Source organism: Pseudaquabacterium rugosum (genome assembly GCF_038066575.1).
Lineage (GTDB): Bacteria > Pseudomonadota > Gammaproteobacteria > Burkholderiales > Burkholderiaceae_C > Pseudaquabacterium > Pseudaquabacterium rugosum.
Window position 1 is genome coordinate 1 of the sequence record NZ_JBBUTF010000011.1, and the last position, 111,943, is coordinate 111,943.

The following is a 111,943-nucleotide window of genomic DNA, read 5'->3' on the forward strand; positions in this document are numbered from 1 at the left end:
GGAGCCATGTGCCCCGGCCTCATTGAAGCAGTGGGGAGCTTGGCCCCGGGCTGATCGCCTACCCGGGCCATCCGCCCTGCCCTCATTGAAGCGGAAGAATTCGTCGCGACGAATCGAATCAGAGGAGGACCATCCGGAGCCATGTGCCCCGGCCTCATTGAAGCAGTGGGGAGCTTGGCCCCGGGCTGATCGCCTACCCGGGCCATCCGCCCTGCCCTCATTGAAGCGGAAGAATTCGTCGCGACGAATCGAATCGGAGGAGGACCATCCGGGAACATGACACGCCGTCCCGCACACGGCCACAGGATCAGATCGCTGGTGCACTCGCCCATGCCGTGGCTTCATCTTCTTCACTGACGCTCGGCCGGCACGCGGTGGGCCGCTCACCTCTGCGGTGGATTCTCCAGCGATGCGTTCGGACTAGATTCGTTCGCACACCTGGCGCCATGGCGACGCGTCCAACAACAGATGACCCGTCGCCTGTGTCCGGTGGTCTCCGGACATGCGTTCTGCGCCTGTCCGGCCCGCGTGCGATGTCATCCGCTGCCAGCAGGCCTCCGGTCGCCATCGCATCGTCTTCACCGATCCTGGAGTCTCACATGAGCGACAGCACCCTGGACGTCCGTACCGTCCAATCACTCGGCCGCAAGCTCGACGAGTTCGCGGAAGTCCTGAGCCCGGAGGAGCACGCCGTGCTTCTGGGCCTGATCAGCACCGCCGGTGCCACGCTGGAGGCCGGCCATGCCGAGGCCGACACCGAAGGCGTGACCGAACGGGCCGTGCTGACGCAGAGCACGCGCCTGCCGGCCCTCTCGGTGGGCCTGAAGGATGCCTTCAAGACCCTGCCGGGCATCAGCGATCCGGCCGGCCCGGTGTCGGATTCCATCGGCGTCGGCGTGGCCTGCGTGTCCTGGTCCAAGGACTACAACAAGCTGAATCCGGCGGACAAGGTGGGTCTGTCCAAGATCCCCGGCCTCAAGCAGTACCGCTGAGCCGCCGCCCCAGGCGTCTGGCGTCCACGCAGGGAGCTCCGCATGGCCCGCATCGTCATCGTCAATCTGCCCTTCGCGTCCGCCAGACGCCCTTCATTGCAGGCCGGCCTGCTCAAGGGGCTGGCCGAACGGGCGGGCTGGACCTGCCACACGCTGCACCTGAACCTGGACTTCGCGGTCCTGGTCGGGCGCGAGCGCTACGAGCTGCTGTGCCAGCACCGCGGCGTGCAACTCAGCGACTGGTTGTTCTCGGTGGCCGCCTTCGGTGCCGACGCACCGGATCCCCAGGCCTGCCTGCTGGACGAGCTGGCACCCGCCTTCCTCGACGAACTGCAGGCACTCGGCATCGACGATGCGTGCGCCTGGCTGCTGCGGCTGCGCGACGTGCTGGTCCCCGCCTACCTGCAGGCCTGCACGGCAGCCGTGCTGGCGCTGGATGCACCGGTCGTGGCCTTCACCTCCACGTTCCAGCAGAACACGCCAGCCTTCGCGCTCGCCGATCGCCTGAAGGCCGCCGCGGACGGCCTCACGACACTGTTCGGCGGCGCCAACTTCGATGACGTGATGGGGCTGGAATACGTGCGCAGCGTGCCCGCCGTCGACTACGCCGCCATCGGCGAGGCCGACATCAGCTTTCCCCTGTGGTTGCAGGCCATGGCGTCGGGCGGGGATGCCGGCGCGGTGCCCGGCATCGCGTCCAGACGGCCGGACGGCAGCGTGCGTCACACGCCATCCCAGGGCCCGTTCGAGCGCCTGGACGAACTGCCCCTGCCCGACTACGACGAATACTTCAGCCGCGCTGAGCGCCTGGGCTTCTTCGACGGCCAGGCCGGACGGGCGGTGGACCTGCCGGTCGAGGGCGCACGGGGCTGCTGGTGGGGCGAGAAGCACCACTGCGTGTTCTGCGGGCTGAACGCGGGCTCGATGCGCTTTCGCTCCAAGTCGCCGCAGCGCTTCCTCGATGAGGTCAGCAGCCTGTCGCGGCGCTACCGCAGCTTCCATGTCGAGACGGTGGACAACATCATCGACATGTCCTACTTCCAGACGGTGCTGCCCGAGATGGAGCGGCTGGGGGCGAGCTGGAACGTCTTCTACGAGGTCAAGAGCAACCTCAAGCCCGAGCAGATCGCGGCCCTGGCACGGGCCGGCATCCGGCGCATCCAGCCGGGCATCGAATCGTTGTCCAGCCCGGTGCTCAAGCTGATGCGCAAGGGCGTGCGCGCGATCCACAACGTGAATCTGCTACGCTGGTGCCGCCACCACGGCATCCGGGTCAGCTGGAACCTGCTGTGGGGCTTTCCGGGCGAGCAGGAGGCCCACTACGCCGAGCAGCTGGCGCTGCTGCCACGGTTGCGCCATCTGCAGCCACCCGATGGCTGCGGCCGCCTGTGGATGGAGCGCTTCAGTCCGCTCTACACCCAGCGCGAGCTGCTCGGGGTCACCGATGTGCGACCGACGGCGTCCTATGCCCAGGTCTATCCGCGCTCGATCGACCTCTCGCGGTCCGCCTATTTCTTCGATTACCGCGTCGAGGGTGCGCTGCACGACAGCGTGTTCGAGCCGCTGGCCGAAGCGGTCGAGCACTGGCGGGCGGCACAGCGCGGGCCGGACGTGCCGCGGCTGCACGCGCTGAGCGCGCCCGGACACCTGCGCCTGACCGATCTGCGGGACCCCGGCCGCAGCGGCATGTACGAGCTCGACGGCGACCTGGCGACCATCTACCAGGCGTTCATGGCGCAGCCCACCAGCATCGAGGCCGCCGCCCGCGCCACCGGACTGGCGGCCGCACGCATCGACGAGGCGGTGGCGGCCTTCGACGAACAGGGGCTGATGATGCGCGAGGACACGCTGGCGCTCGCGCTGGCCCTGCCGCAGAGGGCCGCCACATGAGCCCGCGGACGCTGCTGATGCGCGATGGGTCGGTGCGCGCCGACATCGCGCCGCCCGCCACCCGGTCGTCCGAAGACGCCCGACCGGACACCATGGCGGCCCGCCGCTGGCTGCAGGAGCGGCTGCCCCATCCCCTGACCGCCGACCTGCTGCGACGCCTGGACCGCTTCGAATCCCTGCTAGGTCACGCCGTGGCGCCCGGAGCGTCGGTGCTGCCGGATGCGCCGGGCGAGCTGCTGACCTGGCTGCCGGACGAGCACCAGCTACAGGGCCTGGTCTGGTGCCGCCGCTTCCTCGACGCCGTGGCAGACGCGGACCCGGCGCTGCAGGCGCTGCTGCAGACCTGTCTGCTGCGCGCCTGGCAGCCGTTCTGGGCGCTGGTGACGGTGCCGCTGGCCACGCTGTTCACAGCCGACGAGATCGCGCTGCTGCAGGCCCCGCGTGAGACACGCCCGCTCGAGCCGGCACGGCTGCGCCTGGTCGCCGGCCAGCGCTCGCACTACGAGGGCTATCTGTGCGTGATCCTCAAGCTCACCCGCCTGTGCAATCTGCGCTGCGTCTATTGTCACGACTGGAGCGCCGATCCGCAGTCCCATGCCGCGCTGCCGCTGGTGCTGCGCGCGGTCGAACAGGTACTGCAGTTGGGCAAGGGCGTGGTCGACTTCGTGCTGCATGGCGGCGAGCCGCTGATGCTGGGCCGGCGCGGCCTGTTGCGTCTGCTGGCGCTGCAGGCCCATCTGGCCCTGCCCGGCCAGCGCGTGCACAACCACCTGCAGACCAACGGCACGCTGATCGACGACGAATGGCTGGCCTTGCTGCAGACCTTCGGCATCCGCGCCTCGGTCAGCATCGACGGCCCACAGGCACTGCACGACCGCAGCCGGCCGGACGCCCTGGGCCGTGGCAGCCACGCCCGCGCGATGGCGGGCCTGCGGCGCCTGCGCGAGCACGGCCTGTTGTCCGGCGTGCTGATGGTGGTCACGCCCGAGGTGCTGGACCATGGCCCGGCCTGGCTGCATGAGCGCCTCTGTGCGGACGGGCTGCTCGACGTCGGCCTGATCCCCCAACGGCCCGCACCGGGGCGGACCGACGGGGTTGACCATCAGCGCTTCGTCGGCTTCCTGGTCGACTTCGCGCGCTGTGCACGGCAGGCGGGGGCCGAGGGCGGCTCGGTGGTGGCGGTGCGCGAGCTGGAGGCCGTGCGCCGGCTCGTCGCAGGCCGACCGTCGGACTTCTGCGAGCTGGGCGGCAACTGCGTGGGCAGCTTCATCGCCATCGAGGCCGATGGCCGGGTGACCCACTGCGACAAGTACACCGGCGATGCGGACTACGAGTTCGGCAGTCTGCATGCGGACAGCCTGGCCCGCCTGTTGACCGGGCCGCAGGCCCAGGCGATCGCCCGCCGGGCCGCGGCCTCGGCGCCGGTGCCCGGCGCCTGCCGCCATCAGGCGCTCTGCCAGGGCGGCTGTCCGCATGAGCGCTACGTGCGCGGGGGTGACGGCGCACGCACCTGCTGCGGCCTGGCGCCGCTGTTCGACCTCTACGCCACCACGCCCTGACCATGACGGACGCCCTGCCGCACCCTCACCGTCCGCGCATCGACCTCAATCTGGCCGATGCACAGGACCTGGTCGATCTGGGCCTGAGCCCGGAGGAAGCCGAGCGGCTGCGCGCCAGCCGGCCCCACTATCAGCTGGAGGACGCAGCCATCCAGGCCGGCCTGTCGGATCCCGCCTCGGCACGGCTGGCGGCGGGCTGCGTGATCAGCCCGCTGTCCTGGGTCGATCCCTCGACCGGCACCGTGCGCACGCTGCAGGCCGATCCAGCGGAATGGGTGATCGACAGCCCGCCGCCGGCCCACGACGACGCCGAGGCGGCGACCGTGACCGGGCCGGGCCGCCAGCGCGCCGCCCCTGTGACCCGCCGGCGCCCGCGCTGCATGCGACAGCCCACGCCACCGCGGCGGCAGGACATCGAGTCGATGGACGGCGTGGCCTTCCCGGCCTTCGTCGACGAGCGTCACCAGCGCTGCTACCTGCATCCCGGCTACGTGATGGTGCAGGCCCGGGTCGACGTCGAGGACCTGCAACTGCAGAGCCTGCTGCGCACGCTGGACCTGCGCCCGGTGCATGTCAGCGCGGCGCGGGGCCTGTTCGTGGCCGCGCTGGGCGATGGGCGCCACGGCCTGGCCGCCCTGTCATCGGCGCTGATGGCGCTGAACGCGGCCCCGTCCATCGAGCTGGCGGAGCCGGCCTGGCTGGGCTTCGACGACGTCGAGCCGCAGGCCGAAGCCCATGCGCCGGACCGCCTTGCGGTCAACCCACCCGATGCCACGACGGCAGCATCCGGTACCGCCCCGGCCGAGGCGACCGAGAACCCGGATCTGCCCTGGCATCTGGCCCTGCTGCGCGCCCAGGCCTGGCCGAGCCGTGAGGCCGGCGATGCCGCCATCCATCTGGCCTGCGTCGACAGTGGCGCGGCGCTCGACCATCCCTGCCTGAGCGCCCCGGATCCGTCCGCGCACCGCGCCGTGCTGGACTTCAGCGGTGACGGCCCGGACGACGCGCTGGGCCACGGCACCAGCGTGGCCAGCATGCTGGTGGGCAACGGCCACGACGGCATACGGGGTCTGGCGCCGGGCTGCTCGCTGACGGTGCTGAAGGTGGAGCTGCAGGCCAGCCCGCTGAGCTACGCCAGCCGCCGCGCCGCGCTGCTGAGCCTGCTGCCGCGCCTGCAGGCTGGCGAGCGCTGGGTCGTCAACATCAGCTGGCGCACCGCGGGCGACGTGGGCCTGATCCGCTCCGCCATCGAGGCGCTGGATGCGGCCGGTGCGCTCGTCGTGTGCTCCTCGGGCAACGAGGGACGGACGGACGGCAGCGGCCACTTTCCGTCCGACTATGCATCCACGCTGTCGGTCGGGGCGGTGGACGCGCAAGGTCGTCGCGCGGCCTACAGCAATGTGTCGCCCCAGGTCGACCTGATGGGCCCGGGCGGCACCGTCCAGCAGCCGCTGCGCTGCGGCGTGCCCGGCGGCGGCACGGCGGCCCGCACCGGCACCTCGTTCGCCGCGCCGCAGGTGGCGGCCATCGCCGCCCGGCTGTGGGCCCGGCGCCCCGAGCTGCCGGCCGCCCACATCCGCCGCTGGATCGAGGACAGCGCCCGCACGCTGGACGGCCAACGCATTCCCGATCTGCAGGCGCTGCGTCTGCTGGCCACCGATGGCGCCCCCACGCCCGCCCCCACGCCCATCCCTGCGCCACAGCCGTCTTCCCCCCCTCGACCGCCACAGGCGCCGCCCCCACCGGCTCTGCCGCCGGCACCCGGGCCCGCGTCCGGCGCCCACCCGGCGCCCGCCCCCGCACCCACCACCGCGCCCACCACTGCCGGGGCCGGCAACATGCCCTTTCCGCTGTCCGGCATCGAGCTGCTGGTGCGTTGCGCGGCCTGCGGCATCCGGCCGATCACCGCCCGCATCCTGGCCCGCCGGCCCCGCGTGGCGGGCTGGGACGATCTGGCCGCCGTGCTCGGCATGGACGCGCCCACACTGGACCGCATCCGGGCCACGCTGCATGTCGACGCCTGAGTCCGGTCGTCAGGCGCCGGCCATGGAGCGGATGGCCGGCTACCTGGTACGCGAGCGGGCCGTCGATGGCAGCGCCACCGCCTTCGGCCCGCTGCTGCCGAGCAGCGACTGCCTGGCCTGCTTCAGCCGCCGCCGCGAGGCCAGCCCGCACCCGCCCGGCGAACTGAGCCTGCTGCCGCTGGACGAGGCCGGCGCGCAGGACGGCCGGCTGTCGGCACTGCACCGACATCAGCTGAGAGAGGGCCACCCACCGCAGCCCTTCCTGCCGCCGGCCGACTGCGACCGCCACTGCGGCATCGGACCTTTCGGCACCCGTGCGTCGGCAGGGGCCGGCCATGGCCCGGCCGCCGGCACGAGCCCCCAGGCCCCCCCCTCCGCGGCCATCCGCTGCGGCACGGACGGGCTGCCGGACGTGCGCGCCGCCATCGGCAGCCACACCGGCCTGATCCGTGCGCTGCAGCTCTCACCCGCCCCGGACGGGCACTGGACAGCCATCGCGCAGGGCCAGGCCACGCCCGGCACCGCCGGCATCGCCGTGCTGTGCCACGGCACGGCCACCGCCGCGGATCCGGACACGGCCCTCACTCTGGCCGTCTGCGAGGCGCTGGAGCGCTACTGCGCCGGCTTCTGGGCACCACAGGCGCTGCGCGGCCGCCGGCGGCGGCCCGCCACGGCGGGCGCAGGGCCGACCGCCAGCGATCGGCAGGTCGTGATGCGGCGGCTGGGCGGTGGGACTCCGGTCTGGATCCCGGCGGAGCGGGTCTACCTGCCCTTCGGCATCGGCGGACACTTCCACGACGGCGACTCCGTCGGCCTGGCCTGCGGTCGCGACATCGACGACGCCCGAGGACGGGCCGTGGCCGAGCTGATCGAGCGTTGGGTGGTGATGCCCTGGCTGGACCAGCTGCTGCGTGGACACCGCGGCCGCGCCACCCCGGGCGGCGGACCGAGCGTGCCGGAGCACACGGACGAGCGCGCCTGGACGCTGGCCCACGTGCGGCTCGGCCGGCAGGCGCTGCACGTGGCCGCCGCGGTCCGCCTGCAGCCAGCGCCGCCCTGGTGCGCGCTGGGCTTCGGCTGCCACCCGGATCCAGCCCACGCACGCCTCAAGGCGGCCCACGAGGCCCGGCATGTGCAATCCCATCTGCGCCAGTGGGCGGCCCGCGCCGCACCGCCGGTGTCCGTCAAGCTGTCCGGGCTGGACGCCGACCTGCACGCCCTGGCCTTCGAGCCCGGCGCTGCGGCCCGGCTGCTGGCCGTGCTTCCGCCCACCGAGGGCGCGCCGCCCCCGCCGCGCCGCCGCCTGGCCTCCGGCCGCGTGCTGTGGCGCGACATCACGACGCGGGACGTGGCAGAGCTGGGGCTGGCGGTGGTGCGAGCGGCGCTGAGCGAGCGGTGAGCGAGCCCGCACCCGGCCGCACCCGGCGGCGGTATGTCGGGCATCGGCCAGGCGCGCCCTCGCACGGCGCCCCCGCATCCGCGGGGCCCCACCGACGATCCACCCACCATCACGCCGCCGGTCTCTCCCCGCGTCAACCCCAAGTTAGTCAGCCCCCACCCCGGCGTCCGGGTCGGACAATTCCGGCAGACGCACGAAGTCAGCGGCGTCCGGTCTTCCTGAGGTGATCGGTGTCCGATCCCGGCCGGCCGGAGCGTGTCGCGCGTGCCCCGCTGCGCTTGCCCGGGCCTTCGCGCCCGTCACGATGATGATCTCCGTTCTGCAGGACTCGGTCTTGGGCAATCCGGTTGCGCTGTGGCTGCTGGCCGTGGCGGCGGCTGGCTCGGGCTGGCTGGCCGGGCGGCTGGTGGTGGCCGTGTTGCGGGCGGTGCTGCGGCCGGCGCGTCGGCCGCTGGCGCAGGATGCGCTGGCGCGTTCGGCGCCGGGGTTGCGGCTGGCCACGTTGCTGGTCGGCCTGCAGGGTGGGTTGAGCCTGCTGGATCTGCCGCCGCACGTCGCCCAGTTCCTGGAGCAGGGTGTGCGGTTCGCGCAGGTGATGGCGCTGGCCTGGGCGCTGACGGCGGCGGTCGATGCGCTGCATGCGCGGCTGGCCACGGGCTGTGCCGGGCGGACTGACAAGGTCGGCGGCAGCCGTGCAGCAGGCAGTGCGGCCGATCTGCGCCGGCTGTCGGTGCTGCGGCTGATGGTGCGCGCGCTGGTGTGGGCGGCGGGCCTGGCCACGGCCTTGGGCACGGTGGGGGTGCAGATGTCGGCGGTGCTGGGGGCCATCGGGCTGGTCGGGCTGGCGCTGGCCTTGGCGGCGCAGGGTCTGTTGGCCAATCTGATGGGCGGCTTGCAGGTGCTGGTGCAGCGGCCGTTCCGGCCGGGTCAGCACATCGAGGTGGCGGGGCTGTCGGGCCTGGTGCAGCATGTCGGCCTGCACAGCACCACGCTGCGTGATGCGCAGGATCGCGTGCTGCGGCTGCCCAACCATCTGTTCACGCGGCATGTGCTGGCGTGTGACGATGGCCCCGAGGGCCTGCACCAGTGGCTGCGCCTGCGCCTGGCCCCGGGTACGCCGGCGCACAAGGTCGAGCAGGGTCTGGCCATCCTGCGCGACATCGTCACCGACCAGCCGCTGCTGCTCAAGCGCTGCCGCACGGGCTTCGAGCGGATCGACGCCTCACATCTGGAGTTGTGTCTGTGGTTCGCCGTGGCACCGTGGTCGGCCGATGAGGGGGATCACCTCGCGGACGCGCACGACAAGCGCAGCCGGGCGCTGACCCAGATCCACCTGGCCATCCTGCGCCGCTTCGAGGCGGCGGGGATCGTGCTGGCCGGGACGCAGCCGATCGGGGCGCAGCCGGCGGCGCCACGGTCGCTGTCCGTCGAGGAGCTGCGGCCGGAGGCCCCTGAGGTGATGCGGCAGGCAGCCTGAGGGTCGGGCGCGACAGGGCCCCGGTCATGGCCCTGCTCACGGCCCGGTATCCGGGTGCGGCAGGTCCCGGGGGTCGGCCAGGATCTGTCCGGCCAGGTCGCGGGCCAGGGTGCGCAGCTCGGGCACGGCGGTGGCTTCCCAGCGGTCGGCGCGCAGCAGGGGGCCGATGGCGTGCAGGCCGCGTCGGGTGCGGCCGTCGCGGCCCAGTGGCCGGCAGGCCGGGCCGGGCGCGGTGGTGATGCCCAGGCCCAGTGCATCGGCCTGGATCAGGCCGTCGGCCAGCAGTTGGCGCACCAGGGGCTCGGTCGTGCGGCGGGGATCGGATGCGGGCCCGGTGCAGTTGATGATCCAGCGGACGCGGTGGCGCAGTGGTGGCTGCAGGGCGCCGCGCGGGGCCAGGCTGACGACGAGGTCGGCACCGGCGCGCTCCAGCGCCACCACCCGGGCCGCCAGGAGCTGCACCCGCCCCTGTGCGATGGCCTGACACCACCGTTGATGGGACACCGGCGCGCACAGATGGCGCCCGGCATCCCACCAGGGACGCAGATGGCGCAGGAAGCGCCGCCGCTCGGCCTCGGGCAGGCCTTGCCAGAGGGCGACGGTGTCGGGGCGCAGGGCAGCGATCAGGGCGCGCCAGTCGAGCGCACTGGAGCCGGTGCCGGTGCCAGATCCAGGATCGGCGTTGCAGGCGGCGGCGGCGTCCGGGGTCTGCAGCGGACGAGCGGCCCGGGGCGGCAAGCGCTGCCGCAGGCGCCTGAGCAGCGCGGGCACCCGGTCGCAGGGGCCGGCCTGCAGCACCTCGGCCACCGTGCGCCGGGCGCTCGCCTCGTCCATCGGGATCTCGGGCTGGGCCCAGGGTGGCAGACCGCGTCGCGAGCAGGCGATGACGGGCGCCTGGCGGCGGGCCGTCTGCAGGCTCAGCGTGACGTCGAGCGCGGTCAGGCCGGTGCCGATCAGCAGCACCGGGTCGTCCGGGCCGATCGGGGCCAAGGCGCCGGGCCGCCAAGGATCGGGCACCAGCTGCGCCCCCGCCACCCGGACCTGCGCATCGGTCAAGGGCAGCGCCGGGGTGAAGTGGCCGAAGGCCAGCACCACGCTGTCGGCCGGCAGGGGCGGCTGCCGTGCCAGCAGAACGGTCCAGCCATCCCGCGCGGGCCGCACGGCCAGGGCCTGATCGACGAGGCGGTGCAGGCTGTGGACGGGGGGGGTGGGCGGTGGCCGGTGCGGGCCCGGCCCGGTGTCGGCGGAGGTGGCCGTGGTGGCCGTGGTGGCCGTGGTGGCCGCAGCGTCCAGCAGATCCGCCAGATAGGCCCCGTAGCGCTCGCGGGAGACGAACGCCTCGGGCGCGGTGCGGGGCTCGGTGCGGCGGCACCAGCGCAGGAAGTGCCCGGGATCGTCGGCCAGGGCGCTCATGCGGGCGGCCGGCACGTTCAGCAGATGCTGGGGGCTGGCGGTGCCGTAGGCCAGCCCGCGGGCCATGCGGCCCGAGGCGTTGACCAGGGTGATGTCGAGCGCCGTGCGCGCCTGACGCAGCAACTGCACGGCCAGCACCGCACCGCTGAAGCCGGCGCCGATGATGACGATGCGCGCCGGCATCGCCGGGCGACAGCCGTCGGCGCTCACGTGTCACATCCAGGGCTGTGGCGCTGCACCTTGCGCCAGATGGCCTGCCACAGCAGGTCGTCATGGGCCCGGGCGGACGGGCCCGGTGCATCGCCACGGCCGGCCACCTGGCGGGCAACGGTGGCCTGGGCGGCCTCGGGCGCCAGCAGCACGGCATCCTCGCCGGCGGCCAGGGCCCGCACCTGGGCCGAGCAGGCCTTTTCCAGCTGGTAGATGCGCGACCACACCTGGGCCGCGCTGCGGCCGATGGCCAGCGTGCCGTGGTTGCGCAGCAGCATCTGGTGGCGCGGGCCCAGGTCCTCGACCAGGCGCTCGCGCTCGTCCAGGTGCAGGGCGATGCCCTCGTAATCGTGGTAAGCCAGATCGGGGATGGCGGTGAGCGCGCGCTGGTTCAGCGGCAACAGGCCGCAGCGCTGGGATGAGGCGGCCATGCCGTCGTCGGTATGGAAGTGGGCGATGAAATGCGCGTCCTCGCGTGCGGCATGGAGGGCCGAATGGATGACGTAGCCGGCCTGGTTGATGCCCCAGTGGCCGTCGATGACCTGCCCGTCCAGATCCACCTTGACCAGGCTGGAGGCCGTGACCTCCTCGAACCACAGGCCATAGGGGTTGAGCAGGAAGTGGGGGTCGGGACCCGGCACGCGGGCGGAGATGTGGGTGTAGAGGAAATCATCCCAACCGTAGAGCGCGCTCAGGCGGTACAGGGCGGCCAGCTGCACGCGGGTGTGCCATTCGGCTTCGCTGACACGGTTCTTCAGGGACAGGGTCTCGGCGTTCATCGGATGTCTGGCCTCTCGCAAGCTGCGACAGTGGAAAAACGGGAAGAAAGGCGGGGGTGAGGTCGCGCCGCGCCGGCGCTCAGGCCGCGGCCGGCCAGGGCGGATCGACGCGATGGGCCGGTGGTCGTCCGTTGTGCCAGGCCTGCAGGCCCTCGGCGGTCAGCTCCACCAGCGCACGCTGCACGTGCGGCCCGATGGCGCTGGTGTGCGGCGTCAGCCACACGCGCGGGTGGCGGTACAGCCAGTGGCCGGCCGGCAAGGGCTCGGGCTCGGTGACATCGAGCGAGGCCTCGCCGACGCGGCCGTTGTCCAGCGCCTCGCACAGCGCATCGGTGTCGACCAGGCTGCCGCGGGCGATGTTGATCAGGTGCAGGCCCGGCCGGGCCTGACGCAACACCCGGGCGTCCACCAGATGGCGGGTGGCCGGGCCGCCCGGGGTGGCCAGCACCAGGTGATCGGCCCAGGCGGCCAGCGCGGCCACGTCAGCGGCCGGGTCGACGCCAGGCAGATCGGGCAGGCCCTGGCGCCGCACCGCACGCACCTGCAGGCCGAGCGCCAGCGCGCGCTGCGCGACCGCCCGACCGATGGCGCCGAAGCCCACCAGGCCCAGGCGCGCGCCCGCCAGTGCCGCGGCCGGCTGCAGACGCCAGCCTTCCGGCGAACGCACGCGGCGGGCATCCAGCCGTGCCTGCACCCGCAGCACATGGGCCAGCACGAAGTCGGCGATGGTGTCGGCCGAGCTGCCGTGGGCATTCGACACCGTCACGCCCGGCGTGGCCAGCAGCCAGGCGGGATAGCCGTCCAGGCCGACGGAGATCAGCTGGATCCAGCGCAGGCCCCAGGGCCAGCCGGCCGGCGGCGGTGCATCGCGCTGTGCAGGCGCGAAGGGGCGTGCCAGCAGCACCTCGACCGGCCGGCCCGTGGCGTCGCGCAGGCCGGCCAGACCGTCAAAGCCAGGACCCGGGCCGACGGGCACGATGGTCAGGCCCGGCACGGCCTCGACCAGGGCGGCGTGCAAGGGCGCATCCCACTGGCTGGCGATGCTGCGGGTGGTGGTGGTGGTGGTGGCGGTGCTCATGCGGCGGCCTTGGCCGCGGCGCCCGCGCCGCGCAGCAGCGCCCCATAACGCCCATCCCAGAGCGGCGCCACGGCGGCCGGTCCGTCCAGCACCCCCAGCTGCAGGAAGGTGTCGGCCACCTGCTGATGGCCCCGCACGACAGCGGCATCGACGGCCCGCAGGTCGTAGTCGGTGCTGCGGCGGTTCCACAGCTCGACCAGGTCGCCCACCGGCACACGGGTCTCGGCGTTCTGCGCGCGGGCCAGATCCAGGAAGCGGCCATTGGCCCAGTGGTAGGCCGCGCGCAGGCGCAGCAGCCAGTCGCCGATGGCGGCCTGGCGTGCGGCATCGTCCAACGCCGCCGGATTGGCGTAGATGGGGAAATTGCCGCTGAGGTAGCCAACGCCCGTCTTGAGGGTGCGCGCACCGTAGCGCAGGCGGGCGATCTGGCCGTTGTAGCCGTAGATCGCCCACGCATCCAGATCGCCGCGCTCGAAGGCCGACAGGCCATCGGCCGGCGTCAGCGAGACCGGCGTGATGTCGTTGAAGCTCAGCCCCACCTCGGCCAGCTGGCGGGCCAGGAAGTAATGGGCGGTGGTGGCCCGCACATAGCCCACGCGCTGGCCCTTGAGGTCGGCGATGCGCTGGATCGGTGCGTCCTTGCGGGCCAGGGTCACCTGGTTGTTCAGATCCTCACGGGCGATCGCGATGAAGCGCACGCGCGCTTTCTGGCGGGCGGCGAACAGCGCCGGGATCTCGCTGCCGGATCCGATGTCCAGCGCATCGCCGTTGAGTGCCTCGATGTGCAGTACGCCGTTGTTGAGCTCACGCCACTCGATGCGGTAGGGCGTCTGCAGCAGACCGGCCGCGCCCAGCAGCGCCCGCCAGCCGCCCTTGTAGGCCCCCACACGCAGCGTGATGCCGGACAGATCGATGCCGGCCGGAACCGGCGGGGCGATGGCCGGCCGGGCCGCGGGGGCGGCCTGCAGGCCGGCGGCGTGGACGCTGGCCAGGCTGGCGGCCGACCACTGCAGAGCGCGTCGGCGGCTGAGGAAGGAGGTCATCGGGCAAATCCTTGTGCGGTGGGTGGCGGTACGGGGTTCCGCGGCCGGGCCGGGGCCGGATCCGGTGGAGCCGGCATCCCGGGGAGTGGACGCATCGTCGCCCGTGGCGCCTGGCGGTCCAAATGCGGCGTTCGGCGCTGCTCATGCGCAGACCGCATGTGGCCCCATCGGGCCAGGATCCGCATGAGCATCCACGGTTTGCGCATTTGGCGCGGAGCGCCGGCCACGCCCACACTGGCTGCACCACGTCGCCGGCCGGCGACGCATCGGCTTCCGTTCCTCCCGCATCCGACCCTGGACACCGCAGCATGAGCACCTTCTCGATCACCCTCGTCGCCGCCAGCACTTCGGCGGTCTCACGCACCCGGGCCCTGGCGGGCGCCCTCGGCGATGCCGTGCAGACGGCCCTGCAGCAGCAGACCGCCGCCCTGAGCGGCCAGCCGTCCGAGGTGCAGCTGCGCTGGGTGCATGGCGCCACGCTCGCCGCCGAGCCCTGGGCCGGCAGCGAACCCGGCCCGGCCTGGCGCGACGCCATCCAGGCCATCGCACGCGCCGATCTGGTGATCGTCGCCAGTCCGGTCTACAAGGGCAGCTACACGGGCCTGTTCAAGCAGCTGTTCGATCTGGTGCCGCCTGATGCGCTGCTGGAGCGTCCGGTGCTGCTGGCCGCCAACGGCGGTAGTGACCGCCACGCGCTGGTGGTCGATGAGCAGCTGCGCCCGCTGTTCGCCTTCTTCCGCGCGTGGACGCTGCCCTCGGCCGTCTATGCGGCCGAAGCCGACTACGCCGCCGACCTGACGCTGCGCAGTGAAGGCCTGCGCCAGCGCGTGGCCGAGGCGGCACGGCAGGGTGCCGAGTTCCTGCTGGCGCGCGAGCTGCTGCGCCGCGCCCAACCCCAGGCCAACGGCGTCGCGCAGGCGGCCGCCGCACCGCCACGCCCCATCGCGCTGGCCGCCTGAGGCCGCCAGCCCACCCCCACCGGATCCGGACCGACCGCCATGTGCCAGCTGCTCGCCCTCAACAGCAACGTGCCGACGACGATCAACTTCGCCTTCGGTGGCTTCGCCGCACGCGGGGGTGACACCGACGAGCACCGTGACGGCTTCGGCATCGGCTTCCACGCCGGCCGCGCCGCCTGGCGGGTGTTCAAGGACGAGACCCCGGCGGCCACCTCCCGCCTGGCCGCCTGGCTGCGCCGCCATCCGCTGCGCGCCACCACGACGCTGGCCCACATCCGCAAGGCCACCCATGGTGCGGTCCAGCGCAGCAACTGCCACCCGTTCTCGCGCCTGTGGCGCGGCCGCAGCTGGCTGTTCTGCCACAACGGCCAACTGGAGGGGTTCCGGCCCGAGCTGGCACCCGGCTGGCAAGCCGCCGGCCACACCGACAGCGAAGCCGCCTTCTGCTGGCTGCTGCAGACGCTCGACGCCCGGCTGCCCGCCGGCACCGCGCCGGACGTGCCGACGCTGCGCCCGCTGCTGCAGGAGCTGGCCGACACGCTGTCCCGCCACGGGCCGTTCAACTTCCTGCTCAGCGACGGCCATGCGCTGTATGCCCACTGCAGCACCCGCCTGCACTGGCTGGCCCGCGGTGAGCAGGCCCACCCCTACGGCCCGGTGCAGCTGATCGACACCGGCGAGCGCGCCGATCTGTCGACGGCCCACGCCGCGGACGAGCGCTCGGTGCTGGTGGCCACCACGCCGCTCACCCATGAGGAGCCGTGGCAGGCCCTGCGCCCGGGTGAGCTGCAGGTCTTCGTCGGCGGCCGGCCGGTGCCGCGGCTGGCGAGCTGATCGGGGGCGGGTCGGCTCGTCATCCGGTCCTTCATCCGGATCCAGCGGGGGGGCGCCAGCCCCCTGCAGCGCGTCCTGGCGCCGCGGGTGGCCGCGGTGGCCACGGTCGCCACCGCGGCAGGCTCAGCCCAGCGTCGTCGGGTCCAGCACCCGGAAGCCGTGCGTGCCGTCACGCCCCAGCTGGGCGACGAGGCCGAACTCCCAGTCCAGATAGGCCTGCATCGCCTCCCGCGGGGCATCGGTGCCCTCGTAGGGCCGCTGATAACGGTCGATGCGCGGACTCAACAGACGCTGCGCGCCCGCCTCCAGCGCATGGCCGGCCGCGGCCCAGGCCGCATTGCCCCCTTCCAGCACCTGCACCGGCACATCGGTCAGCCGCGCCAGGTCGGCAGCGGCGAACCAGGCCAGCGCCGAGCTGCCGCAGGTCAGCACGATGCGATCGGCCGGCGGGCACCGGCGCGAGACCTGGGCCAGATCGCTGCGCAGCAGCCAGGCGGCGCCCGGCACATGGCCGTGCACATGGCGGGCGCTGGTGGTCAGGTCCAGCACCCGCGGCGGCCGGTCGGAGGCCAGCGTCTGGGCCAGCTCCACGACCGTGATGGCGCTGACGCCGGGGGTGAGCGGCCGCACGGCGGCCGGCGGACGCCAGGCGCCGGTCTCCAGCGGTGCATCGGCATCGGCCTCGGCATCGATCCAGCCCACGGTCCAGCCCATCTGCGCCAGCCAGTGGGCCGTCATCGGCGCGCGCACACCGTCGCGGGCCGGCCCGCCGTCGGCCAGCACGATGCGGGCGCCGCGCACGGGGGCGTGCACGTCCGTCTCCTGCACCAGCTGGCCGCCGGGCGCATGGCCGAAGCCGGGGCGATGGCCGGCGGCGTACTCGTCGGCACCGCGCACGTCCCAGCGGTAGAGGGTCCGGATGCCGGCCTCGGCCTCCCAACGCGCGAGTCCGGCGGCATCGAGCCGCTGCGCGCCGGCCGCCTCGGCCAGCGCGAGCGCCCGCGCACGGGCCGCCTGGTGCTGGGCCTCGGGCACCGCGCCGTCGGGCGCGCGCCGGGTCGCACCGTGGTCCAGCGTCTGGCCGGCCAGGGTCCAGCCGATGGTGCCGTTGCGCAGCGCGGCCACCGGATTGGGCAGACCGGCGTTGATCAGGCTCTGGCTGCCGATCAGGCTGCGCGTGCGGCCGGCGCAGTTGACGATGATGGCCGTGGCCGGATCGGGTGCCAGCTGGCGCGCGCGCAGCGCCAGCTCGCCGCCCGGCACGCTGATGCCGCCGGGGATGCTCATGGTGTGGAACTCGTCGTAGCGGCGGGCATCCAGCACGACGACATCGGCGCCCTCCTGCAGCAGCGCCTGCACCGATTCGGCCGGCAGCGAGGGCGTGGCCACCACGTGCTCGACCAGCTCGCCGAAGGCCTTGCTGGGCACGTTGACGTCGCGGAACAGCTCGCCCCCCGCATCGGACCAGGCCTGCAGACCGTCGAGCGCGGCGTCCTCACGCCCGGCCTGGGCGGCATCGGCCAACAGATGCACCGCCGTGTGGCCGAGGGCCTGCAGCCGCCGCGCGGCCGTCACGGCCAGGCCCTCGCCATGGTCGAAGACGACGATGGGCACGGCACGGCGCGGCAGCCGCCACGGCGCCTCCAGCTCGATGCGGTTGACCGACAGCTGTGCGGCCCACAGCGGATGGGCCTGGGCGTGGGGATGCTCCTCACGCACATCGAGCAGGGCGATCTCGTCGCCGGCCAGCAGGTGGCGGCGCACGTCGGCCGGGTCCATGCGGGGCACGGCGATGTCGGGGTTCAGGATGAGGCTCATGCGGAAAGCTCCAGGGAACGGTCCCACAGATTGGGGACCCAGGGGTTCGAGTAGCCGGAGATGAACGGGCGCCGCGTGCCGTCGGCCTCCCACACCGAGCGGCGCACGGCGCCGATGTTGGCGCCATAGACATGGATGCTGATGGCCGGCACCTCGGTCGAGGCGTTGGCCACCTGGTGCACGTCACCCGTGGCGGGCGACAGCGTGGCCACCTCGCCGGGCCGCAGCGTGCGGGGCGGGCCGTGGGGCTGCAGGCGTCCGTCGGCACCGGGGCGCCAGGCCTGCTCGGTCTCGGCGCCGCGCAGCATGCCGATCAGGCCCCAGACGGTGTGGTCATGCACCGGCGTGCGCTGGCCCGGTCCCCAGACGAAGGCGACGACCGAGCAGCGCTCCAGCGGATCGGCATGCAGCAACACCTGGCGGTAACGCCGGGGATCAGGGGTGGCCAGGCCGTCGGGCAGCCAGTCGTCGTGGGCCACCAGCGCGGCGAGTGCCGGGCGCAGCGTGGCCAGCAAGGCTGCCTCGTCGGCCGCACCGGGCACCGGCGCGGCGGCATGGCGCTCGACCGCACGGGTCAGGGTGGCGATGAAGGTGCGCAGCCGCGCCGTGCTGCGGCCGGGCACGGCTGGCCGCGGGATGTCCGGCACCGCCTCCTGCGTGAGCCGGCTCATCGCGGTGCCCCGGCCAGCAAGGCGCGCCCGGCGGCCACGCAGGCACTGTCATCCTGCGGGGTGTGCACGCGGCCGCACAGCACATCGCGGTGGAAGCGCTGCAGCGGATGCAGGCGCGACAGCCCATGGTTGCCGGACTGGCGCAGGGCCAGCTCCACCGCCTCGATCGCCCGCCGCGTGACATCGACCTTGAGCAGCCCGCTGTCGCTCAGCGGCCAGGGCACGCCGGCATCGGCCGCGGCCGCGGCCGCATCCAGCTGGCGCTGGCTGCCGTGCAGGCGCAGCGCGATCTCGCCGACGGCCTCCTGCACCCGCGGCAGCTCGGCCAGTGGCCGGCCCAGCGCCGAGGGCTGACGGTGGCGCAGGAAATCCAGCAACCAATCCTGGGCGTTGTGCGCGATCGCGTCGTACACGGTGCCCAGCAGCACGGCCGTCCAGCTGGCCTGATCGGCATCGGGCGGGCCGGCGCCATCAGCGGCGGGTCGCAGGTCGATGGCGTGATCGGCCGGCACCGCCACGTCCTGCAGCAGCACATCGTCACTGGCACTGCCGCGCAGACCGAGGTGATCCCAGGTGCGGTCGATGCGCACGCCCGCGGCGTCGGCGGGCACCAGGAAGGTGCCGCAGCGCGGCGGTGTCTCGTCGGTGCGGGCCCAGACCAGCAGCCAGCGCAGGCCGTCGATGCCGGTCGCGTAGCGCTTGTGGCCGTCGATGCGCCAGCCCGCATCGATGCGGCGGGCCACGGTGCCGGGCAGGCCGCCGCGGGCGGGCGTGCCCAGCTCGGGCTCGACACGCAGGTGGTTGATCAGCGCGCCCTCCTCCACCAGGCTGCGCAGCACGCGCTGGCGCGGTTCAGCCGGCCAGCGGTGCTCGTCGCGGCCGAGCGTGCGGGCCACCAGCAGCTGCATCACCAGCACCAGCGCGGTGGCCGGTTCGCCGCGCGCCACGGCGGCCACCAGGCGGCGGGCGTCGGCCAGCGTGGCACCGGCGCCGCCGAAGGCACGCGGCACCGTCAGCGCCAGCAGCCCCTGGTGGCGCAGCAGCGCGAAGGCCTCGTGCGGGAAGCGGCCTTCGGCATCGATGCGCGGCGCCAGCTCGGCCAGTGCATCGGTCAGGGCCTGCAGGCCGGCGGCGTCGGGCAGGCCGGCAGCGGGGTCACGGGCGATGCCCGGCGTTCCGGGGACGGGCCGTGCGGCAGGAGGGGTCAGGGCATGCGTCATGGCAGGTCGGGACAGGAAAGCGGCGATGGCGTGACGCTAGGGCCCGCCGGCCCGCCCGTCCAAGGCCGCGCCCGCGCATCGATAGACGGATTGCGCATTTGGCCGCCGCGGCCCGAGCCGCCAGCATCAAGGCCTGAACACCGGCCGAGCGCCACCCAACACCTGACCGAAGGAGCCTTCCATGAGCCTCGAAATCATCGGCATGATCACCCCGCAGCTGCAGTCGGAGACCCTCGTGGCGAGTGGCCCCGCCATCAACCCCGGCCATGTGCAGCGCGCCGCGCGGGCCCACGAGGACGCCGGCTTCGACCGCATCCTGGTGCCGCAGCACTCGACCGGCCACGATGCCAGCCAGGTGATCGCCTACGCCGCCGCGCACACCGAGCGCGTGGGCTACCTGCTGGCCCATCGCCCGGGCTTCATCGGCCCGGCCTTCGCGGCACGCCAGCTGGCCACGCTGGAGAACTTCGCCGGCGGCCGCCTGGCGGTGCACATCATCTCCGGCGGCTCGGACGAGGAGCAGCGCCGCGACGGCGACTTCCTCGACCACGACCAGCGCTATGCCCGCACCGACGAGTATCTGGAGGTGCTCAAGCGCAGCTGGTCGGCCACCGAGCCGTTCGATCACCACGGCGCCCTCTACCGCTACGAGCGCGCCTACAGCGAGGTCAAGCCGCTGCAGCAGGTGGACGGCCGGCCGCAGATTCCCGTCTTCTTCGGTGGTGCCAGCGATGCGGCCCTGCGCGTGGCCGCCCGCCACGCCGACGCCTACGCGCTGTGGGGCGAGCCGCTGGACGAGACCCGCACGCTGCTGCGCCGGGTGCGGGCGGCAGCCGCGCAGCAGGGCCGGCGGATCCGCTTCTCGGTCTCGTTCCGCGTGATCCTGGGCGAGACCGAGGGCCAGGCCTGGGACCGCGCCGACGCCATCCTGGAGCGCACGCGCACCCTGCGCCAGCTCGCCGGCCAGGGCCGCGGCGGCCCGCTGCAGAGCGTGGGCGCCCAACGCCTGTTGAACGCAGCCTCACGCGGCGAGGTGCTGGACGACCGCCTGTGGACCGCCATCGCCCGCGAGACCGGCGGCCGCAGCAACTCCACCGCCCTGGTCGGCACGCCCGAGCAGGTCGCCAGCGCGCTGGCGAAGTACGTGGACCTGGGGGTGGGCACGCTGCTGATCCGCGGCTTCGATCCGGTGGAAGACGCCATCGACTACGGCCGCGAGCTGATCCCGCGCCTGCGTGCGCTGGCCGCCGAGCGTCTGGCCCACGGCCAGGACCTGCATGACGAGCAGCCCGCGGCCGACACCACCCCCGGCACCCCGCCCGGCACCCCGCCCGCAACCCCTGATCCGCGCGCCACCCTGCAGGCCGCCTGAGCACCATGAACGACCTCACCCGCTTCACCCGCCGCCAGGCGCTGCACGGCGCCGCGGCCGTGATCACCGCCGCGACCGGCGCCGCGCTGGCCGGCGCACCCCGCCTCGTGCACGCGGCCGGCGAGCGCGCCCTGCTGCGCGCCGGCGACCAGAAGGGCGGCCTGCGCGCCCTGCTGGAGACGGCCGGCGCCCTCGACGGCCTGGACTACGACATCGCCTGGACCGAGTTCCCGGCGGCCGCCCCGCTGGCCGAGGCGCTGAACGCCGAGGCCGTGGACCTGGGCCCGATCGGCGACGCCCCCTTGATCTTCGCCCAGGCCCAGGGCGTGCGCATCAAGGCCTACGGCGTCAACCGCAGCGATCCCTATGGCACCGCCGTGCTGGTGCGCGCCGACTCGCCCATCCGCCAGCCGGCCGATCTGAGGGGCCGCAGCGTGGCCACCAACCGCGGCTCCATCGGCCACCACGTGACGCTGCGCACGCTGGCGGCGGCCGGGCTGAAGCCCGATGACATCGACTTCCGCTTCCTCGCCCCGCCCGATGCCAAGCTGGCCCTGGTGGCCGGATCGGTCGATGCCTGGGCCACCTGGGAGCCCTACACCGCGGTGGCCGAGACCATCGACCGCCTGCGCGTGCTGCGCGACGGCCGTGGCCTGTCCTCCGGCCTGAGCTACCTGGCGGCCACCGACCGCGCACTGCGCGACAAGCGGCCGCAACTGGCCGACTTCCGCGCCCGCGTGCAGCGGGCCCAGGCCTGGTCGAACCAGCACATCGACCGTTACGCGGCGACGCTCTCGCGCATCGTCGGCATCCCCGAGCCCGCCGCCCGCCTGGCCTACAGCCGGCGCCGCACCACCTGGATCGCCCTCGACCGCAGCATCGTCGACGAGCAGCAGCGCACCGCCGACTTCTACCTGGCCAGCGGCCTGCTGCCGAAGCGGCTGGAGGTGGCGGGCGGATTCATCACCGTCTGACCGGAGCATCCGATGCAAACGCCTCTGTCTTCCGGCCTCCGCCGCCTGGCCCCCTGGGCCCTGCCCTTGCTGATCCTGGCGCTGTGGGAGCTGGCCTCGCTGCGCGGCTGGCTGTCGTCGCGCGTGCTGCCCGAGCCGCTGGCCGTCGCCCGCGCCGCCTGGGCCCTGGCCGTCAGCGGGGAGCTGGCCCAGCACGTGGCTGTCAGCGCGCAGCGCGCGGCCGCGGGCTTCGCCATCGGCGGCAGCCTGGGCCTGGCCCTCGGCCTGCTGACCGGCACCTTCCGCCATGCGGAGACGCTGCTGGACAGCACGCTGCAGATGATCCGCAACATCCCCGCGCTGGCCCTCATTCCGCTGGTCATCCTGTGGTTCGGCATCGATGAGACGGCCAAGCTGTTCCTGGTCTCGCTCGGGGTCTTCTTCCCGATCTACCTCAACACCTTCCACGGCATCCGCGCGGTGGACCGGGGGCTGATCGAGATGGCGCGCAGCTATGGCCTGTCGGGCTGGGCGCTGTACCGCCAGGTGATCCTGCCCGGGGCCCTGCCCTCCATCCTGGTGGGCGTGCGCTTCAGCCTGGGCCTGATGTGGGTGCTGCTGATCGTCGCCGAGACGATCTCCGCCCAGGCCGGCATCGGCTACCTGACGATGAACGCCCGCGAGTTCCTGCAGACCGACGTGGTGCTGGTCGGCATCCTGCTGTACGCGCTGCTGGGCAAGCTGGCCGACGTGTCGGCCAAGGGCCTGGAGCGCTGGTGGCTGCGCTGGCATCCGGGCTATGCCACGGCCTGAGGCCACCGCCCGCCACCTGATGCGCGCACTGATGCGCGCCCCCGGCCAGCGGCCGCCCTCGCCGCGGCCCCCGATCGCCCCGCGCCCACCGCACCGATGCGGCCGGCTCCGTTCCTCCCCCTGATCCGGAACCCGTGATGACCACCCGACTGCTCGAACTGCCCGCCGGCGCCCTGCCCAGCCACCTGAGGCGCGACGTGCTGCCCGCCGATCCCTTGCCCCGTGGCGCCGCCGGCACCACCCCCCCGCCGGCCGCCGGCCGTGCGCTGCGGCTGCGCGGCCTGGCCAAGCGCTTCGGTGAGCGCACCGTCCTGCACGATCTGGATCTCGACATCGCCCCGGGCGAGTTCGTGGCCGTCGTCGGGCGCAGCGGCTGCGGCAAGAGCACGCTGCTGCGCCTGCTGGCGCGGCTGGAGACGCCGAGCGCCGGCACGCTGCAGGCCGACGGCCGTGCGGTCGCCCCCGATGCCCGCGACGAGGGCCTGCGCCTGATGTTCCAGGACGCCCGTCTGCTGCCCTGGAAGCGCGTGCTGGACAACGTCGCGCTCGGGCTCGGTGCCGACGGGGCCGGGCGGGCCCGCGCGGCCCTGGCCCAGGTCGGCCTGGCCGAACGGGCCGACGACTGGCCGGCGGTGCTGTCCGGCGGCCAGCGCCAGCGCGTGGCGCTGGCCCGCGCCCTGGTGCACCGCCCCCGCCTGCTGCTGCTGGACGAGCCGCTGGGCGCCCTCGATGCCCTGACCCGCATCGAGATGCACCGCCTGATCGAGGATCTGTGGCTGCGCCACGGCTTCACCGCCTTGCTGGTCACGCACGACGTCTCGGAAGCCGTGGCACTGGCCGACCGGGTGCTGCTGATCGAGGACGGCCGCATCGCCCTCGACCAGCGCATCGATCTGCCCCGCCCGCGGGAACAGGGCAGCGCGGCCTTCGCGCGGCTGGAAAAGCAGATCCTCGACCGGGTGCTGCAACGCCCGGCCGCCGGCCAGCCACCCCGGTCGGCCGCGGTGGCCGACCAGCAGCGCTGAGGCACCGGCCATGGGCACGCCGGCACCCGATTGCGGCCCGCCTCCGCTGCGCCTGCTGATCGTGCCCGGCCTGCACGACAGCGAGGCCGCGCACTGGCAGACCTGGCTGCAGCATCTGCACCGCCACGGCCACCGGGTCCGGCAGGACGACTGGGATGCCCCCGACCTGGTGGCCTGGAGCGCGCGCATCGACCGCACGCTGCGCGAGGCGGCCCAGGCCCATCCGGGGGCGGCCTGGGCCGTCGCGGCGCACAGCTTCGGCGTGCTGTCCTTCGTCCATGCGTGGGCGACGGCGCGGCAGGCGCCCACCGCGGACAGCCGGCCGGCGGAACGCCCGGGCTGGCCGGCGATCCGCGGCGTGCTGCTGGTGGCACCGGCCGATCCGCGCACGTTCGGCGTCGAGGCCCTCCTGCCGCGCCAGCCCCTGGCCCGGCGCGCGCTGCTGGTGGGCAGCCAGACCGATCCCTGGATGACGGTCGACCGGGCCCAGCACTGGGCCCGGCTGTGGGGCGCCGAGTTCCACAATCTGGGTGACGCCGGCCACATCAACACCGCCAGCGGCCACGGCCCGCTGCCACTGGCCCGGCGCTGGTTGATGGCGGTCGAGCAGGGGCTGGCGCGCCAGCGACATGCGGGTGGAGGTGCAGGTGTGGGCGAGGGTGAGGGGCTGCCGCGCGGACTCTGAGCGCCACCCCCGACCGGCCCGCGCAGACCCCGGGACAAGCCCGATGTCGCTTTTTTCCGTCAAGGTGTCTATCATTTGTAGACATCAACACGGTTTCGTCATCCGGCCTGCTCCCGGCCCCGTGTCTGTCGCCGCCAGCGCCCGCTGGTCCCCCTCAAGTCCCAGGAGAGTCACCTTGAATCGCAGTTTTCTCAAGTCCTGTGTCCTCGGCGCGACCCTGTCGGTCGTCGCCTTCGGTGCGACCGTCGGCACGGCAGTCGCCGCCGAGCCGCTGAAGATCGCGCACAACAACTGGGCCGACGTGATGGCCACCGTCAGCGTGGCCAAGTACGTGCTGGAGACCAAGCTGAACCAGCCGGTGAAGATGGTCAACGCCGACATCGGCATCCAGTACCAGAGCGTGGCCCGCGGCGATGCCGACGTGATGCTGGGCGGCTGGATGCCGGTGACCCACGGCGCCTACGTGGCCAAGCACAAGGACAAGCTGGTCGACGTCGGCGTGATCTATGCCGGCGGCAAGAACGGCTGGGCGGTGCCCGCCTACGTGCCGGAGTCGGAGGTCTCGTCGATCGCCGATCTGGCCAAGCCCGAGGTCAAGGCCAAGATCAAGAGCATCGTGCAGGGCATCGAGCCGGGCGGCGGTCTGATGCGCGCCTCCGAGGCGACGATCAAGGCCTATGGCCTGGATGCCGCCGGCATCCGCCTGCAGTCGTCGAGCGAGGCCGGCATGCTGGCCGCGCTGCAGCGCGCGCAGTCGGGCAAGGAGTGGATCGTCACCACGGTGTGGAGCCCGCACTGGCTGTTCCAGAAGTGGCCGATGCGCTACCTGAAGGACGCCAAGGGCACGCTGGGCGGTGAGGAGCAGATCCACGCCTACGGCTCGCAGAATCTGGCCACCAATTTCCCGCGCGCCACCACCTTCCTGAAGAACTTCAAGCTGGAGCTCAAGGACGTCGAGCAGCTGCAGGCCGACGCCCAGGCCGCCAACAACGACTACGACGGCGTGGCCAAGAAGTTCGTCGAGGCCAACCCGCAGAAGCTCAAGGCCTGGCTGCAACCGTGATGGCCGGGGAGCCCGGCTCCCCCGTGATCCCGCCTCCGGTCGGCGCCCCGTGCGCCGGCCCCTGCGCCCGCCCGCTGCCGCACGCTCGCCGTGCGGTGGCGCGGCGGGCGCAGCCGTTTGCGCGCCGCGCACGGCCCTTGCCCCATCGGCATCGCCCTCCACAGTCAGTCGACGCACAAAAGACTTGCTGTAGACAATTTGTATAACTAGACTTCAGCCCCAACAGGAACCCCCATGGACCGCGACCCCATCGACACGCCCCTGACCGAGCTGCCCGTCGGCGCCGACCGCAAGACGGCGCTGCTGGAATCGCTGCGGCGTCGCATCCTGTGCCTGCACCTGAAGCCGGGCACGCTGCTCGACGAGACCGAGCTGGGCCGCGAGTTCGGCCTGTCGCGCTCGCCGGTGCGCGAGCTGCTGCGCCAGATGGCCGCCGAGGGCTATGTCGAGCTGGAGGCCAACCGTGCCCCGCGCGTGGCCGCCCTCAACCACGAGGCGCTGCGCAACTTCTACCTGGCCGCGCCGGTGGTCTACGTGGCCACCACCCGGCTGGCCGCCCTGCACGCGACGGCCGAGGACATCGCCGGCCTCAAGCGCATCCAGGTCGACTTCTGCCGCTCGGTGGCCAACGGCGACATCGACGAACGCGTCTTCAACAACGACCGCTTCCACGACGCCATCGGCCGCATGGGCCGCAACCCCTACTGGCTGCCGACGCTGCACCGCCTGCAGATCGACCACGCCCGCCTGGCCAAGACCTTCTACCAGCCGCACGACCAGCGCATGGTCGAGGAGCTGGCCGAGGCCATCCGCCAGCACGACGAGATGATCGAGGCGATCGAACGCCACGACGCCGACCGCGCCGCCGCCCTGGTGCGCGCCCACCTCGACCTGTCGCGCCAGAACCTGGCCATGTACGTCGCGCCGCCACCCGACGATGCGCTGCTGGATGTGGCGCCCGAGCGACAGGGCCTGAATCCCCCCGGCCGCGGACAGCAGGCGGCCTGAGCGCCGCCTGACCGTCCGGGCCAGCCCCCACCGACCTTCCGCCCCACCATGTCCGCCTTCCCCTTCTCCGGTCTGAACCTCGCGATCACCACCCCCTTCGACGCCGAGGGCCGCATCGACTGGGCGCGCTTCGACGCGTTGATCGAGCGTTATCTGGCCGCCGGGGTCGACGGCCTGGTGCTGAGCTCGGGCACCGGCATGCACGTCTACCTGTCGCAGGAGGAGTCGATGGCGCTGGTGGCCCGCGGCGCGCGCCGCATCGACGGCCGCGCCCGCGTGATCGCCCAGACCTCGGCCCTGCTGGCCGACGACGTGCTGACGCGCGCCCGCCACGCCGCCGACTGCGGCGCCGACGGCATCATGGTGCTGCCGCCCTTCTTCGAGGGCCCGACCGACGACGACGGCATCGTCGCCTTCTATGCCGAGGTGGCGCGCGCGGGCGTGCCGATCATCGGCTACAACGTGCCGCAGGCCGTCGGCGTCGAGATCACGCCCGAGCTGATGCGCCGGCTGTGCGAGATCCCGCCGTTCGCCACCGTCAAGGACAGCAGCGGTGATCTGGCGGCCCAGGCCGCGCTGGTGCGCACCGATCTGCCGGTGATGAACGGCGCCGATCCGCTGGTGCCCTATGCGCTGTATGCCGGCGCGCAAGGCCTGATCTGGGGCGGCGCCAACTTCGCGCCGCGCAGCTGCGTGGCGCTGGTGCGCGCCGCCCGCGACGGCGACTGGACCCGCGTGCGCGCGCTGTGGCGCCCGCTGGAAGCGGTGATGTCGCTCATCTGGCAGGGAGACTACGTGTCGTCCGTCTACGCCGCCGCCGCGATGACCGGGCACGACGCCGGCCAGCCGCGCCGCCCGCTGGCCGCGCTTCCTGCACGCAAGGTCGAGGCGCTGCGCAGCGCGCTCGGCGAGCTGGTGGCCATCGAAAGCCAGGCCGTCTGACGCGCCGCAGGACCGGCCCCATGTACGTCGCCCGCGCGCTTCCTGAATACACCCGCGCCTCCGGCTGGGTGGACCTGCTGCCACCGCGCCGTCCGCAGGACGCGCTGTCCGGCCACGTCACCGCCGACGTGGCCGTCATCGGCGCCGGCTTCGCCGGCCTGGCCGCCGCCCGCACGCTGCAGGAGCAGGATCCGGCACTGCGCATCGTGCTGCTGGAGGCCAGCGAGATCGCGCTCGGTGCGGCCGGCCGCAACTCCGGCTTCGTCATCGACCTGCCGCACGAGGTCTCGTCCGAAGACTACGCCGGCGGCCAGGCCAGCGACACCCGGCGCCAGATCCACCTGAACCGCAGCGCCATCGCGCTGATCGCCCGCATCGCGGCCGAGAACGGCTGCGGCCGCGACGTGTTCGACCCCTGCGGCAAGTACAACATCGCGATGGGCTCCAAAGGGGACCATCACATCACTGCATATGCCAGGCAACTGGACGCCCTCGGCGAGCCCTACCGCCTGCTGGACGCCAAGGCCATCGCCGAGGTGACGGGCACCGACCGCTTCTCGTCGGCCATCCACATGCCCGGCACCGCCATCATCCAGCCCGCGGCCTGGGTGCGGCTGGCGGCCGACAGCCTGGGCCCCGGCGTGCGTCTGCACGAGCGCACGCCGGTGACCGCCTTCGCCCGCCAGGGCGGCGCCTGGCAGCTGACGACGCCGCACGGCCAGGTCACGGCCCCGCGCGTGATCCTGGCCACCAACGGCCATGCACAGAGCTTCGGCCTGTACGCGGGGCAGCTGCTGCACGTCTTCACCTACGCGTCGATGAGCGAGCCCTTCGCGCCGGCGCGCCTGGGCGGCCATCGCAGCTGGGCGGCCACGCCGGCCTTTCCGATGGGCACCACGGTGCGCCGCGTGCAGGGCACGGACGGCGACCGGCTGCTGATCCGCTCGCGCTACACCTACCACGCGCGGCCGAAGATCGGCGAGGCCGACGTCGCGCGCGCCGGCCGCGTGCACGACCGCAAGTTCGCCGCCCGCTTCCCCACGCTGCGCGGCCTGCGCATGGCCCACCGCTGGGGCGGTGCGATGGCGCTGACCTGGAACGGCGTGCCCACCGTCGGCGAGATCGAGCCCGGCCTGTTCAGCGCCTGCACCTGCAACGGCGTGGGCGCCACCAAGGCCACCGCCGCCGGCATCGCCGCGGCCCAGCAGGCCCTCGGCCTGGACACCGAACTGGTCGACACCTTCCGCCGCGCCGCGCCGCCCCGGGCGCTGCCGCCGCAGCCCTGGCTGACGCTCGGCGCGCGGCTGAACCTGCGCTGGCGCGAGTGGCGCGCCGGCATCGAGTGAAGCCCCATCCCTTCTTCCGCAACGGGTCGAGTCCGACCCTCCTCCGCACCCCCACCAAGGAAGTTCCCATGCATCCCTGTACCCGGAGAACCTGGATCCAGACCCTGGCGCTGAGCGCGGCCGCCGGCGCCGCCAGCCCGGCGGCCTTCGCTGCCCAGCCCCTCAAGATGGGCTACATCCACTGGGCCGACGCGATGGCCGTCACCCACGTGGCCAAGGTCGTGCTGGAGACGCGGCTGAACCAGCCGGTGCAGTTCGTCACCACCGACATCGGCATCCAGTACGGCAGCGTGGCCCGTGGTGACATCGACGTCATGCTGTGCGGCTGGCTGCCCACCAGCCATGGCGCCTACGTCGAGAAGCACAAGGCCCGACTCGACGACATCGGCGTGATCTACCGCGGCGGCAGGAACGGCTGGGCAGTGCCGGCCTACGTGCCCGAATCGGAGGTGGCCTCGATCGCCGATCTGGCGCGGCCCGAGGTCAAGGCGAAGTTCAACGGTCTCGTCCAGGGCATCGAGCCCGGCGGCGGGCTGATGCAGGCCTCGGAGCGCACGCTGGCCGCCTACGGTCTGACCGAGGCCGGCTACAAGCTGCAGCCGTCCAGCGAGGCCGGCATGCTGGCCTCGCTCACCCGCGCCTACCCGTCGAAACAATGGGTCGTGGCCACCGTGTGGAGCCCGCACTGGCTGTTCCAGAAGTGGCCGATGCGCTATCTGAAGGACCCCAAGGGCGTGCTCGGCGGCGAGGAGCAGATCCACGCCTTCGGCTCCAAGGCCTTCGCCGGCAAGTTCCCGCGGGCCCATGCCTTCCTGCAGAACTTCAAGATGGAGCTGGCCGACGTCGAGGCGGTGCAGCTGGCCGGCGAGACGGCCAAGAGCTACGAACAGGCCGCCAAGGCCTTCGTCGAGGCCAACCCCGACAAGGTCAAGGCCTGGCTGGCCCCCCGCCCCTGAACACCCGCGCACCGCCGGCGGGCGTCCCTCCCGACGGACGCCCGCCGATCACCCCTTCCTTCCACCGGCCGACGCTGCCCCGCGTCGGACCGGTTGCCCGACGGCCCCGCAAGGCGCCGTCTTTTTGCGTTTTTCCCGTTTGTCCAGCATGAATCACGCTCTTCGTGGCCCCGGTGGCATCGGCTTCGCCGTGGCCGCCGTGGCCTTGTTCGCCGCCTATGACAACGGCACCAAGCTGATCAGCGCCGTGGTGCCGGTGGCCCTCGTCCTGTGGACGCGCTACCTGCTGCAGATCCTGTGGATCCTCGCGCGCCGCCGCGCCCTGGCCGCGGCCGGCGCCTTCCACACACGGCGCAAGGGCCTGCACGTGCTGCGCGCGGCAGTGCTGCTGGCCTGCAACGTGGCCGCCTTCTTCAGCTACAAGCACCTGCCGGTGGCGCCGGTCACGGCCATCGCCATGCTCTCGCCGCTGCTGGTGACGGCGGTCGCCGCACTCGCCTTCGCCGAGCCGGTGACACCGCGCCAGTGGCTGTGGATCGTCGGCGGCCTGGCGGGCGCGCTGATGATCACCCGACCGGACGCCGACAGCCTGAGCCCGCTGCTGCTGCTGCCGCTGGCCTTCCTGCTGACCTACACGGCCTTCCAGACCATCACCAGCCGGCTGACGCGCACCGAATCGCCGGACACCGTGCTGGTGTGGACCAGCGGCATCGGCTTCGCCGCGCTGTCGCTGCTGTTGCCCCTGAGTTGGACGGGCTGGCCCGCCCCGCGCACGCTGGCCATCCTGCTGGCGGCCACGCTGTGCTCGGCCGTTGGCCACCACCTGCTGGTGCTGGCCTACCAGCGCACGGCGGCCTCGCGCGTGACGCCCTTCATCTACCTGCAACTGCCCTTCGCCACGCTCGGCGGCTTCCTGCTGTTCGGCGAGGTGCCCGATGGCTGGAGCGCGGCCGGCGGAGCGCTGATCGCCGCCTGCGGCGTGCTGAGCGCACTCGAAGCCCGGCGCGCGCCGCCAGCGCCGGCCACCGCCGCCGCGGACGGACGGAGGGCCGCCTGATGCACGCCGCCGACCTCATCGGCCTGCTGGGCGTGGCCGCCTACATCAGCGGCTACTTCGCGGTGCAGGTGCTGGGCCATCCGCCCAACGGCCGGCTGGCCATCGCGCTGAACGTGATCGGCCCGATCTGCCTGCTGGTGTCGCTGAGCCAGCAGTTCAACCTCGCGTCGGCGATCGCGCAGACGCTGTGGCTGCTGGTCACGCTGGCGGGCTGGTGGCGCGGCGGGCGCCGCCGGCGTGCCGAGGCGGCCCGGACGGACGGCTGAGGGGCCCGGGGGCGGTCCGTACAATCCGCCGCTCCCGACCGCCTCCCGCCCGACCATGCCGCTGCTGCCCCGCCGAACCCTGCTCTCCCGCTGCCTGGCCCTGGCCGGTGTCAGCCTGCTGACCGCCGGGGCGCCGACGGCGCAGGCCGCCGGCCCCGAGCTGCGCGTGATCACCCACGCCTCCTTCGATCTGCCCAAGCCGCTGCTGGCGCAGTTCGAGCAGGAGGCCGGCGTCAAGCTGGTGCTGATCAAGGCCGGTGATGCCGGCGAGATGGTCAACAAGCTGATCCTGACCCGCGCCAAGCCGCTGGCCGACGTGGTCTACGGTCTGGACAACACGGTGATCGCGCGCGCCGCCCGGCAGCAGGTGATCGAGCCCTATGCGGGCCCGGCCGCCCAGCGCGAGGCCGCCGCCACGCTGGGCTTCGGTGCCGTGCCGGTCGACTACGGCCACGTCACGCTCAACATCGACAAGGCCTGGTTCGCGCAGCACAAGCTCGCACTGCCGAAGACGCTGCAGGACCTGACGCTGCCGGCCTACAAGGGCCTGCTGGTGGTCCAGCATCCGGCCACCTCCAGCCCCGGTCTGGCCTTCCTGTCGGCCACCATCGCCCACCTGGGCGAGGCCGCCGCCTTCGACTGGTGGAAGGCGATGCGCGCCAACGGCGTCAAGGTGGCCAAGGGCTGGACCGAGGCCTACTACACCGACTTCAGCAAGAACGGCGGCAAGCGCCCGATCGTCGTCAGCTACGCCAGCAGCCCGGCGGCCGAGGTCTTCTACAGCAAGACCCCGCTGGGCGAGGCGCCCACCGCCAGCCTGGACATCCCCGGCGCCGTCTTCCGCCAGGTCGAGGGCGTGGCCCTGGTGCGCGGCGGCGGCCAGCGCGAGGCCGCCGGCCGCTTCATCGAGTTCCTGCGCAGCGCGCCGGTGCAGTCGGCGCTGCAGACCACGATGTGGATGCTGCCGGTCGAGCCCAAGGTGGCCCGTGCCGAGCCGATCGCGAAGTTCTCGGTCGACCCGACCCAGTTCAGCAACCCGACGCCCGAGCAACTGGCCACGCAGAGCGCGGGCTGGGTCAAGCAGTGGACGCGGGTGGTGCTGAAGTAACGCGCCGGCTCGGCGGCTGGGCCGTCCGCGGCCTGCCGCTGGCCTTCCTGCTGCTGATGCTGGGCGTGCCGGCGGCCGCGCTGCTGGCGCAGGCTGGCACGCTGGACCCGCTGGCGCTGTGGCAGGACGCGCATCTGCGCGCGCGCCTGGCCTGGTCGCTGGCCCAGGCTGTCCTGACCTGCGCGCTGACGCTGGCCCTCGGCCTGCCGCTGGCCTGGGTGCTGGCGCGGCTGGAGTTTCCGCTGCGCCGCACCTGCCTGCGCCTGGTGATGCTGCCCTTCGTCGTGCCCACGCTGGTGGCCGCGCTCGGCGTGCTGGCGCTGCTGGGGCCGCACGGCAGCGTCAGCGGCGCGCTCGGCCTCGATCTCGAAGGCTCGCCCGCGCTGCTGCTCTACGGCAACGTGTTCTTCAACCTGTGCCTGGTGGTGCGTGCGGGGGTGGACGGGCTGCAGCGCAGCAGCGCCTCCCGCGTGGCCGCCGCCCGCTCGCTGGGCGCCACGCCCTGGCGCGCGTTCTGGCGCGTGGAATGGCCGGCGCTGCAGCCCTGGCTGGCCTCGGCGCTGTGCCTGGTCTTCCTCTACTGCTTCTCGGGCTTCGGCCTGGCCCTGGTGTTGGGCGGCGAGGCCTGGGCCACGGTGGACGTCGAGATCTACCGTCTGGTGGCCTATGAGCTGGCCCTCGACGAGGCCGGCTCGCTGGCGCTGTGGACGCTGGGCTGCACCGCGCTGGTGGCGCTGGCATATGCCGCGATCGAGCAGCGCCTGGCCCGCCCGCTGGGCGCCGACCGCCTGCCACGCCGCGCGCCTCAGGGCACCGCCCAGTGGCTGGCCGTGGCCGGCGCGGTGGCGGTGATCGCGCTGGTGGCGGTGGCGCCGCTGGCCGCGCTGGCCTGGCGCGCGCTGGCGGCCGGCCCTGCCGCCTGGGCCGTGCTGCTGGAGCCCGAGGTGCACGCGGCCATCGGCCGCACGCTGGGCTTCTCGGCCGTGGCCGTGCTGGCCGCGCTGGTGCTGGGCACGCTGCAGGGCCTGGGCGCGCAGCGCTCGGTGCTGCTGCGCGCCAGCGCCTTCCTGCCGCTGGTGGTCTCGCCGGTGATCGTCGCCTTCGGCCTGCTGCTGGCCTGGCCCGAGGCCGCCGCGGGCCTGCCGCTGCTGCTGGCCACCTACACGCTGCTGGCCATGCCCTTCGTCGCCAAGGCCGTGGCCGCCGGCCTGGACGCCCTGCCCGCCAGCCAGGCCCAGGCCGCACGCACGCTGGGCGCCAGCCCCTGGCGCGTGTTCTGGCGCGTGACCTGGCCGCAGCTGCGCCCGGCCCTGCGCCGCGGCGCCGGCTTCGCCGCCGCCACCGCACTCGGCGAGTTTGCCGCCACGCTCTTCCTGTCGCGCCCCGAGTGGGCGACGCTGACACCGCTGATCTACGAACGCCTGGGCCGGCCCGGCCAGGCCAACCTCGATGCCGCGCTGGTGCTGGCCCTGCTGTTGATGGGCCTGTCCGCCCTGGCCCTGAGCCTCATCGACACCCCGGCCCCGGCCGATCCCGACACGGAAACGGGCACCGCGACGGCACCCCTGACCCGCCCACACCGGAGCCCGCGCGATGCTTGAGCTGCGCCAGATCCGCCACCGCTACCGGCACCAGAGCCTGCTGGACGACGTCAGCCTGAGCGTGACACCCGGGCAGACCGTCGCGCTGCTGGGCGCCTCGGGCAGCGGCAAGAGCACGCTGCTGCGCATCGCCGCCGGGCTGGAGACGCCCGACGCCGGCCAGGTGCACTGGGACGGCGCCGACATCACCCGCCTGCCGCCCGAGCGCCGCCACTTCGCGCTGATGTTCCAGGACTTCGCGCTGTTTCCGCACCTGGACCTGCGCGACAACGTCGCCTTCGGCCTCGTCGAACAAGGCATCCGCCGCGCCGAGGCCCGCGCCCAGGCCGAGGCCCTGCTGAGCCGCTTCGGCCTCGGCGGCCGCGCCCGCGAGCGCACCACCCACCTGTCCGGCGGCGAACAGCAGCGCGTGGCCCTGGCCCGCGCGCTGATCACCCGCCCGCGCGCCCTGCTGCTGGACGAACCCTTCAGCGCCCTGGACGCCGAACTGCGCACCCAGCTGCAGCGCGAGTTCAGCACCCGCATCCGCGAGGCCGGCATGGCCGCGGTGCTGGTCACCCACGACGAGGCCGAGGCGCGGGCGATGGCCGAGCGAGGCTGGCGGCTGGAGGGGGGGCGGCTGCGGGCGCTGTGGTGAGCGGCGCTCGGCCGCGCCGCGCTGGCGCACCGGCGGGCGCAGGCACCACGGACTCGCCGAACACCTCGGTCGCGAATTCGATGAAGCTGCGCAACTTGGGCGTCATGCGTCGGTCGGGTGCATGCAGCAGGTGCAGCGGCCGGGTGGGCACGGGATGGTCCGGCAACAGCTCGACTAGGCGACCGCTGGCCAGATCCTCCGCCACCAGCTCGCTGGGCTGCAGCAGCACGCCGAGACCCGCACGCGCCGCCGACAGCAGCGCCTCACCGCTGTCGGCCATCAGGCGGCCCGACACCGCCACGTCCACCCGCCCTTCGGGCGACTGGAACTGCCAGCGCCGCCGCAGCTCGGTGTACGAGAAGCCCAGGCATTCGTGCTGCGCCAGCTCGACCGGGTGGCGGATGGGCGGATGCGCCGCCACATAGGCCGGCGCGGCACACAGCTGCAGCCGATAGGGCGCCAGTCGGCGGGCGATCAGACCGCTGTCGGACAGCTCGCCGACGCGGAACACCACGTCGAAGCCCTCGTCGATCAGGTCGACGGACCGGTTGGTCAGCGAAAGGTCGACCGACACCTCAGGATGGCGCCTCAGGTACTCGGGCAGGCGGCGGGCCAGCGCGTGCGCGCCGAAGGACACCCCGGCATTGACACGCAGGCGACCGCGCGGCGTGTCCAGGCTCTGCGCGGCCACGCCCTCGGCCGCCGCCACCTCGGCCAGGATGATCTTCACCCGCTCGTAGAAGGCCCCGCCGGCCTCGGTCAGGTGCTGGCGCCGCGTCGTGCGGTTGAGCAGGCGCACGCCGAGGTGGGATTCGAGCGCCTGCACGTGCTTGCCCACCGCCTGTGAGGACAGGTTCAAGGCCTCGGCGGCGGCCGAGAACGAGCCCGTCTCCACGGACTTGGCGAACACCGCCATGCTCTGGAATCGGTCCATTTGAAATCTTCAGGTTCAAGTGATGTCGTGACTCATCAATTTATCTCCATTGGGTACCCACCTACAGTGAATGCACCTCAACAAGGAGCACGCACATGAACGTCAGCATCATCGGAACCGGGAACATGGGCGCCGGCCTGGCCCACGCCTTCGCCGCCGCGGGCCACGAGGTCTCGATCGGTGCCCGTGACGCCGCCAAGGCGGCCGCCCTGGCCGAGCAGGTGGGCCGCGGCACGATCGGCGGCGGGCTGCAGGCCGCGGCGCAGCGGGCCGATGTCATCGTCCTGGCCCTGCCCTATGGCGCGGTGGCCGAGGCCCTGGCGCAGATGCCCGATCTGGCCGGCAAGGTGCTGGTCGACATCAGCAACCCCATCACCGCTGATTTCAAGGGTCTGGTGGTCGGCCACACCAGCTCGGCCGCCGAGGAGATCCAGAAGCTGGCCCCGCAGGCCCGCGTGGTCAAGGCCTTCAACACGATCTTCGCGCCGCTGCTGAGCGCCGAAGGCCGCAAGGGCCAGGCGCTGCAGGTGTTCCTGGCCGGGGACGACGACGCGGCCAAGGCCCGCGTGGCCGAGCTGGCACGCTCGGCCGGCTTCGAGCCGGTGGAGGCTGGCGCGCTGTCCAACAGCCGCTTCATCGAGCCCATCGGCGAGATGAACATCCACTTCGGCTTCTTCCTCGGCAAGGGCCCGACGGTGGCACCGGCCTGGGTGCAGATCTGAGGAGCGCCGACCATGTCGATCTCCCGTCATGCCCACCGTGCGATGGCCGCCGCGCTGATGGCCCTGACCGCCGTCCACGGCACGGCACAGGCCGCCGCGCCCACGCCGGAGCAGGCCATCCGCCAGACCCTGACGCGCTACGAGAGCGCACTGCGGGCCGGTGACACGCCCGCGATCGTGAAGCTCTACACCGCCGATGGCGTGCAGATGGCGCCTGACGCGCCGGCGGCCGTGGGCCACCGCGCCGTGCAGGCCGCCTACGACGGCACCTTCAAGGCCATCACCCTGGACCTGCGCTTCGACGTCGACGAGCTGCGCCTGCTGGCACCCGATGCCGCCGTGCTGCGCACGCATTCGGCCGGCACCGTCCAGGTGAACGGCAGGCCGCAGACCGCCGGCCCGGCCGCCTTCAAGGAGCTGTTCCTGCTGAAGCGCCAGGCCGATGGGCAGTGGCTGTTCACGCACTACAGCTTCTCGACCGCGCCCGTGCAGCCCTGAGTCGCGCCTGATCCACCCCGGACGTCGGACGGGTGCGGGCGGGCGCGTCACCCCTGGCGCTGCGCCCGCCGGAACTGCTCCGGCGTCACCCCGGCGCAGCGCTTGAAGAACTTCAGGAAGTTGGTCGGCTCCGAGAAGCCGAGCTGCTCGCCGATCGACACCGCCGTGGCCTGGGTGTGGACCAGCAGGCGCTGGGCCTCCAGCGCGACGCGGCGGTCGACCAGCGCCTTGACGCTGAGCCCCAGCGTGCCCTGGCAGGCCCGGCCCAGGGTGCTGACCGAGGTGCCCAACCGCCGCGCCAGATCCGCCACCGACGGCCGGCTCATGACCCGCCGGTCCACCTCCTGCACCAGCCGCCGGCACAACAGATCCTGCGGCGACTGCGTCGGCATCGCCTGCCGCGCGCCCCGCGCCAGGACCAGCAGCAGCGACTGCAGCAGCTCACGCGCCGTGTCGACCGACAGCTCGTCGAGCGTCGGCTGCGCCAGCTCCTCGCGCAGCAGGCCTGCCAGCGTCGCCCAGCGGGCCTGCTCGCGCGCCTGCAGCGTGAAATCGCTGGGCCAGTCCTCCAGCCGTCGTCCGGCGCCTGCGGCCGGCCCGGGACCCGCACGCGGCTGCAGCCACTGCGGCTCGATGAGCAGCACATCGCCGTCGACGTCCGCACCGGGCCGCCACTGCTGCACCGCACCCGGCCGCACGGCCACCACGCGGCCCGGCGCCAGATCCACCGGGCGGAAATCCACCTGATGGGCGCCCTGCCCGCGGTCGACGACCAGCAGCAGGGCGAACTCGACCCGCTCGGGCCGCCGCAGGACCTCGTGCGGCACCCGCCGGTACAGCTCGGCCAGCCGCAGCAGCTCGACGCCGACCCCGGACAGACGCGGGTTGCTGAAGCGCGTCTCACGCAGCCGCGGAGACGGATCGGGGGGCAGGGGCGGTGCGAGCGGCATGGGATCGGTGTCGTCGCCTTCGATGTGAGTGACGTGATTTGACCATCGACTGCCCGGCATCGACCTCGCAGGAATCGAGCCCGCCCGGCACAGTGACGGCACGATTCAACCACTGACCATCAACCTGATGCGACGCCCCTCCGCCCTGCTCTGCGCCACCCTGATCGCCCTCGCCGCCGCCACGTCGGCGACGGCCGCCCAGCCCGCCGCTTCGTCCACCGTCCCGTCCCCGTCCAAGTCCAAGTCCAGCCTCCGCACCACCGCCATGTCCGCGAACCACAAGCCCCAGGTCACCGCCCTCCTGAAGTCGATCGAGACAGGCGAGGCCGCCCCGGTGGCCGTGATCAACCCCGCCAGGTACATCCAGCACAACCTGGCCGTGGCCGATGGCCTGGCCGGCTTCGGTGCCGTGCTGCAGGCCCTGCCCAAGGGCTCGGCGCGGGTGAACACCGTGCGCGTGTTCCAGGACGGCGACTTCGTCTTCGCCCACACCGAGTACGACTTCTTCGGCCCCAAGATCGGCTTCGACATCTTCCGCTTCGAGGACGGCCGGATCGTCGAGCACTGGGACAACCTGCAGCCGACGCCGGCGGCCGCCAACCCGAGCGGCCGCACCATGACCGACGGCCCGACCACGGCCCGGGATCTGGCGCACACCGCGCAGAACAAGGCCCTGGTGGCCTCGTTCGTGGATGACATCCTGGTCAACGGCCGCATGGCCAGGATCGACCAGTACATCGTGGCGGACCACTACCGCCAGCACAACCCGCAGATCGCCGACGGCCTGAAGGGCCTGGGCGACGCGCTGGCGGCCATGGCCAAGGCCGGCGTGAGCATGAAGTACCAGACCGTGCACAAGGTGCTGGGCGAGGGCGACTTCGTGCTGACGGTCAGCGAGGGCGAGTTCGCCGGCAAGCCCACCGCCTTCTACGACCTGTTCCGCGTGGACGCAGGCAAGATCGTCGAACACTGGGACGTGATCGAGACCATTGCGCCGCGCAGCGAGTGGAAGAACGCGAACGGCAAGTTCGGGTTCTGAGCGGGGAGGCGACTTCATGATCCGCCACAAAAGCCTGCACACCGTCGCAGCGGCCTCGCTCGTCGCCGCAACCCTGGTCGCCGCGCCCTCCGCCGGGGCCGCCGGCCATTGCGCACGCCAGGGTTTCTGATCTTGTCCAAGGGCCACCCAACATCGTCCTGGCAGGCACCGGAGCCGGCTCATCTGGCCGAGGTGCCCGCACTCGTTCAGGCGCTGCTCGACCATCTGGCCGACGAAGGCCTGAGGGTGCCGCCTGGCGTGCCAGCGGGCGATGCGCTGCAGCGCCTGCGCATCCTGCTGACGCTGCGCGCGCCCGGCGACCTGCCCGAGGGACAGGCGCTGGCCCTGGATCGGGTGCTCCAGCACCTGCGCACGTGCCGCCACGAGACGGAAGCGCTGGCACTGCCCATCGAGCCAGGCTGGTCCGAACTGTCACTGTGGCAGGGTGACATCACCACCCTGCGCGCCGACGCCATCGTCAACGCCGCCAATGCCCGCCTGCTGGGCTGTTTCCAGCCCTTGCACGCCTGCATCGACAACGCGATCCATTGGCAGGCTGGACCACGGCTGCGCCGGGACTGCGACCGGTTGATGGCGGCTCAGCCCGGGCTGGAGCCCACCGGCTCTGCACGCCTGACGCTGGGCTACAACCTGCCGGCTCGCCTGGTATTGCACACGGTCGGGCCCATCGTGCGCGACCACAGCCCGACCGCACGGGACCGTGCTGATCTGGCCGCGTCCTACGAGGCGTGCCTGGATCTCGCGGCCGCGCAGCCGGACATCCTCACGCTGGCCTTCTGCGGCGTCTCGACCGGTGTCTTCGGCTACCCCAGGCCACAGGCTGCGCGCGTCGCACTGGCCACCACCGCCGCGTGGCTGGCACGGCACCCTGGCCGCTTTGCGCGCGTGGTGTTCAACGTCTTCAGCGCGCAGGACGCAGCGGCCTACCGGCAGGCGCTCGACGCGCATCCCGGGCCCATGCGCCACCAACACCATGAATGAAGCCGCCATCGAGACCCTGTGCACCTGGCTCGGTGATGCCGAGGCGGTGCTGATCGCTGCCGGCGCGGGCATGAGCGCTGCCGCCGGACTGGACTACGGCGACCGTCGCCGCTTTGCCGAGCTGTTTCCCGCGCTCTTGCCTCTGGGGCTGCGCGCCCGCTACGAGCTCATCGGGCGCACCGATCTGCCGGAGGCGCTCTTCTGGCCGTTCTGGGCCCGGCATGTCGCTGACATCTGTTTCGGTCCACGCGACGATCCACCCTACCGCGACCTGCAGGCGTTGACCCGCCAGCACGACCGCTTTGTGCTCACGTCCAATGTGGACAGCCTGTTCGAACGCAACGGCTTTGATGCCGGGCACATCCATACCCCGCAGGGCGATTACCGGCTGATGCAGTGTGCGCGTGCCTGCACGCCGCAGGTGTGGCCCAGCGAACCCCAGCTGCGCCGGGTCTTGGCCGCCACGGATGCGCAGACGCAGCGGCTGGTCGACCGCAGCGCCCTTCCGCGCTGCCCGGTGTGCAGTGGCCCGGTCTTCCTCAACGTCCGCATCGACGGGTATTTCATCGAGCAGCCCCATGCCGAGTCCGGGCAGCGGCTGGCGCGCTGGCTGGCCGATCAGCAGGCGCGGCGATTGTTGATCCTGGAGATCGGCGCAGGCTTCAACACCCCCAGCGTGATCCGCTGGCCTTGTGAGGGACTGGCGGCCCGTCGTCCCAACACCAAACTGGCGCGACTGAATCTGACACACAGCGCCCTTCAAAGCCCTCTGGGCGAGCGTGGCCTGTCAATCACCGGCGATGCTGGCGAAGTACTGGCACGCCTGGTTGGTCTGCGCTGAACAGCAACCCTGGTTGGATTGGACGTTCAGGATGCACGTTTGGATCACTCACCCTACAGGATACCGTCGCGCTTGAGCCGATAGGCGAGCTGGGCGCGGGTCAAGCCCAGCTGTCTGGCGGCTTCCGACACGTTGTATTTCGCCGCGACCAGCACCTTGCGGTACCCGCTGGCCTCCGATGCCTTCGACAGCGCAGGGACGTTGTCCGAGACGCGAACGCTGCGAACGGCCTGCGACGCCTCCTGCGGAGCCCCCACCAGTTTGCCCACGACGCTGACCAGCAACCCTTCGCTGGAAAGGTTCTCGTCCCCGCGGAACATGTGGTGGACGTCGATGGGCTCATCGTGCTCCGCCATGATCACCCCGCGCTCGACCAGGTTCTGCAACTCTCGGATGTTGCCCGGGAAGGCGTACTGCAGCAGGGTCTGCACAGCCCGTGGCGTGAAGCCCGGCACCTCGCGCCGGTGCATCGCGCAATAGCGCCTCAGGAAGGCCTCCATCAGCAGCGGAATGTCGTCTCGGCGGTCCTTCAGCGGGGGCAAGGTGATCGGGAAGACATTCAAGCGGAAGAACAGATCCTCGCGGAAGCGACCGGCGCTCACCTCGTCGCGCAGATCCACGTTGGTGGCCGCCACCACACGCACGTCGACCTCCATCTCACGGGTGCCGCCGACCCGCTCGATGCGGCGTTCCTGCAAGGCACGCAACAGCTTGCCCTGGGCCACGAAGCTGAGCGACGCCACCTCGTCCAGAAACAGCGTGCCGCCCTTGGCACGCTCGAAGCGCCCCGGCCGCGAGGCGGTGGCGCCGGTGTAGGCCCCGCGCTCGACTCCGAACAGCTCGGACTCGATCAGCGTGTCCGGAATGGCGGCACAGTTGATGGCCACGAAGGGCGCCTCGCGGCGCGGGCTGATCTCGTGCAGCGTCTGGGCAAACAGCTCCTTGCCCGCGCCGGAGGGGCCCGTGAACAGCACAGTGGCGGTGGTGGGCGCCACACGTTCGATCAGATGGCGAGCCGCGCTGAAGCTCGATGAGATGCCAATGAGGCGGTCACCTGTGGCCAGGGTGTCGCCATCCGGCAGAGCCCTGTACCGGCTGACCTCGGAGACCGGCACGCTGACATTGCGGCGGACCTGCAGGGCCGAGGCCTCGGGTGCGAAGTAGCGCAGATCTGCCTCGGGATCATCCCACTGGTCCACAGGCTTGCCCACGATCCTGCAGGCATCGGCACCGCTGGAACGGCAGGCCACCTCGCGGTAGATGATCCTCTTGCCCATGAAGGCGCTGGCATAGCCGCTGGCGTAGCCCACCTGCATCCAGCAGGCCGGCTCGGTGCCGATGCCGAACGAGGCGATGTGCTCGTCGTCCTCGCTGGAGTCGTGCCACCAGTAGTCGGCGAAGAAGTCGCCCCGGGCGATGTCGAACTCGAACGTGATGGTCTCGGGCCGCACGATGCCTTCGAGCTTGTGCATGCGCGGTCCGGCATGGAAGGCGTTGGCCGGATCGCTGTCCGGCCAGGTCTGGCGGACCAATTCCGCATCGCGCGCACCGGCGGCATAGCCCACGCGGGTCAGCAGCGAGCGGGCCTGCTCCTGGCCCAGCGTCGCGATCAGCTCTTGCCGCAATCCGCCGTAGGTGGATGAGCGCCACAGCACCATGCGCTGGTCGTTGAGCCAGATGCGCCCGTCGCCGGGCGAGAAGACCAACGTCTCGGTCAGGTCGCGCAGCGTGGGCGTGGCGCCTTCATCGGTGTCTGCAAAGGTTCGGCTCTGCCCGGCCTTGCTCTGCAGTTCAGCCAGGGACAGCCGCTTCGGTGATCTCGCCATCGGCGTTTGACGCAGAAGAATTTGATCATCAATTATTGATCAATTCAGCGCAGTTGAATTCCGGGTATTCACCAGACACGATCTTCCAAGTCATTGCTTCATATGGATTTTTCTGCGGAACGACACCTGGCACCTGACTTGCGATTGATGAAGCCAACCCCCTCTTCGTCTGCGTGAACCACAGGAGACCGTTCCATGCTGCAAGGCAAGACCCTCATCGTCACCGGCGCCGCGTCCGGCATTGGCGCCGCGACCGCCGCCCTCGTCCAGCGCCAAGGGGCGAACGTCATCTCGGTGGACATCAATCCGCCCAGGCAGGTCGTCGGGACCTTTTTTCAAGCCGATCTCTCCGACCAGGCCTCCATCGACCGCCTGGTCGCTGCACTCCCCGCCGGAGTCCATGGCCTGGCCAACATCGCAGGCCTGCCGCCTACCCGTCCTGCGGAAGCAGTCGTAGCCGTGAATCTGGTGGGCCTGAAGTACCTGACCACCCAACTGGTGCCCAAACTCGCTGATGGCGCGTCCATCGTCAACCTGGCCTCGTTGGCTGGCATGGGCTGGGCGGACGCCAAGGCGCAGGTCGACGCCAGCGCGAACCTCGATTTCGGTGATGTGCCCGCCTTCTGCAAGGCCCATGGCATCGAAGGCCCGCGCAGCTATTTCTTCTCCAAGGAAGCGCTGATCGTCTGGACCATGCAGAACCGTTGGACCTGGCGTGCACGCGGCATCCGCATGAACTCGGTCAGCCCGGGCCCGGTCGACACCCCGATCCTGAAGGACTTCCTGGAGACGCTGGGCGCTCGCGCCGAGGAAGACATGAAGACGATGGATCGCCCGGGCACCCCGGACGACATCGCACCCGTGGTGGCCTTCCTGCTGTCTGACGGCGCTGCCTGGATCCGAGGCACCAATGTACCCACCGACGGCGGCATGTTCTCCAACGTGATGTGCCAGATCAACGGCTACTGAGCCAGGCCACAAGGACCTTACCCATGAAGAAGATCTCCATGCTCATCCACGGCGAGTCGGTTCAGGCCACCGGCGGCGCCACCTTCACCCGTGCCAACCCACTCGACGGTCAGGTGGCCACCGAAGCGCCGGCAGCGACGGTGGCCGACGCAGTCGCCGCAGTGGATGCCGCTGCGGCAGCCTTCCCTGGCTGGGCCGCAATGGGCCCAGGCGAACGGCGGGGGATGCTGCTCAAGGCTGCCGCGGCCCTTGAAGCGAAAGCCGAAGATTTCGCGACCGCCATGGCGGGGGAGACGGGGTCGTCTGGCATCTGGGCAGGCTTCAATGTCCACCTGGCGGCAGACATGCTGGTCGAAGCGGCTGCCCTGACCACTCAGATCGCCGGTGAGGTGATCCCTTCCAACGTCCCCGGCAGCCTGGCCATGGCCACTCGCCAACCGGCGGGCGTCGTGCTGGGCATCGCGCCGTGGAACGCCCCGGTCATCCTGGGCGTGCGAGCCGTGGCTGTGCCCCTGGCCTGCGGCAACACGGTGGTGCTCAAGGGCAGCGAACTCTGCCCGGCGACCCACGGCCTGATCATCCAGGCGCTGCAGGAGGCAGGCCTGCCCAAGGGCGTGGTGAACTTCGTGACCAACGCACCGAAGGATGCAGCCGACGTGGTGGCGGCCTTGATCGCCCACCCGGCCGTCAAGCGCGTCAACTTCACCGGGTCGACCCATGTGGGCAAGGTGATCGCCATGCGGTGCGCAGAGCACCTCAAGCCCTCGGTGCTGGAACTCGGCGGCAAGGCCCCGCTGCTCGTTCTGGACGACGCGGACATCGACGCCGCCGTCAATGGTGCAGCCTTCGGCGCCTTCGCCAATTCGGGTCAGATCTGCATGTCCACCGAGCGGATCATCGTTGACCGCCAGGTGGCGGATGTGTTCGTGGCCAAGTTGGCCGCGAAGGCGCAATCGCTGCCGCTGGGCGATCCCCGCAAGGGCCCGGTGGTTCTGGGATCGGTGGTGGACATGGCCACCGTCAAGCGAGCCAACGACCTGATCGATGACGCCGTGGCCAAGGGCGCGACGCTGGTGTGCGGCGGCAAGGCCACCGACACCTTGATGGCGGCCACCCTGCTTGACCATGTGACGCCTCAGATGCGCATCTACAGCGAAGAGACCTTCGCGCCGGTCAAGGGCATCGTCCGTGTGGATGGCGAAGAGGCTGCCGTCGCCTGCGCCAACGACAACGCCTTCGGTCTCTCGTCCGCAGTCTTCACGCGGGACACCGCACGCGGCTGGCGTGTGGCCCAGCGCATCGAATCGGGCATTTGCCATGTGAATGGCCCCACGGTCCATGACGAGGCCCAGATGCCGTTCGGTGGCGTCAAAGCCAGTGGCTGGGGGCGCTTTGGCGGCCAGGCCGGCATCGAGGCCTTCTCCGAGCTGCGCTGGATCACCCTCCAGACGAGCCCCCGGCACTACCCCTTCTGACTTCCTAAGGGGCGTGGCCACGACGGCCCGCCACAGGTCCTCAGCCAGCGTTCCCCTGCGGATCCCCCGCCCTCACAACGGAGACAAGAATGAGCCCACACGACGACAAGAACATTCCTCTCGACCAAGCCACCCGTCGCCGCATCCTCGGTGCCACCGGCGCCGCAGGCCTGACCCTGCTGGTGCCGGGCTTCGCCCGCGCGCAGTCTGGCGACACCCTGAAGGTGGGTTTCATCAGCCCGCGCACCGGCCCGCTGGGCAGCTTTGGTGAAGGCGATGGGTATGTGCTGGACCTGGTCCGCAAGGCCCTGGCACCGGGTCTGAAGATCGGCGGCAAGACCTACAAGGTCGAACTGCTCGACCGCGACACCCAGTCCGATCCGGCGCGCGCCAGCCAGCTGGCCAAGGCCCTGATCAACAACGACAAGATCGACCTGATGCTGACCACCTCGACACCCGAGGTGGTCAACCCCGTGTCCGACGCCTGTGAGGCCGCAGGCGTGCCTTGCCTGGCGACGGTGATGCCCTGGGAGGCCTGGTACTTTGGCCGTGGTGCCAAGCCGGGCCAGCCTTCGCCCTTCAAGTGGACCTACCTGTTCTCGTTCGGTGTGGCCAACTTCGTGAAGTCCTACGTCTCGCAGTGGAACGCCATTCCCAACAACAAGAAGGTCGCGGCACTGCTGCCCAACGACGCGGATGGCAACGCGATCCGCGCAGCCATGCTCCCTGAGCTGACCAAGGCCGGCTTCACGATCGTTGATGGCGGCCCGTACGAGACCGGCACCACCGACTTCACCGCGCAGATCGCCAAGTTCAAGGCCGAGAAGTGCGAGATCCTGATGACCTTCCCGATCCCGCCGGACTTCGCCACCTTCTGGCGCCAGGCCGCGCAGCAGGGTCTGGCCAAGACGATGAAGGTCGTGCAGACCGCCAAGACCGGCCTCTTCGCGTCGACGATCGAGGTGCTCGGCCCCCTGGGCTTCAACATCTCGGTTTCGGCCTATTGGCACAAGGACTTCCCGTACAAGTCGGCAGCCACCGGGGTGACGGGTCACCAACTTGCCGATGGCTTCGAGAAGGTGTCCGGCAAGCAGTGGAATCAGCAGCTCGGCGCCTCGCTGTCGTTGCTGGATGCGGGTATTGCCGCCCTGAAGGCCAGCAGCAACCCGAAGGACAAGGCCGCCGTGGCCAAGTCGCTGGCTTCGCTGCAGACCACCACCATGATGGGCCAGCTGGACTTCACCAAGGGCCCGGTCGCCAATGTGTCGGCCACGCCCATGATCGGCGCGCAGTGGGTCAAAGCCCCGTCGGGCTCGAAGTTCAAGTACGACTATGTGCTCACCGAGAACGCCGGCGATGCCAGCGTTCCTGTGAGCCGCAAGGTGGTCCCGTTCTCCTGAACCCTTCTCCTGTTCCTCCGCAAGCATGTCTGAGCAAACGCTCCTCTCGGCTCGAGGCATCGTCAAGCGGTTCGGCGCCAACACCGTGCTCGCCGGCGTGGATTTCAAACTCCACGCTGGCGAGGCCGTTGGCATCGTCGGACCCAATGGCGCTGGCAAGACCACCCTTCTCGCTGCCCTCGCAGGCTCCTTGCCCGTGGCCGGGGGAACCATCCATTACCTCGGTCAGGATGTGACCCGCCTGGACGCGGCCGAGCGCTGCCGTCTGGGCATCGCACGCAGCCACCAGGTGCCTCGCCCCTTCACGGGCATGACGGTGTTCGAGAACGTTCTCACCGCCGCCATGTTCGGCGGCGGCTTCTCCCGGCACGAGGCCTACGACCGCAGTGTGGATGCCATCTCGCTGTGCGGGATGATGGCCGTGGCCAACAAGCCCACTGAGGCGCTGGGCCTGCTGGACCGCAAGCGCCTGGAGCTCACCCGCGCGCTGGCCACGGCACCCAAGCTGCTGTTCCTCGACGAGATCGGCGGCGGCTTGACCGATGGGGAGGCCCAGGCGCTGGTCGAGACCATCCGGACCCTGCGCGGGCGCGGCATCACCATCGTCTGGATCGAGCACATCGTGCATGTGCTGGTGCAGGTCATTGAACGGCTGGTGTGCATGGACGCGGGCCAGATCATCGCCGACGGCTCGCCCGACGAGGTGCTCTCCAACGAGACCGTCGTCAGCGCCTACCTGGGAGGACATCGGACATGAGCCTGTTGGACGTACACAAGCTCGAAGCCCGCCACGGGCTGCTCAAGGCCGTGCGGGGCATCGACTTGGCCATCCGCTCCGGCGAGCGCCTGGCCCTGGTGGGTGCCAATGGCGCAGGCAAGACCACCTTGCTGCGCACCTTGGCCGGCATCCATCCCGCCAGCGCGGGCAGCATCACTTTCGACGGCGAAGACCTGACCTCCTTGCCGGCTCATGTCCGTGCAGCCAAGGGCATCGCCCTGGTGCCGGAAGGACGCAAGCTCTTCGGCTCCATGACCGTGGCCGAAAACCTGCAGGTGGCGGCTTCAGCAGGCCGGTCGGGCCACTGGAACTTCGAGACGGTGGTCGATGCCTTCCCGCAACTCAAGCCCAAGCTCAAGGCATTGGCCAGCGCGCTCTCGGGCGGGCAGCAACAGGCGGTGGCCATCGGACGAGCCCTGATGACCAACCCTCGGCTGCTGCTGCTTGACGAGGTGTCGCTGGGGCTTTCCCCCGCCGCGGTGCAAGGGGTCTACGACTCCCTGGCCCAGGTGGTGGCCATGAAGACCACGTTGGTCCTGGTGGAGCAAGACCTGCAGAGGACCTTCGACTTCGCGGACCGGATCGTGTGCGTGCTTGAAGGCACGGTAGTGGCCTCAGGCCTGACCAGCGAGCTGACCCGCGACGAGGTCATGGCGCATTACTTCGGGCATCGCAGCCAGCCCGCGGCGGAGGTGTGACAGTGGCGCTGATCAATCAGATCCTGCAGGGCATCCTGCTTGGGGGCTACTACGCCCTGATGGCCTGCGGCCTGTCTTTCATGTTCGGGGTGATGCGGATCATCAACCTGGCGCATGGCACCCTGGCCGTGATGGCGTCGTACGGGGTGTTCTGGCTGGCCGACCGGCACGACATCCATCCCTTCATCGGGCTGCTGCTGAGCATCCCGGTGATGGGCCTGTTGGGCTGGGGCCTGCACCGCCTGGTGCTGGAGCGCAGCGCCAAGGCGGGCGAGCTGGTGCCCATCCTGGCCACCTTTGGCGTGGCGGTGGCGCTGGACAACACCTTGTTCACGACCTTTGGTGCCGACACCCGCTCGCTGGCGCCGTACATCGACACGCTCTCCTACGATGGGATCGACGTCGCGGGCTTCAACTTCGGCCACCTGGCGTTGCTGACCTTCGCAGTGGCCGTCGCCATGTTGGGCGGCCTGCACCTGATGCTCAAGCACACGGCACTGGGGCGGCGCATCCGCGCCGTGGCCGATGACCCTGCCACGGCCCAACTGGTGGGCGTCAATGCCGCACGGGTGAATGCCGCAGCCGCCGCGATTGCGATGTCGACCGTGGCCGTGGCCGGGACCTTCCTCGCCATGCGGGCCGCGGTAGACCCCTACGCCGGCGCGCCGCAGCTGATCTTCGCCTTTGAGGCGGTGATGATCGGCGGCCTGGGTTCCCTCTGGGGCACGCTGGCGGGCGGCATTGCGCTGGGTGTCGCCCAGAGCCTTGGCGCCAGTGTTCACAGCCAAGGCTTCCTGATCGCCGGTCATCTGCTCTTCCTGGGTGTCATGTTGGCGCGTGTGCTGCTCGACGGCCGCTCGCTGTCCTCATTCCTCAAGCTCTCGCGGTGATCCCATGAAGACCACTTCTTACTCATCGACCGTCTCGTCCACGAGCGCAGAGCCGGCACCTGTGGCCTTTGCTGTCGAGCGCTGGACCTGGCTGTCCAAGTTTTCCGTCAGTGCCGTGGTGGCCGGGCAGGTGCTGCTCGCCCTGGCGCCTCTGGTTCTGGACGCTGGCGCCATCGACAGGCTCACCACGCTCTACATCTACGGCATCCTGGCCTTGATGTGGAACGCACTGGCCGGATACGCCGGCTTGGTGTCGGTGGGGCACCAGGCCTTCTTCGGCCTGGGCGCCTATGCTGCCGTGCGCATTGCCGACGCGGGCATGCCGCCATACCTTGCACTTTTCGTCGCGGCCGTCGTCGTGGCAGCAGCGGCCATCCCTCTGTCCTCGTTCATGCTGAGACTCAAGGGTGGCGAATTCGCCATTGGCATGTGGGTGGTGGCGGCCCTCTGTCACCTGCTGGTCAACCTGGATGGCCTGGTGCAGGGAGAAACTGGCACGTCGTTGATCTCGATGCAGCAGGTGCCCACGGAAACCCGGCGACTCGCCACCTACTGGTTCGCACTGGCTGCAATGGCAGGTCTGGCGTGGTGTGTGTTCGGGCTCTTGCGAAGCAAGGTCGGCAGCGCACTGCAAGCGATCCGCGACAGCCAGGAAGCAGCGGCCTCGGTTGGCATCCAGGTGCTGCCAACCAAGCGCCTGATCTTCGTGTTGTCCGCCTTCGGTTGCGCATTGGCAGGGGCGCTGTGGCTGGCCACTGCGGTCACCTTCCAGCCCAAGACCTACTTCAGTGTGCAGTGGACCGCCTACATGCTGTTCATGGTGCTGGTCGGCGGCATTGGCACCTATGAGGGCCCGATCATCGGCGCGATTCTCTTCTTCGCCGTGGAGACCGCATTCGGGGCGGCCGGTGTCACCTACCTGATCGGCCTGGGACTGGTGGCCGTGCTGTTTGCCCTGCTGCTGCCCAAGGGCGTCTGGGGAACCATCGAGTGCCGGTCGGGGCTGCAGTTGCTGCCGGTGGGGTACAGACTTCGCACCGTACGGCAATCGAGGATGGACTGAGCTGCAAGCGTCCAACGCAAGCTCCTCTCGCCAGATGCTGTGGCGTCGATGATCGGTCCACGGCCTTTATGGCCTCGATCTCGGCTATCCAAACGCATCCGTACCGGGCTGGCTCGATGTCCTCCATGTCATCACGAACATGATCGCAGGTCGTGGAAACACATCTGCTCCGGTTCCTTTTCGCAGAACTGGATCTGGACGGTCGAGCCACGTCCGGGCACAGTGCCGCATCCCCCCCCACCGCACCGAAAGTGCCTGCAAGGCCATCGGCCCGCTCCGAACAGGCAGTAGGCTGCGCCTCCAGGAACCCCGCCATGGAATGGATCCCCGTCTTCCTCGTCACCTTCAAACTGCTGGTCTTCGGCATCGGGATGTTCTTCGCCATCAAGTGGCACTACGACCAGGGCAAGAAATGACGCGGCAGGTGTCATGGCCGGTGGGGGGTGTCCGCCGCTGCGGCAGCGGCCACCGGTAGCACAGCGGATCCGGCGAGAATCGCGGCCCGATCCGCCCTTGCCCGATCCGCCGCAGCCGCCCCCCGCAGCCCGCGGCGACCGCCCGCCGCCATGACCGACACCCCCTCCTACACCACCCTGCCTTCGTGGCCCCCGGCCTATCCGGTCAGCGGCGCCAGCGCCACGCTGAAGGCCTGCAACGAGGACTTCCTCGTGACCGAGCTGCCGCTGCAGCTCCCCTCCGGTGAAGGTGAGCACGTCTGGCTGGACGTCGAGAAGAACGGCGCCAACACCGCCTACGTGGCCCAGCAGCTGGCCGAGGCCGCGGGCGTCACGGTGCGCGATGTCGGCTACGCCGGCCTGAAGGACCGCCATGCGATCACGCGCCAGTGGTTCAGCATCTACCTGCCGATCCCCAAGGGCCAGGGCGAAACGCCCGACCTGATGGCCCTGCAGCACCCTGAGTTCAAGGTGCTGGCGCAGAGCCGCCACGTGAAGAAGCTGCGCCCCGGCGATCTGCAGGGCAACCGCTTCCGCATCGTGCTGCGCGACGTGACCGGCGACCGCGCCGCGATCGAGGCCAACCTGCAGGCCGTGGCCACGCACGGCGTACCCAACTACTTCGGCGCCCAGCGCTTCGGCCATGACGGCGGCAACGTCGAGCAGGGCCGGGCCATGCTGGCGCGCGAGAAGCGCGTGCGCAACCCGAAGAACAAGGGCATCTACCTGTCGGCGGTGCGCTCCTTCGTCTTCAACGAGGTGCTGGCGCTGCGCATCGGGCAAGGGCTGTGGGGCCAGACCGTTCCCGGCGACGTGCTGGACGAGGCCGGCCTGCCCACCGGCCCGCTGTGGGGCCGCGGCCGCGTGAGCACCAGCGACCAGGCCCAGGCGCTGGAGAACGGCGTGGCCGAGCGCCACGCCACGCTGTGCGACGGCATGGAACACGCCGGCCTCGACCAGGACCGCCGCGCGCTGGTCGCGCGTCCGGCCGAGCTGCACTGGGAATGGCCGCAGCCCGACCAGCTGGTGCTGAGCTTCAGTCTGCCGGCCGGGAATTACGCCACCGCGGTGCTCGACGAGATCCTGCGCACCACCGAGCCTGAGCGGCAGGCGGAAGGGGAGAGCAAGGGGGAGGGGGAGGCCGCACAGGCCGACTGATCGCCGACTGACCGCCGGGTCATGGCATGGGCTTGGCCCGGCGGTCAGCAGCATCGGCACGGACAGGCCCCTCACCCCGCAGGGAAGAAGTCACGGCGTGACGCCCACCACCCCTTCCTCGTTTTCCGCATGAGCTGACGCGTTCGTCTTCGTTGGTCGACTGAGGCGCCGTTCCTAGCATCCTGTCATCCCCCCGATGAACCGGATGTCCGAGATGAACCGCCCCGCCCTCCCCCGTCGTCTGCTGCTGGCCGCTGCCCTGGCCGCCACCACCCTGTCGGCCACGCTGGCCCCGCTGCCCGCACTCGCCAAGGACATCACGCTGCTGAACGTCAGCTACGACCCGACGCGCGAGTTCTACGCCGACGTCAACAAGGCCTTCGCTGCGCAGTGGAAGGCCCGCACAGGGGACACCGTCACCATCCGCCAGAGCCACGGCGGCTCGGGCAAGCAGGCCCGTTCGGTCATCGACGGCCTGGAGGCCGATGTGGTGACGCTGGCCCTGGCCTACGACATCGACGAGCTGTCGGACAAGGCCCGGCTGATCCCGGCCGACTGGCAGAAGCGCCTCAAGCACAACAGCAGCCCCTACACCAGCACCATCGTCTTCCTGGTGCGCAAGGGCAATCCGAAGGGCATCCAGGACTGGGACGACCTGGTCAAGCCGGGCATCGGCGTGATCACGCCCAACCCCAAGACCTCGGGCGGTGCCCGCTGGAACTACCTGGCGGCCTGGGGCTGGGCGCAGAAGAAGTACGGCTCGCAGGCCCAGGCGCAGCAGTACGTGGCCCGGCTGCTGGCCAACGTGCCGGTGCTCGACAGCGGCGCACGCGGCGCCACCACCACCTTCGTCGAACGCGGCGTCGGCGACGTGCTGCTGGCCTGGGAGAACGAGGCGCTGCTGGCGCTCAAGGAACTGGGCCCGGACAAGTTCGACATCGTCGCGCCCAGCGTCTCCATCCTGGCCGAGCCGCCGGTGACCGTGGTCGACAAGGTGGTCGACAAGCGCGGAACGCGTGCGGTGGCCCAGGCCTATCTGGACTTTCTGTACTCGCCCACGGGCCAGGATCTGGCCGGCCAGAACTACTACCGCCCGATCGACGCGTCCGCCGCGGCGAAGTACGCCCGCCAGTTCCCGAAGGTGGAGCTGTTCACCATCGACCAGGCCTTCGGCGGCTGGGCGAAGGCGCAGAAGACGCACTTCGCCGACGGCGGCACCTTCGACCAGATCTACACCCGCAAGTGAGGCGATGATGCTGACGCTGCGTCCTGCGCTGCTCAAGCGCCACAGCGTGCTGCCGGGTTTCGATCTGACGCTGGGCATCACCGTGCTGTACCTGGGCCTGATCGTGCTGGTGCCCTTGTCGGCCGCCTTCCTGAAGACGGCCTCGATGAGCTGGCCGGCCTTCTGGGAGGCGGTGGCCTCGCCCCGGGTGCTGGCCAGCTACCGGCTGACCTTTGGCGCCTCGCTGGCGGCGGCGCTGCTCAATGCCGTGTTCGGGCTGGCGGTGGCCTGGGTGCTGGTGCGCTATGACTTCCCGTTCAAGCGTCTGGTCGATGCCCTGGTGGATCTGCCGTTCGCGCTGCCCACCGCGGTGGCCGGCATCGCGCTGACGGCGCTCTACGCGCAGAACGGCTGGCTGGGCCAGTGGCTGCCGTTCAAGGTGGCGTTCACGCCGCTGGGGGTGTTCGTGGCGCTGGTGTTCATCGGCCTGCCCTTCGTGGTGCGCACGCTGCAGCCGGTGCTCGAGGACGTCTCGCGTGAGCTGGAGGAGGCGGCCGCCACGCTCGGTGCCGACCGCTGGCAGACCTTCCGCCGCGTGATCCTGCCGCTGATCACGCCGGCGCTGCTGACGGGTTTCGCGCTGGCCTTCGCCCGCGCACTCGGCGAGTACGGCAGCGTGATCTTCATCGCCGGCAACATGCCGATGGTCTCGGAGATCACGCCGCTGCTGATCATCACCAAGCTGGAGCAGTACGACTACGCCGGCGCCACCGCGATCGCCGTGGCCATGCTGGTCGCGGCCTTCATCCTGCTGCTGGCCATCAATGCGCTGCAGGCCTGGACGCGCCGCCGCCAAGGCCGCTGACCGTGTCCGGATTGCCGCGGAAGACCCCTCATCATGACCGCCATCTCCCTGCCTGCCGCCCCCCATCCAGCACCCCAGCCAGCACCGAGGCCGGCATCGCCACCGGCCCCCACCCCCTGGCCCGCCCTGCGTGCCGCCCCCGTCACCACCGAACCCGTCTGGGTGCGGCGGCTGCTGATCGGCCTGGCGCTCGGCTTTCTCGCGCTGTTCCTGTTCCTGCCGCTGGCCCTCGTCTTCCAGCAGGCCTTCTCCAAGGGCGTCGAGGTCTGGCTGGCCGCCGTGACCGAGCCCGACGCCCAGGCCGCCATCGTGCTGACCTTGACGGCCGCGCTCATCGCCGTGCCCTTGAATCTGGTGTTCGGCGTGGCCGCGGCCTGGCTGATCGCCAAGTTCGACTTCCGCGGCAAGAGCCTGCTGCTGACGCTGATCGACCTGCCGTTCTCGGTCAGCCCGGTGATCGCCGGCCTGATCTACGTGCTGGTCTTCGGCCTGCAGGGCTGGTTCGGCGAGGCGCTGCGCGACCACGACCTGAAGGTGATCTTCGCGGTGCCCGGCATCGTGCTGGCCACCACCTTCGTGACCCTGCCCTTCATCGCCCGCGAACTGATCCCGCTGATGCAGGCCCAGGGCACCGACCAGGAGGAGGCGGCCCGCATGCTGGGCGCCAGCGGCTGGCAGACCTTCCGTCGCGTGACGCTGCCCAACATCCGCTGGGCGCTGCTGTACGGCGTGATCCTGTGCAATGCGCGGGCCTTCGGTGAGTTCGGTGCGGTCAGCGTGGTCAGTGGCCACATCCGCGGCCAGACCAACACCTTGCCGCTGCACATCGAGATTCTCTACAACGAGTACCAGTTCGCCGCGGCCTTCGCCGTCGCCAGCCTGCTGGCCGGCCTGGCCCTGGTGACGCTGGCCCTGAAGTACATCGTCGAGCGCCGCGTCCACGGCGCGCGCCACGCCTGATCCGACCCCTCTGTCCCGTTGGCGGCCACCTTGGCCGCCCCATAGACCTGGAGAACCCCTCATGTCGATCGCCATCCGCCACCTGTCCAAGCGCTTCGGCAGCACCGTCGTCTGCGATGCGCTGGATCTGGACATCCCCAGCGGCGAGCTGGTCGCGCTGCTCGGCCCCTCGGGTTCGGGCAAGACCAGCCTGCTGCGCATCATCGCCGGGCTGGAGCAGGCCGATGCCGGCCAGGTGCTGTTCGATGGCCGGGACACCACGCAGGATGATGTGCGGGCGCGTCAGGTCGGCTTCGTGTTCCAGCACTACGCCCTGTTCCCGCAGATGAGCATCTTCGAGAACGTGGCCTTCGGCCTGCGGGTGCGCCCGCGCGGCGAACGTCCGCCCGAGGCACAGATCCGCGCCAAGGTGACGGCGCTGCTCAAGCTGGTGCAGCTGGACTGGATCGCCGACCGCTATCCGCACCAGCTCTCGGGCGGCCAGCGCCAGCGCATCGCGCTGGCCCGCGCGCTGGCCGTCGAGCCGCGCGTGCTGCTGCTCGACGAACCCTTCGGTGCGCTCGACGCCCAGGTGCGCAAGGAGCTGCGGCGCTGGCTGCGCCGCCTGCACGACGACATGCACGTCACCACCGTCTTCGTCACCCATGACCAGGAGGAGGCGATGGAGGTCTCCGACCGCATCGTGGTGATGAACCGCGGCCGCATCGAGCAGGTGGGCAGCCCCGACGAGGTCTACGACCGGCCGGCCACGCCCTTCGTGCTGCAGTTCCTGGGTGACGTCAACCTGTTCCACGGCCGCAGCGGCCATGCGCCGGGCGACAGCTCATCGCCTGAGGATGTGCACTATGTGAGGCCCCATGAACTGGACGTGCTGGGCGTGCCGCCACCCGCCCCAGCCCCAGCACCTGCAGGGGCCGAGGCCGAGGCGGCCACGATGGCCCGCGACGGCATCGTCTGGCCGGCCGAGCTGGCCCAGGTGCTGACGCTCGGCCCGCTGACGCGGCTGGAGTTCCGCCGCGACGACGGCAGCCACGTCGACGTCGAGCTGCCGCGCGAGCGCTGGCACGCCCTGCGCGACCAGCTGCAGCTGGCCCCGGGCCGCCGGGCCTGGCTGCGGGCGCGGCAGGCCACGCGCTTCGGCGCCGTCGAACGGGCCTGACGATGCGGGCCTGAGCCCCTGTCGGGGCCAGGCCGCCGGGGCCGGCGCCCGAGGAAGCCCCGGGCCCGCCGCGGCACGGGCGTCCCGGCTCAGAGCCCGTCGCTGGTGCCCGGCTCGTCCTGCAGCGCGCGCTGCACCACCTCGCGCGTCAGCGGCGGCGCGAAGGTCTGGACGAAGTCGTAGACGTAGTGGCGCAGCCAGGTGCCGCGGCGCAAGGCCAGCCGCGTCATGTTGGCCGCGAACAGGTGGCGGGCGTCGATGGCGCGCAGGTGGGTGTCGCGCTCCTCGTCGAAGGCGATGGCCGCGACGATGCCCACGCCCATGCCCAGCTCGACATAGGTCTTGATCACGTCGGCGTCCATGGCCTGCAGCACGATCTGCGGCGTCAGTGCCGCGTGGCGGAAGGCCTCGTCGATGTGGGCGCGGCCGGTGTAGCCGGTCTCGTAGGTGATCAGCGGAAACTCCGCCAGGCGCTGCAACGACAGCGCACGGCCGGCCGCGCGGTCCTCGTCCAGCGGATGGCCGGGCGGCACCACCACGCTGTGGGTCCAGCGGTAGCAGGGCAGGGCCAGCAGCGCCGGGAACTCGGCCAGCGCCTCGGTGGCGATGCCGATGTCGGCCTGGCCGGTCAGCAGCAGCTGCGCCACCTGCTGGGGCGTGCCCTGGTGCAGCTGGAACTGCACGCCCGGGTGCTGCTGGCGGAAGTCGCGCACCACGGCCGGCAGCGCATAGCGGGCCTGCGAGTGGGTGGCGGCGATCGTCAGCGTGCCCTGGCCGGCGGCCGCGAAGTCGGCGCCCGCACGCTGCAGGTTCTCGCCTTCCTGCAGCAGGCGCTCGACGATGGGCAGCACGGTCTGGCCCGGGCCGGTCAGGCCGGTCAGGCGTTTGCCGGCCCGCACGAACAGCTCGATGCCCAGCTCCTCCTCCAGCTCGCGGATCTGGCGGCTGACGCCGGGCTGGCTGGTGTGCAGCACCTGGGCGGTCTGCGTCAGGTTGAAACCCTGGCGCACGGCCTCACGGACGGATCGGAGTTGCTGGAAGTTCACGGCAGAAGCAGACAGACGCAGACACACGCGGGGACGGGCACCGCGCAGCGCAGCGCGCCCGCGGCTGGCCGCATGTTCGGCGCCCCGATTGATGCGGAAAACGTTGATTTCCGATTCAGCTTACTCGTTTTTCGAATTTGCAAGCATCATGACACGGCAGCCCCGCCGTCGGCCTGCTGCGCCAGCCACTGCACACACGCCGCACGCAGGTGAGCGAGCAGCGGAGAGGCATCGCCGCTGCGGCCGGCCAGCGCCAGCGTGGCGCGCGGCGCGGGCCCGGCGATGGCCACGTGGCGCACGCCCGCCACCGCGATCTGGGCCATCGAGGCCGGCACGATGGACACGCCCAGCTCGGCCGCCACGAAATTGACCACCGTGGCCAGCTGCGGTGCCTCCTGCACGATGCGCGGCTCGAAGCCCGCGTCACGGCAGGCCTGCACCACCGCGTCGTACAGGCTCAGGCCCACGGGCCGGGGGAAGAAGACGAAGTCCTCGCCCGCCAGCGCGGACAGCGGGATGGCGGCCACCTCGCCCGGGGCACCACCTGGGGCATCACCCGGTGCGCCGCCCGATGGGGTGCGCTGCGCGAGCCGGTGCTGCACCGGCAGCGTGATGCGCATGGGTTCGTCGGGCAGGCGCAGCAGGTCCAGGCCCGGAAAGCCCTGGGCATCCGGCCGTGCGAAGGCCGCGTCCAGCAGGCCCTGCTGCAGCCGGTCGACCAGACGCGCGGTGTTGAGCTCTTCCAGCTGCAACTGCACCGCCGGCTGCTGGCGGCGGAACTGCCGGATGGTGGCCGCCACCACCGGGTTGAAGGCCGCCGACGCGGTGTAGCCCAGGCGCAGCACGCCCGTCTCGCCGCGGGCCGCCCGCAGCGCGGCGGCACACGCCGCCTCGGTGGCGCCGACGATGCGCTCGGCCTCGTCACGGAAGACCTCACCGGCGGCCGTCAGCCGCACGCCCTGCGGCGTGCGCAGCAGCAGCTCGGTGCCCACCTGCCGCTCCAGATCCTTGAGCTGCTGGCTCAGCGGCGGCTGGCTGATGCCCAGCCGGCCGGCGGCCCGGGTGACGTTGCCCTCGCGCGCGACGGCGAGGAAATAGCGCAGGTGACGCAGCTCGATCGACATATGCCAATCGTATGGCGTACGCCAGATCAATATATTGGACGACTGGCCCGCGGCCCGGAAGAATCGGTCGCACCGATGTCACTGCCGCGGCCCGCGACACGCCGGCCCACCCGCGCGCCGCGGGGCACCGCCCACCCCACCGTGCCCCTGTCACCGACCGCCACCTCCGCCACGCCGCCCCCGTCCACCCCGCCGGCCACCGCCGCAGCCGACGATGCCGCCCGCCTGCGCCGCGCCAACGCCGCGCTGTTCGTGCTCGGCTTCGTCACCTTCTGGCTGCTGTACTGCGTGCAGCCGCTGCTGCCGCTGTTCGATGCCGAGTTCGGCGTCGGCGCCGCGCGCAGCGCGCTGGCGCTGTCGCTGGCCACCGGCGCCGTGGCGGTGGCAATCGCCGCCAGCGTGGTGGTGGCCGCCCATGTCGACCGGCGGCGGCTGATGGTGGCCGCGCTGGCGCTGGCAGCGCTGTGCAACGCGGCCGTCGCCTGGGTCGATCACTGGGGGGCGCTGCTGGCGGCGCGCACGGCGGCCGGCCTGTGCCTGGGCGCGGTGCCGGCGGTGGCCATGGCCTATGTGGCCGAGCTGGTGCCGGCCGCGCGGCTGGGTCGCTCGATGGGGCTGTACGTGGCGGGCACGGCGCTCGGCGGCATGGCCGGGCGGGTCGGCGTGGCCTTCGTCGTCGAGGCGGCGGGCTGGCGCGCGGCCATCCTGGGCGTGAGCCTGATCGGCCTGCTGGGCGTGGGCCTGATCGCCTGGCGCCTGCCGCGACCCGCGTCGGCCCCGCTGCCCCTGCCGCCGGATCTGCGGCTGCACCTGCGCACGGCCATCCGTCTGCTGCGCGAGCCCGCGCTGCGGCGGCTGTATGCCTGCGGCGCGCTGGCCGCGGGCCTCTTCGTCACCACCTACAACTACGCCGGCTTCCGCTTGCTGGGCGCGCCCTTCGCGCTCAGCCCGGCGCAGGCGGGGCTGATCTTCGGCTGCTATCTGTGCGGCGTGGCGGCGTCATCGGTGGCCGGCGGCCTGGCCGACCGGCACGGCCCGCGCCGGGTGCTGACGGCGGGCCTGGGGCTGACCGCGCTCGGGCTGCTGGTGTCCCTGCCGGCCTGGCTGCCCGGCTTCGTCGTCGGCCTGTGCCTGCTGACGGCCGGCTTCTTCGCGCTGCACGCGGTGGCCAGCGCCACCGTCAGCCGCCAGGCCGGCACCGACCGCCGCCACGCCACCGCGCTGTACCTGCTGGCCTACTACATCGGCTCCAGCGTGTTCGGCTGGCTGGGCGGCGCCTGCTGGGAGGCCGGCGGCTGGCTGGGCGTCAGTGCGGCGGTCGGTGCAATGGTGGTGATCTTCGGGGGCTTGATCCGGACGATGCCGCGTCCGGCGTCGGTCATCAGATCATGAGTGATAATGATTCGCATTAGCTTCATCGTGAGCGAGGCGTTTCATGTCTTCTCCCCACGCGTGCCGGCCCCGCTGGCTGTGGCTGTCGGTGCGCATCCGCTGCGCCCTGACGCCGGATGATCCGCAACTGATCGCCCAGTACCTGTGCCTGGGCCATCGCCTGGTGTGCAGTGGCCAGCTGCCCGGCTGGAGCACGGCGCGCCGCGAGCTGTGCCTGCTGATGGACACGGCCGCCGATCCGCTGCTGCCCCAGCACTGGCGCGAGACCTGCGCCGACCACGCCGGCCGCGCGCTGGCCGAGCTGGATGCGCATGCCGGATCGCAGCCGCACCGCCATGCCGAGCTGCGGCACTGGCGCAGCCGCCTGGCCCGCCTGGACCTGCACACCACGCTGCCGATCGACGAAGCCGCCCCCGGCGCCCCCTCCACCGACCACCCCTGAAGCCGCATGACGACCCGCCTGGAACACGACACCTTCGGCCCGATCGAGGTCCCCGCCGAGCGCCTGTGGGGCGCACAGACGCAGCGCTCGCTGCAGAACTTCGCCATCTCCACCGAGCGTCAGCCGCTGGCCCTGATCCATGCCCTGGTGCAGGTCAAGCGCGCCGCGGCGGTGGTCAACCAGGGCCTGGATCTGCTGCCGGCCCGGCGGGCGCAGGCCATCGTCGCCGCGGCCGACGAGGTGCTGGCCGGCGGCCATGCGGAGGAGTTCCCGCTGGTGGTCTGGCAGACCGGCTCGGGCACGCAGACCAACATGAACGTCAACGAGGTGCTGGCCAACCGCGCCAGCGAGCTGCTGGGCGGCGTGCGCGGTGAAGGCCGCGCCGTGCACCCGAACGACGACGTCAACCGCAGCCAGTCCAGCAACGACGTCTTCCCCACGGCGATGCACGTGGCCGCCACCGAGGCCATCACCCGCCACCTGCTGCCGGCCCTGGCCCGGCTGCGGGCCACGCTGGAGGCCAAGGCGGTGGCCCATGCCGATCTGGTCAAGATCGGCCGCACCCATCTGCAGGACGCCACGCCGCTGACGCTCGGCCAGGAGATCTCCGGCTGGGCCGCCCAGCTGGCCCACGGCGAGCGCCACCTGCGCGCGGCGCTGCCCCATCTGTGCGAGCTGGCGCTGGGCGGCACCGCCGTGGGCACCGGCCTGAACGCCCCGCGCGGCTATGCCGAGGCCGTGGCCGCCGAGCTGGCGCAGCGCACCGGCCTGCCCTTCGTCACCGCGCCGAACAAGTTCGAGGCGCTGGCCAGCTGCGACGCGCTGGTCCATGCCCACGGCGCGCTCAAGACCCTGGCCGCCAGCCTGATGAAGATCGCCAACGACGTGCGCTGGCTGGCCAGCGGCCCGCGCAGCGGCCTGGGCGAGATCCGCATCCCGGAGAACGAGCCCGGCTCGTCCATCATGCCCGGCAAGGTCAACCCGACGCAGAGCGAGGCCCTGACCATGCTGGCCGCGCAGGTGATGGGCAACGACGTGGCGGTCAACATCGGCGGCGCCTCGGGCAACTTCGAGCTCAACGTGTTCCGGCCGATGGTCATCCACAACCTGCTGCAGAGCGTGCGCCTGCTGGCCGACGGCATGAACAGCTTCAACGACCACTGCGTCGTGGGCATCGAGCCCGACCGCGCGCGCATCGCCGAGCTGGTGCAGCGCTCGCTGATGCTGGTGACGGCCCTCAACCCGCACATCGGCTACGACAAGGCCGCCCAGATCGCCAAGAAGGCCCACCACGACGGCAGCAGCCTGCGTGAGGCCGCGCTGGCGCTCGGCCACGTCAGTGCCGAGGAGTTCGACCGTTGGGTGGACCCGAGCCGCATGGTGGGCTGAGGCAGGGCGGCCGGTCGATGACGCCGTCTTGACCCGCAATCTCCGCGGTCAGGACGGCCGATGGCCGGTCTTGACGCGACCCTGACGCGCTGACGACTAGGATGCGGGCGTTTCCACCTGGGGTCAGGCCCGACAAGGGTCCGGCCCGGCGTCCATGTCCCGCCCTTCCGCCCCGTTCCGCGGCAACAAGACCGCTCTGCCGGCCAAGCCCTGCGCGGCCTGCGGCCGGCCCATGTCCTGGCGCAAGCGCTGGGCCCGCTGCTGGGATGAGGTGAAGTTCTGCTCGGATGCCTGCCGCCAGCGCCGGGGTGGGCATGTCTGAGCCTGTCGCGCCCGGCGCACCCACCGCGCAGGCCGCACAGGCTGCACAGGTCGCGCCGGATGCGCCCGTCGGGCTCGCCGCGCCCGCATCAGCCCCGGACCGAGACGACCGACCGCCGCGCCGGCCCCCGCTGCGCCATCTGGTGCTGGTGCTCGGCGACCAGCTCGACCTCGACGCCTCGGCCTTCGACGGCTTCGATCCGGCCTGCGACGCGGTGTGGATGGCCGAAGTGGCCGAGGAATCGACCCACGTCTGGTCGGCCCAGGCGCGCATCGCGCTGTTCCTGTCGGCGATGCGCCACTTCGCCGAAGCGCTGCGCGCCGCCGGCCGGCCGCTGCACTACAGCCGGCTGGACGAGGCCGGCAACCACGGCAGCCTGGCCGCCCAGCTGACGGCCGACCTGAGGCGCCTGCAACCGCAGGCCCTGGTGATGACCGCGCCCGGCGACTGGCGCGTGCTGCAGGCGCTGCGCGAAGCGGCCCGCGCCGCCGGCCTGCCGCTGGAGTTGCGCGACGACCGCCACTTCTACGCCACCGTGCGCGACTTCGCCGCCCATGCGCGCGGCCGCAAGGCGCTGCGCATGGAGTACTTCTACCGCGAGATGCGCCAGCGCCATGACGTGCTGATGGAGGATGGCGCCCCCGGCCAGCCCCGCCAACCCGTGGGCGGCCAGTGGAACTTCGATGCCGACAACCGCGCGGCCTTCGGCGCCGACGGCCCCGGCGTGGTGCCGCCACGCAGCCGCTTCACGCCGGACGCGATCACGCGCGAGGTGATCGCACTGGTGCGCGCGCGCTACGCCGACCACCCGGGCAGGCTCGACGACTTCGCCTGGCCGGTGAGCCGTGAGCAGGCGCTGCAGGCGCTCCAGACCTTCATCCGCGAGCGCCTGCCCGACTTCGGCCGCCACCAGGACGCGATGTGGAGCGGCGAGCCCTGGCTGTGGCACGCCCACCTGTCGGCCGCGATGAACCTGAAGCTGCTGGGCGCGCGCGAGGTGGTGGACGCGGCCGTGGCCGCCTGGCGCGCCGGCCACGCGCCGCTGTCCAGCGTCGAGGGCTTCGTGCGCCAGATTCTGGGCTGGCGCGAGTACGTGCGGGGCATCTACTGGACGCAGATGCCCGGTTATGCGGAGCTGAACGCGCTGGAGGCCCCGCACGATCTGCCCGCCTTCTTCTGGACCGGCGACACCCCGATGGCCTGCCTGCGCGAGACGATCACGCAGACGCTGACCCACGGCCATGCCCACCACATCCAGCGCCTGATGGTGACCGGCCTGTACGCGCTGCTGTACGGCGTGCGGCCGCAGCAGGTGCATGCCTGGTACCTGTCGGTCTACGTGGACGCGGTGGAATGGGTGGAGCTGCCCAACACGCTGGGCATGAGCCAGTACGCCGACGGCGGACTGATGGCCAGCAAGCCCTATGCGGCCACCGGCCAGTACATCCGCCGCATGAGCAACCACTGCCAGGGCTGCCGCTTCGATCCGGCGCAGCGCACCGGCGAGCGGGCCTGCCCCTACACCACGCTGTACTGGGACTTCCTGATGACGCACGAGACGCGCCTGGCGCGCAACCCGCGCATGGCGCTGCAGGTGAAGAACCTGGCGCGGCTGGACACGGCCGAGCGCGAGGCCGTGCGCGCACGCGCCGCCGCCGTGCGCAGCGGTGCGGTCGCCTGAGGATGGACGTCATGCAGACGACCGTGGCGCCGACCCGCGACGCCGCGCTGGCCGCCCTCGCCCGCGTGCGGCCGGCCGCCTACGCACGCAGCCGCAACCACCTGGAAGGTGCCGTCACCGGCCTGTCGCCCTGGCTGACGCACGGCCTGCTGACCCTGCCCGAGGTGCTGGCCGCCGCGCTGCGCCAGGGCCCGCTGGACATCGGCCACACCCTGGTGCGCGAGCTGGGCTGGCGCGTGTGGTTCCGCCATGTGTGGGCGCAGCGCGGCAGCGGCATCCTGCAGTCGCTGCATCCGGGTCCGCGCCCGCAGGCCGAGACGGACGACCCACGCGCCCTGCCCGACGACATCCGGTGCGGGCGCACCGGCGTGCCGGCCATCGACCAGGCCGTGCACACGCTGTACGCCACCGGCACGCTGCACAACCATGCCCGCCTGTGGCTGGCCAGCTACGTCGTCCACCTGCGCCATCTGAACTGGCGCGCCGGGGCCGACTGGATGCTCGGCCATCTGCTGGACGGTGACCTGGCCAGCAACCACCTGAGCTGGCAGTGGGTGGCCGGCACCGGCAGCCACAAGCCCTATCTGTTCAATGCCGACAACGTGGCGCGCCACGCGCCGGCCGCCTGGCACAGCCCGGGCAGCGTGATCGACCGCTCGTACGAGGCGCTGGAGCAGATCGCGCGGCACGGGCCGCCGGTGGGCGGTGACGGCGCGAGACGGGGCTGGCGTCGGGGGCCTGAGGCGGCGGCGATGATGGCTGGCGCGATGTCCGCGACCACGGCCGCGGCTGCGCTCGGCCCGCCACCGCTGCTGACGCAACCACCTGCCGACCTGGCGCTGGCCGACGTGCCGGCAGAGGCCGCTGCCCGCCTGCGCGGGCGCCGGGTCTGGCTGGTCCATCCCTGGGCGCTGCGGGCGCCGGATGCGGACGGCCTGGGCCGCGGCACACGCGCCGGCTCGGCCTCCGCCAGCGATGCGGCGATCGGCATGCCAGGCACCACGGCGGCCGTGGTCACGGCCGACACGCCCGACACCGCCGCCTCCGCACCGCTCCCGCAGGACGAGACGCCCCTCATCATCGGCGTCTGGCCGCGCGAGCACACGCTGGCCTGGCCGTGGAGCGAGCGCCGCTGGCGCTGGGTGCATGCGGCGATGCGGGGCGTGACGGACGAGATCTGGTTCACCGACCGCGCCGGCCTCGCCCGCGCGCTGCACGGCGCCGCCGAGGTGCGGTCCGTGGCCGATCCCCATGTCACGCCCTGGCTGCAGGGCCTGGCCGCGCTGCAGCCCGAGCCGCTGCTGTTTCCGGCCGTCGACACGCCGTGCCAGAGCTGGTCGCAATGGTGGAGCCGTGCCACCCGCGGCCTGAAACAGGCGGGAGAGCTGCTCCTGCCGCCAGGCTGACGCCCATCCACCGGAGATCCCCATGCCCCTGAACGACATCGCCCTGGTCACCGGCGCCCGCGGCGGCATCGGCCGCGCGCTGGTGGCCCGGCTGCGCGCGCGCGGCCTGCGCGTGGCCGCCGTCGGCCGTGACGCCGCGCTGCTGGCCGATCTCGACTGCGAGGCCCGCATCGCTGCCGACACCACCACGCCCGAAGGCGCGGCCGCTGCACTCGAGGCCTGCCGCCAGCAGCTCGGCGACAACCCCGCCCGGCTGGCCCACGCGGTGGGCAGCACGCTGATCGCCCCGCTGCACCGCACCCGGGCCGAGGCCGCGCGCGAGGTGCTGCGCATCAACCTGGACAGCAGCCTGTGGGTGCTGCAGGCCTGGATCGCCGCGCGCGAGGGTGCACCGGGCGCGGCCGTCTTCGTCAGCTCGGTGGTGGCGCGCATCGGCGTCGCCAACCACGAGGCGATCGCCGCCGCCAAGGGCGGCATCGAGGCCCTGGTGCGGTCGGCCGCAGCGACCTATGCGGCCCAGGGCCTGCGCATCAACGCCGTGGCCCCGGGCATGACCGACACGCCGATGACCGCCAGCATGCTCAAGTTGCCGGCCATGCGCGAGGGCGCCGGCCGCCAGTACCCGCTGGGCGGCGTGCAGCAGGCCGACGACGTGGCCGCCGCGATGGACTGGCTGCTGGCCGACGACAGCGCCCGCCTGACCGGCCAGGCGCTGGCTGTCGACGGCGGCTTCACCACCGTGCGGCCGCTCATCAAGTAGGCCGTCATGGCGGCCTTCGATCCCTTCGGCCGTCTGCCCGGGCATCGCCGCAGCCCACCCGGCCTGGAACACGTGATCTGGCGCCGCCTGCCGGCCGTGCTGCTGTGGGGCACGCTCGTGCCGATGGCGCTCGGCGGGATGCTGCACCTGACAGAGCCCGATCCCTTCGGCAGCGACGGGCGCGCCCTCACGGCCCTCGACGCCACCCAGCTGCGCCAGGACTTCCTGATCCTGGGCCTGATCGGCCTGCACTGGACGGTGGTGCTGACGGTCGGCCTGGGTTGCTTCATCGTGCGGGTGATGAAAGGACCGGCCTGGGTCGCGGACGCCTACCCGCTGCCACAGGCGCCACGGCGGCCGCCGGGCTGAGGCGGCCCGTCCGGACGTCGGCCACTGGCCGCGCCACCCCGGTGCGTCCCGCTCAACGCGCCCAGCGCCGCGCCGCCGCCACACAGGCGATGACGGCCAACGCCGTGGCCACCATGGCCGGGCGCACCGGCTCGCCCAGCAGCACGGCGGCCAGGCCCAGGCCGAGAAAGGGCTGCAGCAGCTGCAGCTGCGAGACGGCGGCCACCCCGCCGCGTGCCAGCCCGCGGTACCAGAACACGAAGCCCACCAGCATGCTGAAGACCGACACATAGGCCAGACCGGCCCAGGCCGAGGGCCGCACGGTCGACAGATCCGCCGGCCAGGTCGCCCAGGTCAGCAGCGCCATCGCCGGCACGGCCAGCACCAGGGCCCAGCAGATCACCTGCCAGCCGCCGAGTCGGGGCGTCAGGCGCGCGCCTTCGGCATAGCCGGCGCCGCAGGCCAGCACGGCGGCGGCCATCAGCGCATCGCCCGCCCCGCTGGCCGAGGCATCCAGCGCGAGTGCATAGGCCCCGACACAGGCCGCCCCCGCCAGCGCGCACAGCCAGAACACCGGCCGCGGCCGCGCACCGCCGCGCCAGACGGCGCAGGCCGCGGTGGCCAGCGGCAGCAGGCCGGTGAAGACCATGGCCCGCGCCGCGCTGAGCTCGCGCAGCGCCAGCGCCGTCAACAGCGGAAAGGCCAGCACGCAACCGGCCGCCACCACCGCCAGCGGCAGCAGATCACCCCGCGCCGGCCGCGGCGCCCGCACCCCGGCCAGCACCAGCGCGGCCAGCAGCGCCGCCAGCACCGCCCGCGCCCCGGTCAGGAACAGCGGCGGCAGATCGACCACCGCCAGCCGCGTGGCCGGCAGCGAGGCGCTGAAGATCAGCACGCCGAGCAGGCCGTCGCGCAGGCCGCGGGTGCGCTCCCGGGCGGACGAGAGGACCTGCCCGTCGGCCGGCCCGGCACGGTCGGCACGACCCGGGGCCACCGGGCACGGAACGGGCGAAGACGACGGGGCGGACGGCTGCAGGCTCATGCCACGTTTGTCGCCGAAGTCGGCCCGCCGCGCCAGCATCAATCCAGTACGGATGGACTGAACTGTATGTGTCCGATGACCGATACAGTGGACCGCGCCAACCCGGGAACAGACCCGCCGACGGCCCGGCGCTCAACCCGCCCCCGCCATCCGCGCCCCCCAGTCCTCCACCTGCCCGCGGTGCATCCGCTGCGCGAACAGCCGCTGCCAGCGCTCGGGCAGGGGCAGCGCCAGCACCGGGCCGAGCACGGCGGGATCGGTGCAGCGGTCGCGGATCAGCGCCAGCAGCGCGGCGATCGTGTGGCCCGGATGGGGGCGCGCCAGCCGCTCGATGGCATCGCCGGCGGCCAGGTGGCCCGGCTCGCGCACGCCCAGGTACCAGCCGGCGCGCAGGCTGTCCTGCACGCGCACGGCCATGTCGGGCACGCCGAAGCGCAGGTTGAGCGTGTGGCAGGGCTGGCGGCCCTGGCGCACGTCCAGCACGGCCGAGCCGATGCGCCAGACATCGCCGATGCAGCAGTCGTGCTCGTCCAGACCCTCGACACTGAGGTTCTCGCCGAAGGCGCCGGGGGCGTCCCACAGGGCCAGGCCCGGCAGCTCGGCCCGCCAGTGCGCGTGATGGGCCCAGGGGTAGACGTGCAGGGCCTTGTCGGGCCCGCCGTGCACGCGCCGGTCGGCCTGCGCATCGCCGTCCAGGCCCAGCGGGCCGACAGCCACCGGGCCGTCGACCGGTCGTTTGTCGATCGCGCTCAGACGGTGGCCGAGCGGCTGCACACGGCCGCACAGCACGGCGCGCACGCGCCCGATGACGGGGCCTGTCGCCGCCCGGCCCGTCACAGCCCGATCCGCCCGAACCAGTCGTCCAGCACCGCCGCCAGCGCGCGCGACAGGCCCGCGGCCTGCCGCGCCGCCTCCTGTCGCAAGGCCGGGATGTCGATGCCGGCGGCGCGCAGCGCGCCGGTGTGGCCGATCAGCCAGGCCTCGATGCGCGCGGCATCGACCTCCAGGTGGAACTGCCAGGCCATCGCGTGCGCACCGGCCATGAAGGCCTGGTGGTCGCAGGCCGGCGTGGCGGCCAGGCTGCGCAGTCCGGGCGGCAGGTCGAAGCGGTCGCCGTGCCAGTGCAGCACCGGCTGGCCGGCCAGCGCCGCCAGCGGGCTGGCCTGCCCCTCGGGGCTGAGCTGCAGCGGGGCGTAGCCGATCTCGGGGCCGGCCATCGGCGCCACGGCCGCGCCCAGCGCGCGGGCCATCAACTGGGCGCCCAGGCAGATGCCGAGCACGGGCAGGCCACTGGCCAGGCGCTGGCGGATCAGCGCCACCTCCTCGGCCAGGAAGGGATGGAGCGCATCGTCATGGGCGCCGATCGGCCCGCCCAGCACGATGAGGAGATCGGCCGCCGCCCACTCGGCCGGGTCCAGTGCATCGATGCCCGCGTCCCGCACCTGGACGCGCCAACCCCGGGCTTCGAGCCAGGGCGCGATCAGGCCGAGGTCCTCGAAGGCGAGGTGGCGGATGGCGAGCGCGGTGCGCGGCGGCGTGGCCGGGTGGGTCTTCTCGGGGGTGTCGGTGAGGTCGCTGAAGTCAGTGAGGTCGGTCATCGGGATCATGGCGTTCGCGGCCGTCGAGGGGGCGGCTCCTGGAGGCTCAGAAGGCCCCGTCCTGCACGTACGGGTGGCTCCACAGGATGGTCTGCATCAGCACCGACTTGACCCAGGCCGCATGCATGCGCTCGACATCGGCGGGCGAGGCGCCGTGGCGGGCCAGGAAGGGCTTGAGCGTGGTGGTGACGGGGATCGTCAGCGCCGGGATGTAGCGGAAATCGACCTGCGCGACGCTGCGGGCGCCGTCGGTCTGGTTCTTCTTCAGGCGGTGGTGGCGCAGGCCGATCTCGTGCTGCCAGTCCAGCCAACGCTGGTCATAGCGGGCATCGGCCGTGTCCAGGATCCACAGCGCGAAGCGCTGGCGCACCGCCTGCAGGTAGGCGCCGTCCGGCTGGCCGCTGCGGGCATCACCGAAGAAACGCAGCAGTTCAGGGGTCGAGGCGACGAAGCCGTACCAGACGTCGAGGATGGCGTCGGTCTGGTCGGCCAGGATGGCCCGGCTCTGGCGCAGGGCCTGCACATCGGCCTCGGTGAACAGCAGTGCCTTCTGCAGCGCCTGCAGATCGGCCACCGTGTAGGGCGCGGCCGGCAGCGTGGCCGCACCGTAGGCATAGCCGGGCACCGGCGGCGCCGGCTGCTGCTGGGCCTGGCTGGCGGGCGCGGCCAGGCCCAGGCCGAGGGCGATCACGGGGGCCGCCAACGCGGCGGCAGCGGCGGCCCGGCCGCGGCTCAGGGCACGGGACGCGGCACCAGCCGAGCGGCGATCGACGGTGCGGGCAAACGGGGCAGGCTTCAGGGACATCATCCGGTTCTCCAGACAGGCCGTGCCGGTACGGCGGCCGATGGCTGGCATCGTGACCGGAATTGCTGGATGATGGGTGCCATGACGTCCACGAAAGTTGACCCATCGTCCAGAGATGATGCGGCCGGGTCCGGCTCAGCCGCCGCATCCACCGCATCCGCCACCGATGCGCCGGACCGGCTGTCGGCGCTGCTGGCGCAGTTCCGCGTCCGTGCCTCGCTGTTCCACACCGGGCCGCTGTGCGGCCGCTCGCACTTCGAGGCCCTGCCCGACCGGGCCTTCCTGCACGTGCTGCGCCGCGGCCGCCTGCAGATCGAGCATCGGGCGCGGGCCGGCGCGCCACGCCGTCTGGTGGTGGACGAGCCCACGCTGCTGCTCTACCCGCGCGCGCTGCACCACGCCTTCGTCAATCCGCCGCGCGAGGGCTCGGACTTCACCTGCGCCACGCTGCACTTCGACGGCGGTGACCGCAACCCCATCGTGGCCGCGCTGCCGGCGCTGGTGCAGGTGCCGCTGGGCGCCGTGCCCGGCCTGCAGCCGGCACTCGATCTGCTGTTCGCCGAGACCGATGCGCCACGCTGCGGCTCGCGCCTGCTGGCCGACCGGCTGTTCGAAGTGGTGCTGATCCAGCTGCTGCGCTGGCTGATCGACCACCCGCAGGCCGCCGGGATCGACCACGGGCTGATGATGGGCCTGAGCGACGCGCGCCTGGCCCGCGTGCTGGTGGCCCTGCACGGCGCGCCGCAGGACGACTGGCCGCTGGCGCGCATGGCCGTGGTGGCCGGCATGTCGCGCAGTGCCTTCGCCGCCACCTTCCGCGCCACCACCGGCCTGACCCCGGCCGCCTACCTGACGCAGTGGCGCCTGACGCTGGCGGCCACGCAGCTGCGCGCCGGCCGCCCGCAGAAGCAGGTGGCCGCCGACCTCGGCTTCGCCAGCACCTCCTCGCTCAGCCGCGCCTTCCGCCAGCATTACGCGGCTTCGCCGCGAGAATGGCTGGAGCGCGACCGCTGAGGCCGTCGGCCGCCACGGCCCTGCGCCGCACCCCTTTGCCCATGTCCGCTCCCGACGCCACGTCCCCCGCCCCCACCCGCATCGCCCAGGTGATGGACCAGGTGCGCACGCGCATCGCCGCGCGCCAGCTGACGCCGGGCGAGAAGCTGCCGTCGATCCGTGCCCAGGCGGCCACGCTCGGCCTGTCGACCTCGACCGTGGTCGAGGCCTACGAGCGGCTGGCGGCCGAGGGCCTGATCCGCTCACGCCCGGGGTCAGGCTGGACCGTCGCCGCGCCGCTGGCCCCGCTGGCGCTGGCCCACATCGGGCCGCGGCGCGAGCGGGCGGTCGATCCGCTGTGGGTCTCGCGCCAGTCGCTGGAGGCCGACGATGCGCGCTGGCGCCCGGGCTGCGGCTGGCTGCCGCCCGACTGGCTGCCGCAGGCGGCGCTGCGGCGCGCGCTGCGGGGCCTGGGCCGCGCCGAGGACCGGGCGCTGACCGACTACGGACCGCCGCAGGGCCTGCCGGCCTTGCGCCAGTGGCTGGCCCGGCGTCTGGCCGAGCAGGGTGTGACGGCCTCACCGCAGCAGATCCTGCTGACCGGCTCGGGCACCCAGGCCATCGATCTGGTCTGCCGCTTCCTGCTGCAGCCCGGTGATGCGGTGCTGGTCGACGACCCCTGCTACTTCAATTTCCTGGCCGTGCTGCGTGCGCACCGGGTGCAGGTCATCGGCGTGCCCTGGACGACGGACGGGCCGGATCTGGCCGGCTTCGAGGCCGCCGTGGCCGCACACCGCCCGCGCCTGTACCTGACCAATGCCGGCCTGCACAACCCGACCGGCGCCCGCCTGGCGGCGCCGACGGCCCACCGCGTGCTGCGCCTGGCCGAGGCGGCCGGCATGACGGTGGTCGAGGACGAGGTGTTCGCCGATTTCGAGACCCATCCGGCACCGCGTTATGCGGCGCTCGACGGGCTGCAGCGCGTGGTGCAGGTCGGCAGCTTCTCGAAGGTCATGTCGGCGGCCGTGCGCAGCGGCCACATCGCCGCCCGCACCGACTGGATCGAGGGCCTGACCGATCTGCGCCTGGCCACCACCTTCGGCGGCGATGCGCTGGGCGCGGCCCTGGTGCTGGCGGTGCTACAGGACGGCCAGTGGCGCCGCCACCTGGACACGCTGCGCCTGCGTCTGGCGCGCGCCCGGCACACGGTGGCCGCGCGGCTGCAGGCCATCGGCATCACGCCCTGGGTGCAGCCGCAGGGCGGTCTCTTCCTGTGGGGCCGGCTGCCCGCGGGCGTGGACGCCAGCGCCCTCTCGCGTGCCGCGCTGATGCACGGGATCGTGCTGGCGCCGGGCAATGTCTTCAGCGCCGGGCAGACGGCCGACGGCTTCATGCGCTTCAATGTCGCGCAGATGGACGGCCCTGAGCCGCCGGCCACGACCGCCGACGGCCTGTGGCCGACCTTGCAGACGCTGTTGCGGACCCCGGACGTCCGCGGTCCGGCGCCCTCCCCCCACGACCGCCCCAGCCCATGACCTTGCCGACCCAGACCCTCCACCTGCGCGGCCACACGGCCCTCATGTCTTCCGTCAGGGACACGTTCAGTCCGGGCGTCAGGCCCGACCGCCGGTCGGCCTTCAGGATGACCACCGCGGTCAACGCCATCACCGCCGCCCTGGCCGCCGTCATCACGGCGCCGGGCACCGCCGCCGCGCAGCCCACCGCGCAGACCGCCGAGCCGGCGCCGCCGCTGTGGGAGCTGGGCATCGCCGGCCTGGCCGTGTCGCAGCAGGCCTATCCGGGCAGCGACCAGCGCCTGGGCCGGGCCCTGGTGCTGCCGTACGCGATGTACCGCGGCCGCGTGCTGCGCGCCGACCGCGAGACGGCCGGCCTGCGCGCGCTGCGCACCGAGCGCTTCGAGCTGGATCTGGGCGTGGCCGCGTCCTTCGGCGGTGGCAGCGACGAGATCGAGGCGCGCCAGGGCATGCGCCGGCTCGGCACGCTGCTGGAGGCCGGCCCGCGGCTGAAGTGGCGGCTGGGGGCGGATCCGGCCCGCAGCCCCTGGCGGCTGGAGCTGCCGCTGCGCGGCGTCTTCGACCTGAGCGACGGCGCGCGCCACCGTGGCCTGGCTTTCGAGCCCGAGCTGGTGTTCGAACGCAGCACGGCCGGCGGCTGGCGCTACAAGACCGCGGCCAGCGCCATCCTGGCCGACCGCCGGCTGGCCGCCCACTTCTACCGTGTGGACGCGGCCGAGGCCACCGCCACCCGCCCGGCCTACGACGCCCGCGGCGGCCTGCTGGCCTGGCGCGCCAGCCTGTCGGCCGGCCGCAGCCTGTCGCCGGACTGGCGCGTGGTGGGCTTCGCCCGGCTCGACACCGTGCACGGCGCCGCCAACGAGGACAGCCCGCTGGTGCGGCGCCAGAGCGGCAGCACGGTGGGCATCGGCCTGTTCTGGACCGGCCTGCGCTCGCAGGCGCCGGCCTGGGACTGAGGGCCCGGGGCGGACGTGGGGCGGGCATGGGCGGACACCCGCAGACACTGGCGGACAGCGGTGACCACGCCTCCGCTGCCCCCCATCCGACGGGCCGCATGCGCGGCATGCCGGCCCGTGAGCCGTCCGCCATCACCTTTCGCCATCACCTCACGCCGTTCGTCAGCCGCAGCGTGTGACCACTGACCGCGACCGCGGCCACTTCCCCCCATCGACCCGGCCCGACCATGACTTTCCAGCCCGCATCCGCCATCCCTCGCGCCGCCACGGCGCTGCTGACCACCGGCCTGCTGCTGCTCGGCGCCTGCGGCAGCACGACGGCCCCTTCCACGACCAGCGCGGCCACCACGGCCACCGCGGCCAACGCACCAGCGGCCTCGCCCGCCCGCACACCGCCGCCCCGACCCCTGCCCGCACTGGAGATGGCGCGTTACCTCGGCGTCTGGCACCAGGTGGCGCTGTATCCGAACCGCTTCCAGGCGCAGTGCCTGGACAGCACCACCGCCACCTACAGCCGGCTCGACGACGGCCGCCTGCGGGTGATCAACCGCTGCCGCACCGCGCGCGGCATGGACGAGGCCGAAGGCGTGGCCCGCCCACGCGACGGCGCGGTGGTCGGTGCCGACGGCTGGCTGCGGCCGGCCTCGCTGGAGGTCAGCTTCCTGCCGGCCGCGCTGCGCTGGACCGGCATCGGCTGGGGCCGCTACGACGTGCTGCAGCTCGGACCCGACGGCACCTGGTCCCTCGTCAGCGAGCCCACGCGCGAGTACCTGTGGGTGCTGTCGCGCACACCGACGCTGGACGCCGCGCAATGGGCCGCGATCGAGACCCGGCTGCGCGCCGAGGGCTTCGACCTGCAGCGGCTGCGGCGCGAGCCGGCGGCCGCGGCGGCCGCGCGCTGAGCGGCGCCGGCGACATCGGTGTCGATGTCGATGTCGATGTCGGTGTCGGTGTCGGTGTCGGTGTCGGTGTCGAACCGGTACCTCGGCCTCTGTCGGTACCGGGCTGACGGCCCCGTCCGGTGCCCGCCTCAATGCCGGGACGCCCCGGCCAGGCTGAGCCCCAGCGCCGCGAAGCTGGCGGCGAAGCCGCGCCGCAGCCAGGCCTGCACCCGCACCGAGCCCAGCACATGGCGCCGGCAGGCGTCGGCCACCCAGGCATAGAGCACGAACACGCCGAACGTGAGGGCCATGAAGACAGCGGACAGCATCAGCATCTCGGGCAGGCCCTCGCCGCGCTCGGGATGGATGAACTGCGGCAGGAAGGCGACGAAGAACAGCGTCAGCTTGGGATTGAGCGCGTTGACCAGCAGCGCCCGCAGCACCAGGCTCAGGCCCGAGGCCGCGGGCTGGGCGGCCTGCAGCGTGAAGGCCTGGCGGTCGCGCCAGGTCTGCCAGGCCAGCCACAGCAGCCAGGCCACGCCGGCCAGCTTCAGCGTCTGGAAGGCCAGCGCGCTGGCGTGCATCAGCGCGGCCAGCCCGGCGAGCGTGGCCAGCAGATGGGGCACGATGCCCAACGTGCAGCCAAAGGCGGTGACGATGCCGGCGCGCCGCCCCTGGCCGATCGCCACCGACAGCGTGAACAGCACGCCGGCACCCGGGATCAGCACGACGACGAGGGCGGTCAACAGGTAGTGGGCGGTGATCATCGGCGGGCGTGGGCAGGGGCCAGGGCGGGCCTTGCGGGCGCCGGGGCCACGGCCCCGACGGCAGGCCGGGCGGCGGCACAGGCCGGCCCGGATGCGCCGATTCAAGCGGCTGCGCGCCGTGCCGTCTTGTACGGCATTGCAGCGCAGCGCCGCAGGGCGCCGGGCGTGTAGCCGTAGCTGCGCACGAAATGCCGGTGCAGATGGCTCTGGTCGGTGAAGCCGAGCGCGGCGGCCACCTCGGCCACGGCCTCGCCACGCAACACACGGGCATGGGCCAAGGCCAGCCGGTGCTGCAGCGCCCAGGCATGCGGCGGCAGGCCCCAGGCGGCCTGGAAGCGCCGCAACAGCCGGTAGCGGTCCAGGCCGGCGTCGGCGGCCAGCTCGGCCAGGCCCGGCGGCGGGCCGTCGCACAGGGCCAGGCGCTCGCGCACGCGCTGCAGCAGCGGATCGGCCCGGCTGGCCGGTGTGGCCGGCGCGTGCTCCGGCCGCGCGTCCGCCGGACCGGCCACGGCGAAACCGTGCAGCACGGCGGCCAGCGCCTCGTCGCAGGCCAGATCGGTCAGATCGGGGGGCAGGTGCGGGGTCAGATCACCAGCTGGCCAGCGCAGGCCGCTGGCGGGGTCGTGCGGCCCGCGCCGCGCCGGAGCGCAGGGGCCGGTGGTGGCCGCGGTGGCCGCGGTGGCAGCGGTGGCGGACGTGGCGGAGAGGGGGGAAATGGCCGACATGGCCGCCCAATCCGCCAGCCGCGCATGCAGCGTGCGCAGCTGTGCGGCCAAGGCGGGCCGGCGCTGCACCGGCAGCAGCAGCGGCGCCCGCTGCAGATCGGGCAGACCCTCGTCCGCCCCGGACCACGGCAGGCCCGGCACGGCCTCCAGCAGCAGCATGCGCCAGCGGCGCGGATGGCCATCGAGCGGCCGGCCGTCATGGGTCTCGCCAGGGTTGGTGGCGATCACGTCACCAGCTACCGCCTCGACCTCGCCACGGCCGCTGTACGAGCGCTGGGCGCCCACCTCCACCAGGCCCAGCCCCCAGCCCTCGTGCCAGTGGCGGCCGAAGCTGCGCGCACTGCTGAGCGTGACCACGCGCGCGCCAGCCCAGGGCGTGGGCCGGACATCGGCATGGTGGGCGGGACGCGGTGCGGACATGGTCCGGCGCAGTCTGCCACGGCCCACGTCCAGGGCGGTGGCCACGACACGGGCCAGGCCGGCAGCGACCGGGCCATGGTGCGCGCACCCAGGCCCCGGCGACCGCCGTGGAGCCCCGACGCCACCCGCACGGCCCGGGCTGCCCGGCCGCCGGGCCCGAGGCACCGCCGACCGCCGACGACGCCCGTGCGGCGATGATGACGCCCGTGACCCCGCCGTCGACCCCATCCTCAGGAGCGCCCATGTCGAGTCCGCACCCCGGCCCCACCGCCACCCCGTTCGCCGCCACGCCCGAGCCGCCGTACTGGGCGGTGATCTTCAGCAACCAGCGCACGGCCGATGACGCCGAGGGCTACGGCGCGATGGCCGCCCGCATGGTCGAGCTGGCCGCCGGCCAGCCGGGCTTCCTCGGTGCCGAGAGCTCGCGCGGGGCCGACGGCTTCGGCATCACCGTCTCCTACTGGACCGACGAAGCGGCCATCGCGGCCTGGAAAGCGGTGGCCGAGCACCGCATCGCGCAGGAGCTGGGCCGCAGCCGCTGGTATGCGCGGTTCCACACCCGGGTGGCGCGGGTGGAGCGGGCCTACACGATGGGTTGAGGCGCCGGATCAGCGGCGCTGGTCGCGGTCGGCGATCAAGGCCGCCTGGATGCGCTGCAGGATCTCCAGCACCTCGGCGGTCGCCGACACCGGATGCCAGGGATGCTCGGTCTGCCCGGCCAGGATGGCCTCGTGCACGGCGCGGAACATCGGCACATAGCCCGCGCCCTCGCGCGGAAAGGCCAGCTCCTCCACCGAAGGAGGCGCCGGGGGCCGCCCGAGGGTGACGCGCAGCGCGGCCGGCGAGAACAGCGGCTCGGTGAACTCGATCGCGCCCTGGCGTCCGCCCAGCCAGCCCCGCGGCGGCACCATGAAGGTGATCGAGGTGGCCAGCTGCGCCAGGCGACCGTCGACATGGCGCAGCGTGATCGCCTCTTCCAGGTCGACGCCATCGGGGCGCACGGTGCCGGTGGCCGACACCTCCACCAGTTCGCCCAGGAACATGCGGGCCAGCGTGACCGTGTAGACCGCCATGTCATAGAGCGCGCCGCCGCCGAGCGCGGCATCCCAGAAGCGCGCGGGCCCGTCGGGCGGCACCGGGTAGCCGAGCCCGGCCTGCAGGAAGCGCGGCTCACCGATGGTGCCGGCGGCCACCAGATCGACCGCCTTGCGCACGGCCGGGCTGAACTTCATCCACATCGCCTCCATCAGGAACACGCCGCGCTCGGCGGCGATGCGTCCCAGTGCGCGGGCCTCGTCGGCACGCATCACCAGGGGCTTCTCGCACAGCACGTGCTTGCCCGCCTGCAACGCCTGACGGGCGAGCGCGAAGTGGGTGCTGTGGGGCGTGCCGATGTAGACCGCGTCCACTTCCGGGCTGGCGCACAGCCGGTCGTAGTCGCCGAAGGCCAGCGGCAGGCCCTCGGCCTGCGCGAAGGCCGCGGCGCGCTCGGCCGAGCGCGAGCAGATGGCGACGACCTCGGCCTGGGCGCACTGCCGCAGATCGCCCACGGTGCGGCGGGCGATGCCGCCACTGCCCACCACCGCCCAGCGCAGACGGCGAGCGGTGGCGATCGGGGTCGAGGACGTGTCGGGCGCCGATTCGGATGATGAGGGCATGGTCACAAGGTCAAGGTCAAGGTCAAGGTCAATGGGCAGACGCGGGAGCGCCGTGAGTCTGGAGGGCCGGCAGGCGCCAGGCCAGAAAGGCACCCAGCACCATCATCGACAGCAGGCCCGGCAGGGCCTGGAGCAGGCTGGACGGTGCGAAGCTGGCCTGCGCGGACGACGGCATCAGGCCGGCGACCAGGGCGATGGCGGCCACGGCGGCGAACTGTCGGCCGGCGTTGACGACGCCGGAGGCGCCGCCAGCCTGATCGCGTGGCACCGACTGCAGCGTCACGGTGGTCAGCGGCGGGCCGATGAAACCCACGCCCAGCCCGGCCAGGCCCTGGGCCAGCAGCCCGGGCCAGGCCAGCACCCAGTGCACCGGATCGCCCCACAGGCCGGTCCCCACGGCGGCCATCAGCATCAGACCGGCACTCTGCAGTGCCAGGCCCAGCACGATGCAGCGCGCGCCCAGCCGGGCGAAGGCGAGGCGACCGAGGGTGGTGACGCTCAGCATGACGCCGAGCGCGATGGGCATGCACAGCAGCGACATCTGGGTGGCCGTCAGCCCAGCGCCCACCTGCCAGGCCAGGGTGAGCACGAACAGGTAGGCCGGCAGCACGCCGGTGCACACCAGGGACAGCAACAAGCCGAGCCGGTAGCCGCGGTCGCGCAGGAGCGCGGGCTGCATCACCGGGCGCTCACCCCGGGCCTCCAGACGACGGCAGTGGCGCCACAGCAGCATCGTCAGCAGTGGGGCGCTGCCCAGCCAAGCGAGCAGCCCCGGGCTCCAGCCCTGCTCAGGGCCCTGCATCAGCGGCACGGCCCAGGCCAGAGCGGCGGCCAGGCACCAGACGGTGCCGGCCAGATCCAGGCTTCCTCGGGCCACCGACGGGTCCGGCGGCAGCAGGCGCCAGCCGCCGAGCATGGCCATCAATCCGACCGGCAGGTTGATCAGGAAGACCGCGCGCCATCCCAGCCCGGCCACGTCGGCATCGACCATCAGGCCACCGACCACCGGTCCCAGGGCCGATGACACACCCCCCAGCAGGCCGAAGATGGTGAAGGCCCGCATGCGTTCATGCGGTGCATACATCGCCTGCATCAACGACAGCACCTGCGGCACCATCAGCGCGCCACAGGCCCCCTGCACCGAGCGCGCCATCACCAGACCCGCCGCGGACGTCGCCAGCCCGCAGGCCATCGAGGCCAGCGTGAAGCTGCCCACGCCCCACAGGAACATCGTGCGGTGGCCGAACAGATCACCCATGCGCCCACCGATCACCAGCAGCACGGCGAAGGCCAGCGCGTAGGAAGCGACGAACCAGGCCACCTGCACCGGATCGGCCTGCAGATCGACCCCCATCGCGGGCAAGGCCACGTTGACGATGGTCACGTCCAGCAGATCCATCACGAAGGCGATGGCCACGACGATGAAGGCCCAGGTGCGCCGGCGCCCGTCCAGGCCCGGCGCCACGCCGGCGCGCGGAGTCGACACGCCCGACCCCATCAGACGTGCCGGTTGACGAGCTGCTCCAGCAGCTCCTGCCGGCCCGAACGGGGCTGCGGCGACAGATCCTGCGCATGCACCCTGTCGGCCAGCGCGTCCAGCCCGCTGCCGCCCAGGATGGCCTGGCCCAGCGCCCCGTCCCAGCCGGCATAACGTTCGTCCCGTGGGTGCTCCAGATCGCCGGACTCGTGCAGCGCAGCCGCGCACAGGAAGGCGCGCGCCAGCGTGTCGACGCCGCCGACATGCGCGATCAGCACATCGGTGAGCTCGATGCTCTGGCGCCGCACCTTGGCGTCGAAATTCATGCCGCCCTGCCCCAGACCACCGTGGCGGATGATCTCCAGCATGGCCGGCACCAGTTGCACGTGGTTGTTCGGGAACTGGTCGGTGTCCCAGCCCAGCTGCTCGTCGCCGCGGTTGGCGTCGATCGAGCCCAGCAGGCCGAGCGCCGCGGCGGTGGCCACCTCGTGCTCGAAGCTGTGGCCGGCCAGCGTGGCGTGGTTGACCTCCAGGTTGACCTTGACCTCGCCTTCCAGACCGTAGCGCTGGAGGAAGCCGTGGACGGTGGCGGTGTCGTAGTCGTACTGGTGCTTGGTCGGCTCCTGGGGCTTGGGCTCGATCAGGATCGTGCCGCGGAAGCCGATCTTGTGCTTGTGCTCGACCACCGCGGCCAGGAAGCGTCCGTACTGGTCCAGCTCCCGGCGCAGGTCGGTGTTCAGCAAGGTCTCGTAGCCTTCGCGACCGCCCCACAGCACGTAGTTGGCGCCGTCCAGGCGCTGCGTCCATTCCAGCGCATGCTTGACCTGCGCCGCCGCGTAGGCGTACACCTCGGGATCGGGGTTGGTCGCCGCACCGGCCATGTAGCGCGGATGGCTGAACAGGTTGGCCGTGCCCCACAGCAGGCGCACGCCGCTGTCCTGCATCTTGCGTGCGGCGCGCTCCAGCACGGCATCGAGCATCGCGTTGGATGCACGCAGGGTCGCACCCTCGGGGGCGACGTCGCGGTCATGGAAGCACCAGAACGGCAGACCCAGCACGCGGAACACATCGAACGCGTTGTCCAGCTTGAGCTGCGCGGCCGCCAGCGGATCGCCGTCGGACCACGGCCGCCGGAAGACATCGGCACCGAGGGCGAACGGATCCTGACCACCCCAGCAGAAGGTGTGCCAGTAGCAGACGGCCGGCCTCAGGTGCTCGGCCAGCGTCTTGCCGAGCACCACGCGGTCCGCGTCATACCAGCGGTAGGCCAGCGGATTGCGGCTGTCGGGCCCTTCGTAACGTACGGTGGGCAGGTCGTCGTAAGGACGTGAGGTCATGGGAACTCCCTCCCGGCGGCCGGCAGCCGCCCGGGAAGATGAAGAGATGGATCGGTGTAGCGCCGGCCGGTGGGCGCTCAGCCCACGAAACGATGGCGCCCGCCACCGGATTGGCCGCGCGAGAGCACCACGTTGGCCAGCGCGATGGCGATGCACACCACGCCGAACACGACGAAGGCCTGCAACAGCCCACCCGTGAGCTGGCGCACGCCGGTCACCAGGAAGGGGGAGACGAACTGGCCGAGGAAGAAGGCACTGCACCACCAGCCCATGCCGCGGCCGCGGAAGCGCTCGGGCAACTCGCGCAGGCTCCAGCCGATCAGGATGGGAATGGTCATGCCGGCGGCCAGCTGCTGCACGAAGGCGAAGGCCATCGTCGCCTCCAGGCCGAGCGCCAGACCGATGCCGGTCAGGCCGATGCCCAGCAGCACGAACAGGACGGAGAACTGCAGCGTGTGGCTCTGACCCGCGATCTTGCGGAAGAGCAGGGATCCCACCGGCACGCCGATGCTGGCCAGCGCGGTGTAGAAGCCCAGCTCGCTGCCGGTGCGGATGCCCATCTGGTCGAGCGCCAGCGAGAACTGCAGCGTGTAGACGAAGTAGACCGACGACAGGCCGAAGGTGGTCAGGGCAAGGCGCACCATCAGCCCGGACGGAAAGGCCATCACCGTGGCCGTGCCGGGCTCATGGTCCTGCGGCTGGCTGCGGCGCTCGGGCTCGTAGACCGCGAAGGCGGCGAAGGCCGCGATGCCGAGGGCCACCGCATAGATCAGGAACGGCAGGTTCCACGCGATCATCGACAGGCGACCGCTGGCACCCACCAGCACGGCGCCGAGGGCCGGGCCGACGAAGCTCTGCCACATCAGCCACCTGGCCCGCTGCTCCTTGTCGAAGTAGTCGCCCAGCAGGGTGTTGCCGATGGTCAGGATGAAGGCCTCGCCCACGCCCAGCAGCAGCCGCCCGGCCATCAGCGCCTCGAAGGTGCTGATGAAGAAGGGCAGCACGCCGCCCAGGCCGTAGAGCGTGGTGAAGATCAGCAGCAGGCGGCGCCGGCCGATGCGGTCGGTGAGCTTGCCCGCGTAGGGCGAGAACAGCGCCACGCACAGGCCCGGGGCGGACAGCACCAGCGGGGCCAGCGTCTGGATGCCGCCGACCTGCGGAAAGGCCTGCACCAGCGCGGGCACGATGGGCATCAGCGTGACGATGGCCATCATCGGCAGGATGCCGATCATGATGACGACCAGGCCCTGGGCCAGGCCGGCACGGCGGGTGGGGTTCATGTTGTCTCCTGATCTTCTGTGGGCCGGGGTCCGCAGGCCTCAGGCCCGCAGTTCGGGCGAATGGCCGTACTCACGGCCGATGTGGTCGCAGGCGCGGGCGGTCAGCGCCATCGTCGTCAGCGTGGGGCCGCAGGTGCCGTTGGTGACGAAGCAGCTGCTGTCGGTGACGAACACGTTCGGGGCGTCCCACACCTGGTTGTGCGGGTTGAGCACCGAGTCCTTGGGATCGCTGCCCATGCGCGCGCCGCCACACTCGTGGATCGCGCCGCCGACGGCCACGCTGCGCTTGTAGGCCATGCGGAACATCAGGCGCTCGTACCACTTGGCGTTGGGCATGAAGGGCCCGTCGGACGAGATGCCCTGCGGGCTGATGAGGAAGTCGACGTTGAGGCCGGCGGCCTTCATCACGTCCTTCTGCACCTGCACCTGATCGGCCAGCAGCTTGCGGTCGTTGTCGCGCAGGCGGATGCTCACCGAGGGGATGGGCACGCCCAGGCGGTCGCGCCTGGAAGCCAGGCTGACCCGGTTGTCGGCGTACGGCAGGATCTCGCCATGGCCGGTCAGACCGAACACCGAATCCATGTGCGGCGGCAGCATCGGCCGGCCGACGATGCCCTGCAGGTTGAAGCCACCGGCATAGCCGAGCGCCCCCGGGTTCTTCAGCTGGCGGAAGCGCGGGATGTAGATGCCACCGTGGTTCTCGGCCGGCGTCTTGCCGTCGACCAGCTCGCCGCCCTTGAAGCCCGGCACGGTGCCGAAGCCCAGCGTCAGCATCTGGTCCATGAAGTAGCGGCCCACCAGGCCGTGGGCATTGCCCAGGCCCTGCGGGTGCTTCTCGCCGCGGGAGTTCAGCAGCAGGCGGATCGACTCGATGGTCGATGCGCACACCATCACCACATTGGCCCGGACCTCGTGGCGCTGGCCGGTGACACGATCGATGTAGGTGACGCCGGTGGCCTTGCCGCTGTGGGGATCGGTGTTGATCCGCTCGACCGGTGCGTTGGCGCGCAGCGTCAGATGGCCGGTGGCCGCCGCGGCCTGCAGCGGGGTGGTGGTCCGGTTGCGCTGGCCGTCGACCGGCGTGGCCTCCTTGCGCACGTAGCGCCAGGCCATCACCTTGGCATCACCGAAGCGCGCCTCGACCTTCTGCTTGAACTGCTGCTCGGCGCGGGACAGGCCGGCGGGCTGCACGCGTTCGCCGCTCGGGCAGTAGGCCAGGCCATCGTCATTGCCGACGATGCCGAGGAAGCGCTCCACATGTCCGTAGTAAGGCGCCAGCTCGTCGTAGCTGATCGGCCAGTCGAAGCCGGCGCCTTCATGGCTCCTGAACTTGAAGGTATGGTCCGACATGCGCAGCGCCACCCGGCCCCAGGACAGGAAGCGGCCGCCCACCTGCTTGCCACGCAGCCACAGGTAGAAGTCCTGCGGCGACTCGTAGGGGTGCTCGTTGTCGTTGACGAACAGGAAGGCCTTCTCGGGTGAGTAGAACGAGGTCAGCGCCTGCTTGTGCTGGCCGGTCATGCCGGCCTTGATGCGCGCCCAGGAGCCGATGGCGGCGAACTGGGCCTTGGCGGCACGCTCGAACTGCTCCTCGGGCAGCGGGCCGCCGGCCTCCAGCACCAGCACCTTCAGGCCGCGCTCGGTCAGCTCCTTGGCGGCGATGCCGCCGGTGGCGCCGGAGCCCACGACGATGGCATCGAAAGAGGAATCAGGGGTCATGATGTCTGCGGATCCAGTTCGGGCTCAGAGGCCCAGCGCGCGACGGGTCAGCGCCAGTGATTCGGCGATCGGCCGGCTGGGCAGGTACTCCAGTCCGACAGCGCCGGTGTAGCCGCGCTCGCGCAGCAGCGGCAGCAGGGTGGGCCAGGGCAGCGTCCCGGTGCCCGGCTCGTGGCGGCCTTCCAGGTCGGCCACCTGCACATGGCCGACCAAGCCGATGCGGTCGGCGAAGGCCTGCTCGAAGGTCTCGCCACTGACGGCGCCGTGGTAGACGTCGGCCAACAGGCGCAGCGCGGGGCTGTTCACTTCCTCGACGATGTCCAGGCCCTGGCGCACGGTGTGCACCGCCATCAACTGGCCGCCGATGACCATGTGCACCGGCTCCAGCAGGATCTGCGCGCCGCCGTCCTCGGCGATGCGGGCGGCCTCGCGCAGCACCTGGACGATGCGGGTGCGTTGCTCCGCCTCGTTCACGCCGGCCATGCGGAAGCCCGAGGCCACGATCATGCGGGCGCCGCCCAGGCGCTGCGCCACCGGCACCGCGTCGCGCACGCCGGACAGCACGGTGGCGTGGTCGGCCACATCCACCAGGCTGGCGCGCGGGTCGACGCAGAAGCTGTTCACGGCCACGCCGGTTTCGGCCATCACGTCGACGATGGCGTCCAGCGGCTTGTCGCGCCACAACCAGGTGTCCACGGCGTCGAAGCCGTCGGCGCGTGCGGCGCGGAAGCGCTGGATGAAGTCCGGATGCTCGGCCTGGTAGAGCATCTCGATGCAGGGGATGAGCTTCATGCCTGGGCCTCGGCCATGCCGAAGATCTCGCGGGTGCGCTGCAGCGAAGCCAGCGTGCCGTTGCTGGGCCGGTACTCCAGGCCGATGTCGCCGGTGTAGGCGGCGCGTTGCAGGGCCGGCAGCCAGGTCGCCCAGTCGATGGTGCCGGTGCCGGGCTCGTGGCGGCCGTTGGTGTCCGCCACCTGCACGTAGCCGATCAGGTGGGCGCGCTTGAGGATCTCGCGCCAGTCCTCGCCCATGACCTCGGCGTGGTAGGCGTCGTACAGCAGGCGCACGGCCGGGCTGTCCACGGCTTCCACGATGTCCAGGCCTTCGAGGGCCGAGCCCATGAAGAAGCCGACGTGGTCGATGCGCGTGTTCAGCGGCTCCAGCAGCAAGCGCATGCCGGCGGCCTGCACGCGCGGCGCGGCTTGTCTCAGCAGGTAGACCATGTTGTCGTGCTGCTCGGTGGCCGAGGCGCCGGCCAGGGCCGGGCCGCCGGCGATCACCATGTCCTTCGCGCCCAGGCGCTGGCACATGGCCATCGTGCGGTCGATGGCGTCCAGCACATACGCCTCCTTGCTGCGGTCGACACAGCCCACGCGCGGCCCGACGGTCAGGCTCAGCAGGCGCACGCCGGTGGCCTTCAGCGCGGCCTCCACCGCGTCCATGCCGGTCGGGCTCCACATGTGGAACTCCACACGGTCCAGCCCGGCGGCGGCGGCCGCGTGGATGCGCGCCGGCAGGTCGCCGGCCTCGTTGAACATGTACAGGTCTTCGATGACCGCGGAAAGCTTCATGGTGGTCCTTCTTGGCTGGGGGACTGCGGGCCTGGATCAGGCCAGCAGCGGCTGCAGCACATGGCGAACGGTCCAGGCGTTCTGCATCATGGCTGCGGCCTGGGGCCCGGGGCCCTGGTCGCTCTCGACGATCAGCCAGCCGGCGTAGCCGGTCTCGCTCAATGCCTTCATCAGCGCCGGCCAGTCGACCTGGCCGGTGCCGATCTCGCCGAACCAGCGGGCGATGCCGCGCTGGCCGCCGGCCTTCATCAGGGCGCGCTCGGCGTTGGGGGCGACGTACTCGCCCAGCGTGTCGGTGGCCAGCGCGTCCTTCAGGTGGACGTGCCAGACCCGCGTGTGGAAGCGGCGCAGCCAGGCCGCCACGTCGTGGCCGGCGATGGTCAGCTCGGCCGTGTCCAGCGCCAGGCCCACGGTGAGCGGGTCCAGCCGGGCCAGCCAGGCGGCGAAGGCGTCCAGCTCGCGCAGTGGGGACAGCGCGTCCAGGTGCAGCGCGGTGCGCACGCCGTGGCGGGCGGTCATCGCGCCCACCGCGTTCCAGCAGTCGGCGGCAGCGGCCTGGCGCTCGGCGTCCAGGCCGCCGTGGCGGCCGTGCGGCGGCAGCGCGCGCAGCACCAGCACCTCGCCCCCGACCTCGGCCAGGAAGCGGGCGAACACCTCGGCCTGCTGCAGCAGCAGGGCGTGGTGGCCGCGGTCGCTGCAGTCCAGGCCGTGGTGCAGCTCCTCGAAGCTCATCTGCAGCGGGTCGAGGAACAGGCTGGCCACGCGCTGGATGCCCCACTCGCGCAGCTTGAGCTTGAAGTGGTCCACCGAACCGAAGTTCTGCACGATGTTCTCGGGCCGGCCCATCGGGTCCCAGCGGCCGGTGCCGGCGCTCAGCTCGATGGCATCGAAGCCGCAGGCCGCCGTGGTCTTGAGCGCGCGTTCCTGCTGCTCCATGCGGGCGAAGCCGGTGAAGCCCGCCTTCCACTGGTTGGTGGCGTAGCCCCAACGGGCTTGTCGAACATCAGTCATGAATCGGCCTCAGCACGTTGCGGATGTGCCAGGCCGCGATGGCCGTGCTCTCGGGGTAGTTGCCGCCGCCCACATCGGCCTTGTCGTGTTCCACGCCCACCCAGCCCGCCCAGGCGGTGTCCTTCATCGCCGTGTACAGCGCGGGAAAGTCCACCAGGCCGCCCTCGGTGCCGATCTCGTAGAACCAGCGGTCCGTGGTGGGAGCCATCACCTCGGCATCGGGCTTGCGGCGGTAGTCGCCGTTCAAGTCCACGTGGTGGGTGTCCTTCAGGTGGAAGGCGGCCACGCGTTCGCGCTGCTGGATGAACAGGTTCACCGGGTCGACACCGGCGATCACGTGCTGGGCCGTGTCCAGGCACAGGAACACGTAGCGCGGATCGGTCCAGTCGTAGAACTTCTTCAGCTGATCGGCGCTGCGGATGCCGCAGAAGAACTCGTGGTGGCAGCAGGTCTTGACGCCATAACCTTCCAGCGTCATTTTCCCGATGCGGTTCCACAGCTCGGCGCAGGCGCGGATCTTGTCGTCGGTGACCGGCTCCACGTCAAAGTACAGCCCCGCGGGCATGACGATGAAGTTCTGCACGCCCAGGCCGGCGCTGCTCTTCATGATGTGTTCGGCGTAGCCGGCCATGCGGTCGTGCGTGGCGCGCACGTGCGGGGTGCTCTGGCGGGCGTCGTACATCACGGCGTGGAACAGGCTCAGCACGCGGTCGATGCCGCGGCTTTGCATGTGGGCCCGCGCCGCCTCCAGCGAGCCGAACAGGTCGCGCAGCACCGGCAGGTGGAAGTCGAAGGTCTCGATGGCCTCGAAGCCCACGCCGGCGATCTGCTTCAGGAAGGCGTCGAAGCGCTCGACGGACGTGTACTGCGACAGCGGACCCTGGGGCGTGTCCACGCGCCAGTGGTCCATGTAGGCATAACGCAGATTCCGCCCGGCCAGCGGCGCGCCAATCTGGCTCACGCGGTCGCTCCGGTGTGCTGGGCAATGATTCGCCGTGCCTGCGCCTGGTGCTTGGCCACCATGTCGAAGGCATCGACATTGCGCATGTAGAGGTGGCCCTCCCATTCGCTGGACATGAAGCCGGTGAAGCCGCCGTCGTGGAACACCGGCAGGATGCTGCCGTAATCGATCGAGGCCTCGTTACCCTGCTCGTCGAAGTCGTAGAACTTGCCGTGCACGTGGACCACCTGCGGCATGATCTCCTTCCACATCTCGGCGGTACCGGGGCTGAGGATGTTGAACATCACGGCCAGCGCGCTGACATCGGCAGGGTCGGCATTCAGCGGCTCGACGCGGCGCGAGAACTCCTGGCGCTTCCAGCCGGCGTCCTTGGGCAGTTGCCAGACTTCCAGCGCCAGCTGGATCAGGTCTTCGGGCAGTTCCTGGCGGCGCAGGTTGGCGATGTAGGTGGCCGGCAGGCGGCTGGCGCAGCAGCCGAAGTCGGGGATGAAGCCCAGCAGCGGCGAGTTGGCCTTGGCATAGGCCTCGCGCCAGGCCATCACCGGCGGGGAGCTGGGGTTCAGCGGCGCATGCACCTCGGGGCCGATCTGGATGCCGTGCTTCTCCAGCAGCGGCAGCAGGCGGATGATCACCTCCACCGGCGCCGCGAACTGGCAGCGCACGGTGGGGAAGCCCATCTTGGCGGCGGCCTCGATCTGCGGTGCGTGGTAGGCCACGGCCTCGTCCACGCTCATCATCGTGCCGCGGCGGATGGCCATGTCGGCGTTGATGCTGAGGCAGCTAGGCGTGAGCTGGTACTTCGCCATCAGGTCCTTGAAGCGCGCGGCGAAGTCGTCGCTGACGTTCGGGAAGCCACGGATGCTGGAGAAGCCGATGAGCTCCAGGCCCGGGCCAAGCTGGCGCTTGGCCACCTCGGCGATCAGGTCCTCGAAGCCGTAGCGGCGCTCATGCCACTCGTTGGTGAAGCTGTACAGCGTGGAGCCAAGCTTGAAGCCCTTGGGCGTGGCGCTGGTCTGGGTTGCGGTCATGGTGAGGGATCCGTGCGGAGTAAGAGAGCGGGGGCTTCAGGCAGCCTGGATGGCCGCGTCGCCACAGGTCACATGGGTCAGCATCGGGATGTAGGGCGGGTACAGGTTCAGCGTCACCACGACGTGGTGCGGACCTGCCGCCAGCGGCTGGGCCGTGGGCACGCGCAGCAGCACCGAGTCCTGGATGAACCAGACCGTGCCCGTCTGCTCGGGCAGCTCGGCGAGCGCGTAGCGGCGGCCTTCGTACTCGACGGTGGCGCCCTCCAGCGACAGCGGCTGACCGTCGACCAGCAGTTGCGTCGGCATGACCACCGACAGCGGCAGCGAGCGGTACCAGGGCAGGCGCAGGTCCAGCACCAGGCCCTCGGGGGTGACGAGGGAATCCTCGGCAGTGATCAGGTAGTCGCTGAAGGCGTTCTTGAAGAAGCGGGCCATGGCAGGCTTTCGGGCGTGGGGGCAGCTCAGGCCGCCAGGGTGAGGGGACGGCCCGTGCGCGTGGTGGGCACGAAGGGCAGGTAGGACACGCGGTAGCGGATGGCGATGTCCACGTGGTGGTCGCCGGCAGTGAGCCCGCCCGGCTGCGCGACCTCGACGCGGGCCTTCTCGCCGAAGTTCCACTTCTCGTCGAAGCAGCGCTCCATCTCGTCCAGGCTCCAGCTGCGGCCGCGCAGCGACAGGCGCACGGCCTCGCGCGCAACGGCTTGGCCGTCCACGGTGATGGCGATGTCCTCGACCATCGACAGGCCCAGGCCGCGGTAGTAGGGCAGGCGCGCCTGCAGGGCGAAGCCGGTGGTCTGGCCGTTGCGCACGACGTTCTCGAAGCCGTCGTCGCAGAGCATGTGTTGGTCCATCATGATGGCGTTCTCCTCGGTTGTTCGGTCAGGCCTTCAGGGCGGCAGGCATGGTCTCGTCCAGCAGGCGGCACAGCATGCGGTGCTGGCGCTTGACCTGCTCGACCGACTGCACCTCCTCGGCGTCCTCGACCCAGCGGTTGCCCTCGTACTCGGAGCAGATGTGGCCCCGGTAGCCGCCCTGCTTGAGCACCGCGACGATCTCGTCGTAGGGGATGGAGTACTCCACGTCGTCCTCGGTCATCTCGTAGAACTTGCCGTGGATGTTGTGGATGCGGTGCATGAACTCCAGCATCCGCTTGGGCTCGAAGGCGGCGTTGTGGCGCAGCGTCTCGGCCATGGCCAGGGACGGGCCGGTGCCGCCCATCTCGCGCACGTCCAGCAGCACGTACTCGCTGAGCACGCGGTCCTCGTAGGCCTTCTCGATGTGGTCGGCGATGTGCTGCGGCACGCCGTTGCGGATGAAGCGCTGCTTCCACACGCGCGGGAAGCGGTGCAGGAACATGCCCATGTCGGGCAGGTAGCCCAGGGCCTTGGAGCCCGACTTCTCGTAGGCCTCGGCGTGGCGGACGATCCAGGGGTGATCGAAGTGCAGCGGTGCGTGGATCTCGATCAGGATCTTGATGCCCTTGTCCTCGGCATAGCTCGCACAGGCCACCAGCACCTCGGGCGAGATCGAGACCAGCGCGCGGATGCAGGGCATGCCGAGCGCGGCGCCGAAGTCGATGTCGCGCTTGACGCTGGCCACCTGGTCGGCAAAGGACATCATCTGGCCCTTGACGCGCTTGTAGTCCAGCATGAAGTCGTGGCAGACCGGGTGGGTGCCGTACTTCTCCATCAACGCGTGCCAGTGGGCGATCTCCGCCATGGGCATGCCCACCTCGGGCCAGCCGGTGAAGGACTGCTCGCCCACCACCTCGATGCCAGTGGCGCCGATCTCGGCGCAGGTGCGGATGCAGTCTTCCAGGCTCATCTTGCGCAGGAAGGTGTCGTTCTGGAAGCTGTAGAGGCTGACGCCTCGCTTGATCTGGTGGCCCATGGTGGTCTGCTCCTCGAAGGTGTGATGTGCGCTGCGGTTGCGCGGTGGTCCGGTGACGATCAGGCGGTGGCAGGCAACGGCACCCACTGGCCGCCCTGGCGGGCCGAGTGCTGTACCGCCTCGATGAACTGCACGCCGCGCAGGCCGTCGTCGATGGTCGGAAAGTGGCTGTCGGGGTCGGCCGGAAGGCCGCCGGCGCGGGCCTGCACCAGGTGCGCGGCCACATCGGCATAGAGGCTGGCGAAGGCCTCCAGATAGCCTTCCGGATGCCCGCCGGGCAGGCGGTTCAGCCGCTGGCCGGCGTGCAGGAAGCCCGCGCCGGCGCGCTCGAGCAGCTGGGTCGGCTGACCCAGCGGCGTGTAGCGCAGCTGGTTGGGATGTTCCTGGCGCCATTCCAGCCCGCCCTGGCTGCCGAAGACGCGCAGGCGCAGGTCGTTGAGGTGGCCGGGGGCGACCTGGCTGGCCCACAGGCTGCCTCGCGCGCCGCCGGCATAACGCATCATCACCTGCACGTTGTCATCGATGCCACGGCCCGGCACGCAGCTGCTGAGCTCGGCGCAGACCTGTTCCAGCGCCAGGCCGCTGACATAGTCGGCCAGGTGCCAGGCGTGGGAGCCGATGTCGCCGATGGCGCCCCCGCCGGCCTTTGCCGGATCGGTCCGCCATGCCGCCTGCTTGTGCTCCCCGCTGCGCTCGACCGGCTCGGTCAGCCAGTCCTGGGCATACTCGACCTGCACCACCCGGATGTCACCCAGGCGGCCCTGTCGCACCAGCTCGCGGGCCATCCGCACCATCGGGTAGGCGCTGTAGTTGTGCGTGACCGCGAAGATCAGGCCACGACGGCGCGCCAGCTCGGCGAGCTGCCGCGCATCCTCGCTGCGCACCGTCACCGGCTTGTCGCAGATGACGTGGATGCCGGCCTCCAGAAAGGCGCGGGCCACCGGCGCATGCACATGGTTGGGGGTGACGATGACCACCGCCTCGATGCCGTCGGCGCGCTGGGACTCGGCGCGGGCCATCGCCTCATGGTCGTCGTAGATCCGGTCCTCGTCCAGGCCCAGCGCACGACCCGAGCGACGGGCCTTCTCCGGCGTGGACGACAAGGCACCGGCCAGCAGCACGTACTGATCGTCCAGACGTGCGGCAATGCGGTGGACGGCGCCGATGAAGGCACCCTCGCCACCACCGACCATGCCCAGGCGGATGCGCTCGGCCTTCCGTGCCGTCGTGCTCGGGGCGACCATCTCAGTTCAACCCCAGCATGCGGCGCAGCTGCGCGGGATCGGCCTGGCTGCCGGCGAAGTCGTCGAAGGCCTTCTCGGTGACCTGGATGATGTGGTCGCGGATGAAGGGCGCACCCTCGGCCGCGCCCTGTTGCGGGTGCTTCAGGCAGCATTCCCACTCCAGCACGGCCCAACCCTTGAAGTCATGCTGCGCCAGCATCGAGAACACCGCCTTGAAGTCCACCTGGCCATCGCCAAGGGAGCGGAAGCGGCCGGCACGCTCCTGCCAGGACTGGAAGCCGCCGTAGACGCCCTGCCGGCCGTCCGGCCGGAACTCCGCGTCCTTCACGTGGAAGACCTTGATGCGATCGTGATAGAGGTCGATGAACTGCAGGTAGTCGAGCTGCTGCAGCACGAAGTGGCTGGGGTCGTAGGCGATGGCCAGTCGCGGATGGTGGTCGACCCGCTCCAGCAGGCGGTCGAAGGTCACGCCGTCGTGCAGGTCCTCGCCCGGGTGCAGCTCGAAGGCCACGTCCACACCCACCTCGTCGTACGCATCGAGGATCGGCCGCCAGCGGCGGGCCAGCTCGTCGAAGGCCTCGTCGACCAGGCCGGCCGGGCGCTGGGGCCACGGGTACAGATAGGGCCAGGCCAGCGCACCCGAGAAACTGATGCTGGCATTCAGACCGAGGTGCCGCGAGGCGCGGGCCACCTTGCGCAGCTGGTCGACCGCCCAGCGCTGGCGCTCGGCCGGACGACCGCGCAGGGCCGCCGGGGCGAAGGCGTCGAAGGCCTCGTCATAGGCCGGATGCACCGCCACCAGCTGACCCTGCAGATGACTGCTGAGCTCGGTGATGGCCACGCCGTTCTCACGCGCGATGCCCGCGAACTCGTCGCACCAGGTCTGGCTCTCGGCGGCACGGTCGAGGTCGAACAGCCGGGCGTCCCAGGTCGGAACCTGGACGCCGCGGTAGCCCAGCTGCGCCGCCCATGCGGTGATGGCGGGCCAGGAGTTGAAAGGGGCCTGATCACCCGCGAACTGCGCGAGGAAGATCGCCGGGCCTTGGAGAGTTTGCGCCATGGTGTTGCGACAGGGGGCCGGGCCGCCCGGACGGGCGGCCGCAGCCGGAGTGGAGCGCCGCCCGCTGCGGGGAACGGCGCGGAAGGACGTCAGAAGTTGGACGTCAGGCGGACGCCGTAGGTCCGCGGATCGGTCGTGGTGGCCGCGCCCGGCATCACCGCCGCCACGCCCACCTTGTCGGTGATGTTGCGGATGTAGCCCTGCACGGCGTACCGGTCGTCCGGGCTGCGCCAGGTGACGTTGGCGTCGAACTTGGTCATCGCCTTCTGTTCGTAGCGTGTCGCGTAGTCCGCGCCATAGGCACTCAGCAGGTAGCTGCCGGAGTGGCGGGCACTGGCCCCCACCTCGATCAGCGCGTCCGAGGCGAGCGTGAAGGTGTGGCGATAGCCCACACGCATCGTGACGGCCGGCGAGCTGTCCAGACGCTGACCGGACCAGTCGACGACAACCGTCGGCGCGTTGCCCGGATGGTCGAGCGGCAGGTAGCGGCCGAATCGGCTGCGCAGCAGCGAGGCACCGAAGTCCACCACCCCGGCGGCACTGGCCACCAGCTTGCCCTCGACTTCCAGACCATGAACCTTGGCCTTGGCCGCGTTGACGGTGCGCGAGTTGCAGTTCGACGGATTGGCCGGATCGGCGCAGACGGTGGACGTCAGCTGCAGGTCACGGTAGTCATAGGCGAAGGCCGAGGCACTGATCTGCAGCCGGCCGTCGAGCGCCTTGGTCTTGACGCCGCCTTCCAGCGAGGTGAGCGATTCCGGCTCGTAGGGTGGCACCTGGGCGTCGCCGTTGAAGCCACCGGCCTTGTAGCCGGTCGACAGGCTGACGTAGGCGAAGGTGTTCTTGTCGAGGTCGTAGTCCAGCCCGACCTTGCCGGTGATCTTGGTGTAGCTGTTGGAGCGGTCGATCGGCGTGACGGGAATGGTCAGGCCACCACCGCCGAAGGGATCCTGCACCGCCTTGTAGTCCCGCGTGTACCGCAGGCCGGTCACCAGCTTGAGCTTGTCGCTGAGCGCGTAGCCGGTCTGGCCGAAGACGGCGCGCGAGCGGTTCGTGACATGCGGCAGGTACTTCAGCCGGAACACGAAGCCGTTGCCGAAGGTGGTGTTGAACTGCGTGTCACGGTCGATCGTCTCGTCGAAGACATAGGCGCCGACGACCCAGCTGAACGGCCCCGGGCGGTTCGAGTTCAGGCGCAGCTCATGTGAGGTCTGCTCAGCCAGGAAAGCGGCTTCCTGACCGTAGAAGCTGCCGCCGTTGAACATGCCCAGGAAGTCCCAGGCTCCTCGGGATTTCAGGTAGCCGAGCTGATAGGTCAGGTCCGCCCCGTTCATCTCGTGCTTGAACTCGGTGCGCAGACCGTTGTTCTCGAGATGGCGCTGCGTGTCACGCAGATAGGGCACGCCCGTGGGGAAGGTCAGCGCGTCCTTGCCGTCCGGGTTGAGCGACACCGGATCGACGAAGTCGTTCGGGTAGGCCGCGCTGCCGTGCACGGGCGTGCCGGTGTAGAAGTTGGACAAGGGCAGCGGCGTGAAGCCGTTGGAATTCACGCGGCTGCTCTCCAGCGTCACCAGCAGGCTCGTGCGCGGCGAGAAGGTCAGCAGGCCGTGCAGACGACCGGCCATCTCGTCCTGGTCCTCCAGCCCGATGCCCGTGTCGCTCTTCAGGTAGGAGTCGCGCTTGTTGGCCGAGGCGGCCGCGCGCAGGCTCAGCACCTCGTTGACGGGGATGTCGACGGCCCCTTCGGCACGGCGGGTGTGGAAGTTGCCCAGCTCGACACTGAGCGTGCCGCCCAGCTTCTTGCCCGGCTTGTTCGTGATGACGTTGACCGCGCCGCCGGTGGCGTTGCGGCCGTACAGCGTGCCCTGAGGGCCGCGCAGCACCTCGACACGCTGCACGTCGAGCAGGGCACCGAACTGCGCCTGCGGACGGCCGATGTACATGCCGTCGACGTGGAATGCGTTCGACGGGTCGCCCTTCTCGGTCGTGTCCAGGCTCTGCACGCCGCGGATGTTGATCTGCAGCGCACCGGTGTTCTGGCTGATCTGCAGGCTGGGGCTGACCTCGCTCAGCGCCCGGGCGTCGACCACGCCGGCCGCCTTCAGGTCATCACCGCCGAGCACCGACAGCGCGATCGGCGTCTTGGACGCCGGCGTGGCGACCTTGGTGGCCGTCACGACGACTTCCTGCAGCTTGGCCTGGCCGGCGCTCTTGGGCGCCTCGGCTGCCGGATCGGCGGACTGCGCCGCCACCGGCAGCGCCACGGAAAGGACCCCGGTCAGCAGCAGCTGGCTGCAGAGGGGTGTCATGCGAAAGGGTGTGTTCACGGGTGTCTCCTGGGTTCTCGCCACACGGTGTTCCGGGGTGGGGCAGCTGGCGTCCGGGGCATCGGCCTGCAGCCACGGAACAGAAGGTAAGCGATTGCCTAACATTCAATTCGAGGGTTAACTCCGGACCTGCGTCCGTCGTGTGAATCTCCGATATCGGGCTCGTGAATGCGTGTCGGGTACGCGGCCGGCGGTCTCGCCGCCGCGTCCCGCACGCGCGCTCAGACGGGTGCGTTCCGACTGGCGTGGCCCAAGGCGTGCACGCGCCAGAAGCGCGCCAGCACCGCGATCGCATCGGTACCGACGATGCCGGCGAAGGTCTCGGCGGCCCGGGCGGCGTCACCGGCCACCAGCTGTGCCTGACCCAGGTGCAGGCGGGCCTCGTCGGGTCGCCGCACGTCCGGCCGGCGCACGGCCTGCTCCATCAGGGCCAGGCCATCGGCTGTCTGGCCGGCGTGGACCAGGGCCAGCCCGGTCGACAGCGCCGCCTCGGCCGGCCGGCCCTGTGCCGATGCCGCCCGCAGCGTGGCGCGATCCTCCTGCACCTGGCGGGCAGCCAGTTCGCGCAGCCGGCGCAGGCGCTCGGCCTCGGGGCCTGACGTCGGTCGTAGGACGACGGGTGCCGCGTCAGCGATGCGCAAGGCCTCGGCCGGCTGACCGGCCTGCAGGGCCAGTTGCACCAGCTCCGTGCGGTCTTCCGCCCGCTCCAGACCACCGACGGCTTCGGCCAGCCGCAGGTAGTCCAACGCCTGCCGATCGAGCATGCCGGGCGTACGGGCGATGCGCGACAGCACGTCGGCCCAGTACGCCGGCTTCGGGCTCAGACGCAGCAGGAGGGCCAGCGTGTCCAGATAGCCGGCCTCGTCGGGCACGCGTGCCTGGCTGGCCGCCAGCATGCGCAGCAGCGGCTCGTCCAACGGCAGCAGCGCGCGTTCACCGTCGGCCAGCTGCTGCTGCAGCACGGCGATCAGCGCCAGATGATCCGCCTGCATTGCATGGGCATTGATCCGCAGGCGCAGCACGTTCGCGCTGCGGCCTCCGGCCTGCGCATGGGCCTGGGCATAGGCGATCACCTGGGCCGGTCGCTGCAGACGATGGGCCGTGGCGGCCAGGGCCTCCAGCACGCCCGCACGCTCGCCCTCGGGCAGGCGGCCGGTGGCCAGCGCCGCGTCGTAGGCCGCCAGCGCCTGCGCCTCGTCGCCGGCCGCGGCAGCGGCCATGCCCCTCAGACGTTCGGTCAGGTAGGTTTCCTGCGGGTTGCGCGAGGGCACGTCGGCGGCCGCCTGGATGCGCGCCAGAGCCTCGGCCGGCCGGCCGGCGCGGATCAGCTCCTGCGCGGCCTGCAAGGGGGCGGCCACCTCGGCCCGCACAGGATCCTGCGGCTGGGCCTGGGCCGGAGCGTGGGCAGCCAGCACCAGCGTCAGCAGCGCGGTGGCGCTCCATCCGCGAGCGATGCCGCGGTGGGCCCGGATGCGACGGTGGCTCATGGCAGGTACTGCTCGTTGCCGACCATGCCCAGCTTCTTCAGGCCCAGGCGCTGGACCGCCGCCATGACGGCCGCGACCCGCTCGTACGGTGCCTGACGGTCGGGGCGCAGATGGATCTCGGGCTGCTCGGCCTGCGCGGCGGCGCTGCGGATGTGCGTCTCCAGCGCGGCCTGGTCGGGCACCGCTTCGCCGTTCCACAGCACGGCGCCATCCTGTCCGACCTCCAGGCGCACGACCTCGGGCTCGACGGGCGATGGCGGTGCCTTGCCGGTGGGCAGGTTCAGATCGACCGAATGCAGCTGGATCGGGATGGTGATGATCAGCATGACGAGCAGAACCAGCATCACGTCGATCAGCGGGGTCGTGTTCATCTCGCCCATCGGGGCCGGGCGTGCGCGGTTGCGTTTGGCCATCGTGCGCTCCAGTCAGTTGCGAGGTGGCGGCTCGGTGATGAAGGCCATCTTGGCGATGCCGGCCCGCTGCGCGGCGAAGATCACCCGTCCGACCGACTCGAAGCGGCCACCACCGTCGCCGCGTACATGGAGCTCGGGTTGAGGGGTCTTCACCGACTCTTCCTTCAGGCGCTGGAACAGCGCTTCGGCGTTCGGCAGCTGGAGGTCGTTCCAGAAGATGGCCCCGTCACGGTCTACCGAGACGACGATGTTCTCGGGCTTGCTCGTGCGCAGCTGGTTGACCTGCTTGGGCAGCTGCAGCTGCACCGAGGTGACCGCCACCGGAATGGTGATCAGGAAGATGATCAACAGCACGAGCATCACATCGACCAGCGGTGTGGTGTTGATCTCGGAGTTGACCCGTTTGCCCGGCGGACCGCCGGCACCAACGCTCATGCCCATGGCGCACCTCGCTCAGGCGGGCTTGGCCGAGACCAGCAGCGTGGCCCGCAGCTTGGAGCCGAAGGTGCTGACCTGATGCAGCGCCGTGGTGTTGCGGCCGACCAGCCAGTTGTAGCCCAGCACCGCCGGCACCGCGACCGCCAGGCCGATGGCCGTCATGATCAGTGCCTCGCCCACCGGCCCGGCCACCTTGTCGATCGAGGCCTGGCCCGCCACGCCGATGGCCGTCAGTGCGTTCAGGATGCCCCAGACGGTGCCGAACAGGCCGATGAAGGGCCCCGTCGAGCCAACGGTGGCGAGGAACGCCAGGCCCTTCTGCAGCCGGTGTTCGACGTCCTCCGAGGCCTCCTCCAGCGAGGTGCTGATCCAGGAGCCCAGATCGACCTGGGCCAGCACGCCGTCGTGGGCCTGGCTGGCCTCGATGGCGGTGTCGGCGATGTAGCGGAAGGCGCCTTCCTGCTGCAGCGTGCCGGCGGCCTGGCGCAGGCTGCCCGAGCTCCAGAACGGGGCGTTGGCGGCCACATGGCGGGCCTCGCGCAGCAGGCGGCGCTGCTCCAGCGACTTGGTCACGATGATGACCCAGGTGCCCAGCGACATCACCAGCAGCAGGCCCAGCACCGTCTTGGAGACGGCATCGCCGTGCTCGAGCATCGCCTTCAGGCCGTAGGGATTGTCGGTCGAGGTCTCGGCCGTGGGCACGTCGACCGTCGCCGCGGTGGCGGCCGTCGTGGTGGCCGCCGGGGCGGAGGCGCCGGCATCCGGGGCCTGGGCAAAGGCCAGACCGCAGCTGAAGACGAGCGCGGACAGGGCGCGTCGGACGAAGGAAGTCAGTCGGAAGGTGGTCATCGGTGTCTCCTCAGGGAGCGCGCATGGGTTGGACACGGCCTGCGGTGCAGGCCCGGGCGGACAAGCCCCGGACATCGGGGCCGGCACGCCTCAGTTGGAGCGGAAGGCGAACGGGACCTGCACGACGACGTCACGCCCCTGGCCCGCACAGCGGTATTCGGAGACGATGCGCATCGCACCGCGGGCAAACGACGGATGTGAGGCCTGCAGCGCCTTGACGTCCTTGATCTCGCCGCCGGGCGACAGCGTGAACTGGATCAGGGCGGAGCCCTCTTCCAGCCCGGCCCGCACAGCGTCGCGTGGGAAGGCGGCATCGCCCATCAGCTGCCCGTAGTTCGCGCAGACGACCGAGGCGTCCACCCGGGCGGGCGGCGCCGGCGGTGCGGGTGGGGCGGGCGGCGGCGGGGCCGGTGCCTCCACGCGCGGCGGTGCGGGCGGTGCGTGCGGGGCCGCGGGCGGAGCTTCGGCGACGGTGGCGGTGATGGCCGGCGCCGGCACGGCCGGGGCGGCCACCTGGACCTCCGGCGGCGGCACGAAGGCCGGCGGGGGCGGCGGTGCGGTGGCCGGCGGCGGCGGCAGATCGGCCACCTTGGCCGGCGGGAGCGGAGGGGGTGGCGGCGGCAGGACCTTCACTTCCTCGATCAGCTTGGCCTCGATGGGGGCGTTCAGGGCCTGGATCACCCCGCGCCCCAGGCCGTTCATCAGGCCCCAGGCCAGCAGCACATGGAAGCCGGCGGCCACGCCGATGGCCACGCTGCGGCGGCCATGGCCCTGTGTCGGCTGGACGAAGCTCATGGCGGCAACCCGAGACCCGGGTCTCGCGGTTTCATGGGGGTCGCTGGGCTCACGTCGTCTCCTGTACTCGGCTGTTCTTGACTCGGTGCCGAGACGGTAATCGCTTACCTGATACCCCCCTCCAGGGTTTCTCCTTTGCCAGATCGCATCTTGTGAATACCTCGTATTGAGCGGATGACGGTGAGAATCCGTACGAAAATTGGCGCTGCGCTAGCATGGGCAAGGCCTTACCTACAGACCCGGACGGTCCACCGACCGCCCCGATCAACCCGCCCATTCCCCGCACGATGACATCCCGCACCCCGAGGAAGTCCAGGAGCACCAGCGGCATCGCAGCATCTGCCAACGGGCCATCCGCTTCCTCCATCTCCGCCGTCGCGGCACTCGCCGGCGTGTCCACCGCCACGGTCTCGCGGGTGCTCAACCGCAGCAAGCCGGTCAACGCCGAGACGCAGCAGCGCGTCGAGGCCGCCGTCAGCCAGCTGGGCTACCGCGCCAACCCCTTCGCCCGCTCGCTGACCAGTGGCGAGAGCCGTCTGATCCTGGTGCTGACGCCTGACTTCCTGAACCCGTTCTTCGCCGAGATCGTGCAGGGCATCGAGTCGGTGACGCGGCGCAGCGGCTACAGCATCCTGCTGTCGCAGGCCAGTGACACGGCCCCGCTGGACACCGTCTACGAGCGGCTCGTCGACGGCGTCATCAGCCTGGCCCATCTGCGCGATCCGAAGGCGCTCAGCGGCACCGACCGCAAGCACAACCTGCCGTGGGTGGCCTGCTCCGAATTCCGACCCGACGACGACATCCCCTACGTCAGCATCGACCACCGCCAGGGCGCCATCGATGCCGTGCAGTACCTGCTCAACCGCGGGCACCGGCGCATCGCGCTGCTGACCGCGGCCGAGGACTACACCTGGGCCCGGCAGCGGCGCATCGGCTACGAGGAGACGCTGCGTCGCGCCGGCCTCACGGTGGATCCGGCCCTCATCCGGGTGGCCCGGGGCACCGAGTACGCCGACGGCATCGAGGCCGTCGGCGGACTGCTGTCCCTGCAGGATCTGCCGACGGCCATCTTCGCGGTCGCCGACACGCTGGCCATCGGCGCGATCAAGGCACTGCGGCGGGCCGGCCGGCGCGTGCCCGAGGACGTGGCCGTCGTCGGCTTCGACAATCTGCACCTGGCCCAGGTCTTCGAGCCCAGCCTGACGACGATCGCCCAGCCCATGCGCGAGCTGGGCCAGGCCGCCGTCGAGCTGCTGCTCGGACAGCTGGCGGGCGAGAAGCCCGTCTCGCGCATGCTGCCCCACACGCTGGTCGTGCGGGAATCCGGCTGACGCACCGCATCCCTCTCCTGTCCTGTCACGCCATGCGCTTCAACAAGCTGGATCTGAACCTGCTGGTGGCCCTCGACGCCCTGCTGATCGAGAACAACATCACCCTGGCGGCCAAGCGCGTGCACCTCAGTCAGGGCGCCATGAGCAACGCCCTGGCCCGCCTGCGCGAGTACTTCGACGACGAACTGCTGGTGCCGGTGGGCCGACGCATGGAGCCGACCGCCCGCGCCAAGGCGCTGGCGCCCGAAGTGAGGGACCTGCTGGTGCGCATCGACAACACGATGCAGGTCCAGCCCCGATTCGATCCCACGCTGAGCGACCGCACGTTCCGGCTGGCCGTCTCGGACTACTCGATGGCGGTGTACATCCCGCATCTGCTGCGCATCGCTGCCGAGGAGGCACCGGCCGTGCGCTTCGAGTTCCTGCCGGTCAACGGTGCGGCCACCGATGCGCTGGAACGTGGCACGGCCGATGTCCTGGTGATCCCGCTGCGGCTGGCCTCGCTCGACCACCCGGCGACGGCCCTGTTCCAGGACCGCTTCACCTGTATGGTGGCCGCCGATCATCCGCTGGCCGGCGCGCCGCTGAGCCTGGCCGACTACCAGGCCGCCGCCCACGCGCTCGCCCATCCGGCACCGGGCCTGGCGCAAGGCGCCTCGATCGACGCCGGCTTCTTCCTGTCGCAGGGCGTGCAGCGGCGGATCGAGATCACCGCCTACGCCTTCTCCCATCTGGCCTTGCTGCTGCCCGGCACGCTGCGCATCGCCACGCTGCAACGGCTGCTGGTGCAGCTCGCGATGCAGCACCTGCCGGTGGTCGAACTGGTGCCGGATTTCGAGATGCCGCTGGTCGACCAGCGCATGCAGTGGCACCGGTTGCGCGCGACCGATCCCGGCCTGATCTGGTTGCGCGATGCCATGATGCGTGCCGCCCGGGCCCTGCCACCGCTGTGACCTGATCGCCCGGCCATGCGCTTCAAGAATCTGGACCTGAACCTGCTGGTGGTACTGGACGCCCTGTTGACCGAGGGCAGCGTGACGCGCGCGGCACGGGTGCTCCACCGCAGCCCGTCGGCCATCAGTGATGCGCTGGGGCGGCTGCGCGAGTACTTCGACGACGAACTGCTCGCCCCCGTCGGCCGGCAGCTGCAGCCCACGCCACGCGCCGAAAGCCTGAAGGCGATGGTGCGTGACATCCTGGTCCGCATCGAGACCTCGGTCACGGCCCAGCCGACCTTCGACCCCGCCACCACGGACCGCCGCTTCCGGATCCACGTGTCGGATTTCACCCAGTTCGTGCTGGGCCCGGCCGTCATGGCTCAGACCGCACGAGCCCGCAGCAAGGCCATCCTGCACTTCCTGCCGCAGGCCGCCCATCCCCACCGGGATCTGGAGCACGGCGATGCCGATCTGCTGATCCTGCCCGCCGGACGGGTGTCCCCGGAGCATCCGGGCGAGGCGCTGTTCACCGAGCGCTTTGCCTGTGTGGTCTGGCGCCACGGCCCGCTGGCTGACGGCCCCTGGGACACCGCCCGCTACGCCGCGGCCTCGCATGTGGTGATGCGCCCGATCACCGCCCAGGACGCCTCGGCCTACGAGGACACGCATCTGCGCCGGGCCGGCGTGGAGCGCCGCATCGCCGCGACGACCTTCGGCTTCGCCACGCTGCCGTCGCTGGTCGTGGGGACCGGGCATGTGGCCACCATGCAGGCCAGCCTGGCGCGCCAGCTTTCACGGCTGTGGCCGCTGACGCTGCGGCCCTGCCCCATCGAGATCCCGCCGATGGCGCAGGTCATGCAATGGCACAGCTACCGCGCGCGCGATCCAGGCCTGGCCTGGTTGCGACAGGTGATGCACCACGCTGCGGCCGGGCTCACGGAGGGCGCGGCACCGGCACATGCCGACTGAGCCGCACCCCCACGGCCCACCGGCCCCCCCCAGGCCCGGCACACACCAGGACATGGGGCCTCAGCGCTCGACCACCAGATCCGTCACCGGCTTCGCGCAGCAGGGCAGGAAGAAGCCGGCGTCGATCTCGCGCTGGCGGATGCCGCCGGTGTGCGCCATCTCGACCTTGCCCGCGCTCAGCCGCGACTTGCAGGTGCCGCACAGGCCGTTGCCGCAGGACGAGGGGATGCTGATGCCGGCCTGGCGGGCGGCGGCCAGCACCGTCTGGCCGGCGGCCACCGGCACGCAGCGGTCCTGCTTGCTGAAGGTCACGGTCCAGGCCGGTGCGGCCGTGGCGCCGTCCTGACCGGCGACCTCAGGTGTCGTGCTCGCCGTCGCCACCGCCGCTGCGCCCGGCTCCGCGCTCGGAGCCACGGCCAGATCGCCACCGGTGAACGACTCCTCGCTGTAGTGCGCGGCCGGCACGCCGAGGGCGGCCGACAGCGTGCGCACCGCCGCCATGAAGGGCGCGGGGCCGCAGCACAGCACGCGGCGGCGGGCCAGGTCGGGCACCAGGGCCTGCAGCAGGCCCTCGCCGAGCCGGCCGGTGACGCCGGTGTAGCCGGGTTCGCCGGCCACCGATTCGGGCAGGAACAGCAGGCGCAGGCCCGGCGTGGTGCGGGCGCGCCACTGCAGCTCGTCGCGGAAGACCAGGTCGGCCGGCGTGCGGCCGGCGTGCAGGAACACGATGTCCGGATGGCAGCGGGCATCGGCCAGCGTGCGCAGCATGGCCATCACCGGCGTGATGCCCGAGCCGCCGGAGACCAGCCACATCGGTGGCAGGCCGGCGGCGTCCGCCGCCGCGCCGTCGAGCGCCGGCAGCACGAAGCCGCCGGCCGGCGGCCGTGAGCGCAGCGTCATGCCCGGGCGCAGGTGATCGTGCAGCCAGTTCGACACCCGCCCGCCGGCCACCCGCTTGACGGTGACGGCCAGCACCTGCGGCTGCAGCGCCGACGACGACAGGCTGTAGCAGCGGCCGTGCACCTCGCCGTCGATCTCGACCTCGATCGGCAGGTACTGGCCGGCCTGGAAGGCCACCCAACGCCCGTCATCGGCGGCGAAGGCGAAGGTGCTGACGTCGTGCGTCTCGCGCCGCACGTCGATGCAGCGCAGCGTCAGGTCGTCGTCGGGCGTGCACCAGGCGGCGGGCGCGCCGTGCAGCGGCACGGCCGGCCGCGCCGACAGCGCCGCGACGGCGGGCGCCGCTGCACCCGGCCCCTGAGGATGCTCAGTAGCCATGGACGCGCATCCGGTCCACGTACCAGCCGGCGAAGTTGTCCAGCTCCTGCTCGGTGTGGCGCGAGTAGGGGCCCGGCTCGTAGGCCGGATCCTGCACGCCGGCGTGCGAGACGCGCACCAGCTCCGCATCCTGGTCGGTGGTGGCGATCCACACGCTGGTCAGCTTGTGCAGGTCGTAGTCCACGCCCTCGACGGCGTCCTGGTGCACCAGCCACTTGGTGCGCACCAGCGTGCTGTCCGGGCCCAGCGGGATGACGATGCTGCACACCGCATGGTCGCCCATGAAGTGGTTCCAGCCGTTGTGGTGCCACAGATGGGTGTCGCCCAGGTCCTTGCGCGTCATCGAGCCCAGCAGCTTCGCGCTGGCGGCCGAGGCATCCGGCGTGTGCGATTCGCCCTTGCCGGCGATGGCCAGGCGCTGGGTGCGGAAGTTGGTCGCGCAGTCGACCACGCGGGCCACGGTGCGCGAGGGATGGCCCTCGGCCTCCCAGCGGGCCTCGCGGGCCTCGCGCTCGGCCACATGGGCCTCGGCGCGGGCGCGCTCGTCGGGGCTCATCGTGGCGGCATCGAAGCCGAAGTCGTAGGCGATGAAGGACACGCACAGCTCCGGATGGCTGCCCGCGCAGTGGTAGCACTCGCGGTTGTTCTCCATCGTCAGCTTCCAGTTGCCGTGCTCGATGACATCGGTCTGGTGCGCGACCTTGGCCTCGCGCAGGCCGTAGGGCGCCAGGCGCGGCTCCATGGTCTGGGCCAGGACGTCGATGTCCTTGGGCGGGTTGTCCGACAGGCAGATGTAGATCAGGCCGCCGACCAGGCGCAGCGCGACCGGCTTCAGGCTCTTGCAGCCGCGGTCGAAATCCGCACCCATGTGGCCGGCGTGCAGCAGCGAGCCGTCGGTGTCGTAGGTCCACTGGTGGTAGGGGCAGACCAGGCGCGAGACCACGCCCGGGCCGGCCTTCAGGAGGCGCGCGCCGCGGTGGCGGCAGACGTTGTGGAAGGCGCGGATCTGCAGGTCGTCGTCGCGCAGCAGGATCACGCTGGCGCGGCCGATGTCCAGCGTCTGCACGTCGCCGGGCTCGCGCAGCTCGCATTCGAGACCCGCCAGGATCCAGTGCTGGCCGAAGAAGACCTGCAGGTCGGCGTCGAACACGTCCTGGCGGGTGTAGAGACCGGCCGGCAGGCTGTGGCCCGGGCGGCGGGCGGCAAGCAGATCGGCGATCGGGGCAGAGGCTGGCGAGACCATGGGCGGGCGCTCCTTTGTGATGACTTGATGTCATCATAGAGAGCCACTTGACCGTGCTCAACGGCATTTTTCGTCATGCTTTGCATGAGCTGGAATCATGCGAAGACCTGTCCAGCGCGCCTTCAGCCGTCCGTCTGCCGCCTCGCCATGCCCATCCGCAAGCCGCTGCCCTCGCTCAATGCCCTGCTGGTGCTGGAGGTGGCGGTGCGCCACCGCAGCTTCACCCGGGCCGCCGTCGAGCTGGGCGTGACCCAGGCCGCCATCAGCCGCCAGATCGCACAGCTGGAGCAGGAGCTGGACACGCCCTTGTTCGAGCGGCGCCACCGCGCGGTCCTGCCCACGCCGGCGGGCCAGATGCTGGCCTCCACGCTGGCCCTGAGCTTCTCCAACATCGCCGAGACGGTGGCCCAGGTGCGGGGCACCGAGCCGGCGGCGGCCGTCACCATCGGCGCCACGCTGGCCTTCTCCACCTTCTGGCTGCTGCCGCGCATCGGTGAGTTCCGCAAGCGCTACCCGGCCGCGCAGATCCGCGTCGTCTCGCAGGATTCGCGGATGAACCTGGCCGCGGCCGAGGTCGATGTGCTGGTGCGCTACGGTGTGCCGCCCTTCGACGACGGCGTGGTCGTGGCCTCGCGCGGCGACGAGGTCATTGCCGTGGCCGCGCCGGAGCTGGCCGAGCGCCTGCGGCACGAGGGCTTCGATCCGGCCGATCCCGGCATCGAACTGATCGAGCAGGCCGCGACCGAGCGCAGCTGGTATGCCTGGGCCGACTGGCTGAGCCTGGCGGGTCGCCCCGGCCTGCGCGTCAGCCCCAGCCTGACCTTCAGCCACTACACCGACGTGGTGCAGGCCACGCTGTCGGGCCACGGCGTGGCGCTGGGCTGGCGCCTGATGCTGCAACGCCACCTGGCCGAGGGCACGCTGGTGCCGGTCAGCCAGGACGTGGTGGCCGCCGACGGCCGCTACAACGTGCTGCTGCCACTGCGGCGCCAGACGCATCCGCTGCGCGACCTGTTCGTCGAGTGGCTGGCGGCCGAACTGAGCCGCTGAAAGCGCCGCGGCGCGGGCGCTCCCGGGAAGGGAGCGCACCGCGCCGCGGAGCACCCGCAGGTGCGAGGTCAGGCTGCACGGCGGCCAGGCAAGGCCGGCCGCCGCAGGCCCCTCACTTCGCCTTGGACTTGCGCGGCTTGCGCACGCCGAAGCTCTCGGTCAGCCGGTCGAGCACGATGGCCAGCAGCACCACGCCCAGGCCGCCCTCGAAGCCGATGCCGATGTCCAGGCGCTGGATGCCACTGAGCACGTATTCGCCCAGACCGCCGGCACCGATCATCGAGGCCACCACCACCATGGACAGCGCCATCATGATGGTCTGGTTGACGCCGGCCATGATCGACGGCAGCGCGTTCGGCAGCTGGATCTTCCACAGCAGCTGGGCCTCGGTGCTGCCGAAGGAGCGGCCGGCCTCGATCAGCTCGGGGCGCACCTGGCGGATGCCCAGCGTGGTCAGGCGCACCACCGGCGGCATCGCGAACACGATGGTCGCGATGACGGCCGGCACGCGGCCCAGACCGAACAGGATGACGGCCGGAATCAGGTACACGAAGGCCGGCATGGTCTGCATGAAGTCCAGCACCGAACGCAGGGCCACGCCCACGCGGTCGCTGCGGGCGCCCCAGATGCCCAGCGGCACGCCCGCGACCAGGCTCAGCAGCGTGGCGGCCAGCACCAGGGCCAGCGTGGCCACGGTCTGGTTCCACAGGCCCATGTAGTGGATGCAGCTCATGGCCGCGCCGACGAAGACGGCGAAGAACACGCCGCGCCGCCACAGCGCCAGACCGACGAAGATGGCCAGCATCACCGGATAGGGCAAGGCGGCCAGCGCCTGCTCCAGCAGCTCGACCACCGAGCCGAGCGCCACCGAGAAGGCATCGAAGGCGCCACGGAAGCGCGAGAACAGGAAATCGACGAACTGTTCGACCGACTTGCCGATGACCGAGGCGTTCATGCAGCCCTCCGTTGCATCACGTGTTGCAGGATGGTGCGGCAGGAGACCACACCGGCCAGGCCGCCGGCGGCGTCGAGCACCGGCACGTCATGGCGCTGCGACAGCGCCATGTCGGTGAGCTGGTTCAGGTCGGTGTCCAGCGTCACCGACAGCGCGTCGCGCAGGAAGGCCGCGCGCACGGTGCCGGCCCCGGCCTCGTGCAGCGAGCTCTGCGTGACACAGCCCTGATAACGGCCGGATTCATCGCACACGTAGGCGCACTCCAGGCCGAGATCGACCAGGCGGCCCAGCAGGCGCTCGGCCGGCGCGTCCGGCGAGCTCTGCTGGCGCTCGTCGCCCACGCGGGTCAGCATGTTCGAGGCCTTGAGGAAGCGCGAGACGTCGACATGGCGGAAGAAGTCGCGCACGAAGTCGTCGGCCGGCGACTGGATCAGCTCGGAGGGCGTGCCCACCTGCACCAGGCGGCCGTCCTTCATGATGCCGATGCGCCCGCCGATCTTGATCGCCTCCTCGATGTCGTGGGAGATGAAGACGATGGTGCGCTGCTCCTGCTGCTGCAGGCGCAGCAGCTCGTTCTGCATCTCCGAGCGGATCAGCGGGTCGAGGGCCGAGAAGGCCTCGTCCATCAGCAGCACGGCCGGGTTGACCGCCAGCGCACGGGCCAGGCCCACGCGCTGCTGCATGCCGCCCGACAGCTCGCTGGGGTACATGCGGGCGTAGTTGCCCAGGCCCACGCGGGTCAGCGCGGCCTCGGCCTGCGCCAGGCGCTCGGCCTTGGGCACACCGGCCACTTCCAGGCCGTAGGCGACGTTGTCGACCACGTTGCGGTTGGGCAGCAGCGCGAAGGACTGGAAGACCATCGCCATCTTCTTGCGCCGCACGGCCTGCAGCTGGGCGGCCGACATCGGCGCGATGTCCTGGCCTTCCAGGATCACGCTGCCCGAGGTCGGCTCGATCAGGCGGTTGAGCAGACGCACCAGCGTCGACTTGCCCGAGCCCGACAGGCCCATGACGACGAAGATCTCGCCGCTGCGCACCGACAGGCTGACGTCGTCGACGGCCACCAGATTGCCGGTCTTGGCGAAGATCTCGTCACGGCCCATGCCCTGGCGCAGCATCTCCATCGCGCGCTCCGGCTTGGGGCCGAAGATCTTGCAGAGGTTGCGCAGCTGCAGCAGTTCGGAGCCGACCGCGGGCACGGCCCGGCTGGCGGATTGCGGTGACGCGCCGGAGGACGGCGGTGACCGCAATGCCGCGGCCTGGTTGAAGGTCAAGGTGGAAGTCATGCGGAGGCTCTCGAACGGATCAGGCGAGCGGTGGACGCTGGCGGACGACAGTGTGCGGCGACGGCCTCAGACGCCGTCGGCACCCGCGTCGCTCAGATCCATCCAGATGGTCTTGATCTGGGTGTACTGGTCGTGGGCGTAGACCGACTTGTCACGGCCGCCGAAGCCCGACTGCTTGTAGCCGCCGAACGGCGTCGTGGCATCGCCCTCGCCGAAGCTGTTGATCGTCACCGTGCCGGCGCGGATGGCGCGCGCCGCGCGCAGCGCACGGCTGCCATGGGCGGTGAAGACCGAGGCGGTCAGGCCGTAGTCGGTGTCGTTGGCGATGGCCACGGCCTGGGCCAGGCTGTCGCAGGTGATGACAGCCAGCACCGGGCCGAAGATCTCCTCGCGGGCGACGCGAGCGTGGTTGTCGGGCAGGGCCAGCACGGTCGGCTCGACATAGCGGCCGTCGCGGGTCTTGCCGCCATACAGCACCTCGGCGCCCAGATCCAGGAAGGCGCTGACCTTGGCGTAGTGGGCCGGCGAGACCAGCGGGCCGATGCGGTGGGCCGGATCCAGCGGATCACCGACCTTCCACTCGTCGGCCAGCGCGTAGATGCGCTGCAGCAGCGGCTCGCGGACGGCGCTGTGCACGATCAGGCGCGAGATGGCCGAGCAGTTCTGGCCCATGTTCCAGAAGGTGCCGTTGACGATGTGGGCGGCCACCGCGTCCAGGTCGGTGACATCGTCCATCACGATGCAGGGGTTCTTGCCGCCCAGCTCCAGCACCACCTTCTTCAGGTTGCTCTCGGCCGAGTAGCCGAGGAAACGGCGGCCGGTGACGGTCGAGCCGGTGAAGGACACCGCGTCGATGCCGCGGTGGCGGCCGATCGGCTCGCCGCAGCCCGGGCCCGAGCCGGTCAGCACGTTGAACACGCCGGCCGGCACGCCGGCTTCCAGCGCCAGCTCGGCCACGCGCACGGCCGTCAGCGAGGTCTCGGCCGCGGGCTTGACCACCAGCGTGCAACCGGCGGCCAGCGAGGGGCCGATCTTCCAGGCCAGCATCAGCAGCGGGAAGTTCCACGGCAGCACCAGGCCGACGACGCCGACCGGCTCGCGCACGATCATCGCCATGTGGCCGTCGGAGGCGGGCGAGACCTGGTCGTAGATCTTGTCGACGGCCTCGGCATGCCAGCGCAGGCAGTTGACGGTCTCGGGCACGTCGACCGTCTCGCAGTCGAAGATGGTCTTGCCGCTGTCCAGGCTTTCCATCACCGCCAGCTCGCGGGCGTTGGCGGCGATCAGGTCGGCCAGACGCAGCAGCACGGCCTTGCGCGCCGACGGGTGCAGGCGCGACCAGCGTCCGTCGTCGAAGGCCGTGCGGGCGGCCGCGACGGCGGCATCGACGTCCGCCGCCTCGCAGGCGGGCAGCCGCGAGAGCACGCGGCCGGTGGCCGGATCGACGGTCTCGAAGGTGGCACCGGCGGCGGCCTGGTAGGGCAGGCCGCCGACGAAAGCGTGTGCGGGCAGGCTCAGCTGCTGGGCGATCTGGCGGTACTCGGCGGCGGTGGAAAGCTGGCTCATGGGAGGTCCGATGTTCGTCTATCTTTGCTCGTGCAGATGTCTACAAATAGTAGACACCGGGGCAAAAATTTTTACTGGGGTTTGTCCCGGCTCTGAAACGCTTGCAATCGATGTGCCAGCGTGCTTTGCACCGTCGATGCGCCGGAGGCCCGGACACGGCGCCGCCCGGCCCACGTCCGGGGCGCCATGGCCGGCCCACGGGCCGCTGATCCGGCCGGGCGCTCAGCCCCGTCTTGGGGCACACGCCCCAATCCTGGGGCTGCGCGCCGGGCCTCAGGCCTCGTGACGGTGCATCGTCGACGGGTGGCTGATGCCCCTCACCCAACGCATTGGGTCAGGCGCCACCGTAGGCCTCGTCGTCCTGTTCGACCGCCACGTGCGCGGCACGCCGCAGCGCGCTCGGGCTGAGCTCCAGCGTGCCGCGCACGAAACGCGAGAAGCTGGCCGCATCCTGGAAGCCACACTCGAAGGCGATCTCCGTGATGCCCAGGTCGGTGTTCTGCAGCAGCCAGCGCGCGCGCTCGGCCCGCAACCGTGTGCGGTACTCGGCCGGGCTCAGGCCGACATCCCGCTGGAAGCGGCGCTCCAGCTGCCGGCGACCGATGCCCAGCGACTCGCACAGCGTGTCGATCGACGCCGTGCCGTGCAGCTGCTGCTCGATCAGCAGCATGGCCTTGCGCACGACCGAATCGCGGGAGCGCACCGACACCACCTGCTCGGGCTGCAGCGTGCGCGAGGGCAGCGGCTGTTCCTCGATCATGATGCGCAGCGCCTTGACCGCGCTGGCCCGGTCGAAGGCCTGCTCGATGATGTGGGCGGCCAGATGGACGACGCTGGTGCCGCCGGCACAGGTCAGCCGGTCACGGTCGACCACGTACATCTGGTTGGTGATCAGCCGCACCTGCGGGAACTCCGCCGCGAACTCCTCGCGGTGGAACCAGCTGACGCAGGCCACATGGCCGTCGAGCAGGCCGGCCCGTGCCAGGATGAAGGAGCCGGTGCACAGGCCGACCAGGCGCACGCCGGACTCGGCCGCCGTGCGCAGCCACTGCATCAGCCGTTGAGGCACCTTCTGGCCGCCGTGCAGCAGGCCACCGACGACCACCAGCAGATCGTAGGCCTCGGGGGCCAGCGCCTGCGGCGAGGGCGCGACCCGTGCGCCGCAGCTCGATTCCACCGGCCCGTCGGCCGCGTCCAGGATGTCCCAGGCCACGCGCAGCGCACGGCTGCGGTCGCCATCGTCGGCTGCCAGCCGCAGCGCATCGACGAAGCCGGCGAAGGCCGTCAACGTGAAACGGGGCGCGAGCAGGAACCCCACGCGCAGGCGAGGCACGGCCGGGGCTGCGGGTTCGTGGGGACGGCTGGAACGGGGCATCGACGGCGAGAGTACAACGGCCGCGGCCCGCGACGCCGGAAGGCAGCGCGGGCCTGGATGGCGCTGGAGCAGCGCAGCGGATCGGTCAGGCGGCGCGGGCCGGCGCGCAGATGGCGGCCACCTCGCGGCGCAGCGTCTGCACGACGGCCGCCAGCGCCTCCGCCCGCTCGGCCGGCAGCGCCTTCAGCGGTGCGCGCACGGCGCCCGGGCGCAGGCCGGCCAGCGCGCAACCCTGCTTGATGGCCTGCACGAAGTGGCCGCCTTCCAGGAAGTCCATCAGCGGCATCATCGCGGCCATGATGCGGCGGCCCTTGGCGAAGTCCTTCTCCAGCACGCAGGCCTCGTACAGCGCGACGTGCTCACGCGGCAGGAAGTTCGAGCCGGCACACACCCAGCTGCGGGCGCCCCAGGCGAAGAACTCCAGCGCCTGGTCATCCCAGCCGCAGGACAGCTGGATCTCCGGATGGCGGCAGGCCAGCGCATGCAGGCGGTTGGTCTCGCCCGAGCTTTCCTTGATCGCGGTGATGTGCGGGCAGCCGGCCAGGGCGTCGAAATAGGCCTCGTCCATCGTCACGCCCATGCGGCCGGGGTAGTTGTAGAGCATGACCGGCAGGCCGCCGGCCTCGGCCACGGCGCGGGTATGGGCGGCGTTCTCCTCGGCCGACGGCAGCGCGTAGGGCGGCGAGCCCACCAGCAGCGCATCGGCGCCGATCTCGCGGGCGTGGCGGGCGTAGGCCACCGAATCCTCGGTGCGGATGGCACCGGTGCCGATGGTCAGGCGCACGCGGCCGGCGATGACCTGCCGGGCATGACGGGCCAGCTGCAGGCGCTCCTCGGCGGCATGGGCGTAGTACTCGCCGGTCGAGCCACCGACGACGATGCCGTGCACGCCACCGGCGATCAGCGATTCCAGCACCTCGCCATAGGCGACGAGGTCGATCTGGCCGGAGGCGTCCAGCGGGGTGATGGCGGGGGTGTGGATGCCGTCGAAGTTCATGGTGCGATGCTCCGCAGAAGGAAGGTCAGGCTTCGAGGCCGGCACGATGCTGGCCCCACATCAGGTTGAGGTTGACGCCCAGCGACAGGAAAGGCTGGGGCGGCGTGCGGTTGGGCCCGGGCGAGCCCAGCAGGAAGTCGATCAGCTCGCCGCGTTCGCCGGCCAGCCAGTCGGCCAGCAGCGCGCCGGTGGCGGTGCCGCGGGTCACGCCCAGGCCGTTGCAGCACAGCGCGCCGTGCACCTGCGGCGCCAGCGTGCCGAACTGCGACTGATGGTTCTGCGCCATGCTCAGCGCGCCGCCCCAGGTGTGCTCGAAGGGCACCTCGCCCAGCATCGGGAAGCGCCGCTCGAACGAGCGCCGGTGGCGCTTGACCACCTGCGCCAGCACCTCGGGGCGGGCCCGGCCGTCGGGCAGGAAGCGGAAGCTGTTGCGCACCAGGATGCGCTGGTCGGGCGTGCGGCGCAGGGTCGTGCCGAAGGGATCGGCCGGGATCACGCCCCAGCAGCTCTGACCGCCCAGGCGCTGCTGCTCGTCGGCCGTCAGCGGCCGCGTCAGGCTGGCATAGGTGAACACCGGCAGCATGCGGCCCTTGAGGAAGCCGAAGGCCATGCCGAAGGCGTTGTTGGTCAGCACCAGCTGGTCGGCCGTGATCTGGCCCCGCGGGTGGTGCAGGCGCACCGGGCGCTCGTAGTCGACCGCCGTGATCGGCGTGTTCTCGTAGAGCGTGACGTTGCGCGGCAGGCTTCCGGCCAGGCCCTTGACGAGGGCCGCGGGCTGCAGCAAGGCGGTGCCGGCGGTGTAGAGCGCCTTGCGGTAGAACGAGGTGCCGATCAGCGACGGCAGCTCCTCCCCGGTGATCAGGCGGCCGGGCTGGCCCAGCTTCTCCAGCCCGCGGCTGTAGGCCTCCAGCACGGCCAGGCCCCGCGGCTCGACCGCCGCCTGGTACTTGCCCACGTCCGACCACTGGCAGTCGATGCCGTGGCGGCGCACCTGCTCGCGCAGCAGGGTCTGGCCCAGCAGATTGAGCTTGAGCACCTTGCGCGCGATGGTGATGTCGCCGATGTAGTCGTCGGCGCCGATGTCGTGCGGCAGGTCGATCGCGAAGCCGGCATTGCGCCCGGACGAGCCGAAGCCCACCTGCTGCGCCTCGACCAGCACGATCTCCTCGTCCGGGAAGTGCCCGGCCAGACGGCGTGCGGCCGCCAGGCCGGTGAAGCCGGCCCCCACCACCACCCAGCGCGCATGGCGGCGGCCGGCCGGCGCCGGACGCGGGGCGCGCATCGGGCTGAGATGGAACCACCCGCAGGTGGCGTCGTCGGCAGGCAAGTCGGTGACGGATGGCATCGGTCGGGCGCAGGACCGCGCGCCGACACTCGATGGAGGCCGTGCGCGCTATGTCTACAATCGTTAGACATAGTGTAGTCCACACCCCCGGGCGCTCGGCAAGGGGTTTTCACGCCGGGGCCCATCGCGCGCTTCCATGCGGACCGCGCCCTAGAATGGTTTTTCCACCCGCCGGGGCAGCCACACCGATCGGCCGCCGGCCGTCCGAACCGGGAACCCTCGACCCCCATGGCCCGCAAGCGCACCGAATCGCCCGCCGACTCCGAAGAGCCCACCGACCGCAAGGCCGCCCTCGGCGAGGCCCTGCGCCGCCGCATCCTGAACATGG

General features: G+C 71.5%; 105 protein-coding genes (1 of these 105 cut by a window edge). 58 read left to right on the plus strand and 47 right to left on the minus strand.

Annotation, left to right across the window (positions count from 1 at the left end; all coding sequences use genetic code 11):
- Positions 1-599: 599 nt before the first annotated feature.
- The 6 genes from AACH11_RS12670 (at position 600) to AACH11_RS12695 (ending at position 9,341) form a co-directional block, all read left to right on the plus strand.
- The gene (locus AACH11_RS12670; RefSeq protein WP_341374601.1) at positions 600-992 is read left to right on the plus strand and encodes a hypothetical protein; all 393 of its coding nucleotides are present in this window, start codon (positions 600-602) and stop codon (positions 990-992) included.
- A 42-nt stretch (positions 993-1,034) separates the two neighbouring features.
- Positions 1,035-2,882: a RiPP maturation radical SAM C-methyltransferase gene (locus tag AACH11_RS12675; RefSeq protein WP_341374602.1), complete on the plus strand. Its 1,848-nt coding sequence runs from the start codon at positions 1,035-1,037 to the stop codon at positions 2,880-2,882.
- Entirely contained in the window at positions 2,879-4,441 is a 1,563-nt protein-coding gene (locus tag AACH11_RS12680; RefSeq protein WP_341374603.1) for a radical SAM/SPASM domain-containing protein, read from the plus strand. Before AACH11_RS12675 ends, AACH11_RS12680 begins: the two co-directional genes overlap by 4 nt.
- Positions 4,442-4,443: 2 nt before the next feature.
- Positions 4,444-6,465, plus strand: a complete 2,022-nt coding sequence (locus AACH11_RS12685; protein ID WP_341374604.1) for a S8 family peptidase — start codon at positions 4,444-4,446, stop codon at positions 6,463-6,465.
- Positions 6,452-7,864 carry a YcaO-like family protein gene (locus AACH11_RS12690; protein ID WP_341374605.1) on the plus strand — a complete coding sequence of 471 codons (1,413 nt, stop codon included), beginning with the start codon at positions 6,452-6,454 and terminating at the stop codon, positions 7,862-7,864. The genes AACH11_RS12685 and AACH11_RS12690 overlap by 14 nt, the downstream gene beginning before the upstream one ends.
- A 304-nt stretch (positions 7,865-8,168) precedes the next feature.
- Positions 8,169-9,341, plus strand: coding sequence for a mechanosensitive ion channel family protein (locus AACH11_RS12695; protein ID WP_341374606.1), 1,173 nt, complete (start codon positions 8,169-8,171; stop codon positions 9,339-9,341).
- Between the two features lie 36 nt (positions 9,342-9,377).
- On the opposite strand, the gene AACH11_RS12700 is transcribed toward AACH11_RS12695, so the two are convergent.
- From AACH11_RS12700 to AACH11_RS12715, 4 genes are all read right to left on the minus strand, one after another.
- A complete protein-coding gene (locus AACH11_RS12700) occupies positions 9,378-10,964 on the minus strand; it encodes an FAD/NAD(P)-binding protein (protein ID WP_341374607.1) in 1,587 nt (528 codons plus the stop codon).
- Complete coding sequence (locus AACH11_RS12705; protein WP_341374608.1) at positions 10,961-11,743, minus strand: class II aldolase/adducin family protein; 783 nt, start codon at positions 11,741-11,743, stop codon at positions 10,961-10,963. The genes AACH11_RS12700 and AACH11_RS12705 overlap by 4 nt, the downstream gene beginning before the upstream one ends.
- Positions 11,744-11,822: 79 nt before the next feature.
- Positions 11,823-12,821 (minus strand): NAD(P)-dependent oxidoreductase, encoded by a 999-nt coding sequence (locus AACH11_RS12710; protein ID WP_341374609.1) that lies wholly within the window; start codon positions 12,819-12,821, stop codon positions 11,823-11,825.
- Positions 12,818-13,864, minus strand: coding sequence for an ABC transporter substrate-binding protein (locus tag AACH11_RS12715; RefSeq protein ID WP_341374610.1), 1,047 nt, complete (start codon positions 13,862-13,864; stop codon positions 12,818-12,820). The genes AACH11_RS12710 and AACH11_RS12715 overlap by 4 nt, the downstream gene beginning before the upstream one ends.
- A 308-nt stretch (positions 13,865-14,172) precedes the next feature.
- Here AACH11_RS12715 and AACH11_RS12720 point away from each other — a divergent pair, with 308 nt between their 5' ends.
- Positions 14,173-14,823 carry an NAD(P)H-dependent oxidoreductase gene (locus tag AACH11_RS12720; protein ID WP_341374611.1) on the plus strand — a complete coding sequence of 217 codons (651 nt, stop codon included), beginning with the start codon at positions 14,173-14,175 and terminating at the stop codon, positions 14,821-14,823.
- A 39-nt stretch (positions 14,824-14,862) separates the two neighbouring features.
- The gene (locus tag AACH11_RS12725; RefSeq protein WP_341374612.1) at positions 14,863-15,657 is read left to right on the plus strand and encodes a class II glutamine amidotransferase; all 795 of its coding nucleotides are present in this window, start codon (positions 14,863-14,865) and stop codon (positions 15,655-15,657) included.
- A gap of 123 nt (positions 15,658-15,780) precedes the next feature.
- Here AACH11_RS12725 and AACH11_RS12730 read toward each other — a convergent pair whose 3' ends face one another.
- Genes AACH11_RS12730 through AACH11_RS12740 form a run of 3 tightly spaced genes read right to left on the minus strand, consistent with a single transcriptional unit; the run spans position 15,781 to position 19,366 of the window.
- On the minus strand, positions 15,781-17,475 hold the full coding sequence (locus AACH11_RS12730; RefSeq protein WP_341374613.1) for a rhodanese-like domain-containing protein: 1,695 nt from the start codon (positions 17,473-17,475) through the stop codon (positions 15,781-15,783).
- Positions 17,472-18,146 carry a cysteine dioxygenase family protein gene (locus AACH11_RS12735; RefSeq protein ID WP_341374614.1) on the minus strand — a complete coding sequence of 225 codons (675 nt, stop codon included), beginning with the start codon at positions 18,144-18,146 and terminating at the stop codon, positions 17,472-17,474. The genes AACH11_RS12730 and AACH11_RS12735 overlap by 4 nt, the downstream gene beginning before the upstream one ends.
- Complete coding sequence (locus AACH11_RS12740; protein ID WP_341374615.1) at positions 18,143-19,366, minus strand: acyl-CoA dehydrogenase family protein; 1,224 nt, start codon at positions 19,364-19,366, stop codon at positions 18,143-18,145. The genes AACH11_RS12735 and AACH11_RS12740 overlap by 4 nt, the downstream gene beginning before the upstream one ends.
- A 181-nt stretch (positions 19,367-19,547) precedes the next feature.
- Between AACH11_RS12740 and AACH11_RS12745 the strand changes: the two genes are divergently transcribed.
- The 15 genes from AACH11_RS12745 (at position 19,548) to AACH11_RS12815 (ending at position 34,198) form a co-directional block, all read left to right on the plus strand.
- The gene (locus AACH11_RS12745) at positions 19,548-20,738 is read left to right on the plus strand and encodes an LLM class flavin-dependent oxidoreductase (protein ID WP_341374616.1); all 1,191 of its coding nucleotides are present in this window, start codon (positions 19,548-19,550) and stop codon (positions 20,736-20,738) included.
- A gap of 5 nt (positions 20,739-20,743) precedes the next feature.
- Positions 20,744-21,712: an ABC transporter substrate-binding protein gene (locus tag AACH11_RS12750; RefSeq protein ID WP_341374617.1), complete on the plus strand. Its 969-nt coding sequence runs from the start codon at positions 20,744-20,746 to the stop codon at positions 21,710-21,712.
- Between the two features lie 12 nt (positions 21,713-21,724).
- Entirely contained in the window at positions 21,725-22,504 is a 780-nt protein-coding gene (ssuC, locus tag AACH11_RS12755) for an aliphatic sulfonate ABC transporter permease SsuC (protein WP_341374618.1), read from the plus strand.
- 137 nt (positions 22,505-22,641) lie between these two features.
- Positions 22,642-23,529, plus strand: coding sequence for an ATP-binding cassette domain-containing protein (locus AACH11_RS12760; protein ID WP_341374619.1), 888 nt, complete (start codon positions 22,642-22,644; stop codon positions 23,527-23,529).
- 10 nt (positions 23,530-23,539) lie between these two features.
- Positions 23,540-24,214 (plus strand): RBBP9/YdeN family alpha/beta hydrolase, encoded by a 675-nt coding sequence (locus AACH11_RS12765; protein ID WP_341374620.1) that lies wholly within the window; start codon positions 23,540-23,542, stop codon positions 24,212-24,214.
- 175 nt (positions 24,215-24,389) lie between these two features.
- Positions 24,390-25,277, plus strand: coding sequence for a glycine betaine ABC transporter substrate-binding protein (locus AACH11_RS12770; RefSeq protein ID WP_341374621.1), 888 nt, complete (start codon positions 24,390-24,392; stop codon positions 25,275-25,277).
- A 234-nt stretch (positions 25,278-25,511) separates the two neighbouring features.
- Entirely contained in the window at positions 25,512-26,285 is a 774-nt protein-coding gene (locus AACH11_RS12775; RefSeq protein WP_341374622.1) for a GntR family transcriptional regulator, read from the plus strand.
- A gap of 48 nt (positions 26,286-26,333) precedes the next feature.
- Complete coding sequence (locus AACH11_RS12780; RefSeq protein ID WP_341374623.1) at positions 26,334-27,227, plus strand: dihydrodipicolinate synthase family protein; 894 nt, start codon at positions 26,334-26,336, stop codon at positions 27,225-27,227.
- A gap of 20 nt (positions 27,228-27,247) precedes the next feature.
- Positions 27,248-28,573: an NAD(P)/FAD-dependent oxidoreductase gene (locus AACH11_RS12785; protein ID WP_341374624.1), complete on the plus strand. Its 1,326-nt coding sequence runs from the start codon at positions 27,248-27,250 to the stop codon at positions 28,571-28,573.
- Between the two features lie 68 nt (positions 28,574-28,641).
- Complete coding sequence (locus AACH11_RS12790) at positions 28,642-29,529, plus strand: glycine betaine ABC transporter substrate-binding protein (RefSeq protein ID WP_341374625.1); 888 nt, start codon at positions 28,642-28,644, stop codon at positions 29,527-29,529.
- A 148-nt stretch (positions 29,530-29,677) separates the two neighbouring features.
- A complete protein-coding gene (locus tag AACH11_RS12795; protein WP_341374626.1) occupies positions 29,678-30,586 on the plus strand; it encodes a DMT family transporter in 909 nt (302 codons plus the stop codon).
- Complete coding sequence (locus AACH11_RS12800; RefSeq protein WP_341374627.1) at positions 30,586-30,852, plus strand: CBU_0592 family membrane protein; 267 nt, start codon at positions 30,586-30,588, stop codon at positions 30,850-30,852. The genes AACH11_RS12795 and AACH11_RS12800 overlap by 1 nt, the downstream gene beginning before the upstream one ends.
- 55 nt (positions 30,853-30,907) lie before the next feature.
- The gene (locus AACH11_RS12805) at positions 30,908-31,960 is read left to right on the plus strand and encodes a thiamine ABC transporter substrate-binding protein (protein WP_341374628.1); all 1,053 of its coding nucleotides are present in this window, start codon (positions 30,908-30,910) and stop codon (positions 31,958-31,960) included.
- Entirely contained in the window at positions 31,936-33,561 is a 1,626-nt protein-coding gene (locus AACH11_RS12810) for an ABC transporter permease (RefSeq protein ID WP_341374629.1), read from the plus strand. Before AACH11_RS12805 ends, AACH11_RS12810 begins: the two co-directional genes overlap by 25 nt.
- Positions 33,554-34,198: an ABC transporter ATP-binding protein gene (locus tag AACH11_RS12815; RefSeq protein WP_341374630.1), complete on the plus strand. Its 645-nt coding sequence runs from the start codon at positions 33,554-33,556 to the stop codon at positions 34,196-34,198. Before AACH11_RS12810 ends, AACH11_RS12815 begins: the two co-directional genes overlap by 8 nt.
- Here the strand turns inward: AACH11_RS12815 and AACH11_RS12820 are convergent.
- Positions 34,116-35,132 carry a LysR family transcriptional regulator gene (locus tag AACH11_RS12820; RefSeq protein ID WP_341374631.1) on the minus strand — a complete coding sequence of 339 codons (1,017 nt, stop codon included), beginning with the start codon at positions 35,130-35,132 and terminating at the stop codon, positions 34,116-34,118. The two genes, AACH11_RS12815 and AACH11_RS12820, sit on opposite strands and share 83 nt — an antisense overlap.
- A gap of 95 nt (positions 35,133-35,227) precedes the next feature.
- Here AACH11_RS12820 and AACH11_RS12825 point away from each other — a divergent pair, with 95 nt between their 5' ends.
- Entirely contained in the window at positions 35,228-35,854 is a 627-nt protein-coding gene (locus AACH11_RS12825; protein WP_423228737.1) for an NADPH-dependent F420 reductase, read from the plus strand.
- Positions 35,855-35,866: 12 nt separating this feature from the next.
- Positions 35,867-36,352 (plus strand): YybH family protein, encoded by a 486-nt coding sequence (locus tag AACH11_RS12830; RefSeq protein ID WP_341374632.1) that lies wholly within the window; start codon positions 35,867-35,869, stop codon positions 36,350-36,352.
- A 47-nt stretch (positions 36,353-36,399) separates the two neighbouring features.
- Here AACH11_RS12830 and AACH11_RS12835 read toward each other — a convergent pair whose 3' ends face one another.
- On the minus strand, positions 36,400-37,302 hold the full coding sequence (locus AACH11_RS12835) for a helix-turn-helix domain-containing protein (protein WP_341374633.1): 903 nt from the start codon (positions 37,300-37,302) through the stop codon (positions 36,400-36,402).
- A 127-nt stretch (positions 37,303-37,429) separates the two neighbouring features.
- Between AACH11_RS12835 and AACH11_RS12840 the strand changes: the two genes are divergently transcribed.
- The 3 genes from AACH11_RS12840 to AACH11_RS12850 all read left to right on the plus strand — a co-directional run bounded on the left by AACH11_RS12840 (position 37,430) and on the right by AACH11_RS12850 (position 40,184).
- Positions 37,430-38,341, plus strand: coding sequence for a nuclear transport factor 2 family protein (locus tag AACH11_RS12840; RefSeq protein WP_341374634.1), 912 nt, complete (start codon positions 37,430-37,432; stop codon positions 38,339-38,341).
- A gap of 132 nt (positions 38,342-38,473) precedes the next feature.
- Positions 38,474-39,343 (plus strand): macro domain-containing protein, encoded by an 870-nt coding sequence (locus AACH11_RS12845; RefSeq protein WP_341374635.1) that lies wholly within the window; start codon positions 38,474-38,476, stop codon positions 39,341-39,343.
- On the plus strand, positions 39,336-40,184 hold the full coding sequence (locus AACH11_RS12850) for an SIR2 family NAD-dependent protein deacylase (RefSeq protein ID WP_341374636.1): 849 nt from the start codon (positions 39,336-39,338) through the stop codon (positions 40,182-40,184). Before AACH11_RS12845 ends, AACH11_RS12850 begins: the two co-directional genes overlap by 8 nt.
- Before the next feature lie 53 nt (positions 40,185-40,237).
- On the opposite strand, the gene AACH11_RS12855 is transcribed toward AACH11_RS12850, so the two are convergent.
- A complete protein-coding gene (locus AACH11_RS12855) occupies positions 40,238-42,010 on the minus strand; it encodes a sigma 54-interacting transcriptional regulator (RefSeq protein WP_341374637.1) in 1,773 nt (590 codons plus the stop codon).
- A 195-nt stretch (positions 42,011-42,205) separates the two neighbouring features.
- On the opposite strand from AACH11_RS12855, the gene AACH11_RS12860 reads away from it, so the two are divergent.
- From AACH11_RS12860 to AACH11_RS12915, 12 genes are all read left to right on the plus strand, one after another.
- A complete protein-coding gene (locus AACH11_RS12860) occupies positions 42,206-42,979 on the plus strand; it encodes a coniferyl-alcohol dehydrogenase (RefSeq protein ID WP_341374638.1) in 774 nt (257 codons plus the stop codon).
- Between the two features lie 23 nt (positions 42,980-43,002).
- Positions 43,003-44,454 (plus strand): aldehyde dehydrogenase, encoded by a 1,452-nt coding sequence (locus AACH11_RS12865; RefSeq protein WP_341374639.1) that lies wholly within the window; start codon positions 43,003-43,005, stop codon positions 44,452-44,454.
- A gap of 89 nt (positions 44,455-44,543) precedes the next feature.
- Positions 44,544-45,854 (plus strand): ABC transporter substrate-binding protein, encoded by a 1,311-nt coding sequence (locus AACH11_RS12870; RefSeq protein ID WP_341374640.1) that lies wholly within the window; start codon positions 44,544-44,546, stop codon positions 45,852-45,854.
- A 25-nt stretch (positions 45,855-45,879) separates the two neighbouring features.
- The gene (locus tag AACH11_RS12875) at positions 45,880-46,611 is read left to right on the plus strand and encodes an ABC transporter ATP-binding protein (protein WP_341374641.1); all 732 of its coding nucleotides are present in this window, start codon (positions 45,880-45,882) and stop codon (positions 46,609-46,611) included.
- Positions 46,608-47,330: an ABC transporter ATP-binding protein gene (locus AACH11_RS12880; protein WP_341374642.1), complete on the plus strand. Its 723-nt coding sequence runs from the start codon at positions 46,608-46,610 to the stop codon at positions 47,328-47,330. Before AACH11_RS12875 ends, AACH11_RS12880 begins: the two co-directional genes overlap by 4 nt.
- A 2-nt stretch (positions 47,331-47,332) precedes the next feature.
- On the plus strand, positions 47,333-48,220 hold the full coding sequence (locus tag AACH11_RS12885; protein ID WP_341374643.1) for a branched-chain amino acid ABC transporter permease: 888 nt from the start codon (positions 47,333-47,335) through the stop codon (positions 48,218-48,220).
- Positions 48,221-48,224: 4 nt separating this feature from the next.
- Entirely contained in the window at positions 48,225-49,283 is a 1,059-nt protein-coding gene (locus AACH11_RS12890; RefSeq protein WP_341374644.1) for a branched-chain amino acid ABC transporter permease, read from the plus strand.
- A 566-nt stretch (positions 49,284-49,849) separates the two neighbouring features.
- Entirely contained in the window at positions 49,850-50,896 is a 1,047-nt protein-coding gene (truD, locus tag AACH11_RS12895) for a tRNA pseudouridine(13) synthase TruD (protein ID WP_341374645.1), read from the plus strand.
- Between the two features lie 214 nt (positions 50,897-51,110).
- Complete coding sequence (locus AACH11_RS12900) at positions 51,111-52,142, plus strand: sulfate ABC transporter substrate-binding protein (RefSeq protein ID WP_341374646.1); 1,032 nt, start codon at positions 51,111-51,113, stop codon at positions 52,140-52,142.
- A 4-nt stretch (positions 52,143-52,146) separates the two neighbouring features.
- Complete coding sequence (cysT, locus tag AACH11_RS12905; protein ID WP_341374647.1) at positions 52,147-52,986, plus strand: sulfate ABC transporter permease subunit CysT; 840 nt, start codon at positions 52,147-52,149, stop codon at positions 52,984-52,986.
- Positions 52,987-53,019: 33 nt separating this feature from the next.
- Positions 53,020-53,946, plus strand: a complete 927-nt coding sequence (gene cysW, locus AACH11_RS12910; RefSeq protein ID WP_341374648.1) for a sulfate ABC transporter permease subunit CysW — start codon at positions 53,020-53,022, stop codon at positions 53,944-53,946.
- Positions 53,947-54,007: 61 nt separating this feature from the next.
- Positions 54,008-55,105 (plus strand): sulfate/molybdate ABC transporter ATP-binding protein, encoded by a 1,098-nt coding sequence (locus AACH11_RS12915; RefSeq protein WP_341374649.1) that lies wholly within the window; start codon positions 54,008-54,010, stop codon positions 55,103-55,105.
- A gap of 89 nt (positions 55,106-55,194) precedes the next feature.
- Here AACH11_RS12915 and AACH11_RS12920 read toward each other — a convergent pair whose 3' ends face one another.
- Positions 55,195-56,151, minus strand: a complete 957-nt coding sequence (locus tag AACH11_RS12920; RefSeq protein ID WP_341374650.1) for a CysB family HTH-type transcriptional regulator — start codon at positions 56,149-56,151, stop codon at positions 55,195-55,197.
- Positions 56,152-56,297: 146 nt separating this feature from the next.
- Positions 56,298-57,275 carry a LysR substrate-binding domain-containing protein gene (locus AACH11_RS12925; protein WP_423228738.1) on the minus strand — a complete coding sequence of 326 codons (978 nt, stop codon included), beginning with the start codon at positions 57,273-57,275 and terminating at the stop codon, positions 56,298-56,300.
- A 141-nt stretch (positions 57,276-57,416) separates the two neighbouring features.
- Here AACH11_RS12925 and AACH11_RS12930 point away from each other — a divergent pair, with 141 nt between their 5' ends.
- The 8 genes from AACH11_RS12930 (at position 57,417) to AACH11_RS12965 (ending at position 65,036) form a co-directional block, all read left to right on the plus strand.
- Positions 57,417-58,667 carry an MFS transporter gene (locus tag AACH11_RS12930; protein ID WP_341374651.1) on the plus strand — a complete coding sequence of 417 codons (1,251 nt, stop codon included), beginning with the start codon at positions 57,417-57,419 and terminating at the stop codon, positions 58,665-58,667.
- Positions 58,668-58,710: 43 nt separating this feature from the next.
- On the plus strand, positions 58,711-59,109 hold the full coding sequence (locus AACH11_RS12935) for a hypothetical protein (protein WP_341374652.1): 399 nt from the start codon (positions 58,711-58,713) through the stop codon (positions 59,107-59,109).
- 6 nt (positions 59,110-59,115) lie between these two features.
- Positions 59,116-60,498, plus strand: coding sequence for a class II fumarate hydratase (gene fumC / locus AACH11_RS12940; RefSeq protein ID WP_341374653.1), 1,383 nt, complete (start codon positions 59,116-59,118; stop codon positions 60,496-60,498).
- Positions 60,499-60,652: 154 nt separating this feature from the next.
- Complete coding sequence (locus AACH11_RS12945; RefSeq protein WP_341374654.1) at positions 60,653-60,820, plus strand: DUF2256 domain-containing protein; 168 nt, start codon at positions 60,653-60,655, stop codon at positions 60,818-60,820.
- Complete coding sequence (locus AACH11_RS12950) at positions 60,813-62,501, plus strand: cryptochrome/photolyase family protein (RefSeq protein ID WP_341374655.1); 1,689 nt, start codon at positions 60,813-60,815, stop codon at positions 62,499-62,501. Before AACH11_RS12945 ends, AACH11_RS12950 begins: the two co-directional genes overlap by 8 nt.
- An 11-nt stretch (positions 62,502-62,512) precedes the next feature.
- On the plus strand, positions 62,513-63,907 hold the full coding sequence (locus tag AACH11_RS12955; protein WP_341374656.1) for an FAD-binding domain-containing protein: 1,395 nt from the start codon (positions 62,513-62,515) through the stop codon (positions 63,905-63,907).
- A 22-nt stretch (positions 63,908-63,929) separates the two neighbouring features.
- Positions 63,930-64,667, plus strand: coding sequence for an SDR family NAD(P)-dependent oxidoreductase (locus AACH11_RS12960; RefSeq protein WP_341374657.1), 738 nt, complete (start codon positions 63,930-63,932; stop codon positions 64,665-64,667).
- 6 nt (positions 64,668-64,673) lie between these two features.
- Complete coding sequence (locus tag AACH11_RS12965) at positions 64,674-65,036, plus strand: hypothetical protein (protein WP_341374658.1); 363 nt, start codon at positions 64,674-64,676, stop codon at positions 65,034-65,036.
- Between the two features lie 52 nt (positions 65,037-65,088).
- On the opposite strand, the gene AACH11_RS12970 is transcribed toward AACH11_RS12965, so the two are convergent.
- The 4 genes from AACH11_RS12970 to AACH11_RS12985 form a co-directional block, all read right to left on the minus strand.
- Positions 65,089-66,057 carry a DMT family transporter gene (locus AACH11_RS12970; protein WP_341374659.1) on the minus strand — a complete coding sequence of 323 codons (969 nt, stop codon included), beginning with the start codon at positions 66,055-66,057 and terminating at the stop codon, positions 65,089-65,091.
- Positions 66,058-66,189: 132 nt separating this feature from the next.
- Positions 66,190-66,855, minus strand: coding sequence for an MOSC domain-containing protein (locus tag AACH11_RS12975; RefSeq protein ID WP_341374660.1), 666 nt, complete (start codon positions 66,853-66,855; stop codon positions 66,190-66,192).
- A 35-nt stretch (positions 66,856-66,890) separates the two neighbouring features.
- Entirely contained in the window at positions 66,891-67,655 is a 765-nt protein-coding gene (locus AACH11_RS12980; RefSeq protein ID WP_341374661.1) for a glutamine amidotransferase, read from the minus strand.
- 46 nt (positions 67,656-67,701) lie between these two features.
- Positions 67,702-68,460 (minus strand): protoglobin domain-containing protein, encoded by a 759-nt coding sequence (locus AACH11_RS12985; protein WP_341374662.1) that lies wholly within the window; start codon positions 68,458-68,460, stop codon positions 67,702-67,704.
- A gap of 81 nt (positions 68,461-68,541) precedes the next feature.
- On the opposite strand from AACH11_RS12985, the gene AACH11_RS12990 reads away from it, so the two are divergent.
- The 4 genes from AACH11_RS12990 to AACH11_RS13005 all read left to right on the plus strand — a co-directional run bounded on the left by AACH11_RS12990 (position 68,542) and on the right by AACH11_RS13005 (position 72,846).
- Positions 68,542-69,474 (plus strand): AraC family transcriptional regulator, encoded by a 933-nt coding sequence (locus tag AACH11_RS12990; RefSeq protein WP_341374663.1) that lies wholly within the window; start codon positions 68,542-68,544, stop codon positions 69,472-69,474.
- Between the two features lie 41 nt (positions 69,475-69,515).
- Positions 69,516-70,988, plus strand: coding sequence for an aminotransferase-like domain-containing protein (locus AACH11_RS12995; protein ID WP_341374664.1), 1,473 nt, complete (start codon positions 69,516-69,518; stop codon positions 70,986-70,988).
- Between the two features lie 107 nt (positions 70,989-71,095).
- Positions 71,096-71,944 (plus strand): MipA/OmpV family protein, encoded by an 849-nt coding sequence (locus AACH11_RS13000; protein WP_341374665.1) that lies wholly within the window; start codon positions 71,096-71,098, stop codon positions 71,942-71,944.
- Between the two features lie 227 nt (positions 71,945-72,171).
- Complete coding sequence (locus AACH11_RS13005) at positions 72,172-72,846, plus strand: lipocalin family protein (protein WP_341374666.1); 675 nt, start codon at positions 72,172-72,174, stop codon at positions 72,844-72,846.
- Between the two features lie 128 nt (positions 72,847-72,974).
- Here AACH11_RS13005 and AACH11_RS13010 read toward each other — a convergent pair whose 3' ends face one another.
- The gene (locus AACH11_RS13010; protein WP_341374667.1) at positions 72,975-73,592 is read right to left on the minus strand and encodes a LysE family translocator; all 618 of its coding nucleotides are present in this window, start codon (positions 73,590-73,592) and stop codon (positions 72,975-72,977) included.
- 101 nt (positions 73,593-73,693) lie between these two features.
- The gene (locus AACH11_RS13015; protein ID WP_341374668.1) at positions 73,694-74,737 is read right to left on the minus strand and encodes an AraC family transcriptional regulator; all 1,044 of its coding nucleotides are present in this window, start codon (positions 74,735-74,737) and stop codon (positions 73,694-73,696) included.
- A 242-nt stretch (positions 74,738-74,979) separates the two neighbouring features.
- Between AACH11_RS13015 and AACH11_RS13020 the strand changes: the two genes are divergently transcribed.
- Complete coding sequence (locus AACH11_RS13020) at positions 74,980-75,336, plus strand: antibiotic biosynthesis monooxygenase family protein (RefSeq protein WP_341374669.1); 357 nt, start codon at positions 74,980-74,982, stop codon at positions 75,334-75,336.
- 9 nt (positions 75,337-75,345) lie between these two features.
- Here the strand turns inward: AACH11_RS13020 and AACH11_RS13025 are convergent, their stop codons facing one another.
- The 21 genes from AACH11_RS13025 to AACH11_RS13125 form a co-directional block, all read right to left on the minus strand.
- A complete protein-coding gene (locus AACH11_RS13025) occupies positions 75,346-76,395 on the minus strand; it encodes a Gfo/Idh/MocA family protein (protein WP_341374670.1) in 1,050 nt (349 codons plus the stop codon).
- Between the two features lie 28 nt (positions 76,396-76,423).
- Entirely contained in the window at positions 76,424-77,881 is a 1,458-nt protein-coding gene (locus tag AACH11_RS13030) for an MFS transporter (RefSeq protein WP_341374671.1), read from the minus strand.
- A gap of 11 nt (positions 77,882-77,892) precedes the next feature.
- Positions 77,893-79,209 (minus strand): xylose isomerase, encoded by a 1,317-nt coding sequence (xylA, locus tag AACH11_RS13035; RefSeq protein WP_341374672.1) that lies wholly within the window; start codon positions 79,207-79,209, stop codon positions 77,893-77,895.
- Positions 79,210-79,286: 77 nt separating this feature from the next.
- Entirely contained in the window at positions 79,287-80,489 is a 1,203-nt protein-coding gene (locus AACH11_RS13040; protein WP_341374673.1) for an MFS transporter, read from the minus strand.
- A gap of 39 nt (positions 80,490-80,528) precedes the next feature.
- Positions 80,529-82,208 carry a GMC family oxidoreductase gene (locus AACH11_RS13045; protein ID WP_341374674.1) on the minus strand — a complete coding sequence of 560 codons (1,680 nt, stop codon included), beginning with the start codon at positions 82,206-82,208 and terminating at the stop codon, positions 80,529-80,531.
- 24 nt (positions 82,209-82,232) lie between these two features.
- The gene (locus tag AACH11_RS13050) at positions 82,233-83,000 is read right to left on the minus strand and encodes a TIM barrel protein (RefSeq protein WP_341374675.1); all 768 of its coding nucleotides are present in this window, start codon (positions 82,998-83,000) and stop codon (positions 82,233-82,235) included.
- The gene (locus tag AACH11_RS13055) at positions 82,997-83,779 is read right to left on the minus strand and encodes a TIM barrel protein (protein ID WP_341374676.1); all 783 of its coding nucleotides are present in this window, start codon (positions 83,777-83,779) and stop codon (positions 82,997-82,999) included. The genes AACH11_RS13050 and AACH11_RS13055 overlap by 4 nt, the downstream gene beginning before the upstream one ends.
- 36 nt (positions 83,780-83,815) lie before the next feature.
- Positions 83,816-84,790 carry a sugar phosphate isomerase/epimerase family protein gene (locus AACH11_RS13060; RefSeq protein WP_341374677.1) on the minus strand — a complete coding sequence of 325 codons (975 nt, stop codon included), beginning with the start codon at positions 84,788-84,790 and terminating at the stop codon, positions 83,816-83,818.
- Positions 84,783-85,751: a sugar phosphate isomerase/epimerase family protein gene (locus AACH11_RS13065; protein ID WP_341374678.1), complete on the minus strand. Its 969-nt coding sequence runs from the start codon at positions 85,749-85,751 to the stop codon at positions 84,783-84,785. Before AACH11_RS13065 ends, AACH11_RS13060 begins: the two co-directional genes overlap by 8 nt.
- Positions 85,748-86,779, minus strand: coding sequence for a sugar phosphate isomerase/epimerase family protein (locus AACH11_RS13070; protein ID WP_341374679.1), 1,032 nt, complete (start codon positions 86,777-86,779; stop codon positions 85,748-85,750). Before AACH11_RS13070 ends, AACH11_RS13065 begins: the two co-directional genes overlap by 4 nt.
- Before the next feature lie 36 nt (positions 86,780-86,815).
- Positions 86,816-87,214: a C-glycoside deglycosidase beta subunit domain-containing protein gene (locus AACH11_RS13075; RefSeq protein ID WP_341374680.1), complete on the minus strand. Its 399-nt coding sequence runs from the start codon at positions 87,212-87,214 to the stop codon at positions 86,816-86,818.
- A gap of 26 nt (positions 87,215-87,240) precedes the next feature.
- On the minus strand, positions 87,241-87,633 hold the full coding sequence (locus AACH11_RS13080; RefSeq protein ID WP_341374681.1) for a C-glycoside deglycosidase beta subunit domain-containing protein: 393 nt from the start codon (positions 87,631-87,633) through the stop codon (positions 87,241-87,243).
- Positions 87,634-87,658: 25 nt separating this feature from the next.
- Entirely contained in the window at positions 87,659-88,669 is a 1,011-nt protein-coding gene (locus AACH11_RS13085; protein WP_341374682.1) for a sugar phosphate isomerase/epimerase family protein, read from the minus strand.
- Between the two features lie 59 nt (positions 88,670-88,728).
- Positions 88,729-89,913 carry a Gfo/Idh/MocA family protein gene (locus AACH11_RS13090; RefSeq protein WP_341374683.1) on the minus strand — a complete coding sequence of 395 codons (1,185 nt, stop codon included), beginning with the start codon at positions 89,911-89,913 and terminating at the stop codon, positions 88,729-88,731.
- A gap of 1 nt (position 89,914) precedes the next feature.
- Positions 89,915-90,973, minus strand: coding sequence for a sugar phosphate isomerase/epimerase family protein (locus tag AACH11_RS13095; protein ID WP_341374684.1), 1,059 nt, complete (start codon positions 90,971-90,973; stop codon positions 89,915-89,917).
- An 89-nt stretch (positions 90,974-91,062) separates the two neighbouring features.
- The gene (locus tag AACH11_RS13100; RefSeq protein ID WP_341374685.1) at positions 91,063-93,300 is read right to left on the minus strand and encodes a TonB-dependent receptor; all 2,238 of its coding nucleotides are present in this window, start codon (positions 93,298-93,300) and stop codon (positions 91,063-91,065) included.
- Positions 93,301-93,521: 221 nt separating this feature from the next.
- Positions 93,522-94,787, minus strand: coding sequence for a tetratricopeptide repeat protein (locus AACH11_RS13105; protein WP_341374686.1), 1,266 nt, complete (start codon positions 94,785-94,787; stop codon positions 93,522-93,524).
- Positions 94,784-95,200 (minus strand): ExbD/TolR family protein, encoded by a 417-nt coding sequence (locus tag AACH11_RS13110; RefSeq protein WP_341374687.1) that lies wholly within the window; start codon positions 95,198-95,200, stop codon positions 94,784-94,786. The genes AACH11_RS13105 and AACH11_RS13110 overlap by 4 nt, the downstream gene beginning before the upstream one ends.
- A gap of 12 nt (positions 95,201-95,212) precedes the next feature.
- Positions 95,213-95,641 (minus strand): ExbD/TolR family protein, encoded by a 429-nt coding sequence (locus AACH11_RS13115; RefSeq protein ID WP_341374688.1) that lies wholly within the window; start codon positions 95,639-95,641, stop codon positions 95,213-95,215.
- 12 nt (positions 95,642-95,653) lie between these two features.
- On the minus strand, positions 95,654-96,487 hold the full coding sequence (locus AACH11_RS13120) for a MotA/TolQ/ExbB proton channel family protein (protein ID WP_341374689.1): 834 nt from the start codon (positions 96,485-96,487) through the stop codon (positions 95,654-95,656).
- 90 nt (positions 96,488-96,577) lie between these two features.
- Entirely contained in the window at positions 96,578-97,282 is a 705-nt protein-coding gene (locus tag AACH11_RS13125) for an energy transducer TonB (RefSeq protein ID WP_341374690.1), read from the minus strand.
- Positions 97,283-97,647: 365 nt separating this feature from the next.
- Between AACH11_RS13125 and AACH11_RS13130 the strand changes: the two genes are divergently transcribed.
- The 3 genes from AACH11_RS13130 to AACH11_RS13140 are packed head-to-tail and all read left to right on the plus strand — an operon-like array spanning position 97,648 to position 100,520.
- Entirely contained in the window at positions 97,648-98,613 is a 966-nt protein-coding gene (locus AACH11_RS13130) for a LacI family DNA-binding transcriptional regulator (RefSeq protein ID WP_423228740.1), read from the plus strand.
- Between the two features lie 32 nt (positions 98,614-98,645).
- A complete protein-coding gene (locus AACH11_RS13135; RefSeq protein ID WP_341374692.1) occupies positions 98,646-99,566 on the plus strand; it encodes a LysR family transcriptional regulator in 921 nt (306 codons plus the stop codon).
- 15 nt (positions 99,567-99,581) lie between these two features.
- On the plus strand, positions 99,582-100,520 hold the full coding sequence (locus AACH11_RS13140) for a LysR family transcriptional regulator (RefSeq protein WP_341374693.1): 939 nt from the start codon (positions 99,582-99,584) through the stop codon (positions 100,518-100,520).
- 60 nt (positions 100,521-100,580) lie between these two features.
- On the opposite strand, the gene AACH11_RS13145 is transcribed toward AACH11_RS13140, so the two are convergent.
- Together AACH11_RS13145 and AACH11_RS13150 are read right to left on the minus strand one after the other, a co-directional pair.
- Entirely contained in the window at positions 100,581-101,798 is a 1,218-nt protein-coding gene (locus tag AACH11_RS13145) for an FAD-binding oxidoreductase (RefSeq protein ID WP_341374694.1), read from the minus strand.
- Positions 101,788-103,041, minus strand: a complete 1,254-nt coding sequence (locus AACH11_RS13150) for an aromatic ring-hydroxylating oxygenase subunit alpha (RefSeq protein WP_341374695.1) — start codon at positions 103,039-103,041, stop codon at positions 101,788-101,790. The genes AACH11_RS13145 and AACH11_RS13150 overlap by 11 nt, the downstream gene beginning before the upstream one ends.
- 147 nt (positions 103,042-103,188) lie before the next feature.
- Between AACH11_RS13150 and AACH11_RS13155 the strand changes: the two genes are divergently transcribed.
- Positions 103,189-104,091, plus strand: a complete 903-nt coding sequence (locus AACH11_RS13155; RefSeq protein ID WP_341374696.1) for a LysR substrate-binding domain-containing protein — start codon at positions 103,189-103,191, stop codon at positions 104,089-104,091.
- 112 nt (positions 104,092-104,203) lie between these two features.
- Here AACH11_RS13155 and AACH11_RS13160 read toward each other — a convergent pair whose 3' ends face one another.
- From AACH11_RS13160 to AACH11_RS13185, 6 genes are all read right to left on the minus strand, one after another.
- Positions 104,204-105,046, minus strand: a complete 843-nt coding sequence (locus tag AACH11_RS13160) for an ABC transporter permease (protein ID WP_341374697.1) — start codon at positions 105,044-105,046, stop codon at positions 104,204-104,206.
- The gene (locus AACH11_RS13165; protein WP_341374698.1) at positions 105,043-106,332 is read right to left on the minus strand and encodes a quaternary amine ABC transporter ATP-binding protein; all 1,290 of its coding nucleotides are present in this window, start codon (positions 106,330-106,332) and stop codon (positions 105,043-105,045) included. The genes AACH11_RS13160 and AACH11_RS13165 overlap by 4 nt, the downstream gene beginning before the upstream one ends.
- Positions 106,333-106,398: 66 nt before the next feature.
- Positions 106,399-107,898, minus strand: coding sequence for an aldehyde dehydrogenase family protein (locus AACH11_RS13170; protein WP_341374699.1), 1,500 nt, complete (start codon positions 107,896-107,898; stop codon positions 106,399-106,401).
- A 334-nt stretch (positions 107,899-108,232) separates the two neighbouring features.
- On the minus strand, positions 108,233-109,273 hold the full coding sequence (locus AACH11_RS13175; RefSeq protein ID WP_341374700.1) for a GlxA family transcriptional regulator: 1,041 nt from the start codon (positions 109,271-109,273) through the stop codon (positions 108,233-108,235).
- An 85-nt stretch (positions 109,274-109,358) separates the two neighbouring features.
- Positions 109,359-110,270, minus strand: a complete 912-nt coding sequence (locus tag AACH11_RS13180) for a dihydrodipicolinate synthase family protein (RefSeq protein ID WP_341374701.1) — start codon at positions 110,268-110,270, stop codon at positions 109,359-109,361.
- A 25-nt stretch (positions 110,271-110,295) separates the two neighbouring features.
- Positions 110,296-111,615: an NAD(P)/FAD-dependent oxidoreductase gene (locus AACH11_RS13185; RefSeq protein WP_341374702.1), complete on the minus strand. Its 1,320-nt coding sequence runs from the start codon at positions 111,613-111,615 to the stop codon at positions 110,296-110,298.
- 228 nt (positions 111,616-111,843) lie between these two features.
- Between AACH11_RS13185 and AACH11_RS13190 the strand changes: the two genes are divergently transcribed.
- Positions 111,844-111,943 carry the 5' portion of a GntR family transcriptional regulator gene (locus AACH11_RS13190; RefSeq protein WP_341374703.1) on the plus strand. The gene runs 623 nt beyond the window's last position, so 100 of the gene's 723 nt are visible here — the first part of the coding sequence; it begins with the start codon at positions 111,844-111,846; the stop codon falls past the right edge of the window.

Bases quoted from the DNA above. Each gene is read 5' to 3' on its own strand.
- AACH11_RS12670 (WP_341374601.1), top strand. From the start codon at position 600: ATGAGCGACAGCACCCTGGACGTCCGTACCGTCCAATCACTCGGCCGC.
- AACH11_RS12675 (WP_341374602.1), top strand. From the start codon at position 1,035: ATGGCCCGCATCGTCATCGTCAATCTGCCCTTCGCGTCCGCCAGACGC.
- AACH11_RS12680 (WP_341374603.1), top strand. From the start codon at position 2,879: ATGAGCCCGCGGACGCTGCTGATGCGCGATGGGTCGGTGCGCGCCGAC.
- AACH11_RS12685 (WP_341374604.1), top strand. From the start codon at position 4,444: ATGACGGACGCCCTGCCGCACCCTCACCGTCCGCGCATCGACCTCAAT.
- AACH11_RS12690 (WP_341374605.1), top strand. From the start codon at position 6,452: ATGTCGACGCCTGAGTCCGGTCGTCAGGCGCCGGCCATGGAGCGGATG.
- AACH11_RS12695 (WP_341374606.1), top strand. From the start codon at position 8,169: ATGATGATCTCCGTTCTGCAGGACTCGGTCTTGGGCAATCCGGTTGCG.
- AACH11_RS12705 (WP_341374608.1), bottom strand. From the start codon at position 11,743: ATGAACGCCGAGACCCTGTCCCTGAAGAACCGTGTCAGCGAAGCCGAA.
- AACH11_RS12710 (WP_341374609.1), bottom strand. From the start codon at position 12,821: ATGAGCACCGCCACCACCACCACCACCACCCGCAGCATCGCCAGCCAG.
- AACH11_RS12715 (WP_341374610.1), bottom strand. From the start codon at position 13,864: ATGACCTCCTTCCTCAGCCGCCGACGCGCTCTGCAGTGGTCGGCCGCC.
- AACH11_RS12720 (WP_341374611.1), top strand. From the start codon at position 14,173: ATGAGCACCTTCTCGATCACCCTCGTCGCCGCCAGCACTTCGGCGGTC.
- AACH11_RS12725 (WP_341374612.1), top strand. From the start codon at position 14,863: ATGTGCCAGCTGCTCGCCCTCAACAGCAACGTGCCGACGACGATCAAC.
- AACH11_RS12730 (WP_341374613.1), bottom strand. From the start codon at position 17,475: ATGAGCCTCATCCTGAACCCCGACATCGCCGTGCCCCGCATGGACCCG.
- AACH11_RS12735 (WP_341374614.1), bottom strand. From the start codon at position 18,146: ATGAGCCGGCTCACGCAGGAGGCGGTGCCGGACATCCCGCGGCCAGCC.
- AACH11_RS12740 (WP_341374615.1), bottom strand. From the start codon at position 19,366: ATGACGCATGCCCTGACCCCTCCTGCCGCACGGCCCGTCCCCGGAACG.
- AACH11_RS12745 (WP_341374616.1), top strand. From the start codon at position 19,548: ATGAGCCTCGAAATCATCGGCATGATCACCCCGCAGCTGCAGTCGGAG.
- AACH11_RS12750 (WP_341374617.1), top strand. From the start codon at position 20,744: ATGAACGACCTCACCCGCTTCACCCGCCGCCAGGCGCTGCACGGCGCC.
- ssuC (WP_341374618.1), top strand. From the start codon at position 21,725: ATGCAAACGCCTCTGTCTTCCGGCCTCCGCCGCCTGGCCCCCTGGGCC.
- AACH11_RS12760 (WP_341374619.1), top strand. From the start codon at position 22,642: ATGACCACCCGACTGCTCGAACTGCCCGCCGGCGCCCTGCCCAGCCAC.
- AACH11_RS12765 (WP_341374620.1), top strand. From the start codon at position 23,540: ATGGGCACGCCGGCACCCGATTGCGGCCCGCCTCCGCTGCGCCTGCTG.
- AACH11_RS12775 (WP_341374622.1), top strand. From the start codon at position 25,512: ATGGACCGCGACCCCATCGACACGCCCCTGACCGAGCTGCCCGTCGGC.
- AACH11_RS12780 (WP_341374623.1), top strand. From the start codon at position 26,334: ATGTCCGCCTTCCCCTTCTCCGGTCTGAACCTCGCGATCACCACCCCC.
- AACH11_RS12785 (WP_341374624.1), top strand. From the start codon at position 27,248: ATGTACGTCGCCCGCGCGCTTCCTGAATACACCCGCGCCTCCGGCTGG.
- AACH11_RS12790 (WP_341374625.1), top strand. From the start codon at position 28,642: ATGCATCCCTGTACCCGGAGAACCTGGATCCAGACCCTGGCGCTGAGC.
- AACH11_RS12795 (WP_341374626.1), top strand. From the start codon at position 29,678: ATGAATCACGCTCTTCGTGGCCCCGGTGGCATCGGCTTCGCCGTGGCC.
- AACH11_RS12800 (WP_341374627.1), top strand. From the start codon at position 30,586: ATGCACGCCGCCGACCTCATCGGCCTGCTGGGCGTGGCCGCCTACATC.
- AACH11_RS12805 (WP_341374628.1), top strand. From the start codon at position 30,908: ATGCCGCTGCTGCCCCGCCGAACCCTGCTCTCCCGCTGCCTGGCCCTG.
- AACH11_RS12815 (WP_341374630.1), top strand. From the start codon at position 33,554: ATGCTTGAGCTGCGCCAGATCCGCCACCGCTACCGGCACCAGAGCCTG.
- AACH11_RS12820 (WP_341374631.1), bottom strand. From the start codon at position 35,132: ATGGACCGATTCCAGAGCATGGCGGTGTTCGCCAAGTCCGTGGAGACG.
- AACH11_RS12825 (WP_423228737.1), top strand. From the start codon at position 35,228: ATGAACGTCAGCATCATCGGAACCGGGAACATGGGCGCCGGCCTGGCC.
- AACH11_RS12830 (WP_341374632.1), top strand. From the start codon at position 35,867: ATGTCGATCTCCCGTCATGCCCACCGTGCGATGGCCGCCGCGCTGATG.
- AACH11_RS12835 (WP_341374633.1), bottom strand. From the start codon at position 37,302: ATGCCGCTCGCACCGCCCCTGCCCCCCGATCCGTCTCCGCGGCTGCGT.
- AACH11_RS12840 (WP_341374634.1), top strand. From the start codon at position 37,430: ATGCGACGCCCCTCCGCCCTGCTCTGCGCCACCCTGATCGCCCTCGCC.
- AACH11_RS12850 (WP_341374636.1), top strand. From the start codon at position 39,336: ATGAATGAAGCCGCCATCGAGACCCTGTGCACCTGGCTCGGTGATGCC.
- AACH11_RS12855 (WP_341374637.1), bottom strand. From the start codon at position 42,010: ATGGCGAGATCACCGAAGCGGCTGTCCCTGGCTGAACTGCAGAGCAAG.
- AACH11_RS12860 (WP_341374638.1), top strand. From the start codon at position 42,206: ATGCTGCAAGGCAAGACCCTCATCGTCACCGGCGCCGCGTCCGGCATT.
- AACH11_RS12865 (WP_341374639.1), top strand. From the start codon at position 43,003: ATGAAGAAGATCTCCATGCTCATCCACGGCGAGTCGGTTCAGGCCACC.
- AACH11_RS12870 (WP_341374640.1), top strand. From the start codon at position 44,544: ATGAGCCCACACGACGACAAGAACATTCCTCTCGACCAAGCCACCCGT.
- AACH11_RS12875 (WP_341374641.1), top strand. From the start codon at position 45,880: ATGTCTGAGCAAACGCTCCTCTCGGCTCGAGGCATCGTCAAGCGGTTC.
- AACH11_RS12880 (WP_341374642.1), top strand. From the start codon at position 46,608: ATGAGCCTGTTGGACGTACACAAGCTCGAAGCCCGCCACGGGCTGCTC.
- AACH11_RS12890 (WP_341374644.1), top strand. From the start codon at position 48,225: ATGAAGACCACTTCTTACTCATCGACCGTCTCGTCCACGAGCGCAGAG.
- truD (WP_341374645.1), top strand. From the start codon at position 49,850: ATGACCGACACCCCCTCCTACACCACCCTGCCTTCGTGGCCCCCGGCC.
- AACH11_RS12900 (WP_341374646.1), top strand. From the start codon at position 51,111: ATGAACCGCCCCGCCCTCCCCCGTCGTCTGCTGCTGGCCGCTGCCCTG.
- cysT (WP_341374647.1), top strand. From the start codon at position 52,147: ATGATGCTGACGCTGCGTCCTGCGCTGCTCAAGCGCCACAGCGTGCTG.
- cysW (WP_341374648.1), top strand. From the start codon at position 53,020: ATGACCGCCATCTCCCTGCCTGCCGCCCCCCATCCAGCACCCCAGCCA.
- AACH11_RS12915 (WP_341374649.1), top strand. From the start codon at position 54,008: ATGTCGATCGCCATCCGCCACCTGTCCAAGCGCTTCGGCAGCACCGTC.
- AACH11_RS12925 (WP_423228738.1), bottom strand. From the start codon at position 57,275: ATGTCGATCGAGCTGCGTCACCTGCGCTATTTCCTCGCCGTCGCGCGC.
- AACH11_RS12935 (WP_341374652.1), top strand. From the start codon at position 58,711: ATGTCTTCTCCCCACGCGTGCCGGCCCCGCTGGCTGTGGCTGTCGGTG.
- fumC (WP_341374653.1), top strand. From the start codon at position 59,116: ATGACGACCCGCCTGGAACACGACACCTTCGGCCCGATCGAGGTCCCC.
- AACH11_RS12945 (WP_341374654.1), top strand. From the start codon at position 60,653: ATGTCCCGCCCTTCCGCCCCGTTCCGCGGCAACAAGACCGCTCTGCCG.
- AACH11_RS12950 (WP_341374655.1), top strand. From the start codon at position 60,813: ATGTCTGAGCCTGTCGCGCCCGGCGCACCCACCGCGCAGGCCGCACAG.
- AACH11_RS12955 (WP_341374656.1), top strand. From the start codon at position 62,513: ATGCAGACGACCGTGGCGCCGACCCGCGACGCCGCGCTGGCCGCCCTC.
- AACH11_RS12960 (WP_341374657.1), top strand. From the start codon at position 63,930: ATGCCCCTGAACGACATCGCCCTGGTCACCGGCGCCCGCGGCGGCATC.
- AACH11_RS12965 (WP_341374658.1), top strand. From the start codon at position 64,674: ATGGCGGCCTTCGATCCCTTCGGCCGTCTGCCCGGGCATCGCCGCAGC.
- AACH11_RS12970 (WP_341374659.1), bottom strand. From the start codon at position 66,057: ATGAGCCTGCAGCCGTCCGCCCCGTCGTCTTCGCCCGTTCCGTGCCCG.
- AACH11_RS12980 (WP_341374661.1), bottom strand. From the start codon at position 67,655: ATGACCGACCTCACTGACTTCAGCGACCTCACCGACACCCCCGAGAAG.
- AACH11_RS12985 (WP_341374662.1), bottom strand. From the start codon at position 68,460: ATGTCCCTGAAGCCTGCCCCGTTTGCCCGCACCGTCGATCGCCGCTCG.
- AACH11_RS12990 (WP_341374663.1), top strand. From the start codon at position 68,542: ATGACGTCCACGAAAGTTGACCCATCGTCCAGAGATGATGCGGCCGGG.
- AACH11_RS12995 (WP_341374664.1), top strand. From the start codon at position 69,516: ATGTCCGCTCCCGACGCCACGTCCCCCGCCCCCACCCGCATCGCCCAG.
- AACH11_RS13000 (WP_341374665.1), top strand. From the start codon at position 71,096: ATGACCACCGCGGTCAACGCCATCACCGCCGCCCTGGCCGCCGTCATC.
- AACH11_RS13005 (WP_341374666.1), top strand. From the start codon at position 72,172: ATGACTTTCCAGCCCGCATCCGCCATCCCTCGCGCCGCCACGGCGCTG.
- AACH11_RS13010 (WP_341374667.1), bottom strand. From the start codon at position 73,592: ATGATCACCGCCCACTACCTGTTGACCGCCCTCGTCGTCGTGCTGATC.
- AACH11_RS13015 (WP_341374668.1), bottom strand. From the start codon at position 74,737: ATGTCCGCACCGCGTCCCGCCCACCATGCCGATGTCCGGCCCACGCCC.
- AACH11_RS13020 (WP_341374669.1), top strand. From the start codon at position 74,980: ATGTCGAGTCCGCACCCCGGCCCCACCGCCACCCCGTTCGCCGCCACG.
- AACH11_RS13025 (WP_341374670.1), bottom strand. From the start codon at position 76,395: ATGCCCTCATCATCCGAATCGGCGCCCGACACGTCCTCGACCCCGATC.
- xylA (WP_341374672.1), bottom strand. From the start codon at position 79,209: ATGACCTCACGTCCTTACGACGACCTGCCCACCGTACGTTACGAAGGG.
- AACH11_RS13040 (WP_341374673.1), bottom strand. From the start codon at position 80,489: ATGAACCCCACCCGCCGTGCCGGCCTGGCCCAGGGCCTGGTCGTCATC.
- AACH11_RS13045 (WP_341374674.1), bottom strand. From the start codon at position 82,208: ATGACCCCTGATTCCTCTTTCGATGCCATCGTCGTGGGCTCCGGCGCC.
- AACH11_RS13050 (WP_341374675.1), bottom strand. From the start codon at position 83,000: ATGAAGCTCATCCCCTGCATCGAGATGCTCTACCAGGCCGAGCATCCG.
- AACH11_RS13055 (WP_341374676.1), bottom strand. From the start codon at position 83,779: ATGAAGCTTTCCGCGGTCATCGAAGACCTGTACATGTTCAACGAGGCC.
- AACH11_RS13060 (WP_341374677.1), bottom strand. From the start codon at position 84,790: ATGACTGATGTTCGACAAGCCCGTTGGGGCTACGCCACCAACCAGTGG.
- AACH11_RS13070 (WP_341374679.1), bottom strand. From the start codon at position 86,779: ATGACCGCAACCCAGACCAGCGCCACGCCCAAGGGCTTCAAGCTTGGC.
- AACH11_RS13075 (WP_341374680.1), bottom strand. From the start codon at position 87,214: ATGGCCCGCTTCTTCAAGAACGCCTTCAGCGACTACCTGATCACTGCC.
- AACH11_RS13080 (WP_341374681.1), bottom strand. From the start codon at position 87,633: ATGATGGACCAACACATGCTCTGCGACGACGGCTTCGAGAACGTCGTG.
- AACH11_RS13085 (WP_341374682.1), bottom strand. From the start codon at position 88,669: ATGGGCCACCAGATCAAGCGAGGCGTCAGCCTCTACAGCTTCCAGAAC.
- AACH11_RS13090 (WP_341374683.1), bottom strand. From the start codon at position 89,913: ATGGTCGCCCCGAGCACGACGGCACGGAAGGCCGAGCGCATCCGCCTG.
- AACH11_RS13095 (WP_341374684.1), bottom strand. From the start codon at position 90,973: ATGGCGCAAACTCTCCAAGGCCCGGCGATCTTCCTCGCGCAGTTCGCG.
- AACH11_RS13105 (WP_341374686.1), bottom strand. From the start codon at position 94,787: ATGAGCCACCGTCGCATCCGGGCCCACCGCGGCATCGCTCGCGGATGG.
- AACH11_RS13110 (WP_341374687.1), bottom strand. From the start codon at position 95,200: ATGGCCAAACGCAACCGCGCACGCCCGGCCCCGATGGGCGAGATGAAC.
- AACH11_RS13115 (WP_341374688.1), bottom strand. From the start codon at position 95,641: ATGGGCATGAGCGTTGGTGCCGGCGGTCCGCCGGGCAAACGGGTCAAC.
- AACH11_RS13120 (WP_341374689.1), bottom strand. From the start codon at position 96,487: ATGACCACCTTCCGACTGACTTCCTTCGTCCGACGCGCCCTGTCCGCG.
- AACH11_RS13125 (WP_341374690.1), bottom strand. From the start codon at position 97,282: ATGAGCTTCGTCCAGCCGACACAGGGCCATGGCCGCCGCAGCGTGGCC.
- AACH11_RS13135 (WP_341374692.1), top strand. From the start codon at position 98,646: ATGCGCTTCAACAAGCTGGATCTGAACCTGCTGGTGGCCCTCGACGCC.
- AACH11_RS13140 (WP_341374693.1), top strand. From the start codon at position 99,582: ATGCGCTTCAAGAATCTGGACCTGAACCTGCTGGTGGTACTGGACGCC.
- AACH11_RS13145 (WP_341374694.1), bottom strand. From the start codon at position 101,798: ATGGCTACTGAGCATCCTCAGGGGCCGGGTGCAGCGGCGCCCGCCGTC.
- AACH11_RS13150 (WP_341374695.1), bottom strand. From the start codon at position 103,041: ATGGTCTCGCCAGCCTCTGCCCCGATCGCCGATCTGCTTGCCGCCCGC.
- AACH11_RS13155 (WP_341374696.1), top strand. From the start codon at position 103,189: ATGCCCATCCGCAAGCCGCTGCCCTCGCTCAATGCCCTGCTGGTGCTG.
- AACH11_RS13160 (WP_341374697.1), bottom strand. From the start codon at position 105,046: ATGAACGCCTCGGTCATCGGCAAGTCGGTCGAACAGTTCGTCGATTTC.
- AACH11_RS13165 (WP_341374698.1), bottom strand. From the start codon at position 106,332: ATGACTTCCACCTTGACCTTCAACCAGGCCGCGGCATTGCGGTCACCG.
- AACH11_RS13170 (WP_341374699.1), bottom strand. From the start codon at position 107,898: ATGAGCCAGCTTTCCACCGCCGCCGAGTACCGCCAGATCGCCCAGCAG.
- AACH11_RS13175 (WP_341374700.1), bottom strand. From the start codon at position 109,273: ATGCCCCGTTCCAGCCGTCCCCACGAACCCGCAGCCCCGGCCGTGCCT.
- AACH11_RS13180 (WP_341374701.1), bottom strand. From the start codon at position 110,270: ATGAACTTCGACGGCATCCACACCCCCGCCATCACCCCGCTGGACGCC.
- AACH11_RS13185 (WP_341374702.1), bottom strand. From the start codon at position 111,615: ATGCCATCCGTCACCGACTTGCCTGCCGACGACGCCACCTGCGGGTGG.